This window comes from Bacillus hominis, from assembly GCF_030348325.1.
GTDB classification, from domain to species: Bacteria; Bacillota; Bacilli; order Bacillales; family Bacillaceae_G; genus Bacillus_A; species Bacillus_A hominis.
Map to the genome: position 1 here is coordinate 4,397,168 of NZ_JAUCFS010000005.1, position 115,343 is coordinate 4,512,510.

108 protein-coding genes, 22 tRNA genes, 3 rRNA genes and 1 riboswitch (2 of these 134 running past the window's edge) are annotated in these 115,343 nt (G+C 37.0%); of the genes, 35 read left to right on the top strand and 98 right to left on the bottom strand.

Features of this window, described 5'->3' with window-relative positions; genetic code table 11:
- Positions 1-1,253: the 5' portion of a ferrous iron transport protein B gene (gene feoB / locus QUF93_RS25450; protein ID WP_289360589.1), read on the bottom strand. It extends 736 nt beyond the left edge of the window; the window shows 1,253 of its 1,989 coding nt (coding positions 1-1,253); it begins with the start codon at positions 1,251-1,253; its stop codon lies beyond the left edge, outside the window.
- The gene (locus QUF93_RS25455) at positions 1,250-1,477 is read right to left on the bottom strand and encodes a FeoA family protein (RefSeq protein ID WP_098099400.1); all 228 of its coding nucleotides are present in this window, start codon (positions 1,475-1,477) and stop codon (positions 1,250-1,252) included. The genes feoB and QUF93_RS25455 overlap by 4 nt, the downstream gene beginning before the upstream one ends.
- A gap of 194 nt (positions 1,478-1,671) precedes the next feature.
- Positions 1,672-1,773, top strand: a riboswitch (TPP riboswitch).
- Positions 1,774-1,858: 85 nt separating this feature from the next.
- Between QUF93_RS25455 and thiT the strand changes: the two genes are divergently transcribed.
- Complete coding sequence (thiT, locus tag QUF93_RS25460; protein ID WP_289360590.1) at positions 1,859-2,461, top strand: energy-coupled thiamine transporter ThiT; 603 nt, start codon at positions 1,859-1,861, stop codon at positions 2,459-2,461.
- 207 nt (positions 2,462-2,668) lie between these two features.
- Here thiT and QUF93_RS25465 read toward each other — a convergent pair whose 3' ends face one another.
- The 7 genes from QUF93_RS25465 to QUF93_RS25495 all read right to left on the bottom strand — a co-directional run bounded on the left by QUF93_RS25465 (position 2,669) and on the right by QUF93_RS25495 (position 10,236).
- The gene (locus tag QUF93_RS25465) at positions 2,669-4,522 is read right to left on the bottom strand and encodes a sensor histidine kinase (RefSeq protein WP_289360591.1); all 1,854 of its coding nucleotides are present in this window, start codon (positions 4,520-4,522) and stop codon (positions 2,669-2,671) included.
- Complete coding sequence (locus QUF93_RS25470) at positions 4,519-5,208, bottom strand: response regulator transcription factor (protein ID WP_289360592.1); 690 nt, start codon at positions 5,206-5,208, stop codon at positions 4,519-4,521. The genes QUF93_RS25465 and QUF93_RS25470 overlap by 4 nt, the downstream gene beginning before the upstream one ends.
- Before the next feature lie 192 nt (positions 5,209-5,400).
- Entirely contained in the window at positions 5,401-6,021 is a 621-nt protein-coding gene (locus QUF93_RS25475) for a class D sortase, LPxTATN-specific (RefSeq protein WP_289360593.1), read from the bottom strand.
- An 89-nt stretch (positions 6,022-6,110) separates the two neighbouring features.
- On the bottom strand, positions 6,111-6,557 hold the full coding sequence (locus QUF93_RS25480; RefSeq protein ID WP_289360594.1) for an LPXTG cell wall anchor domain-containing protein: 447 nt from the start codon (positions 6,555-6,557) through the stop codon (positions 6,111-6,113).
- A gap of 163 nt (positions 6,558-6,720) precedes the next feature.
- Positions 6,721-9,342 carry an S-layer homology domain-containing protein gene (locus QUF93_RS25485; RefSeq protein WP_289361015.1) on the bottom strand — a complete coding sequence of 874 codons (2,622 nt, stop codon included), beginning with the start codon at positions 9,340-9,342 and terminating at the stop codon, positions 6,721-6,723.
- A 160-nt stretch (positions 9,343-9,502) separates the two neighbouring features.
- Positions 9,503-9,835: a hypothetical protein gene (locus QUF93_RS25490; RefSeq protein ID WP_289360595.1), complete on the bottom strand. Its 333-nt coding sequence runs from the start codon at positions 9,833-9,835 to the stop codon at positions 9,503-9,505.
- A 185-nt stretch (positions 9,836-10,020) separates the two neighbouring features.
- Positions 10,021-10,236 (bottom strand): hypothetical protein, encoded by a 216-nt coding sequence (locus tag QUF93_RS25495; RefSeq protein WP_002123363.1) that lies wholly within the window; start codon positions 10,234-10,236, stop codon positions 10,021-10,023.
- Positions 10,237-10,398: 162 nt separating this feature from the next.
- On the opposite strand from QUF93_RS25495, the gene hpt reads away from it, so the two are divergent.
- From hpt to QUF93_RS25510, 3 genes are all read left to right on the top strand, one after another.
- Complete coding sequence (hpt, locus tag QUF93_RS25500; RefSeq protein ID WP_002123365.1) at positions 10,399-10,926, top strand: hypoxanthine phosphoribosyltransferase; 528 nt, start codon at positions 10,399-10,401, stop codon at positions 10,924-10,926.
- 230 nt (positions 10,927-11,156) lie between these two features.
- Positions 11,157-12,059, top strand: a complete 903-nt coding sequence (locus QUF93_RS25505) for a diacylglycerol/lipid kinase family protein (RefSeq protein ID WP_289360596.1) — start codon at positions 11,157-11,159, stop codon at positions 12,057-12,059.
- A gap of 149 nt (positions 12,060-12,208) precedes the next feature.
- Positions 12,209-12,388 (top strand): cold-inducible protein YdjO-related protein, encoded by a 180-nt coding sequence (locus tag QUF93_RS25510; RefSeq protein ID WP_002015777.1) that lies wholly within the window; start codon positions 12,209-12,211, stop codon positions 12,386-12,388.
- Positions 12,389-12,605: 217 nt separating this feature from the next.
- On the opposite strand, the gene QUF93_RS25515 is transcribed toward QUF93_RS25510, so the two are convergent.
- The 11 genes from QUF93_RS25515 to QUF93_RS25565 all read right to left on the bottom strand — a co-directional run bounded on the left by QUF93_RS25515 (position 12,606) and on the right by QUF93_RS25565 (position 23,426).
- On the bottom strand, positions 12,606-14,453 hold the full coding sequence (locus QUF93_RS25515; protein WP_289360597.1) for an FtsX-like permease family protein: 1,848 nt from the start codon (positions 14,451-14,453) through the stop codon (positions 12,606-12,608).
- A gap of 15 nt (positions 14,454-14,468) precedes the next feature.
- A complete protein-coding gene (locus QUF93_RS25520; RefSeq protein ID WP_002123373.1) occupies positions 14,469-15,230 on the bottom strand; it encodes an ABC transporter ATP-binding protein in 762 nt (253 codons plus the stop codon).
- Between the two features lie 175 nt (positions 15,231-15,405).
- Complete coding sequence (locus tag QUF93_RS25525; protein ID WP_234812570.1) at positions 15,406-15,621, bottom strand: YkyA family protein; 216 nt, start codon at positions 15,619-15,621, stop codon at positions 15,406-15,408.
- Positions 15,622-15,686: 65 nt separating this feature from the next.
- The gene (mreC, locus tag QUF93_RS25530) at positions 15,687-16,457 is read right to left on the bottom strand and encodes a rod shape-determining protein MreC (protein ID WP_289360598.1); all 771 of its coding nucleotides are present in this window, start codon (positions 16,455-16,457) and stop codon (positions 15,687-15,689) included.
- 194 nt (positions 16,458-16,651) lie between these two features.
- Positions 16,652-17,017 (bottom strand): YxeA family protein, encoded by a 366-nt coding sequence (locus QUF93_RS25535; protein WP_289361016.1) that lies wholly within the window; start codon positions 17,015-17,017, stop codon positions 16,652-16,654.
- Positions 17,018-17,160: 143 nt separating this feature from the next.
- The gene (locus tag QUF93_RS25540) at positions 17,161-18,669 is read right to left on the bottom strand and encodes a sensor histidine kinase (protein ID WP_289360599.1); all 1,509 of its coding nucleotides are present in this window, start codon (positions 18,667-18,669) and stop codon (positions 17,161-17,163) included.
- Complete coding sequence (locus QUF93_RS25545) at positions 18,653-19,354, bottom strand: response regulator transcription factor (protein WP_289360600.1); 702 nt, start codon at positions 19,352-19,354, stop codon at positions 18,653-18,655. Before QUF93_RS25545 ends, QUF93_RS25540 begins: the two co-directional genes overlap by 17 nt.
- Before the next feature lie 28 nt (positions 19,355-19,382).
- Positions 19,383-19,997: a DedA family protein gene (locus tag QUF93_RS25550; protein WP_289360601.1), complete on the bottom strand. Its 615-nt coding sequence runs from the start codon at positions 19,995-19,997 to the stop codon at positions 19,383-19,385.
- Positions 19,997-20,575 carry a class I SAM-dependent methyltransferase gene (locus QUF93_RS25555; RefSeq protein ID WP_002123387.1) on the bottom strand — a complete coding sequence of 193 codons (579 nt, stop codon included), beginning with the start codon at positions 20,573-20,575 and terminating at the stop codon, positions 19,997-19,999. Before QUF93_RS25555 ends, QUF93_RS25550 begins: the two co-directional genes overlap by 1 nt.
- 144 nt (positions 20,576-20,719) lie before the next feature.
- On the bottom strand, positions 20,720-22,669 hold the full coding sequence (locus QUF93_RS25560) for an ABC transporter permease (RefSeq protein WP_289360602.1): 1,950 nt from the start codon (positions 22,667-22,669) through the stop codon (positions 20,720-20,722).
- A complete protein-coding gene (locus QUF93_RS25565) occupies positions 22,656-23,426 on the bottom strand; it encodes an ABC transporter ATP-binding protein (RefSeq protein WP_070145265.1) in 771 nt (256 codons plus the stop codon). The genes QUF93_RS25560 and QUF93_RS25565 overlap by 14 nt, the downstream gene beginning before the upstream one ends.
- 306 nt (positions 23,427-23,732) lie before the next feature.
- Here QUF93_RS25565 and QUF93_RS25570 point away from each other — a divergent pair, with 306 nt between their 5' ends.
- Positions 23,733-24,605 carry an AraC family transcriptional regulator gene (locus QUF93_RS25570; protein WP_289360604.1) on the top strand — a complete coding sequence of 291 codons (873 nt, stop codon included), beginning with the start codon at positions 23,733-23,735 and terminating at the stop codon, positions 24,603-24,605.
- Positions 24,606-24,670: 65 nt separating this feature from the next.
- On the opposite strand, the gene QUF93_RS25575 is transcribed toward QUF93_RS25570, so the two are convergent.
- From QUF93_RS25575 to QUF93_RS25590, 4 genes are all read right to left on the bottom strand, one after another.
- Positions 24,671-26,245: a permease-like membrane multi-spanning protein gene (locus QUF93_RS25575; protein WP_289360605.1), complete on the bottom strand. Its 1,575-nt coding sequence runs from the start codon at positions 26,243-26,245 to the stop codon at positions 24,671-24,673.
- Positions 26,235-26,951 (bottom strand): ABC transporter ATP-binding protein, encoded by a 717-nt coding sequence (locus tag QUF93_RS25580; protein ID WP_002123394.1) that lies wholly within the window; start codon positions 26,949-26,951, stop codon positions 26,235-26,237. The genes QUF93_RS25575 and QUF93_RS25580 overlap by 11 nt, the downstream gene beginning before the upstream one ends.
- A gap of 164 nt (positions 26,952-27,115) precedes the next feature.
- On the bottom strand, positions 27,116-27,751 hold the full coding sequence (locus QUF93_RS25585; protein WP_289360606.1) for an SdpI family protein: 636 nt from the start codon (positions 27,749-27,751) through the stop codon (positions 27,116-27,118).
- A complete protein-coding gene (locus tag QUF93_RS25590) occupies positions 27,748-28,020 on the bottom strand; it encodes an autorepressor SdpR family transcription factor (protein WP_002067754.1) in 273 nt (90 codons plus the stop codon). Before QUF93_RS25590 ends, QUF93_RS25585 begins: the two co-directional genes overlap by 4 nt.
- Before the next feature lie 375 nt (positions 28,021-28,395).
- Here QUF93_RS25590 and QUF93_RS25595 point away from each other — a divergent pair, with 375 nt between their 5' ends.
- The 6 genes from QUF93_RS25595 to QUF93_RS25620 all read left to right on the top strand — a co-directional run bounded on the left by QUF93_RS25595 (position 28,396) and on the right by QUF93_RS25620 (position 36,939).
- On the top strand, positions 28,396-29,091 hold the full coding sequence (locus QUF93_RS25595) for a response regulator transcription factor (RefSeq protein ID WP_002034497.1): 696 nt from the start codon (positions 28,396-28,398) through the stop codon (positions 29,089-29,091).
- A 2-nt stretch (positions 29,092-29,093) separates the two neighbouring features.
- The gene (locus QUF93_RS25600; RefSeq protein ID WP_289360607.1) at positions 29,094-30,107 is read left to right on the top strand and encodes a sensor histidine kinase; all 1,014 of its coding nucleotides are present in this window, start codon (positions 29,094-29,096) and stop codon (positions 30,105-30,107) included.
- A gap of 91 nt (positions 30,108-30,198) precedes the next feature.
- Positions 30,199-32,178 (top strand): FtsX-like permease family protein, encoded by a 1,980-nt coding sequence (locus QUF93_RS25605; RefSeq protein WP_289360608.1) that lies wholly within the window; start codon positions 30,199-30,201, stop codon positions 32,176-32,178.
- A 68-nt stretch (positions 32,179-32,246) separates the two neighbouring features.
- On the top strand, positions 32,247-34,202 hold the full coding sequence (locus QUF93_RS25610) for an FtsX-like permease family protein (RefSeq protein WP_289360609.1): 1,956 nt from the start codon (positions 32,247-32,249) through the stop codon (positions 34,200-34,202).
- 20 nt (positions 34,203-34,222) lie between these two features.
- Positions 34,223-34,975, top strand: coding sequence for an ABC transporter ATP-binding protein (locus QUF93_RS25615; RefSeq protein ID WP_002123407.1), 753 nt, complete (start codon positions 34,223-34,225; stop codon positions 34,973-34,975).
- Positions 34,972-36,939: an FtsX-like permease family protein gene (locus tag QUF93_RS25620; protein ID WP_289360610.1), complete on the top strand. Its 1,968-nt coding sequence runs from the start codon at positions 34,972-34,974 to the stop codon at positions 36,937-36,939. Before QUF93_RS25615 ends, QUF93_RS25620 begins: the two co-directional genes overlap by 4 nt.
- Before the next feature lie 53 nt (positions 36,940-36,992).
- On the opposite strand, the gene QUF93_RS25625 is transcribed toward QUF93_RS25620, so the two are convergent.
- The 6 genes from QUF93_RS25625 to QUF93_RS25650 all read right to left on the bottom strand — a co-directional run bounded on the left by QUF93_RS25625 (position 36,993) and on the right by QUF93_RS25650 (position 42,117).
- Positions 36,993-37,184: a YjcZ family sporulation protein gene (locus QUF93_RS25625; protein ID WP_199640053.1), complete on the bottom strand. Its 192-nt coding sequence runs from the start codon at positions 37,182-37,184 to the stop codon at positions 36,993-36,995.
- Positions 37,185-37,444: 260 nt separating this feature from the next.
- Positions 37,445-38,170, bottom strand: a complete 726-nt coding sequence (locus QUF93_RS25630; RefSeq protein WP_289360611.1) for a GntR family transcriptional regulator — start codon at positions 38,168-38,170, stop codon at positions 37,445-37,447.
- On the bottom strand, positions 38,170-39,186 hold the full coding sequence (locus QUF93_RS25635; protein ID WP_289360612.1) for a sugar kinase: 1,017 nt from the start codon (positions 39,184-39,186) through the stop codon (positions 38,170-38,172). Before QUF93_RS25635 ends, QUF93_RS25630 begins: the two co-directional genes overlap by 1 nt.
- Positions 39,179-39,934 (bottom strand): 2-dehydro-3-deoxy-phosphogluconate aldolase, encoded by a 756-nt coding sequence (gene dagF / locus QUF93_RS25640; RefSeq protein ID WP_289360613.1) that lies wholly within the window; start codon positions 39,932-39,934, stop codon positions 39,179-39,181. The genes QUF93_RS25635 and dagF overlap by 8 nt, the downstream gene beginning before the upstream one ends.
- Position 39,935: 1 nt before the next feature.
- A complete protein-coding gene (locus QUF93_RS25645; protein WP_289360614.1) occupies positions 39,936-41,039 on the bottom strand; it encodes a DgaE family pyridoxal phosphate-dependent ammonia lyase in 1,104 nt (367 codons plus the stop codon).
- Positions 41,017-42,117 carry an EF_0837/AHA_3915 family putative deacetylase gene (locus QUF93_RS25650; RefSeq protein WP_289360615.1) on the bottom strand — a complete coding sequence of 367 codons (1,101 nt, stop codon included), beginning with the start codon at positions 42,115-42,117 and terminating at the stop codon, positions 41,017-41,019. The genes QUF93_RS25645 and QUF93_RS25650 overlap by 23 nt, the downstream gene beginning before the upstream one ends.
- Before the next feature lie 525 nt (positions 42,118-42,642).
- On the opposite strand from QUF93_RS25650, the gene QUF93_RS25655 reads away from it, so the two are divergent.
- The gene (locus QUF93_RS25655) at positions 42,643-43,434 is read left to right on the top strand and encodes an FkbM family methyltransferase (protein ID WP_289360616.1); all 792 of its coding nucleotides are present in this window, start codon (positions 42,643-42,645) and stop codon (positions 43,432-43,434) included.
- Positions 43,435-43,916: 482 nt separating this feature from the next.
- Here QUF93_RS25655 and QUF93_RS25660 read toward each other — a convergent pair whose 3' ends face one another.
- The 9 genes from QUF93_RS25660 to QUF93_RS25700 all read right to left on the bottom strand — a co-directional run bounded on the left by QUF93_RS25660 (position 43,917) and on the right by QUF93_RS25700 (position 54,400).
- Positions 43,917-44,777 carry a M15 family metallopeptidase gene (locus QUF93_RS25660; RefSeq protein ID WP_289360618.1) on the bottom strand — a complete coding sequence of 287 codons (861 nt, stop codon included), beginning with the start codon at positions 44,775-44,777 and terminating at the stop codon, positions 43,917-43,919.
- 82 nt (positions 44,778-44,859) lie between these two features.
- Entirely contained in the window at positions 44,860-45,966 is a 1,107-nt protein-coding gene (locus tag QUF93_RS25665) for a sensor histidine kinase (protein WP_289360619.1), read from the bottom strand.
- On the bottom strand, positions 45,959-46,657 hold the full coding sequence (locus QUF93_RS25670) for a response regulator transcription factor (RefSeq protein ID WP_289360620.1): 699 nt from the start codon (positions 46,655-46,657) through the stop codon (positions 45,959-45,961). The genes QUF93_RS25665 and QUF93_RS25670 overlap by 8 nt, the downstream gene beginning before the upstream one ends.
- A gap of 104 nt (positions 46,658-46,761) precedes the next feature.
- Positions 46,762-47,868: an o-succinylbenzoate synthase gene (gene menC, locus QUF93_RS25675; protein ID WP_289360621.1), complete on the bottom strand. Its 1,107-nt coding sequence runs from the start codon at positions 47,866-47,868 to the stop codon at positions 46,762-46,764.
- Positions 47,869-49,314, bottom strand: coding sequence for an o-succinylbenzoate--CoA ligase (locus tag QUF93_RS25680; RefSeq protein ID WP_289360622.1), 1,446 nt, complete (start codon positions 49,312-49,314; stop codon positions 47,869-47,871). It abuts the gene before it with no gap.
- A 244-nt stretch (positions 49,315-49,558) separates the two neighbouring features.
- On the bottom strand, positions 49,559-50,377 hold the full coding sequence (gene menB / locus QUF93_RS25685) for a 1,4-dihydroxy-2-naphthoyl-CoA synthase (protein WP_000963893.1): 819 nt from the start codon (positions 50,375-50,377) through the stop codon (positions 49,559-49,561).
- A 68-nt stretch (positions 50,378-50,445) separates the two neighbouring features.
- A complete protein-coding gene (gene menH, locus QUF93_RS25690) occupies positions 50,446-51,258 on the bottom strand; it encodes a 2-succinyl-6-hydroxy-2,4-cyclohexadiene-1-carboxylate synthase (protein WP_289360623.1) in 813 nt (270 codons plus the stop codon).
- Positions 51,255-53,009: a 2-succinyl-5-enolpyruvyl-6-hydroxy-3-cyclohexene-1-carboxylic-acid synthase gene (gene menD / locus QUF93_RS25695; RefSeq protein WP_289360624.1), complete on the bottom strand. Its 1,755-nt coding sequence runs from the start codon at positions 53,007-53,009 to the stop codon at positions 51,255-51,257. The genes menH and menD overlap by 4 nt, the downstream gene beginning before the upstream one ends.
- Complete coding sequence (locus QUF93_RS25700) at positions 53,006-54,400, bottom strand: isochorismate synthase (protein ID WP_289360625.1); 1,395 nt, start codon at positions 54,398-54,400, stop codon at positions 53,006-53,008. The genes menD and QUF93_RS25700 overlap by 4 nt, the downstream gene beginning before the upstream one ends.
- Before the next feature lie 194 nt (positions 54,401-54,594).
- On the opposite strand from QUF93_RS25700, the gene QUF93_RS25705 reads away from it, so the two are divergent.
- Together QUF93_RS25705 and QUF93_RS25710 are read left to right on the top strand one after the other, a co-directional pair.
- Complete coding sequence (locus tag QUF93_RS25705; RefSeq protein ID WP_289360626.1) at positions 54,595-55,548, top strand: 1,4-dihydroxy-2-naphthoate polyprenyltransferase; 954 nt, start codon at positions 54,595-54,597, stop codon at positions 55,546-55,548.
- 276 nt (positions 55,549-55,824) lie between these two features.
- On the top strand, positions 55,825-56,556 hold the full coding sequence (locus QUF93_RS25710) for a yteA family sporulation protein (protein ID WP_289360627.1): 732 nt from the start codon (positions 55,825-55,827) through the stop codon (positions 56,554-56,556).
- Between the two features lie 43 nt (positions 56,557-56,599).
- On the opposite strand, the gene cspD is transcribed toward QUF93_RS25710, so the two are convergent.
- Positions 56,600-56,800, bottom strand: coding sequence for a cold-shock protein CspD (cspD, locus tag QUF93_RS25715; protein WP_001193051.1), 201 nt, complete (start codon positions 56,798-56,800; stop codon positions 56,600-56,602).
- Between the two features lie 308 nt (positions 56,801-57,108).
- On the opposite strand from cspD, the gene QUF93_RS25720 reads away from it, so the two are divergent.
- Positions 57,109-57,891, top strand: coding sequence for a TIGR00266 family protein (locus QUF93_RS25720; protein WP_002123441.1), 783 nt, complete (start codon positions 57,109-57,111; stop codon positions 57,889-57,891).
- A 23-nt stretch (positions 57,892-57,914) separates the two neighbouring features.
- Here the strand turns inward: QUF93_RS25720 and QUF93_RS25725 are convergent, their stop codons facing one another.
- Positions 57,915-58,685, bottom strand: coding sequence for a MerR family transcriptional regulator (locus QUF93_RS25725; RefSeq protein WP_289360628.1), 771 nt, complete (start codon positions 58,683-58,685; stop codon positions 57,915-57,917).
- Between the two features lie 141 nt (positions 58,686-58,826).
- Here QUF93_RS25725 and QUF93_RS25730 point away from each other — a divergent pair, with 141 nt between their 5' ends.
- Positions 58,827-59,549: a lipase family protein gene (locus QUF93_RS25730; protein ID WP_002112553.1), complete on the top strand. Its 723-nt coding sequence runs from the start codon at positions 58,827-58,829 to the stop codon at positions 59,547-59,549.
- A 323-nt stretch (positions 59,550-59,872) separates the two neighbouring features.
- Here the strand turns inward: QUF93_RS25730 and glgP are convergent, their stop codons facing one another.
- From glgP to QUF93_RS25890, 32 genes are all read right to left on the bottom strand, one after another.
- Positions 59,873-62,281 carry a glycogen phosphorylase gene (gene glgP / locus QUF93_RS25735; RefSeq protein ID WP_289360629.1) on the bottom strand — a complete coding sequence of 803 codons (2,409 nt, stop codon included), beginning with the start codon at positions 62,279-62,281 and terminating at the stop codon, positions 59,873-59,875.
- A gap of 18 nt (positions 62,282-62,299) precedes the next feature.
- The gene (gene glgA, locus QUF93_RS25740; protein ID WP_289360630.1) at positions 62,300-63,730 is read right to left on the bottom strand and encodes a glycogen synthase GlgA; all 1,431 of its coding nucleotides are present in this window, start codon (positions 63,728-63,730) and stop codon (positions 62,300-62,302) included.
- 136 nt (positions 63,731-63,866) lie between these two features.
- Positions 63,867-64,901, bottom strand: a complete 1,035-nt coding sequence (glgD, locus tag QUF93_RS25745) for a glucose-1-phosphate adenylyltransferase subunit GlgD (RefSeq protein ID WP_289360631.1) — start codon at positions 64,899-64,901, stop codon at positions 63,867-63,869.
- 18 nt (positions 64,902-64,919) lie between these two features.
- Positions 64,920-66,050: a glucose-1-phosphate adenylyltransferase gene (gene glgC, locus QUF93_RS25750; RefSeq protein WP_000057600.1), complete on the bottom strand. Its 1,131-nt coding sequence runs from the start codon at positions 66,048-66,050 to the stop codon at positions 64,920-64,922.
- Entirely contained in the window at positions 65,998-67,935 is a 1,938-nt protein-coding gene (gene glgB, locus QUF93_RS25755; protein ID WP_289375860.1) for a 1,4-alpha-glucan branching protein GlgB, read from the bottom strand. Before glgB ends, glgC begins: the two co-directional genes overlap by 53 nt.
- Positions 67,936-68,606: 671 nt before the next feature.
- On the bottom strand, positions 68,607-69,551 hold the full coding sequence (locus QUF93_RS25760) for an L-lactate dehydrogenase (protein ID WP_002112560.1): 945 nt from the start codon (positions 69,549-69,551) through the stop codon (positions 68,607-68,609).
- 219 nt (positions 69,552-69,770) lie between these two features.
- Positions 69,771-70,139 carry an RNA polymerase sigma factor gene (locus QUF93_RS25765; RefSeq protein WP_289360633.1) on the bottom strand — a complete coding sequence of 123 codons (369 nt, stop codon included), beginning with the start codon at positions 70,137-70,139 and terminating at the stop codon, positions 69,771-69,773.
- Between the two features lie 134 nt (positions 70,140-70,273).
- A tRNA-Glu gene (locus QUF93_RS25770) sits at positions 70,274-70,345 on the bottom strand.
- A gap of 6 nt (positions 70,346-70,351) precedes the next feature.
- Positions 70,352-70,442: transfer RNA gene (locus QUF93_RS25775), tRNA-Ser, on the bottom strand.
- 6 nt (positions 70,443-70,448) lie between these two features.
- A tRNA-Asn gene (locus tag QUF93_RS25780) sits at positions 70,449-70,523 on the bottom strand.
- Between the two features lie 7 nt (positions 70,524-70,530).
- Positions 70,531-70,607: transfer RNA gene (locus QUF93_RS25785), tRNA-Ile, on the bottom strand.
- A 10-nt stretch (positions 70,608-70,617) separates the two neighbouring features.
- Positions 70,618-70,688: transfer RNA gene (locus tag QUF93_RS25790), tRNA-Gly, on the bottom strand.
- A 13-nt stretch (positions 70,689-70,701) separates the two neighbouring features.
- Positions 70,702-70,777 (bottom strand) — tRNA-Lys (locus tag QUF93_RS25795).
- A 10-nt stretch (positions 70,778-70,787) separates the two neighbouring features.
- A tRNA-Thr gene (locus QUF93_RS25800) sits at positions 70,788-70,863 on the bottom strand.
- Positions 70,864-70,877: 14 nt separating this feature from the next.
- Positions 70,878-70,953 (bottom strand) — tRNA-Phe (locus tag QUF93_RS25805).
- Between the two features lie 12 nt (positions 70,954-70,965).
- A tRNA-Asp gene (locus tag QUF93_RS25810) sits at positions 70,966-71,041 on the bottom strand.
- Between the two features lie 3 nt (positions 71,042-71,044).
- Positions 71,045-71,121 (bottom strand) — tRNA-Met (locus tag QUF93_RS25815).
- Positions 71,122-71,147: 26 nt separating this feature from the next.
- A tRNA-Ser gene (locus tag QUF93_RS25820) sits at positions 71,148-71,239 on the bottom strand.
- A gap of 17 nt (positions 71,240-71,256) precedes the next feature.
- A tRNA-Ile gene (locus QUF93_RS25825) sits at positions 71,257-71,333 on the bottom strand.
- 3 nt (positions 71,334-71,336) lie between these two features.
- Positions 71,337-71,412 (bottom strand) — tRNA-Met (locus QUF93_RS25830).
- A 19-nt stretch (positions 71,413-71,431) separates the two neighbouring features.
- A tRNA-Ala gene (locus tag QUF93_RS25835) sits at positions 71,432-71,504 on the bottom strand.
- Between the two features lie 13 nt (positions 71,505-71,517).
- A tRNA-Pro gene (locus tag QUF93_RS25840) sits at positions 71,518-71,590 on the bottom strand.
- 10 nt (positions 71,591-71,600) lie between these two features.
- Positions 71,601-71,674, bottom strand: a tRNA-Arg gene (locus QUF93_RS25845).
- A 3-nt stretch (positions 71,675-71,677) separates the two neighbouring features.
- Positions 71,678-71,765, bottom strand: a tRNA-Leu gene (locus QUF93_RS25850).
- 16 nt (positions 71,766-71,781) lie between these two features.
- Positions 71,782-71,856, bottom strand: a tRNA-Gly gene (locus QUF93_RS25855).
- A gap of 29 nt (positions 71,857-71,885) precedes the next feature.
- A tRNA-Leu gene (locus QUF93_RS25860) sits at positions 71,886-71,966 on the bottom strand.
- A gap of 23 nt (positions 71,967-71,989) precedes the next feature.
- Positions 71,990-72,065 (bottom strand) — tRNA-His (locus QUF93_RS25865).
- A 9-nt stretch (positions 72,066-72,074) separates the two neighbouring features.
- A tRNA-Thr gene (locus QUF93_RS25870) sits at positions 72,075-72,149 on the bottom strand.
- A gap of 5 nt (positions 72,150-72,154) precedes the next feature.
- Positions 72,155-72,230, bottom strand: a tRNA-Val gene (locus QUF93_RS25875).
- A gap of 6 nt (positions 72,231-72,236) precedes the next feature.
- Positions 72,237-72,352 (bottom strand): 5S ribosomal RNA (rrf, locus tag QUF93_RS25880).
- Between the two features lie 101 nt (positions 72,353-72,453).
- Positions 72,454-75,364: ribosomal RNA gene (locus QUF93_RS25885) — 23S ribosomal RNA — on the bottom strand.
- Between the two features lie 145 nt (positions 75,365-75,509).
- A 16S ribosomal RNA gene (locus QUF93_RS25890) occupies positions 75,510-77,058 on the bottom strand.
- Together the 16S, 23S and 5S rRNA genes with 22 tRNA genes alongside form the textbook arrangement of a ribosomal RNA operon.
- Positions 77,059-77,457: 399 nt before the next feature.
- Between QUF93_RS25890 and QUF93_RS25895 the strand changes: the two genes are divergently transcribed.
- The gene (locus QUF93_RS25895) at positions 77,458-78,138 is read left to right on the top strand and encodes an MgtC/SapB family protein (protein ID WP_289360634.1); all 681 of its coding nucleotides are present in this window, start codon (positions 77,458-77,460) and stop codon (positions 78,136-78,138) included.
- 247 nt (positions 78,139-78,385) lie between these two features.
- A complete protein-coding gene (locus tag QUF93_RS25900; protein ID WP_289360635.1) occupies positions 78,386-79,381 on the top strand; it encodes an ion channel in 996 nt (331 codons plus the stop codon).
- Here the strand turns inward: QUF93_RS25900 and QUF93_RS25905 are convergent.
- Complete coding sequence (locus QUF93_RS25905) at positions 79,368-79,781, bottom strand: YugN-like family protein (RefSeq protein ID WP_289360636.1); 414 nt, start codon at positions 79,779-79,781, stop codon at positions 79,368-79,370. The two genes, QUF93_RS25900 and QUF93_RS25905, sit on opposite strands and share 14 nt — an antisense overlap.
- 108 nt (positions 79,782-79,889) lie before the next feature.
- Positions 79,890-81,242 (bottom strand): glucose-6-phosphate isomerase, encoded by a 1,353-nt coding sequence (locus QUF93_RS25910; protein WP_002124442.1) that lies wholly within the window; start codon positions 81,240-81,242, stop codon positions 79,890-79,892.
- A gap of 283 nt (positions 81,243-81,525) precedes the next feature.
- Here QUF93_RS25910 and QUF93_RS25915 point away from each other — a divergent pair, with 283 nt between their 5' ends.
- Entirely contained in the window at positions 81,526-81,759 is a 234-nt protein-coding gene (locus QUF93_RS25915; protein WP_002124440.1) for a DUF378 domain-containing protein, read from the top strand.
- A gap of 112 nt (positions 81,760-81,871) precedes the next feature.
- On the opposite strand, the gene yugI is transcribed toward QUF93_RS25915, so the two are convergent.
- From yugI to QUF93_RS25930, 3 genes are all read right to left on the bottom strand, one after another.
- A complete protein-coding gene (gene yugI / locus QUF93_RS25920; protein WP_002124438.1) occupies positions 81,872-82,216 on the bottom strand; it encodes a S1 domain-containing post-transcriptional regulator GSP13 in 345 nt (114 codons plus the stop codon).
- Positions 82,217-82,470: 254 nt separating this feature from the next.
- Positions 82,471-83,661: an aminotransferase gene (locus QUF93_RS25925; protein ID WP_289375862.1), complete on the bottom strand. Its 1,191-nt coding sequence runs from the start codon at positions 83,659-83,661 to the stop codon at positions 82,471-82,473.
- Positions 83,658-84,155, bottom strand: a complete 498-nt coding sequence (locus QUF93_RS25930) for an Lrp/AsnC family transcriptional regulator (protein ID WP_002124435.1) — start codon at positions 84,153-84,155, stop codon at positions 83,658-83,660. Before QUF93_RS25930 ends, QUF93_RS25925 begins: the two co-directional genes overlap by 4 nt.
- Positions 84,156-84,239: 84 nt before the next feature.
- On the opposite strand from QUF93_RS25930, the gene QUF93_RS25935 reads away from it, so the two are divergent.
- Positions 84,240-85,232, top strand: coding sequence for a 2-hydroxyacid dehydrogenase (locus QUF93_RS25935; protein ID WP_289360638.1), 993 nt, complete (start codon positions 84,240-84,242; stop codon positions 85,230-85,232).
- Positions 85,233-85,494: 262 nt separating this feature from the next.
- Entirely contained in the window at positions 85,495-86,334 is an 840-nt protein-coding gene (locus QUF93_RS25940) for an alpha/beta fold hydrolase (protein WP_128281986.1), read from the top strand.
- 211 nt (positions 86,335-86,545) lie between these two features.
- On the opposite strand, the gene QUF93_RS25945 is transcribed toward QUF93_RS25940, so the two are convergent.
- Positions 86,546-86,797: a DUF1871 family protein gene (locus tag QUF93_RS25945; protein WP_289360639.1), complete on the bottom strand. Its 252-nt coding sequence runs from the start codon at positions 86,795-86,797 to the stop codon at positions 86,546-86,548.
- A 117-nt stretch (positions 86,798-86,914) separates the two neighbouring features.
- Here QUF93_RS25945 and QUF93_RS25950 point away from each other — a divergent pair, with 117 nt between their 5' ends.
- Entirely contained in the window at positions 86,915-88,069 is a 1,155-nt protein-coding gene (locus QUF93_RS25950; protein WP_289360640.1) for a MalY/PatB family protein, read from the top strand.
- Positions 88,070-88,100: 31 nt separating this feature from the next.
- Here the strand turns inward: QUF93_RS25950 and QUF93_RS25955 are convergent, their stop codons facing one another.
- The gene (locus QUF93_RS25955) at positions 88,101-88,640 is read right to left on the bottom strand and encodes a superoxide dismutase family protein (protein ID WP_289360641.1); all 540 of its coding nucleotides are present in this window, start codon (positions 88,638-88,640) and stop codon (positions 88,101-88,103) included.
- A gap of 68 nt (positions 88,641-88,708) precedes the next feature.
- Positions 88,709-88,885 (bottom strand): hypothetical protein, encoded by a 177-nt coding sequence (locus QUF93_RS25960; protein ID WP_000982763.1) that lies wholly within the window; start codon positions 88,883-88,885, stop codon positions 88,709-88,711.
- 163 nt (positions 88,886-89,048) lie between these two features.
- Between QUF93_RS25960 and kapB the strand changes: the two genes are divergently transcribed.
- On the top strand, positions 89,049-89,432 hold the full coding sequence (gene kapB, locus QUF93_RS25965; RefSeq protein ID WP_001209324.1) for a kinase-associated lipoprotein KapB: 384 nt from the start codon (positions 89,049-89,051) through the stop codon (positions 89,430-89,432).
- A gap of 40 nt (positions 89,433-89,472) precedes the next feature.
- On the opposite strand, the gene kapD is transcribed toward kapB, so the two are convergent.
- On the bottom strand, positions 89,473-90,096 hold the full coding sequence (gene kapD, locus QUF93_RS25970; protein ID WP_002124416.1) for a 3'-5' exonuclease KapD: 624 nt from the start codon (positions 90,094-90,096) through the stop codon (positions 89,473-89,475).
- Between the two features lie 289 nt (positions 90,097-90,385).
- On the opposite strand from kapD, the gene QUF93_RS25975 reads away from it, so the two are divergent.
- Positions 90,386-91,711, top strand: a complete 1,326-nt coding sequence (locus QUF93_RS25975; RefSeq protein ID WP_133059392.1) for an ArsB/NhaD family transporter — start codon at positions 90,386-90,388, stop codon at positions 91,709-91,711.
- Positions 91,712-91,894: 183 nt separating this feature from the next.
- On the opposite strand, the gene QUF93_RS25980 is transcribed toward QUF93_RS25975, so the two are convergent.
- Positions 91,895-92,362, bottom strand: coding sequence for a hypothetical protein (locus QUF93_RS25980; protein WP_289360642.1), 468 nt, complete (start codon positions 92,360-92,362; stop codon positions 91,895-91,897).
- A gap of 117 nt (positions 92,363-92,479) precedes the next feature.
- Between QUF93_RS25980 and QUF93_RS25985 the strand changes: the two genes are divergently transcribed.
- Together QUF93_RS25985 and QUF93_RS25990 are read left to right on the top strand one after the other, a co-directional pair.
- Complete coding sequence (locus tag QUF93_RS25985; protein WP_289375864.1) at positions 92,480-93,193, top strand: DNA alkylation repair protein; 714 nt, start codon at positions 92,480-92,482, stop codon at positions 93,191-93,193.
- A gap of 678 nt (positions 93,194-93,871) precedes the next feature.
- Positions 93,872-95,248, top strand: a complete 1,377-nt coding sequence (locus QUF93_RS25990; RefSeq protein WP_128281981.1) for a glycine--tRNA ligase — start codon at positions 93,872-93,874, stop codon at positions 95,246-95,248.
- A gap of 40 nt (positions 95,249-95,288) precedes the next feature.
- Here the strand turns inward: QUF93_RS25990 and QUF93_RS25995 are convergent, their stop codons facing one another.
- Positions 95,289-95,672: a hotdog fold thioesterase gene (locus QUF93_RS25995; RefSeq protein ID WP_002034550.1), complete on the bottom strand. Its 384-nt coding sequence runs from the start codon at positions 95,670-95,672 to the stop codon at positions 95,289-95,291.
- A gap of 96 nt (positions 95,673-95,768) precedes the next feature.
- Between QUF93_RS25995 and QUF93_RS26000 the strand changes: the two genes are divergently transcribed.
- Together QUF93_RS26000 and QUF93_RS26005 are read left to right on the top strand one after the other, a co-directional pair.
- Positions 95,769-96,512: a DUF3298 and DUF4163 domain-containing protein gene (locus tag QUF93_RS26000; RefSeq protein ID WP_289360644.1), complete on the top strand. Its 744-nt coding sequence runs from the start codon at positions 95,769-95,771 to the stop codon at positions 96,510-96,512.
- 50 nt (positions 96,513-96,562) lie between these two features.
- On the top strand, positions 96,563-97,156 hold the full coding sequence (locus QUF93_RS26005; protein ID WP_088060346.1) for a biotin transporter BioY: 594 nt from the start codon (positions 96,563-96,565) through the stop codon (positions 97,154-97,156).
- Positions 97,157-97,201: 45 nt separating this feature from the next.
- On the opposite strand, the gene galU is transcribed toward QUF93_RS26005, so the two are convergent.
- The gene (galU, locus tag QUF93_RS26010) at positions 97,202-98,089 is read right to left on the bottom strand and encodes a UTP--glucose-1-phosphate uridylyltransferase GalU (RefSeq protein ID WP_289360645.1); all 888 of its coding nucleotides are present in this window, start codon (positions 98,087-98,089) and stop codon (positions 97,202-97,204) included.
- Positions 98,090-98,241: 152 nt separating this feature from the next.
- Positions 98,242-99,966 carry a phospho-sugar mutase gene (locus tag QUF93_RS26015; protein WP_289360646.1) on the bottom strand — a complete coding sequence of 575 codons (1,725 nt, stop codon included), beginning with the start codon at positions 99,964-99,966 and terminating at the stop codon, positions 98,242-98,244.
- A gap of 143 nt (positions 99,967-100,109) precedes the next feature.
- Between QUF93_RS26015 and cdaS the strand changes: the two genes are divergently transcribed.
- Positions 100,110-100,715: a sporulation-specific diadenylate cyclase CdaS gene (cdaS, locus tag QUF93_RS26020; RefSeq protein WP_088060353.1), complete on the top strand. Its 606-nt coding sequence runs from the start codon at positions 100,110-100,112 to the stop codon at positions 100,713-100,715.
- A 171-nt stretch (positions 100,716-100,886) separates the two neighbouring features.
- On the opposite strand, the gene pepA is transcribed toward cdaS, so the two are convergent.
- The 4 genes from pepA to QUF93_RS26040 all read right to left on the bottom strand — a co-directional run bounded on the left by pepA (position 100,887) and on the right by QUF93_RS26040 (position 104,078).
- Positions 100,887-102,371, bottom strand: a complete 1,485-nt coding sequence (gene pepA / locus QUF93_RS26025) for a cytosol aminopeptidase (protein ID WP_289360647.1) — start codon at positions 102,369-102,371, stop codon at positions 100,887-100,889.
- A 173-nt stretch (positions 102,372-102,544) separates the two neighbouring features.
- The gene (locus QUF93_RS26030; RefSeq protein WP_002124394.1) at positions 102,545-103,171 is read right to left on the bottom strand and encodes a 3D domain-containing protein; all 627 of its coding nucleotides are present in this window, start codon (positions 103,169-103,171) and stop codon (positions 102,545-102,547) included.
- A gap of 86 nt (positions 103,172-103,257) precedes the next feature.
- The gene (locus tag QUF93_RS26035) at positions 103,258-103,575 is read right to left on the bottom strand and encodes a YuiB family protein (protein ID WP_193647003.1); all 318 of its coding nucleotides are present in this window, start codon (positions 103,573-103,575) and stop codon (positions 103,258-103,260) included.
- The gene (locus QUF93_RS26040; protein WP_289360648.1) at positions 103,572-104,078 is read right to left on the bottom strand and encodes an NUDIX hydrolase; all 507 of its coding nucleotides are present in this window, start codon (positions 104,076-104,078) and stop codon (positions 103,572-103,574) included. Before QUF93_RS26040 ends, QUF93_RS26035 begins: the two co-directional genes overlap by 4 nt.
- Positions 104,079-104,242: 164 nt before the next feature.
- On the opposite strand from QUF93_RS26040, the gene QUF93_RS26045 reads away from it, so the two are divergent.
- The gene (locus QUF93_RS26045) at positions 104,243-104,428 is read left to right on the top strand and encodes a hypothetical protein (RefSeq protein WP_289375866.1); all 186 of its coding nucleotides are present in this window, start codon (positions 104,243-104,245) and stop codon (positions 104,426-104,428) included.
- Here QUF93_RS26045 and QUF93_RS26050 read toward each other — a convergent pair.
- Positions 104,420-105,628, bottom strand: coding sequence for an NAD(P)/FAD-dependent oxidoreductase (locus tag QUF93_RS26050; protein WP_289360649.1), 1,209 nt, complete (start codon positions 105,626-105,628; stop codon positions 104,420-104,422). The genes QUF93_RS26045 and QUF93_RS26050 overlap by 9 nt on opposite strands.
- Before the next feature lie 460 nt (positions 105,629-106,088).
- On the opposite strand from QUF93_RS26050, the gene QUF93_RS26055 reads away from it, so the two are divergent.
- The 3 genes from QUF93_RS26055 to QUF93_RS26065 all read left to right on the top strand — a co-directional run bounded on the left by QUF93_RS26055 (position 106,089) and on the right by QUF93_RS26065 (position 109,286).
- Positions 106,089-107,078 (top strand): NAD(P)/FAD-dependent oxidoreductase, encoded by a 990-nt coding sequence (locus QUF93_RS26055; RefSeq protein WP_002124387.1) that lies wholly within the window; start codon positions 106,089-106,091, stop codon positions 107,076-107,078.
- A 166-nt stretch (positions 107,079-107,244) separates the two neighbouring features.
- Positions 107,245-107,721, top strand: a complete 477-nt coding sequence (locus QUF93_RS26060) for a GyrI-like domain-containing protein (RefSeq protein ID WP_289360650.1) — start codon at positions 107,245-107,247, stop codon at positions 107,719-107,721.
- Positions 107,722-108,038: 317 nt separating this feature from the next.
- Entirely contained in the window at positions 108,039-109,286 is a 1,248-nt protein-coding gene (locus QUF93_RS26065; RefSeq protein WP_289360651.1) for an MFS transporter, read from the top strand.
- Positions 109,287-109,303: 17 nt separating this feature from the next.
- On the opposite strand, the gene QUF93_RS26070 is transcribed toward QUF93_RS26065, so the two are convergent.
- Positions 109,304-110,185 carry a helix-turn-helix domain-containing protein gene (locus QUF93_RS26070; RefSeq protein ID WP_289360652.1) on the bottom strand — a complete coding sequence of 294 codons (882 nt, stop codon included), beginning with the start codon at positions 110,183-110,185 and terminating at the stop codon, positions 109,304-109,306.
- Positions 110,186-110,266: 81 nt separating this feature from the next.
- On the opposite strand from QUF93_RS26070, the gene QUF93_RS26075 reads away from it, so the two are divergent.
- Positions 110,267-110,728, top strand: a complete 462-nt coding sequence (locus tag QUF93_RS26075; RefSeq protein ID WP_289360653.1) for a 2-thiouracil desulfurase family protein — start codon at positions 110,267-110,269, stop codon at positions 110,726-110,728.
- 28 nt (positions 110,729-110,756) lie between these two features.
- Here QUF93_RS26075 and QUF93_RS26080 read toward each other — a convergent pair whose 3' ends face one another.
- The 6 genes from QUF93_RS26080 to QUF93_RS26105 all read right to left on the bottom strand — a co-directional run bounded on the left by QUF93_RS26080 (position 110,757) and on the right by QUF93_RS26105 (position 114,433).
- Positions 110,757-111,110, bottom strand: a complete 354-nt coding sequence (locus QUF93_RS26080; protein ID WP_289360654.1) for a YxeA family protein — start codon at positions 111,108-111,110, stop codon at positions 110,757-110,759.
- 109 nt (positions 111,111-111,219) lie between these two features.
- Positions 111,220-111,855: an O-methyltransferase gene (locus QUF93_RS26085; RefSeq protein ID WP_289375868.1), complete on the bottom strand. Its 636-nt coding sequence runs from the start codon at positions 111,853-111,855 to the stop codon at positions 111,220-111,222.
- Positions 111,842-112,183 carry a hypothetical protein gene (locus tag QUF93_RS26090; RefSeq protein WP_289360656.1) on the bottom strand — a complete coding sequence of 114 codons (342 nt, stop codon included), beginning with the start codon at positions 112,181-112,183 and terminating at the stop codon, positions 111,842-111,844. The genes QUF93_RS26085 and QUF93_RS26090 overlap by 14 nt, the downstream gene beginning before the upstream one ends.
- Positions 112,184-112,684: 501 nt before the next feature.
- Entirely contained in the window at positions 112,685-113,038 is a 354-nt protein-coding gene (locus tag QUF93_RS26095; protein WP_000573823.1) for a HesB/IscA family protein, read from the bottom strand.
- A 41-nt stretch (positions 113,039-113,079) separates the two neighbouring features.
- A complete protein-coding gene (dapF, locus tag QUF93_RS26100; protein ID WP_289360657.1) occupies positions 113,080-113,946 on the bottom strand; it encodes a diaminopimelate epimerase in 867 nt (288 codons plus the stop codon).
- 247 nt (positions 113,947-114,193) lie between these two features.
- Complete coding sequence (locus QUF93_RS26105) at positions 114,194-114,433, bottom strand: YuzB family protein (RefSeq protein WP_000595025.1); 240 nt, start codon at positions 114,431-114,433, stop codon at positions 114,194-114,196.
- A 490-nt stretch (positions 114,434-114,923) separates the two neighbouring features.
- Between QUF93_RS26105 and QUF93_RS26110 the strand changes: the two genes are divergently transcribed.
- Positions 114,924-115,343, top strand: the start of a protein-coding gene (locus QUF93_RS26110) for an NAD(P)/FAD-dependent oxidoreductase (protein WP_088060369.1). 651 nt of this gene lie beyond the right edge of the window; the window shows 420 of its 1,071 coding nt (coding positions 1-420); it begins with the start codon at positions 114,924-114,926; its stop codon lies off the right edge, out of view.

Below are 115,343 nucleotides of genomic sequence, written 5' to 3' on the forward strand. Positions count from 1 at the left end.
AGTAACCTTTCTTTTTCTTGTTCAATCGTTCTCGCTGCCATAATACCTGGAACGTTACATCCAAAGCCGATAATCATCGGAATGAACGCTTTTCCGTTTAAACCGAAAAACTCCATAATTCTATCCATAACAACTGCAATTCGTGCCATATATCCTGAGTCTTCTAATAATGAAATGAAAAAGAATAGTGCAAAGATTTGTGGAACGAATACTAATACCGCACCAACTCCAGCAATAATACCTTCTGTAACGAGTGCTTGAATAAAGTCAGAAGCGCCAACACTTGTGAGCCCAGCTGTAACCCAATCAGTAAGTTGTCCGCCAAAAAATCCATCCAGCATATCCGATAAAGGTGTACCAATCCACGTAAACGTAACCTGAAAAATAAAAAACATAACTGCTAAAAAGATTGGAAGTCCTAAAATTTTATGTGTAATTAACTGATCGATTTTTTCCGAAAAAGGAATTTTCCCTTCTTTCTCATGCTGCATAACATTTGTTTTTAACTTTTCAATATACGCTTCACGAGTTTTGTAAATGTACTCTTCCAACGTACAATCAAGTTTTCCATCTAAACGAGATCGAATGGCTATAAGTTCCTTATAAATTGGTAATGCTTTCATTTCTTTTTCTACTACTTCGTTATTGCTTAAAAATTGTAGGGCTAACCATCTCGGATGCTCATAATTCGCTGTCTCTAAAAGAGCAATTGCCTCTCCAATCCCTTCATCCATTTGTACACCATATGAAATAATGAATGGCTTTTTCTCTTTTTGTTTCTCTTCATGAAGAGTAGTAAGTAGTTCTTCACAGCCTTTTCCGGTTCTTGCGATGACAGGAACGACTGTTACACCTAATATTTCTGATAACCGTTTTACATTAATCACAATTCCTCTTTGCTTCGCCACATCAACCATATTTAAACCAATTGAAACCGGCTTACCAAATTCAAGTAATTGCAACGTTAAATGCATATTTCGCTCAAATTGCGAAGAATCCACAATATTTAACATATGATGAAATTCGTCTGTTAGTAGAAAATTCGTAACGACACCTTCATCACGTGAAACTGGATTCAAATCATAAACGCCTGGTAAATCAATTAATGTTCCTTGCTTATCTTTTAATTTACCAACCTTCTTTTCTACTGTTACCCCACTCCAGTTTCCTACATACTCATAAGAACCAGTAAGTGCATTAAATAATGATGTTTTCCCTGTATTCGGATTCCCTAGCAAAGCTACCTTATTCACGCTAATTCCACCTTTATCATTTTCGCGTCACAATGACGAATACTAATTAACTGTCCACGACACTCCAATGTACAAGGACCTTTGAACATCGCTTTCTGTTTCAGCCGAAGCTCGCTTCCTTCCGCCAGGCCGAAAGCAGCCAGTCTTCTCTTTAGTAACTGATCTAACGACTGAATATTTTTCACTAACACTTTCTCACCAATTTTAATATCTACTAAGCTCATAACCTTCCCCCTCAGAAGAGAATGATAATTATTTTCAGAAAAATTATATCATACTCTATTTCTCTAGCACTATCCCCTTTTGCTTCATATTTATTAACATTTCACTACAATTATATTTCAATCATTGTCATACTAGATTCATTTGCCATTCTCACCCATTTCGATTAAAATGAACAATAGCAAATAAAGAATCTCGTTATCACAGGGGGAGCCTTATCGCTGAGAGGGAACATTTCGTTCCGACCCTTAGAACCTGTTAGTTAATACTAGCGCAGGGATTGTGCAAACGTCCGAAATACATACCTCTTTTTTATTTACGTATTTCGTATCCTCCTATGATAATGTTCTTTTTTGTACAACTTGGATTTAGGGGGAGACAACATGCGTAACACCAATTTACAAGCGATGATCGAATCTGCAATCCTTGCAGCCTTCGCCATGATTATCGACATTTTACCATTATCACTTAAACTTCCAACAGGTGGTTCCATTTCATTTGCAATGATTCCTATTTTTATTATCGCATACCGCTGGGGCTTCAAAATGGCTTTCTTAGGAGGATTAATTTGGGGACTATTACAAATTGTTGTAGGTGATGCTTACATTTTAACACCTATTCAAGCATTCATTGAATACTTCATTGCCTTTGCCTTTATCGGCTTTGCTGGACTCTTTTATAAGCAAATTCAGCAGACCTTAATTAACGGTGAAAGAAAGAAAACAATTTCCTATATTATCCTTGCTACATTTATCGGTAGTTTAGCTCGCTATTTCTGTCACTTTATCGCCGGTATTATTTTTTGGGGACAATACGCACCGAAAGGACAATCAGCTGTGCTATATTCATTAATCGTAAACGGTAGCACAATGATTGGTTCCTTTATTCTATGTACAGTTTTACTTATATTTTTATTTACAACTTCACCACGCTTATTCAAAAGCATTGGTGCTTATCAAATGAATTCACAAAAAAAGGGCGCTTAATTAGCGCTCTTTTTTCATATCGTAATATCAATAATAAATACAATAAATGCACAAAAGAAAATAAATACCATCACACCTAGTAAATTGCTATTCACGGCTAATCTACTCCTTACATAACCTCATTTTCTATTCAAAGTATACTGTTTAAAAATAAAGATTAAGTAAAGATAATATGAAATTAAATTAAAAAAGCGTAGATTGTATTATCTACGCTTTTTTCGGTAAATAGAAGTAAAATAACACACCATCTTCTGTATTCTTTACCCCATATTCAGCATTGTGTAGTTCTAAAATATTCTTTGAAATAGCAAGCCCAAGCCCCGTTCCACCTTGCGAACGCTGGCGAGCTGCATCCACGCGATAAAAACGATCCCAAATTTTATCTAACTGTCCTTCTTCAATGTGAGCACCTTTATTTTCAATACACACTTTTATACGATCCTTCTCGTCTATTGTAGAAATAATGATATCCTCTTTATTTGGTGTATAACGTATTGCATTCGTAATAAAGTTCACAATGACTTGTTCAATCCGATTTTGATTTGCACTCACTTCAACTGAGCATATATTTTTATGAACATGAAGTTCTTTTTTCTCTATCTCCACAGAAAGCTGTTCGCATATGTCTTCAATTACTGTATCGATATAAAATAAATCCTTTTTCATTTTATATGTGCCTGACTCAAATTTAGCTAACTCAAGCATATCCAAAATTAAAGTATCCATTTTATCTACTTCTCGTTCCATCGCTTGAAAATAGTAGTCTTTTTTATGCTCAGCTACCCCATCTTTTAAAATAGAAATACAACTTTTCATAATACTTAACGGTGTTTTTAATTCATGTGAGACACCAGAAATGAATTCTTTCCGCGTCTTTTCTAACTTTCTTTCCTTTTCAATATCTTGCTCTAACTGTCCAATATGAGAATGAAGTTTATTAGATAGTACATTAATATTTTTCGATAAATCCCCAATTTCATCTTTTGAAGTAATCGGTATTTTTTCGGTGAAATCTAAATGAGCTATTTTCTTCGTTGTATCATTTATTACTAGTAATGGTTTTGCAATTTGTTTTGAATAATAAAATGAAGCTAGAAAAATAAGAACAACCACAAATGCAATGATATATATGTAATAATCTTGTACCATCTGCACAGCCTCATCTACAGGTTGTAAAGAAGCCATCGCATATATATATGTGACCGATCCGTCTTTTTCTTTTATTGGCTTGATTAATAATTTATATTTTATATCATTCTTTTCATAATCCATTGTTTGTATTGAATATTGGATTTGATTACTTTCTTTTAATACTAAATCAGTTTGAAAATCCTTGATGCTATCTAAGAATATACTATTTTTATAAATTGGATTCACAGGACCTTTTACATCAGGTAACTGTACTTTTGTAACACGTCCTCCTATGTATACGCCAGATTCCTGATTAGCTTCTTCCTGGACGGCCGGTTTCTTTTCCTTAACAAGTTGTTCTTGAACTGCTTTCTTTTTCTCCTCATCTAATTTACTCATTTTCTCCTTAAATGCTTTTTCTAACGGTTTATTAGATCCACTTAAATCCCGTTTGCCTAATTCGAAAAAAAAGGGAATAAAGCTCTCTTCTTTTTTCACTCCAGAAAAATCAATTTCTTGATTTAAAACTTCACTTGGTGTTTTACTTTCAATTTCTTCTATATTGATGAGATAGTACAAGGGCATGATGAATGTTTGTTTTCCAAAACTTTTCTGATTCCTAGGGTCTATCGTTACCTCAAAATAAAAATCATCCGCATATTTTAAATTTCCATTTCGATCTAATGTCGTAATCCACGTATTATTTTCTCTTAAAAAGTCTTGCTCCAGCTTCTGAATTCCTTCTGCACTTCCTGCATAATTTAAATAGTTTTTTTCAAAGGAATTTAAATTCACTTTAATATCTTCCACTTTTCGATTCGCATAATATTGTTTAAAAAATATCGTTTGTCCAATAAATATTGTCGCTAATATTAACATACATAACGCTGTTGTAAGGATAAATAATTTTAGTACAATCCCTTTTCTCATACATTCCCCTCAAATTTATATCCAGTTCGCACTACAGTTGTAATGTACTTTGCTTTCTCCCCTAATTTATTTCGTAAATTACGAATATGGCTATTAACCGTTCGATCATCACCAGCAAATTCATATCCCCAAATTCTTGAAATTAATTGCTCTCTCGTTAAAACAATCCCTTGATTTTTCATGAAATACGCTAATATTTCAAATTCGGTATGTGTTAAATTAATGTCTGTTCTATCTACAGTAACAGTACGTGACGGAAAATGGACGGAAATACCATGAATTGATAACGTATCATCTTCATTCTCTAAAAGTTGCTTTGTCACTTTTCTGCTTTCTAACACCCTTTTCGCTCTTGCTAATAAAATTGGTGGACTATATGGCTTCGTCACATAGTCATCTGCTCCAAGTTCAAATCCAAGTAACGTATCATCCTCATCAACACGTGCCGTCAACATAATAATAGGAACCCCGGACGTCTTACGGATTCTTCGGCAAACAGACCACCCATCGAGTTCCGGTAACATAATATCGAGTATAACTAAATCAACCGCTTCTTCTTCAAATAAGACTAAAGCTTCTTTCCCATCTCTTGCTTCAAACACTACATATTGTTCACTCAAAAAGTAATCTTTTAATATTTCACGTAAAATATCTTCATCTTCAACAATTAAAATGTTTTTTGACATAATTTATATATCCTCCTCTCACTTTCAGGAACTACAATTTTATCCCGCATTAACGGGCAGTAAGACTCCCACCTCAAAATTCGGCACATGCGAGGAAATTAGGTGGGAGATTAACTGCCCGTAAAAGCCCGATTGGTTCAACTAATAATCCAAGGGAGGATGGACAAGACCCCCTCGGATTAAAGTTTCACTTTATTTTGAATGACTAGCAGTTAACTTCGCCTCAATAATATATCTATCTGGTGCATCTCCTATATAATCAAATGGATAGCAAGTCGTCAGTGTTAATATTGGTTCTTCTTTTTTTATAATAACAGTACGATCATCCGCATGGGTAATCCATGTCTTTTGAATTTCATATGTGTAAGTTTTATTATCATACTCTAATATAAGAGTATCCTTTTCTTTTAACTCTCCTAAATCTGTAAATACAGTATCTCGATGCCCACTCAGTACAGTATGTCCCCCTCCAGATGGCGTTGTCGTTAAATCACTAACGAACATACCAACTCCTTTTTTCAATGTTGCATCATTTGCTCCCCAATATATAGAAAACTTCTTCTTTATTTTCGGTATATTTAACATAGCTACCTTTTCTCCTTCTTTATGCCCTGTTTGAGAAGAAGGTACTTTGGAAGTTACAGGTGTTTCATGAGAAAGTTGATTATCTTGTATATTTTTAAGGCTCTCTATTTCTTCTTTCGTTAATTCTTGAGCAGAGCTTTTTCCTTTATACCATTCCACAGCATAATATGATCCTATAAATAGTCCTATAGCCATTAATATAATACCGATATAATTGAGTAACTTCATGCTTCATCCCTCCATGCAAAAAATGGTAGGAGTAACCTACCATTTTTAATATATGAAATTATTCCATTCTTTATAGGCTAATATTTTATTTACGCTTTAACCTTACTGCGACGATTCAATCCAAATAATGTACCTATTGCGACAAGACAGGCGCTTAATGCCATCATTGCTACATTATTTGATGCTGTGTTTGGTAATTTTTCACCTTGTATAACTGGCTTGGCTACTTCTTTTTTGACTGCATCATTTTTTTGTTGCACTTGTGCTGCTTCTTTTTTCGCTACTTCATTCTTTTGTTGCTCTTTTATCGCTGCTTCTTTTTTTGCCATATCACTTTTTTCTTGTACTTGCACCGCTTGCTTTTTCTCTGCATCATTTTTTTGCTGTTCCTGAATTGCTGCTTCCTTTTTAGCTACATCTGACTGTACTTGCGCTGCTTCTTCCTTTGTTAATGTTCCAGTAGAAGCACTCGCTACTGAAGAATAACCTACTGTTAAAAGTGCCATTGCACAAATTGGTAATAGTTTCTTTTTCATTTTATTTCTCTCCTCTTATACGTTTTACATCACGTCGCATCGGATGTATCACTAGAATAAACAACAGATGTAAATATAAGATGCAGATGAAATGGAGTTCTGTTAAAGATTTCATTATAAAAAAAGGTTATCCAAAAATAATCTTTTGGATAACCTTTTTTATTTAATCTACACTTAAAGCTTTCTTCCCCATTTGGTTATAAATACTTGCAAACCAACTCTTACTCACTTTCACATTTTTCGTGCCATAAAACGGATCATTATAATATACGTAATTATCATCGACACCTGTTAAAACGACCGCATGAGTATTCATTCGTGCATAAATTGTTTTTCCACTTGGTGTTTTCCATGTTGTAATTGGTCTTGGATTATTTAGTGCTACAGTTACCCAAGTAACAACTGGTTTCCCATTTCGCACATAATCTTCTAGGACTGAGAAATCATTTCCTGTTAAATTCGTTCCTCTTGCATATTTATCTAACAATCTTTTTAATGGTTCTGGATTAATAGAATATCCTGGCGTATTTCCTGTCACATCACCTACAAACCCTACATCTGGATCTCCCCAAATTTGTGATGATGTTTTATAGTTCTTTAATTTCGTTTGATCAAAAGGCATTTCAAACGCAAATGCTACTTTATTTAATGAGCGACCAATTTGATGTTCCACAAGCATTTGTAAAGAAACTACTTCACAGCCATTGTGTAATTCTGGGAATTGGTAAATTGATGGTACGTTCAATATCACTTGACTACGATTAATATTGCCTTCATTAACCCATTTCAAACCATTATTAGTTTGTATTTGAATCCAACCGCCTTCTCTTTCACCATACACTTCTACTGTTTGCGGAGAATATTTCCCTGATACACGCGATACAAAACTAGGGCTGTCATATGCAAAAAATACTTTAGATAAATACTTTGTCTCCTTTTTCGTGTCTAACCATTGGTATCCTGCATATGTACTTATACGAAGCCACGTTCCTCTTTCTTCTACAACAGTTACTGTTTGTGGTCCATAATACGCTAAAACAGTCGCAGACCGTGACGGAGCATCATAAGTAGTAAAGTCTCTATCAATCTGTACTTTCTTTTCAGTTAGACATACCCATTTATAACCTAAACTCGTACGAATTTTAATCCAATCGCCTTCTCTTTCTTCTACAACCGTCACTTCTTGCGGAGTATACTCGCCTGAAATACCAGACGATAATGACCGTTCATTATATGTAACGAAGTTTTTCGTTATATTTACTTTCTTCTCAGTTAAGCACACCCACTTAAAACCCAAATCCGTATAAATCTTTATCCATCCACCTTCTCTTTCTTCATATACCTTTACTTCTTGTGATGCATATTCATTTGAAATACCTGATGATAATGATGGCTCGTTATACGTAAAGAAACTTTTCGTTATATTTACCTTTTTCACCTTTACTTCACTATCTTTAGATTTATCTGTTACCGCAACAAGTCGCGCTGCCTCAGCACGTGTTATCGATTTATCAGGTTGCCACTGTGTTCCATCAATACCACTTGATATACCTAACTCTACTAAAATATTAATGAATTTCTCGCCCCAATGATCCTTCACATCATTAAATAATGTCGGTAATTCTCCATTAACTTTCGAATCTAATTGATATGCTTGTACAAGCATTGTTGCCATTCCCGCTCTTGTCATTTGGCCGTACGGATTAAATTTCCCGTTTCCTTCACCTTTAATAACACCTGCTTTTTCCACCGCTGCAATGTAAGAGGATGCCCAAGTATCTTTCGAATCTATAAAGGTTGGCTTGTCGCCTTCTTTAACTTCCAATCCTAAAATTTTAGCCATAATTGTAGCCGCTTCAGCCCTACTTAATACGTTATTCGGTGAAAATGTTCCATCCGGCATTCCTGTAATTACTTTTTTATTCACTAAATAAGTAACAGACTCTTCCGCCCACCCTGGAACATCAGGGAATGATTGTGGTGCTGCTTGTAAATTACTTACTGCCCTCTTTAATTCTACTTCTCTTTTTTCCTGTTCTTCCTTTTTCTTTAATTCAGGCTCTTGTTTTTCTTGCTCTTCTTTTTGCTTTAATTCAAGCTCTTGTTTTTCTTGCTCTTCTTTTTGCTTTAATTCAAGTTCTTGTTTTGCTTCCTCTTCTTTCTTCTTTAACTCTATTTGCTGCTCCAATTGTTTCTGCTTTATTAGTAATTCTTCTTGCTGTTTCTTTAATTCTTCTCTCTTTTGCTTCTCTTTTAATTCAGGATTTATCTCTTCTTGTTTATTCTTTTCGTCTATTTCTAATCGACTATTCTCTTCAAGCTCTTCCTTCTTTGTTTGTTCCTCTAATTCATTCGAGTTTTTTTCTTCTTGGTTATTCTTTTCATCAATCTTCTTTTCTTTTAGTTCTAACGGATTCTTCTTTTCAAGTTCTTCTTGTTGTTTCTTTAATTCATCTAATTTCTGCTGAACTTCTTCTAATTGCCCTTTATCTTCGCTACCTTGTTTTAGTAATTCTTCTTTTTTCTGTTTTAATTCGTCAACCTTAACAAATAACTCTTCCTGCTGTTTCAAAATATCTTTTCTTTTTTCTAATTCCATTTGTTGCTCTTGTATAACTTCTAATTGTTTTTGCAATTCACTTTGCTTACTACTATGTATAACTGGTAAAGCTTCTATACTATTTCTCGTTTTATTTTCAATTTCTGCTAAAGAGCTAGAAGGAAATGTTAATAGATTTGTTGCCAACAAACTCGCTACTGCAATTACACTATATTTTTTCATCATACACACCTTTTCTAATTTTACTTCCATCATATTTCCTACCATATGTAAAATGTAAGATTCCTTTATAATCATAACAAATCTTTCATACGCTAAGGGACTTTTTATGGACAAGAAAGAAGCACCGTATAAATACGATGCTTCTTTGGGTGTGTCTCAATATTTACATGTTACTTTCGCGTGATTTAGAAGTAGAATTGGCCGGAGCGATAACTAATTGTCTCGGCTCAGTTTTCTTGAAGTGATTTTTGACGTTACACTTACTACGTTGAGCAACCCACGCTTTAATAGGATTTGTTAAAATAATTTTTTGCTCTTCGTTAGGGGTCTCTTCTTCCAATTTACAACTTTCGCTCCATTTACGCCATTTCATTGTAAATTTAGAAGAAGAATGATCGTCTTCTCGATCAAACAAGTGCAAAAAATCCATTTCTCCAGCTAGCATTACGGTGTTACTAGTCGCTAAAAAAGAAAAGGTTGTCCAACGTTTCTCCATGCCCTCCTACTCCTTTTTCACATATAGAGTGCCTAATACTTAATTCACCTAAAATATGCTTACCTTTTACCTTACACTTATAGTTTATCCAAAACACTACTATGCAACTATCGATTTGTCTTACAACTACCTTACATTTTTGTAAGAAAAGAAAAAAACCTTCACTCTATATACGTGAAGGTTTCTCATTTCTTATCCATATGATCTTTCATATTCTCAACTCCAGCTTCTTGTAGCTGTGACATCATGCCATGAGAAATTGCGCCTAATACTAAAGTCATTCCAATTAGTGAAATGCGAATTGCAGGTACATCAATTATGTAAGCCAACAGACCAAGAACAATTGTTAAAAGTAATGCTTTTATAAATGTTACACTTGTGTATTGTTTCTTTTTCATCATAATCACCCTTTTACGGAAGCGTTTTCTTAATATATTTAGTATATCATATCATCAGATGATTTTTCCGTTGTTTTTGTAAAAAAAGACTACCTTCTTTGACTTTTTCTATTCTATCCTTTACAGTCGAAATGTTCACAAGTTTTACACTGTAGGAGGATTCCAATGAATATTGAAATAAAAGACACTTTAATTTCTGAAGAACAATTACAAGAAAAAGTAAAAGAACTAGCGCTTCAAATCGAACGTGATTTTGAAGGAGAAGAAATCGTTGTAATCGCTGTATTAAAAGGATCTTTCGTATTCGCTGCTGATTTAATTCGTCACATTAAAAACGAAGTAACTATCGACTTTATCTCTGCATCTAGCTACGGAAATCAAACAGAAACAACTGGAAAAGTAAAACTATTAAAAGATATCGATGTAAACATTACTGGAAAAAACGTAATTGTCGTAGAAGACATTATCGATTCTGGTTTAACACTTCATTTCTTAAAAGATCACTTCTTTATGCATAAACCAAAAGCATTAAAATTCTGTACGTTACTTGATAAGCCTGAGCGCCGTAAAGTGGACTTAAAAGCTGAATATGTTGGCTTCCAAATTCCAGACGAATTTATCGTTGGCTACGGTATCGACTGCGCAGAAAAATATCGTAACTTACCATTTATCGCTTCAGTTGTAACGGAATAATATAATAAAATAAAGTGAAACTTTAATCAGTGGGTTTTTTTCTCCCACTGATTATTAGCCTTCACCAATCGGGCTTTTACGGGCAGTTAATCTCCCACCTGACTTCCTCGTATTCGGCGAAATTTGAGGTGGGAGTCTTACTGCCCGTTAAGCGGGGTAAACTTCCATCAATTACTGATGGAAGTTTATTTTCTATCACGATTCGTAAAAGACAAAGGGAGAGAATAAAAATGACAAAGACAAAATTTGAAAAAGTACTCCTCATCGTAAATCCGAAAGCTGGTCAAGGTGACTTACATACAAATTTAACGAAAATCGTACCACCTCTTGCCGCAGCTTTTCCTGATCTACATATCCTTCATACGAAAAAACAAGGTGATGCAACAAAATATTGCCAAGAGTTTGCTAGTAAAGTAGATTTAATCATCGTCTTCGGTGGTGACGGAACTGTATTTGAATGCACAAACGGCTTAGCCCCTCTTGAAACTAGACCTACACTTGCAATCATTCCAGGCGGAACTTGCAACGACTTCTCTCGCACACTTGGTGTTCCGCAAAACATTGCAGAAGCAGCAAAACTTATCACAAAAGGACATATAAAACCAGTTGATGTCGCAAAAGCAAACGGACAACACTTCTTAAACTTCTGGGGCATTGGACTCATCTCTGAAGTATCAAACAATATTGATACCGAAGAAAAAGCAAAGCTTGGTAAAATTGGTTACTACTTAAGCACCATTCGAACTGTCAAAAACGCTGAAACATTCCCAGTAAAAATAACATACGACGGACAAGTATATGAAGACGAAGCCGTCCTTGTCATGGTCGGAAACGGCGAATATCTTGGCGGTATCCCTTCCTTTATTCCGAACGTAAAATGCGATGACGGAACACTTGATATTTTCGTAGTCAAATCAACGGGTATTCAAGCATTTAAAGATTACATCGGAAAGAAACTATTTGAAGACACAAATGAAAATGACATCTTCCACATAAAAGCGAAATCCATTCATATTGAAACAGAAGAAGAAAAAGAAGTAGATACAGATGGAGAAAGTTCGCTTCATACACCTTGTCATATTGAATTATTACAAGGACATTTTACGATGATTTATAATCCTGCGGTTGTATAATCACTATTCCACTATAACTTTAATAATTACTAAACTTCGCATTTTTCAAAAAAATATAGTATGATGAATAAATAAAAGGTTGTTAACAAAAATGTTAACAACCTTTTTTGTTTTTTCTAAAAAACTTTTCAATTTAAAGGAGCGATCACATGTATTGGAGAAAAAATGATAAACCTGTAGAAGAACCAGAAGCAATTGCTGTGTGGGAATGCGAAGCAGACGACTGCCTTGGATGGATGCGTAAAAATTTTTCTTTAGAAGATAAGCCGCAATGCCCATTGTGTAAAGGTGACATGAAAAGCGGCGAAAGATTACTACAGAAGTTATAATACCTTTCCCTCTTTATCTTTTATATACTGAAAAAATAGAGGATTTTGTTTCTCCTTATCTACAGTACAAGTTGCTTCCTAATTACAAATAATGAAAGAAGCAGCTATTACGTAGAATAGCTGCTTTTTTGAATTTATAACTTCTTCATCGCTATAAATTCCATATAATATTTCCCGAAATTTATCTCTATTCATCATCCCCCTTACTCACTACATACTACACTTCTTTCGGAAGAACAATTTTTTTATACAATTGAACTGTAATGAAATAATAAAACACATAAATGACTAAGAAAATAATAATCGGCAGCCAAATACGGAAATATGGATTATCTATTAAGAACGAGAACATGTTCATTCCGACTACTACGTGCATTATACCTACGATCGCTGGGAACAAGAAAACTAAAAGTAACTCTTTATAAATTGATTTCGTTAATAGCTCATAACGCACACCAATTTTACGAAGCATTTGATAGCGAATAATATCCTTTGAAGCACCAGAAAGAATTTTAAACATTAAACAGCTTGCCAGCATCGCTAAGAAAGCTATGCCTAAGAAAAATCCCATAAATACTGTTCCACTGTAAGTACTGTAATATCCTTCATACAGCATATATTTACTCAAAAGATGTACTTCTTTCATATCTTTATATCTAGCTAGCTCTAATTCATCGATTTTTTTCCATTCTTCTTTATACGTGATAAAATTGTCCGTTTTCCCCAGCATTATAATTTCTTCTTTACCTTGTATCCCGTCATACATCTTTTGATCTACAATTTGTATCTTTTGACTAGGATTCATATATGTCTTTTGAAGAGACCTTAAAACATTTCCCCACTCTTCTGGAATTACATTGGTATTATTCTCATTTTTTTCTTGGCTATGACTTAAAACGGCTCCCGCAATTAGCTCCCTCGAAACAGGAACGAATCGGCTACTATTCTCGTCTTTTCCAGTACGTGTTAGCGGACGATTTCTTTCCAAATCTTCTTTCAATTGATAAATAAACTGCTCATCTACTTTGTATCGATATTCATTCTTTTCTTTAAATGTAATACTATCTAATATTTTCTTTTCTTCTGCTGTGGGATTTTTAATTTCGACATCATAGTATTCTGCACTCTCCACCATATTTGTGACATTATTTTTTAACGCCATACCACTGGAGATTGCACCCGCACCGAGAGCCACTAACATAGCAACTGTCGCTAATACTTTCGTTAAACTATTAATAGAAAAACTTAACTGTGCAAACGTAAACGCATTGATTCCTTTTTCACTACGATTTTTATTCGCTTTTAGTTTGTTAATAATAATGGGAAGGAATGATGCAAATAGCATGTAAGTTCCTAATGTTACTGCAATTGTAGCAATGATAAATCCTGATTCCTTTAACTCTTTCATATAAATCATCGAAGCATAACCAACTGCTAATAAAATAATTGATAAAAGTGCTACTATATTCGTTAGTTTTCCTTTAGTAGGCGTACGCTCTGTGTGACTATTGGAGTGAACGAGTTGTAATAGTGAATTACGCACTAGTTTCATACCATTCATAATTGCGGACAACATAAATAATGCAATGAAAAAGATGAAAGTAACAATAATTGATGGTACATAAAATGCATGATAACCACCGCCAGTAAATTCTAGTTCCTTCATCAGTAAATGTCCAACGCCTTGCGCCAAGATTATACCGACTATCACACCTACTATAAGAGATACTATTCCTAATACAATTGTTTCAATAAACATGAGCAATGTAATTTTATGCTTTTTTGCCCCTAATACCATATACATACCAAATTCTTTTTGCCGAAGTGATAATAAAAATGAATTGGCGTATAAAATATAAAATAATGTAATGAAACCTAATAAAAATGATCCTGTTTGGAAGACTGAAAAAATTCCATCCATGGAATTCCCTTCGATAAACGTTTTATTTAACGCTAACGTTTGAAACATATAAAAAATTGAAATAGACATAATAAGCCCAACTAATAAGACCATATAGTCTTTTCGTTTACTTTTTAGTCCCGACATGGAAAGTTTGAATAACATGTTGAACCTTCTTTCTTATGCTTTTTGTGTACCTAAATCTGCAAGCACATCTAAAATTTCTTTATAAAACTCTTCACGAGTACCTCTGCGATGAATTTCTTTATACAATTCTCCATCTTGGATGAATAAAATACGTCGGCAATAACTTGCGCTTAATGGATCGTGTGTAACCATCATAATTGAAACATCCTGTTCTTCATTTAAGTTGGTCATCGCCTCTAATAAACTTTTCGCATTTTTAGAATCAAGCGCTCCTGTTGGCTCATCTCCTAAAATTATTGCTGGCTCATGTACAAGTGCACGAGCCGCCGCCGAACGTTGTTTTTGTCCACCAGATACTTCGGACGGATATTTTTGAAGAATCTCTGAAATTCCTAACATCTCTGCTACCTTTTTCACCTTTAATCCAATTCTTTTCGAATGAACACCTTGCAGAGAAAGCGGTAATGCAATGTTTTCATAGATTGATAAATTTTCAAGTAAGTTAAAATCTTGAAAGATAAACCCTAGTTTCTCTGAGCGAAAATCAGATAATTCCCCTTGCTTCATTTTCGTAATATCTGTTCCAGCAATTTCAACAATTCCACCTGTCGCTTTATCTAATGTAGAAATTACATTCAATAATGTTGTTTTTCCTGAACCAGATGGTCCCATAATCCCAACGAATTCACCCTCTTGAATCGAGAACGATACATTCTTTAGTGCATGCGATTGGCTCTCACCTTTTTTACCGTATACCTTTTGTACATTCTTTACCTCTACAACTGATGCTTTCATATATATCCTCCTACACTTCTTTTCCAATTTTTTCTTTCTTTACATATTTTCCGAGCATTTCTTAACCCATTTCTAAGTATAGATAGCATTTCTTAATAAATAGCAGCGGATATTCTTAACATTTCTTTAAGAATATGAAAAAGCCCCAAAGCTAGTAGCTTGGGACTTTTGGTTTCTATATTCTATTTGTTATATTCTTTTGTATATCCATTTTTATTAATTTTTGATACGAATCATTTATCTTCCTAAAAGATGCATAACGCTTTTTATAAATATCCTGTATGTTTTTTGCTTGTTTCTGAAGAGCTACATCTTCCATTTTATCTATAGATTTATGAACTGATTTTACTTCTTCTTGTGCTTTTCTAAAAGCTTTTTTTCTTTGTTCCATACTTTTTCTTATTCCTCTTAATCTTACTCTACCTAAAAAAAGAAATGATATTCATCTATACTTTGCTAACCTTTAGGTTCTACTAAAATGACATCTTCTAAATCATATAAATTCGCCTTTGGTTTTGCATAAATAATATGTGCAAGACCATATTTATCCGGCTCTTGTTCTATTACCTCTGCTACTTCAAGACCAGGTGGTATTTTCTGGCTCAATTCAGAAGTAATAATGCTATCACCTATTTTTATTTCTTTCGCTTTATCTGATGGAATATTTTCAATTCGAAGGGCTTGTTTTTCCTTATCATACCCTGTAACAAATCCTAAAATGGATGAATTATTTTGGAAGGTGATTGCTAAACGATTCGTTCGTTCATCTTTCGTAATTAATTTCACAATAGATGTAAATTGATTTACACTCTCTACCCTTCCAATAAAACCATCCACTGTAATAACAGCCATATCAACCTTTACACCATGTTGTACCCCTCTATTAAGAGCGATTTTCCCATACCAATCTTCTGCTAAACGCCTTACTACTGTAGCTTGAATTAAATTATATTTTCCTTGTTCCTTTAATTCTCTCGTCTTGTTGATAAGCTTAGTGAGGTTTTCTTTCTCCTCACTTAACATTTGCACTTTACTCTTTAACGACTCTTGGTGCTCGATTTTTTCTTTCAATACTCGATTCTCTTTATATACTTTATAAATGTCTTCTATATTGTGAATAATATTTTGTACATGCCTATTATTCGTACATACATATATCATCAATAAAACAAAAAGAATAATTGAAAGAAATAATAATATTTTCCTCTTAGAAACCTGCATAATCATCCTGTTACTCCTTACCATTTTTTATCTACACAATATAGAATACTAGTAGTTGTATACAGAAGAAATGCAGTTTAGATAAAGTTCAGATAATCTTTATCTTCTTTATAAAAATTTTAGAAATTATCATATACTGCCATTACATTTGAAGCTTGATCGTTACTTTATCTATTGAATACAACTTATCATTTCTATAACTAGACATGCTTTATTGTTACTTTTTCTTTTGCTTTAGCGGGTATTTCATCACCTTGTATTTCTTCCCATTTCATACCATAAGTCCCTTTAGATTTAATCTTTAAATGTGCTCCTATTCGTAAATGTTTTGAAGAAGTCATCATAATTTTTTGTTCTTTACCAGATTCATCATATCCTTTAAATTTATAGTTCCATCTACCAAAACCATTACTTTTGGCTTCATATTCCCCATCACTGTCGACAACAGCATAATAAATATCTTCTTTAATAAATGGATTCATTTGATCTACAATTGGTCCACCTTTCACTACAAGTAATGTAACTCCAACTATAATCAATATCATAACCGCACTTAATTTTTTCATATAACTTTCGATTCTCCACTTCTCTGTTTTATTAGTCAACGTCCACCTGAATGATGGAATAAGACTCTCTCTAAATCGATAGCAACACTATCGCTCATTCTTCCCTAATTAGAAGGTAACCGATATTTCTAATGCCCTTCTAATTAAATTGGCAATAAGATAATAAATTGAATAACCCCATTTTCATATTCCGCTCGAATTTCTCCTTTATGCAATTCAACAATGCTTTTTGCAATTGCAAGCCCCAAGCCTGAACCTTCAACAGCTCTACTTCTAGATTGATCTTTTTTATAAAAACGCTCAAATAAGTTCTCTAACTCTTTTTTTGTAAATTCTTCACTATGATTCGCTATAGAAATTTTGATATGCTGTTCTTCTCTTTGAAGTGAAACCTGAATTTCCGCTTTATCTATACTGTATTTAATTGCATTTATTAAGAGATTTTCAAACACACGTACCATTTTTTCTGAATCCACAACGGCATATATACGATCTTCCTGAAATTTTTTCACGAATGAGAGATTATGTTCCTCCGCTTGTGGTACTAGCTCTTCTATTAACTGATCAAGTAGTTCATTCATACACACTTCTTGCGAATCTAACACCATATTTTCATCTGTTAGTTTTGTATACTCAAACAAATCCTCTATTAACATCTTCAACTGCTCTGATTTTGAGAAAGCAATTTTTATATACTCATCATGCTGTTCTTTATTTTCATATTTCGCATCACCTAGTAAGCGTAAATACCCCATAATAGAAGTAAGTGGTGTTCTTAAATCATGTGATACATTTGTAATCAATTCACTTTTTTGTTTCTCTATTTGTTTTTCTTTTTCTATATTAGCCAAAAGCTTTTCTGCCATTTGATTAATATTTGAAGTTAATACACCTATTTCATCTTGACCTGCCTGTTTGATTTTATATTGTAAGTTCCCTTTCGAAAACTCTCTTACTCCTTCTGCCATTGCTTCAATCTGATTCATCTTCCTTTTCGTTATATAAAAGAAAGAAAGTAGAAAAGTAATAAAACCTAGTAAAGATGGGAATGGACTACTACCGTTCACTACATACTTTACATTTCCTTGTGGTATACCACTTGCAATGATATACATATTTTCCGTATTAACAGTAACCGGATAAAAGGTTGTAAACTCCTTACGCTTTTGTTCAGCTCTATCTTGAATTAAATTCTGTGCCTCTACATATCGTACTTGATCCATTTTAAAATCCATTACATTACGCATCGTCTCATGAAGATTAATCTGTTCTTCCGGTGCTCCCTTTGTTTTATAAACCACTTTCCCATTCTCATCTATTATTAAAACCTTCAATTGATTTTGATGATTCAATTGATCAAGCAGTTCTTGTATATTAATTTCCTTCCCTTCTTCCGTTATACTTTCAACAAGTCTTTGTGTCTGTCCATCAATGGCTTCCATGCCTGATGCATAATCAATGATAGAAATTTTATTCGTATCCTCGAAAAAGGAGGATGAAGACCACCCTACTAATACACCAAGTAATGTACAGAAAGTAAATGTAGCAATCAGCTGTACACGTATACTCTTTTGCAAATAACTAACTGTTTTACCTATCATTTTTTTTAAAACTTGATTCATCCATATTATCGGTTCAAATATCTTTCTCAATCTTGTAGCCAACTCCCCATACTGTTTTAATGTAACGAGGCTTCCTTGGAATTGCCTCTATCTTTTCACGTATTTTCCGAATATGTACCATCACAGTATTATCGGATTGGAAAGCTTGCTCTTTCCATACTCTTTCATAAATTTGCTCTGCATTTAATACCATTCCTTGATTTCGTGCAAGCAATTCTAATACCTCAAACTCTCTCGGTGTCAATTTCACCTCTTCATTTGCAATAATGACCTGCCGCGTTGCTATATTTATCTTTATATCTCCAACTTCAAATACATTTTCATCTTTTACACTTGCCCCGCTCATTTTCATATATCTCCGAAGTTGTGATTTAATACGAGCAATGAGTTCAAGTGGATTAAATGGTTTTGCTACGTAATCGTCTGCTCCAGTTGTTAACCCTAAAATCTTGTCCATATCTTGCGTTTTTGCCGACAGCATAATAATGGGCATTTCCGCTATTTCTCTCACTTTCATACACATATGAATACCATCTATTTTCGGCATCATAATATCAAGTACAATTAGATGCACGTCTCTTTTCCTTACTATTTCTAACCCATCTTCACCATCTCCAGCTTGTAATACTTCGTAACCTTCATTCTTCAAATAGATGGCGATAAGTTTTCTAATTTCCTTCTCATCGTCCACGATAAGTATCGTTCCTTTACTCACAAAATCTCCTCCAGCATCATTTACCAAACTATGAATGTTGCTTTATTTCACTCACTACTGCATTCTTCTTATGCATATACACATAAGAAATACTAGAAACCATGATAACGATACCACCAAAATGTATACCATACTCGGTCACAAGGGTTACTATCATTTCTATATGCTTTCCAAATATAGAGCCTAGTACAAAGTAAACTAACGTCCAAACAAATCCTGTTACATATGAATAAATCGCATACGTTTTAAATGACATGTTATTCATTCCTACTAAATACGGTACGATATGTCTCACAACGGGGATAAAATAACTTATTACTAATGCATAATGACCATATTTCCCTACTATCTCTTGTGATTTTAAAAGGTACTTCGCCTTCTTCTTTTTCATCAATTTTCCAAGCACTTTTATGCCAAATATTCTCCCTAGTATGTAACCTAAAGAAAGCCCAGATACAACGCCTAAATATGTTAATAAAAATGCAGGAATGACACTTAATACGCCTAATGAAGATACAAATCCACCACTCATTACAATCATTTCATCTGGAATCGGCATACCGATAATACCAAGCCATAAACAAAAAAATAGTGCCCAATAACCATACTGCTCAATGTATGATATTAATTCATGTAGCTCCATTATGCATATGCTCCCCTTAGCTCTTTTTTACAGCTAAAGACGTAGGCTGGCGGGAAATTAAACCAAACTTTTTCTAGTGTAATTTCAGGGAAGAAATGCTGTATAAATCCTTTTTTTACAAGTGAATATTGAAATGTAATGAATTCACCACTCTCATGTATCGCTTCCATTGCGTTGTTTAAAATGCGTTTTGAAACCTCTTCCGGTAAAGATGTGAAAGGCAATCCTGATAAGACGTAATCAATGCATTCTATATTGAGCTCTTCCATATACGTCTTTATATTTTCAGCTGAACCGTGTACAACAATGACATTCTGCTCATCTTTAAATTTTCTCTTTAGCTCTTTGAAAAACACTTCATTAATTTCGATAAGAAGAAATATTGTCTCCTTCTTCTTTCGCTTCATAATTTCTTTCGTAAAAACTCCTGTACCAGGACCTAATTCCACAATACACTTCGCTCTATTAAAATCAATTACATCTACCATTTTCTTTGCTAATATTTTTGAACTTGGCGCAATCGCACCAGTATGTTTCGGGTGTTTAATAAATTCATGTAAGAATGTTATGAGTTGCATGTAAATCTCTCCCCATTCGTTCAATAGTTTTTAACTTGTGTCTAAGTATAACTATCGTTTCTTAACAAAAATTGAGGAGATTTCTTAAGATTTTATGAAGAAATCAAAAAACAGCTACCGCTTATAGCGATAGCTGTTCCTTTATTACTTCGCGCTCACAATCTTATAATAAGAACGAACTGTTAAGAAGTAATATCCGATATAAATAACGCTGTATACTCCGATACTAATTAGAAGCGGAATCATAATTTCAAATGGTAGTATGTTCCCTAAACCTTTTAATGCAAACAGGCTGTGCAGGATTCCGATTACTAACGGAATCGCAAAGATAAAGCTCACTTGTTTTGCAATAGCTTTTTTCATCTCTTGTTTCGTTACACCGATTTTATGAAGGACAACGTAACGCTCACGATCTGCACTTGCTTCTGTTAGCTGTTTGAAGTAAATAATAGAACCTGTTGCTAGTAAGAATACAAGTCCTAAGAACATTCCAATGAACATCATTAGTCCAGTTGCTTCAAGTCCCATATGGAAACCAGTATAGAAGTCTCTAAATGGTGGTGCCATTTCTGATTCACCAGCTGGCATCACTTTTGTTAATTTTTCTGTTAATACTTTACTGTTTCTTTCATCTTTTACATCAATATTTTTTACAACGCGTGTTCCAAATGCTTGCTTCGCTTGTTCATACATTTCATCTGGAACGACAACAACTAATTCACCTAAGTTCGTAATTGCATTATTATTTACACCTTGAATTGTCAATGTCTTCGTTTCATTTCCAATTTGGAATACCGCTTTATTTCCTTTATATTCAGGGCTAAACTCATACCCTTCAATATAAGAACTATCATATATAAACGCTTCTCCAGTAGCTACATTCACTGTTTCCGCATCGATTTTTTTCGCAAGTTTGTTGAATTCAGATTGAGATATAAATTGATATTTCTCTGAGATACTGTAGTTCATATTAAAGATGAAATCGACTTTATCTCCTTCAAACTTTCCTTTTACAGGAACCATCTCAACTTCAAATTGATCTTTTACAGGGTGATTCTCTTTCTCTTCAGCAAAAATCGCATTTACTTTCTTATCTAGTTCTGCATCTTTCTTCTCATAAGAGTAGCTGTATGGTGCAACTGCTTTTGATTGTGTAAATGTGTTGTAATACATCGTAACTGATGTACCAACTGCTGTTAATGTTACCGCACTTAAAATAGAAATTGTCGCAAGTGACTTTGCATTCCCTTTAATACGATATAGTAACTGTGACGTCGTTACCATATTCATACCGTTATAAAACGATGATTTATTATTTCTTGCACGTTTCAATACGAATACTGTAAAGAACATAAATAGTAAGTACGTACCTAATACTGTCGCAAGTAAAATATAAAGTGCAATTGCCATAAAGTCTGCATACTTAACTGCCTTCATAAACATTAATGCTAAAAAATAACCTGAACCGATTAAGAAAACTGAAATTAATGCCATAATTACTGACCCTTTTGGCATTGCTTCTCCTTCGCGTTCTGCACGGAAAAGTTCAATTAGCTTGAATCGATAAATTAAACGATACCCTTGAAGTGATGTATACAATATAATCACAAAGAAAATAATTGTTGTATCAACAATTGCAGCCATCGGTACTTCAAAATGAACATTTAAATTTAACCCCATCATACTTACTAGTAGTTCAAGGAATAGTTTTGAAAGAACGCTACCAATCGCAATTCCGATAATTAAAGACATTAATCCCATTAACATATTTTCATAAAAGAGCATTTTACCGATTTGTTTTTTACGAATACCTAGTAAAGAATATAATCCAACTTCCTTTTTACGTTTACGTGTAAAGAATCCGTTCGAATATATAATGAACACCGCTACGAAGATGATAAGCATGACACTTGAAACTTGAAATGCACCGCTAATTTTTTTAGAACCTTCCGCAGCTTTTTCCATTTGTGAATTATACTGCAACGCCTTAAATGTAAAATAAATGACGATGCTAAATATCATAGATGCAAAATATACAAAGTAGTCTTTAAAGTTCCGCTGTATGTTGCGGAGGGCAATGCTAGATAAGGTCATCAGCCATACCTCCAGAAATGGAAGACATTACGTCAACGACTTTTTGGAAGAACTGTTTACGTGTTAATTCACCGCGGTGCAATTCTTTATATAACTCACCATCTTTAATGAAAATAACTCGTTTACAATAACTCGCCGCAAACGCATCATGTGTTACCATTAAAATTGTAGAATTATCATATTCATTTAACGACTTCATACTTTCTAATAAATCTGTCGCTGATTTAGAATCAAGTGCTCCAGTTGGCTCGTCCCCGAAGATCATACTAGGATTTGTAACGATTGCACGTGATGCTGCGCAGCGTTGTTTCTGTCCACCAGATACTTGATATGGGAACTGACTTAAAATATGATCAATACCGAATTTCTTCGAGATTTCAAGAACACGTCGATCAATTTCATTTGCCTTTACTTTCGATAAAGCAAGAGGTAACGCAATATTCTCTTTCACCGTTAACGTATCTAATAAGTTATAATCTTGGAAAATGAAGCCTAAATGATCGCGGCGGAATAACGCTAACTTATCATCATTCATTTTCACGATATCTTTTCCATCAATTAAAATTTCACCGTTCGTCGCATTATCAATTGTAGAAAGAACGTTTAGTAAAGTCGTCTTACCAGAACCAGAAGGTCCCATAATTCCAACGAACTCACCTTCTTTTACTTGTAAGTTAATACCTTTTAACGCTGCAAATTTATTACCACCCGTGTCATATACTTTTTCAATATTTTTTGCTTCTAACACTGTTTTCATCTCGACATCCCTCATTTCTTCTATTCTCTATTTTCAACTATATACACTCTCTACTCTTGCCACTATCGATGTTTCTTACACAAACATGACAGTTATGTAAGGCGCATAAGTAAAGACATAAAAATTTAACCTAATGAATGAAAGTACTTTGTTACTATAACATTGGGATATCATACCATCCATTCATTCTCCTTACAGGAACATTACATTTTTGTAAGGTTAAAAATGCACCCTACAAAGTTGTGCATGAAATGTCGGATGGAGCTATTTCGTTCCTGCTATTCTATGTACAGAGGAGGTCATAGTATGGATTCACTTAAAAATATGAATGCAGCAATGCGATATATTGAAGATAACCTTACAAATGAAATTGATTTTAAAGAAGTTGCCAGGCTAGCTCTCTGCTCTGAATATCACTTTAAAAGGATGTTTTCATTTTTAGCTGGCATATCGCTGTCAGATTATATTCGCTGTAGACGACTTACTCTCGCTGCCTTTGAACTAAAAAACAGCAATGTAAAAATCATTGATGTCGCTATTAAATATGGCTACAATTCACCTGATTCATTTACTCGTGCATTTCAAAACTTGCACAGCATAACACCTTCAGAGGCCCGAAATAGTAGTCATTCTTTGAAAGCTTATTCACCGATGACCTTCCAACTATCCATTCAAGGAGGAAACGAAATGAACTATCGAATTGAAGAAAAAGAGCCATTTCGAATCATTGGTATACAAAAGCGCGTCCCAATTATTTTTAACGGTGTAAATGAAGAAATTGCTTCTATGTGGAAAAGTTTAGACCACGAATCTATTCAAACATTGAAGTCACTTTCAAATATTGAACCTACAGGAATTATTAGTGCTTCTACTAACTTTTCTGAAGGGAGAATGGAGGAAAGAGGCGAACTCGATCACTATATTGGAGTAGCCACAACAAAGGATTGTCCAAAGCAATTCAAACAACTTGAAGTTGCGGCTTCAACGTGGGCTATATTTGAAGCTGTCGGTCCATTTCCTGAAACATTACAAAATGTATGGGGCCGTATTTATTCCGAATGGTTCCCTTCTTCGAACTATGAACTAGCGGAAGGGCCGGAAATATTGTGGAATGAAAGTAAAGAGGTATCCTCGCCGAATTTCAGAAGCGAGATATGGGTACCTGTTTTGAAAAAGTAATATAAAGGTCTAAACTGTTTCAAAATAAAGAAGCTGCTCTTCCTCTTTAAAGGAAAAGCAGCTTTTTATTTTATACTTCTTCTCGACTCGTTCTTATACAAGAAAATAGTAATAATCATAAGCACTATAACAACTAAAAAAGTAAATGCTCTGTAGTTCGAGATAGCATCCGTACCGATTAATAAGGCAGGTATAACAGCCACAATTAAGCCACCAAACATACCAACAAACGATCCTACACTTTGTTTTACTACTTGAGTTTCTGATACCCAATCATAATAACCAAATCGATTATTAATAAAAATCCCCCATACTGCCGAAAATAATGAATATGTTATCGGTGTTATTATGATTAAAAGAGAGCTCCAAACATCTAGTTTTAACCCTATTATTAGTAATACAGCACTAATAAGTGATGCAGGTATAGTCAATGAAAGATTCATAAGAATTTTACTGTCATAAATCATCTTTGGCGCTATAGGCAATGACTTAATAATCCATATATTTTTTCCTTCTAAAGACAATGACACACATGTTGTACACGTCATCGAAATCGCTGCTGCAATAGCAAATGGAGCAATCTTTTGCAAAATCGACTCAATTCCAGGATACGCTATTAATTGACTTGGTCCTACTACAACTATAGCTAGCGCGAAAGCTATAGCCATCACGACTCCCATTCCACTATTTATGACATACACTGTAGAAGAGAAGAAACGTTTCAGCTCTTTTTTATACAATGCGACCAATACACTTTCTTTTCTCATACTATGAATCTCATAATTTGAAAGCATATGATAAGTGGAAATCCCTGTGTTTATTTGCTTATATTTTAACGAAAGTATTTTTACAAAAAGATAATACCAAATAACTGATATTCCAACGAATAGGATGAAAGCTACAATATCAGCATGAACAATTGCTCTTTGAAACATGTTAGCTAATGGATACACTTTCGTTAATTGCTCTGAAACAATTGCACCAATTCCATTCATATCATTAAGGCTATATTGAGCATTTCCGTTTTTTAGCATAAAGAAACCGAATGTAATAATTACTATAAAACTTAAAATCGTAGTTATTTTATTCGTATTTTTAAATTTAGAAGCAATTGCCGTAATCCCAGCTCCAAAAATCGCTGCTATTGTTGTTGGGATTAAAGATGCTACAAACATACTGATGAACCACATAAAGTAAAAAGAAACTGATGGATTCTCATGTATGCAATACACAACTCCCATTGGTAGCATGATGATGATTGAAAAGATCGTATTCAGCAAGTATAAATACAAAAATCTACTTGCAATAACAGTACTTACACGAATCGGTAATGACATTAAAAAATCATAGTCCTTAAAAGCAAAAATTTCTCCATTCGCCTTAAATATAGTGAAAAACAACGTCAATACACTACTAATAACTAGTGCATAAACTGGAATAATTTCGCTCATTCCTAGTTTCACCAATCCATATGCTGAGGCCCCACAATAGAGCATTAACATGACGGCAACTAAGGTAATGGATGCTGTTAGCAAAATTTTATTCTGCTTCTTTTTCTTATCTTTTTCATATTTAAAAGTATTTAAACCGAGCTGCGTTATCAACCGGATTTTCAAAAGACCTAAACTATTAATATTCATTAGCAAGCTCCTTCATAAAGAGCTCTTCCAATGAGCCTTCCTTTATTAAAGAATTTACTTCCCCTGAAAGTGCTAATTTCCCTCTATTAATCATGGCTATTTTATTACATAACTTCTCAGCCACATCTAAAACGTGCGTAGAAAAGAAAATCGCACTTCCCTTTTCACAAAGCTCTTTCATAATACCTTTCAATACTACAGCTGCCTTTGGGTCAAGACCAACGAAAGGTTCATCTAAAACTAATAATTTCGGTTTATGCAAAACCGCCGATATAATCGCTACTTTTTGTTTCATACCGTGTGAATAAGAAGATATTAAGTCTCCCAAGTAAGGTGTAATCTCAAAAGCATCCCCATACTTCTGTATTTGTTCTTCCCGATCCCTCGCAGACACTTTAAACACATCAGCAACAAAGTTCAAATATTGAATTCCTGTTAATTGTTCATATAAATCTGGATTATCAGGAATGTACGCCATTACTTTCTTACATGCAATCGGATCCTTTTTTACTGAATGTCCATCAACAAAAATTTCGCCCTCTTCAAAATCTATAACTCCTACTAACGACTTAATTGTTGTACTTTTCCCCGCACCGTTATGTCCAATAAATCCAAAGATATCTCCTGCTTGCACAGTAATATTTAAATGATCTACTGCTTTCTTACCACCTTTGTATGTCTTGCTAAAATTTATAATCTCTAACATGTGATTTCCCCCAAACCATCTGTTTTTTCACTGAATTTTCAGACTCAAAGATAAAAAATTTACTCAGGGAGCCTTTGTTATCTCCACTGAGTATTAAAATAATCTCTTAACATATAGAAACTAGAACTATAAAATTTGATTAGTGTAATTCAATCCCTTATTGCTCACAATTGCATTTCTTTTTTATATAAAACGTAAGAATATAAATTCGTTATGATGACAGCAACTACTATAATCCCAAGCATCATATAAGATCTCCAATCAGCCGGAGCGAAAACACTTATAATCATAATAATTCCTAACGCCACAAATACTTTTCCGCTAAATCGATGGGTCTTTCTCCATACTTCTTCATTACTCAATGTCCAAGGATTACGCATCCCAACGAAAAAGTTAGGCTTGCATTGTGGTAAATAGTTGCCGATGACTATAAACAAAACACCCACTAATAATTCCGGCACCCGATTAATGAATAAGTTATACCCGAGTCCACTTGTAATAATATCTATATTCCCTACAAATAGTAGCAGGAGTATCCCATTATTCATCATCATAAAAGCTTTAGAAAATTTCTCGTAATTTGCTTTCCTTGGATCAATCTTCGGTATTACATTTAGAAATATATATAACGCAATCATAATTCCAACCATAGAAATCATTCCATATAATTTAGACGAATATCCATCTACCTTACCGCCGCTCCAATGTGTCGCAATTGTATCCGGCAAATGAGGCCAAGCAAACGCCCATGCTATACAAGTTATAAAAATTAATATGATTGCAAAAAGATGTTTTTTCATTTCCCCTCTTCCCCCTTATTCGTAAACGTAAACACCCAAGTCAATAAATCTTGAAATACAGTTGTGTTCAATGAGTACACAACGAATTGCCCTTTCTTTTCATCTTGAATAAGTTCAGCATTTTTAAGTGCGCTTAAATGGTGTGAAATACTTGGCTTCGTCATATTGAACTGTTCAGCAATTTCGCCAGCTGTTAAATCGCCTTCTTTTAATAAATCTAAAATTTTTCGCCTTGTTGGATCTGCTAATGCTTTGAATGCTTGATTCAATGTCTTTCTTCCCTTCACTAATTAGACATTTAGATATTTATCTAAATATTAAATCGTTTTCAGTTGTCTGTCAATTATATCCAAAGCCCTTTTTACTTTTTCCACTTTTGACCTATACTGATACTATATAAATCTGGTTTAATCTTTCGTCATATAAATACGCCACAGCTATTCTATGTCTTCGCATGGAGAAGAAACAGGCTTTGACCGCCCTATACCTATACATAGATATATCCTCTCTCTAACCTAAAAAGAAAGGTTCTATGTCCTTTTTTAATTTATATATTTATATAGCTTATATTTCAACATAATGAAAAGACTTGAAACACATGATACACTATAGCTACAATTGTTTTTTTGAGGAGGAATATACATATGTACAAAATTTTAATCGTTGAAGACGATCCAAATATTTCATCATTACTACAATCTCACATTCAAAAGTACGGGTACGACGCTGTTGTTGCGGAGAACTTCGATGATATTATGGAATCGTTTAATGCAGTGAAACCACATCTTGTTTTACTTGATGTAAACTTACCGAAATTCGATGGTTTCTACTGGTGCCGTCAAATTCGTCATGAATCTACTTGTCCAATTATTTTCATTTCAGCTCGTGCTGGTGAAATGGAACAAATTATGGCAATTGAAAGCGGTGCGGATGATTACATTACGAAACCGTTCCACTACGACGTTGTAATGGCGAAAATTAAAGGACAATTACGTCGTATTTACGGTGATTATGCACCAAATATTTCTGAACGTATCGTTGAAGTAGAAGGTTTAAAGTTATTCCCTGAGCGTCCAGAAATTCACTTTGGATCTGAGCAAGTTCTTTTAACGAAGAAAGAGGCAATTTTGGCAGAAATGTTATTATCTAAGTTCCCTCGTACAGCGAGCCGTGAAGATTTATTAGCTGCCCTTTGGGATGATGAGAGCTTCGTTGAAGAAAATACATTAAACGTAAACATTACGCGCCTTCGTAAAAAGTTTAATGAGCTTGGTATTGAGAACTCTATTGAAACAGTACGTGGACTTGGATATCGTTTTAACACAACTTGGAGTGAATAAGCATGAAGCTATTTTTACGTGATCATTTTGCATTTTTTCTACTATATGTATTAAACTTCGGAATCATTTTCGTTCTCTATGATGCAGTAGATGGATTTCAAAATAATAAGTTTTACTTCATCGTTTTAAGTCTATACTTATTCATCTGTTTCCTCGCTTATCGTTACGTTCGTAACCGTAGAATGTATCACAGATTAAGTGAACCACCAGAGAAAATGGAAGATGCGTTTATTGAAAGGGCGAGCGCTCCGATGCCTCACTGTGTAAATGAACTCGTGCGTACGCAGTACCGTCTCTTCCAAAAAGAACTACAATCATATGAAGTAAAACAACAAGAACATCAATTATTCATTAACCATTGGGTGCATCAAATGAAGACACCTGTTTCCGTCATGCAACTTATGGTGCTCGAAATGGAAGATGAACATTTAATTCCAAAGTTTAAACAGGAATTAGATCGTCTGAACCAAGGGCTTGATATGGCTTTATACATGGCAAGATTAAATAACTTCCATGAAGACTTCCATGTCGAGACGATTTCATTAAAAGATACTGTAACAAAAAATATTAACGGCCTAAAAGAACTATTCATCCGTAATGGCGTCTTCCCTGTTTTAGAAGTTCATTCTGATTTAAAAGTTACTTCTGATGCGAAATGGTTAAAATTCATTATCTATCAGTTAATGACAAATGCTGTTCGTTACTCTGGTGAGCGCGGAAAGAAAGTGTTCTTATCTGCTTATCGAAACGGAAAAGATATTATTTTAGAAGTTCGTGATGAAGGCGTAGGTATTCCGCAAGAAGATATTCGAAGAGTATTTGAACCATTTTACACTGGGAAAAATGGTCGTACATTCGGAGAATCTACTGGTATGGGACTTTATATTGTAAGTAAAATTTGTGATTATTTAGGTCACTCTGTCAAACTAGATTCTGAAGTTGGTAAAGGAACGACGATTAAAATCATCTTCCATAATGCCGCAAACAATCAGTTAGAGAAGGTGACAGAGGAATGAACTTAGTTACTCCTGAAATGTATGAGAATTTACTCTCATACATTTTTTGTAATACGAATACAACTATACTTTCGACTTGGAGGTATAGAATATGAATTTTTGGCAATTCGCCTTTAAAAATGTAACACGTAATTCAAGAGCTTACTTCGCTTATTTCGTAAGCAGCTCGTTTTCAATTGCTGTTTTCTTTTCATTCGCTGTTTATTTATTTCATCCGAAATTACAAAATTTCACTATGATCTCTGAAATTTCAGGATTAATGATTTTTTCAGAAGTTGTCATTGTCTTGTTCTCGTTCTTCTTTCTACTTTATTCAATCGGATCATTTTTAAAAGTTCGTAAACAGCAATTTGGTGTGTTAACCGTTTTAGGTATATCAAAAAAGCAATTACACCGACTCATTTTCACCGAAAATATGTTAATTGGTATTTTATCTATCTTTTTCGGTATGCAGTTTGGACTTGTCTTTTCACAGTTTTTCTTATTAGTAACAGCGAAAATTACGTACGTACCAGGGATATATTTATATTGGCCCACAAATGCTTTTATTTTAACAACGATTGTATTTCTTAGTCTTTTTATCGCTGTATCTTCATTTACACCGATGCTAATTCGTACGAAAAAAACGGTACACCTTTTAAAAGCTAATGGTGGGAAACAAAAAGAAAGAAAACCATCCATATTCATCTCTCTATTTGGTGCTATCTGTTTATTAGGTGGTTATATTTTAGCTGCAAATCCTAAATATTTCTTCTCAATAAACCCGCAAGTAGGCGTTATATATATGGTTTCAAGTATTTTCGTGATCCCAACACTTGTTACAATCGGGACATATTTTTTCTTTTCTCAAATTAGTTTCTTACTTATTTATATTTTAAAGACAAGAAGAAAGTTTTATATGAAACGGATTAATATGCTTTGGATTTCGGATTTAGCAAGCCGTATTCGGACGAATATTAATATGCTATTTATTGTAGCAATGCTATCTACTGTAGCTTTTACAATGATTACGTTTTTATATGGACTCGGGAAATTTACGAAACTGGAAGTTACGAAAAGCTCCCCCTTCCCAATTTCTTATTTTTCTTATGATGCCAATCCTTTTGTTACAGAGCATTTAAATTGGCTTGAGCAACAATTACAAAAAGAAAATTTCTATTATAAAAAAATAAAAGTTGATATATATGAAGCACCACTGCTGGAAGATAAAGATGTAGCTTTTTATAATGACGTATACGCAATTAAGCAAAGTGACTATAACAAACTTGCAGATTCTTTACGAATGAAACAACTATTTATGGATGATAACGAAGCATATGTTTTAACAGGGACATCTTATTTCACTATATTCAACGAATTTGAGCAAAGCTACAAAAGAGATTACATTACACTCTCTAGTACAAATACGAAATTACGAGTAAAAGGCTATGAACCTGTAAGTGCAATTCCATCTAGTTTTTCCTATCAAACGTTGGTTGTACCTGACACTGTTGTAAACAAATTTCCGAATACAATAAAACATATATCAGCATACAATTACAAAATACAAAACTGGGAAAAGACATATAAAATTACTGATGATTTTATAGAAAAATTACAAAAAGATCAACAAAATTCTCCGGACCAAGGGTCTTTCATTCGCTACTTTGAATCAGCAGGATCATTATACAGAATAACATCTGGTAGTGCCACATACTTCCTAATCGGGACATTTTTAGGAGTTATTTTCTTCATTGGAGCTGGTAGCGTTCTTTACTTTAGAATGTATACCGATTTGACGAACGAACAAGAGAAGTATATAACGATTTCTAAAATCGGTGTAACAGATACAGAGATGAAACAATCTGCAACCATTCAACTTAGTATTTTATTTTTCGTTCCGTACATTATGGCATCTATTCATACAATGTTTGCAACAAAAATGCTACAAGATGTAATTGGTTTATCTTTGTTCAAAGAAGTTTCAGCCGTTCTTATTATTTTTGGCATAGTTGAAATCATCTTTTTCTTATTCATTCGTTCGCTTTATATGCAAAAATTATCACAATATACGAATGGACAAAATATTTAAAATAAACTGGATGAAAGGAGTATCTCTCATACTCTTTTCATCTTCACTCTATTAGGAGGCTTAGGTGAATGACATTTTGGCAGTTTGCATTTAAAAACGTGACGCGGAACGCCAGAGCTTATTTCGCCTATTTTGTAAGCAGCGCGTTCTCCATCGCAATTTTTTTCTCATTTGCAGTTTATTTATTTCACCCTAAATTGCATACGACAGACGTGAATTATGCTCTAAGCATATTAATGACAATTTCAGAAGTTGTCATTGTATTCTTTTCATTTTTCTTTTTACTCTATTCAATCGGTACGTTTTTAAAAGTACGAAAAAAACAGTTCGGGATTTTAACAGTACTTGGTATATCTCAAAAACAATTAAAACGACTCATATTTATAGAAAATATGTTAATTGGTGTTCTTTCTATATTTTTTGGCATTCAACTTGGACTTGTCTTTTCACAATTCTTCCTATTAATTACCGCCAAAATTACACATGTACCTGGTCTATATTTATATTGGCCTACAAGTGCGATTGTTTTAACTACGATAATTTTTCTTGGGCTCTTTATTCTCGTATCATCTTTCACACCGATGCTCATCCGTACGAGAAAAGCTGTACGACTTTTAAAAGAAGGAAACCAACATAAAGAAAAAAAAGCATCCGTACTTATTTCTCTATTTGGCGCGATATGCTTGCTATCTGGATATGCCTTAGCAGCAAATCCACTATATTTCATGTCACTAGGCGACATAATTGGAATTTTGTACGCCGTCTCTAGTATATTTGTCATTCCATCACTTGTTGCAGCTGGAACATATTTTTTCTTTTCACAAATTAGCTTCTTGCTCATTCGCATATTAAAGACAAGAAGAAAATTTTATATGAAACGTATCAATATGCTTTGGATTTCTGATTTAGCAACGCGTATTCGAACGAATATTAACATGCTCTTTATTGTAGCGATGCTATCAACACTCGCTTTTACAATGATTACATTCTTATATGGATTCGGGAAATTTACAAAGTTTGATGCGATTAGACAAAACCCTTTCCCATTTACGTATTTATCTCATACTGAAAATACGTTAGCTGATCAACATTTAAACTGGTTAGAGCAAAAATTTAATGAAGAGCACTTTACTTATACAAAATTTAAAACGGATATATATGAAGTATCTTCGGCAGAAGAGAACCCGCAGCTCTATTATGCCATTAAACAAAGTGACTATAATATACTTGCTAAGGCGTTAAACTGGGAACATCTCAATGTGAAGAATAATGAATCTTATATCCTTATTAAAGACATAGATGATCAATTCATTGGAACAATTTATGATAAAGAAAAGAATGATACTCTTACGCTTTCTCAAAACTCTTTACAGCTACAAGTGAAAGAATATAAAAGTTATAACCCTTTCCCAAATAGTTTAATATCACACTTACTCGTACTATCTGATGAAAATGTAGAAGCATTATCAACTATTTCGAAACAAATGAGTGTATATAGCTTCAAAGTTCTAGATTGGGAAAAAGCATATAGTATTGGTTCAGCATTTATAACAAAAATCGATAACGACAATGCAGCGATTCAAGCAGAGCATCCGCCGTTCCACGCAAATGAAGCAAGTGACTCTCTATACAAAACAAAACTAAATGTTGCTTCATTTTTCTTAATTGGAACTTTCCTAGGTGTTATTTTCTTTATTGGTGCTGGCAGTGTTCTTTACTTCCGGATGTATACAGATTTAACAAATGAGCAAGAAAAGTATATAACGGTTACGAAAATTGGCTTAACAGAAGATGAGATGAAACAATCTGCTACCATTCAACTTGCGATTCTTTTCTTTGTTCCTTACATTATGGCATCGATTCATACGATTTTTGCGACAAAGATGTTGCAAGAAATATTGAATCTCTCATTATTCGCTGAGATTACGGTTGTACTTGTAATCTTTGGAACAGTTGAAATTCTATTTTTCCTTTTAATTCGTTCCTTTTATATGCAAAAATTATCACAACACATTAAGTTTTAAGAAATAGAAAGGTGATTATTATGGAAGAAGTATTACACATCAAAAACGTCTCAAAAGTGTATGAGGGGAAAGTCCCTCATACCGCTTTAAAAAATATAAATTTACACGTGGATAAAGGTGAATTCGTTGCGATCATGGGGCCGTCTGGAAGTGGTAAATCTACGTTTTTAAACGTTATTTCCACAATCGATTCACCTACTTCTGGAGAGGTCGTAATTAACGGAAAACAACCACATACATTCCGTAGAGAAAAATTAGCGATTTTTCGTCGCCAAGAATTAGGATTTGTTTTCCAAAACTTTAACTTACTCGATACGTTAACAATCGGTGAAAATATCGTGTTACCTTTAACGTTAGATAATGTTCCTTTAAAAGAAATGGATCAAAAACTCGATAATATCTCAAAAAAGCTAGGAATTGATCACATTTTAAATAAGCGTATTTTTGAAGTTTCAGGAGGACAAGCACAGCGTACTGCTGTAGCACGTGCTGTTATTCATCACCCTTCTCTCTTACTAGCTGATGAACCGACAGGAAACTTGGACTCAAAGTCAGCTATTGATGTAATGGAATTATTTACGAAGCTAAACAAAGAAGAAGATGCAACGATTTTAATGGTTACGCACGATCCATTTGCAGCTAGTTATTGTAACCGTGTTATTTTCATTAAAGATGGCGAGCTTTACAATGAACTGCACCGCGGATTGTACCGTGAGAAATTTTATCAAGAAATATTAGATGTTCTAGCATTACTAGGAGGAAGACGTGGATGACATTTTGGCAATTTGCATTTAAAAATGTCTCGCGTAATTCGAAAGCATATTTCGCTTACTTTGTAAGTAGTGCGTTTTCTATCATGGTTTTCTTTTCATTTACTGTATACGCGTATCATCCGCGGTTACAAATTATGAATAAATTGCAGGAACAAGATCCTCTCATGAACTTAGCTGGCATGGCACAGTTTGTTATCGTTTTGTTCTCGTTCTTCTTTCTCTTATATTCTATCGGGACATTTTTAAATGTACGGAAACAGCAATTTGGCGTTTTAACTGTTCTCGGTATATCTCAAAAACAATTAAAACGTCTTTTGTTTACTGAAAATATGATCATTGGAGTGCTTGCTATCTTTGCAGGTATTCAAGGTGGCCTTGTGTTTTCTAACTTTTTCTTACTCGTTACCTCTAAATTAACAAGTGCAAAAGGTCTCTATTTATATTGGCCAACAGAAGCAATTATTGTTACAACAGTAACTTTTATTATTTTATTTTTCATCGTTTCTACATTTACACCGATGTTCATTCGTACTCGTAAAACAACTCGATTAATTAAAAATAATAAAAAGGAAAAAGACGAAAAAAGGCCGTCTATACTCATTTCATTGTTTGCCTTAATTTGTTTAGGGCTATGCTATTATATCGCCGGTTACCCACAAGGCTACGTAACAGAAAAAAATGTACAAAACGGCTCTGTATATCTTATTATGTTATCTATTTTACCGCTCGTAATAGTCGGGACATATTTATTCTTTTCACAAACATTTCTCCTCTTTATCTTTATCTTAAAAAAGCGGAGAAAGTTTTATATGAAACAAATAAACATGTTATGGATTTCAGATTTAGCTAGCCGTACGCGTAGTAATATTAATGTGCTCTTTATCGTTTCTATGTTATCAGCACTTGCATTTACAATTATTATTGGGTTGTTTGCTGCTAATAATAATACGAAAGCATCGACATTAGAACGATATCCTTTCCCCTTCACATATAAGTCCAAAGGTGAAAACCCATTTGAACAAAAGCACATTGCTACAATTGAAACGGAGCTTACAAATGCTAATTTTCAATACAATAAGCATAAGGTTACAGTGTTAAAAGATACAGCTTTAAAAGAAAACATTACTCTTATGAAAATGAGTGACTATAACACACTTGCGAAACAATTAAAGAGACCGGAAATAACTCTTGATTCTACACAAGTTTATATTATTTCTCGGTACTCGCCAGAACTCTTAAATCTTGTATCAAATCCATTTGCAAAACAAAATACAATTACACTCGGATCAAATAAAAAAGAATTTCATATTAAAGGATTTATTAATAAAGGGATCGAACCATCCTTTCTTTTCCCACATATAATTGTTGTACAAGATTATGTATTTGATAATATGATTCCTCATATTGAAACGACCATAGTTTATAACTACTTCGTTGAGAATTGGGAAAGTGCAATTGTTCCGACGAAAAATATATTAAAACATATTTGGAATGATACGGATAGCTTCCGTGAGGCATACAAAAATCCAGACCTCCCATTTGCTATTTATACAGCTGCTGATGATCTAAACTACAGTAAAGGAAATTCAATTGCTACTTTCTTTATTTGGACATTTCTCGGCTTTATTTTCTTTATCGGGGCAGCCAGTGTTTTATACTTCCGTATGTATAACGACTTAACGACTGAAAAACAAAAGTACATTACAATTACAAAACTCGGTTTAACAGAATCGGAAATGTTTCGTTCAGCAACGATTCAATTAGGAATTTTATTTTTCATTCCTTATATAGTTGCTGGTATTCATACAATATTTGCAATTAAGTTTTTACAAAGCATGTTTTCTTTCTCTTTATTAAAAGAATTAGTGATTATACTTACTTTGTTCGGGATTATCGAGATTATTTTCTTCTTCTTAATCCGTTCTCTTTACATTAATAAATTATCACAGCATATCAAGATATGAATAAAATGGCCTTGTGCAATACGCACAAGGCCATTTTCAATAGTTTTTAATAATTAGCAGCAGTATCCACCATAGCCGCCGCCATATCCACCATAACCGCCGTAACCACAACCACCGCCACCACCGAAGCAGCTAGCACCGATAATGATTAATAAAATAAACAATACGATTAGAAGCGCAAAGCCACCTCCGTGGCCATGTCTGCGGTGACAATCATCATGTTTGTGTTCACACTTTTCGCTCATTACTCTATTCCTCCTTTAGTATCATTCATAACAAGTTCTTCTTGTTCTAAATGAGGGGATTCCATTTATATTATGTTTTCAGGGCAAATCGGAAGCTTGGCTTTCCTAAAAACGGGCTTGTTTCGAGAAATGGGCTAAAAAAAACAGGAGGTACCTTTAGCAAGGTACCTCCTGTTTTTTTATAAATATGTTCAGTAAAAATATAAAGCAACATGCCATCTCACGCAAAAAAAGAGAGAGTAATTCCCCCTCTTTACTTCCTATATATCATAATTAACTACATAATGCTGCATTTCTGTATTGTAGTAGCCTTCACTATATTCAATTACTTCGCCAACTTCATCGTAAGAATAGCGCATACGTTTTAATAATGCAGCGCCTTCTTTTTCACTTAACGCTTCTGCAACGAAACTAGGCGCAAATCCAACTGCGAATTCATCTCTGAAGTTTTCTAAATGTATACCTCGCTCCTCGACTAAATCGTAAAGCGATTGTAAATCAAAGTCCGATAAATCTGTACTTGCCATTTTCGCTGAGAAGTAGTGCGTATAATGAATATACGGCGCATCATTTAACGCATATAATCGTTCAATACGGAAACTCTCTTTACCGAATAATCGAAACGGCACTGTTCCTTCTTCATTATGAACCACTTCTGCCTTTAGCAATTTCTTTTGTACTTTATATCCTTCTTCCACTAACACTTCTGTAAACTTCTTTCCCTTCGACAGTTTTGTCGCAGAAGTATTACGAATCACTTTCGTTCCTTTACCGCTTTTCTTTTCCAAATATCCTTCTTGAGCGAGTTCTTTAATCGCATTACGCACTGTAATTTTGCTCACTTTGAACTCTTCCTCTAATTGTGGTTCAGAAGGAATATTCGTATGAATCGCATATACACCATGTAATATTCGATCACGAATAATATTTTTTATTTGTAAATATAATGGTCCTTTTTTTCTCGTTACGTTCACCGTTACACCCACTACCTTTCTACATCACCTACTGATGCCGTCATTGCCCGAAGTATATCCTTCTCTGATGACATTGGCGTATCACCGACGATTGTATGTGCAAGCATTCCAGCTGCTGACGCAAATGAAACAGCCTTCTCTGGTGCAAACTCTTTTATCTCGCCATGAATAATCCCGCTCGTATAAGCATCTCCAGCACCTATTCTATCATATACAGAAAACGTAAGTGTTTTTGCAAAGGTGAACGCTCCATCTTTACAAATAAATCCGCGAAGTGAATGTGTATTATCGCTATTAATAGAGCGATGTGTACCAGCAATTGTAGCGATATGATACATTTCAGCTACCTTTGGAATGAGATCCATCAGTTGTGCTTCTCGCTCTGTTTCTTCTGTTTTCATTCCAAGAACGAACATTGCATCTTTTTCATTCATCATAACGATATCAGCAAGGTCCAGCATTTCTTCATAATGTGGTTTCGCCTGTTCATATCCATCTTCTCCCCAAAGCGACGGACGATAGTTGCAATCAAAAACAACGGTTCCTCCGTTTTCTTTAACTGCTTTCGCTAAAGATTTCATATGATGACGCACAGTATCATTCATTGCAAGTGTAATTCCGCAAAAATGGATGATATCAATTTCCTTTGCGATTTCTTCAAATTGATACATCTCTTCACATGCCGTATTGAAACTACTTTCTAATCGATTCGAATATGTAACGCGGCTTGCGCGTGCGCCAAATCCATTTTCTAAAAAATACATTCCAACATATTTACCGCCTCTTGAAATAAACGGTGCCTGAATACCTAATTTTTGAATGTGCGATACCGCAGCATCTCCAACCGAGTTTTCCGGTAAAGTTGAAACAAGAAACCCTTCATGCCCGAGATGAGAAAGGGCCGCTGCAACGTTCACGCCTGTACCTGAAAAAGAATAATTTAATGTGTTAGCTTGTGATAGTAATTCATATCCTGGTACTTGCAGGCGCATCATTACTTCGCCGAATGCTGCAATTTTCTTACGCATATTGATCAACTAACTTCTTCACTACCGCTAATAATTCACGTACATCTTCTACTTTCGTATTACCAGTTTCTTTATCAATAATAGAAGAATACACATGCGGGATAACTTGCTCTACGTTTGCCTCTAACGCAATACGTACAATTGTTTCGAAGTTTTCTTTATCAATTCCGCCTGTTGGCTCTAATGCAAACCCTTCTTCCGCACAAGCTTTCGCAACCGCACGATATTCTTCTTCATGAGCTAAACCTTTCATTGGGAAGTACTTCAATGAATTTCCGCCCATATCACGTACAAGTGCGATCGCTGTTTTAATTGGAACGATTGCTTTTTCTTCTCCAGCCGCACTAATTGGACCAGTAGAAATATTTACGTATCCTACTTTTCCTGTTGGCGATACTAAACTATTAATCCAGCTATCTTTTCCTCCAAGATTTGCACGCGTTGCTCCAACTGAAGGGAATACTTGGTTAATGTGACTACCAGGATAATGCTTCGCAATTTCAGCTACAACAGCCGCTTGACGATTATCTCCTGCTCCTAGTCCGATTGATACAGCGTCATCAATTTCTTTTCCGTATGCTTTCATCGCAATTACTGCTTCTTCTACTGTTGGATAATCTTTTGATAACACACCAACGACTACATAACCTTCTGCTGCTTCAAAAATGTCTTTCGCATTTCGGGTATTGTTCGCTAATACATTTAATGCTACGCGGCCTTTATAAAAACGTTTTTGAATGTTTGTCATTTTAGTTTCCCCCTACAATTTCTCTCATTTTTTCTTCAATAACATGTATATCATCACCTTGAAGTGGACGGGGATCGATATCAAAGAATCCTTGTCTTACTCCGTAATCACGTGTGTAAATTGCAATTTCTCCTTCGCGCAATGCAGTCACAACGTCTTTTGCTGATTTATTTAACTCTTTCTCGTTAATATGAATGCGTGCTCTAAAGATTGCTCTTCCTGCCTCATCTTGAACGATCGTTACATTTACACCGTTTAATTCTTTCAGGGGCATAAGTACTTGTAATAACTCTTTTTCTTGCTCACTCTTATCTTCTTTTACTCCGTACTCATCAAGCGCTTGCAGTAAACCGAAAGTCGTCTCTTTCCCAACCTTCATACTTCTTCCGATGCAATGTAATTGCACTTTCAGCCATTCAATATATTTTCGTTTACCGCCGACAATACCGGAAGTCGGTCCTTCAATCGCTTTTGAACCACTATAAATGGCAAGGTCTGAATATTTCACATATTTTTGAATGTCTTCTTCCGCTGCTGCATCAACGATAAGCGGTACATTATTTCGCTGCGCTACTTCCCACGCTTCTTCAACAGAAATCATATTTTTTTGCACTGCATGATGTGATTTCACATAAAGAATTGCCGCTGTATTTTCACCGATTGCATCTTCAATATGTTCTGCTTTCCCTTCATTTGCATAGCCAACTTCAACGAGCTTTCCTCCGCCTAAGTAAATCATCGTTTCAACAGGAGCACCGTATTGAACGTTATGACCTTTTAACATAATCACTTCATTTTTCGTGATGACTTCTTGATGAAGTCTTTCACTTTTACGGCGATTTCCTTCTGTAACGATACCAGCAATAGAAAGTGCAATTCCGCTTGATGCTGAATTCACAGCAACTGCCGCCTCTGAATCTAAAATTCTCGCAATATGGTCCCCCGCTTTATCTACTAAATCTGCAATTTCTACATAATTTTGTCCACCATGTTTCATCGCATCCATAACTGTATCTGTAGGAGCGGATACACCTAAAATACTCATTCTACCGCTCGCATTAATAACTCTTTTTAATCCGTACTTAGCATTCAATGAGTGACCCATTGATTACAACCCCTTTCGCATCAATTCTTCTTTCAGCTATGCGCTGATCCCCTTCTGAATCAACTAACGTAATCGGTTCATCTTTCACCGTAAATAAAGTTAAGTTTGCAATATCGCCTTCTTGAATGCGGCCAAGCTCTGGTTTCTTAAGCCATTCTGCCGCATTTTTCGTAACCGCATCAATTACTTCTTCTAGCGGATAACCTAAGTAAAGGAATTTCGAAAGAACGTGAGCCATACTGTAAACTGGGCCGTGTATACGATTCTTACGATAAATATCTGTACTAATTGTATTGAATCGAATGCCTTGACGCTTCGCTGCTTCTGCTACTTTAAAAGAAAAACTAGCATTACCATGTCCAACATCTAAATGAACACCACGTTTCACTGCATCTAGTAATACAGGTAGCGGTTTTCTTTCTTCATCGAATAAATTATTTTCTTTCCCGTTTAAGTAATGTGTAATGACATCATCTTTTTCTAAAAGAGGTACAACTTCCTCTATACGCGGAGGCGCTGAACCGATATGTACCATAATCGGTAATGATGTTTCGCGAGATAAAGAGCGCGCCACATGAAGCGGTTCAATTCCGCTATCACAAACGACACTTTTACTCATTCTCGCTTTTAAACCAACGATTACATCTTTATACTTTTCTACTGCTTCTATTACTTTCTCTTTATCTATCCATTCCATATTGGATAATTCATCAATTCGTTTCAAACCGATGCGAGAAATATTTAAAAAGGCAAATAAATTCGTCTTTGCCTGCTCTCTACTTTTTACTAAATCTGCAATGCGATCAGCACCGCAACTACCCGCATCAACAATTGTCGTTACCCCTTGCTTAACGCCAATTTCATCAACCTCATCGCCATATGGATCAAACTCTGGAAAAGCATGAACGTGCAAATCAATCCAACCACTCGATACGTAAGTACCAGAGTAATCAAGAACCTTTCCACCCTCGCCAGCACCAGCCTTCGTCACCTGTGCGATTTTATTATTTTCAATTGCAATGTCAATCTCTTCCCCGTTCACACGTTTCACATTACGTAGTACGAATCGTTCTGTCATTGTATTTCCACCCTTTTCTATAAGAAGCCATAAGAATACGCTTACATTAAAGTTTCATTTTTATCCCGCATTAACGGGCAGTAAGACCCCTACCTCGAAATTCAGCGAAAGCAAAGAAGTTAGGTGGAGGATCAACTGTCCGTAAAAGCCCGATTGGTTCAACTAATAATCAGTGGGGGATGAACAAAATCCCCACTGATTAAAGTTTCACTTTATATCTCTTTCACATATTTAGAGTATCACGAAAAAAACGAAAAGTAAATATAACGTTATAATGTTTAATTGTGAATAATAGGGTACCGCTAGCATTTCGTGTTTTGTTGATGAGACCCTATGCCCATCAATCTAGATAATCAAAATCCCCCTATAACGAAATTACTATTTATTATTGACTACTGATAATTAGCTTGTCTTGTTAAAGGAGGTATATATTATTTCATTGTGAATACATTTTTAAAAAGTAATTACTTTATGTTTTCATACAAGATTAATTCTGTATGCTTAGTAAAAAAGGAGGACTTGTAATTGAGAGGTGTTTACATTGGAAATACTAAGATGCTTATTTCTACAGATTGGAACGGACAACTTATTGTCCCCTCGAATGATTTAAGTTTAACTCCACATTTATTAGTAAGTGGAAATATTGAGCAGCCCCTTACTAATTTTTTTAGAAATAATTTAAAACCAGGTGATACGGTTGTTGATATTGGAGCAAATATAGGTTATTTTTCTGTGTTAATAGGATATTTAATTGGTTCAATGGGAAAATTAATTGCTTATGAAGCTAATCCTTTTATGCACTCTTTTCTTATGGATAACCTTTCAATAAACTTTTTACATGATCGTACTAGTGTACATAATTTAGCTGTTTATTCTTCTCAAAAGACCCTTCAATTCTATGCATCACACAGGTTTATGGGGAATAGCTCTCTTGTTAAACATAATGAAACCTATCATAAACATTATGTTGATAAGATAGAAGAAATTGATGTAAAAGCTGTAAGCTTAGATGAACATCTTAAAGATATAGATCATATTAATTTCTTAAAAATTGATATTGAGGGCGGAGAATATCACGCTTTTGTTGGAATGAGAGAGTTGATCCGCCATAAAAAGATACAAACTATTGTTTTTGAATTAAACTCTACTATGCTACAAAATAATTTTGAACCTTTTATGGAGTTATTAAAAAATTTAGAACAGATTGAAGGGAATACATTATATCTTTTATCACATGATGGTAATAAAATTCCTACCAATGTGGAACACCTTATAAAACTAGGGGGTTATCCACATGTTTTAATGGATTTTATATAAACTATCTCTGCTTACAGTGGTTTACTTCCTATAGCATTAATTATGTAAGTAAGCCGTCCTGATGGACGGCCTTTTGGTATTTTTTGCTTAGCGTACAAAATTTCCGAAATGTTGGCAGTACCCCATCACTATCAAAACAAAATACCCCCTAAAAGGAAAAAGAGATGAAGAAAAAAATAAAAAAGCGTATCATCAAGTGCTAAAAGATAAGCTTTTTTATACCCTTATTGAATTTTATTGGATTTATTCCATGCTAATTTAGTAATAAAATATTGAATACCCAACAAAATAGTAATAAGTAAAATGAACTTTAAACATACTAACATCCATCCAACAATGTCTTGAAGTAATTGATTATGATATGTAATGTAGGATCCACCAGTAAAAGATAAAATATGGGTATAAAATAATTTATCTTTTACTTTTTGTTTTAATTTTGCACCAGAACCCAAAAATCTATCTACCTCAGATATCTTTTTTCTCTATTCCTGAACCGTCACAATAACCCCGTCCATATTGTTCCCCGAAATTTCATACTGCTTATTTACCGGAACATTCACGTTCATACGATCTGCAACTTTATAATAAGAAACCGTATATTTCTTACCTTCCACATCCGTTGAGATCTCTTTTTTCTCTTTTAGAAAGTCCAAATATTCCTCTAATGTAATTTTCTTTTTTTGCATAATGGCACTATGAGGCAAGCCTACATAACGTATATGCCACGGCTCATATTGAATGCCAGTAATATTACTTTTATTTTTCGGATAACGTAAAACAAATCCGTGTTTCCATACGTTCTCTTCAATCCATTTTCCTTCAGGAGCTTTCTCCATTTTCTTTTGAGTAGACCCAACGTCCAGTGATAATCCTAAATTATGTTCACTATATCCTGCTGGAAGTGCATAATCAGATCCCATTTCTTTATATAATTTACTTTGTTCTTTAAAATCTCGATAACCGCTATTCATTAAGAAATGCTGTACTCCATCTTTTCCAGCTGCATCGACAACGTTCAAAAACTTTTTTACAACATCCTTTGATAAGCGAAGATTCCTATCAAATATCACATAACCTCTTACTAATTCACTATTGTGATTTACATTTATAATATCAGACCTAATGCTATCTTTTTTAACTGGGTAATCTTTGTTAACTAGTAATAGACCCCCTTTATAAATTTCTTCTTTTGTAATCTCTATCTTTTCCATATTTGCAGCCTTTACCGCACTATCTTTCCCGCCGATTTTCACATCGATATCCTTTTGAAATAATGGTGATATATAAAAGCCTACACAGACTGTACATAATATAAAAAGAGAAATAAATACCCACTTTTTCATTTCTAGTTCCTCCTTAACGTAACTTACGTATAGAATAGAAAAAACTATTAAAATAAAAAGTGGGGTAAAGTTTAAATTTTTATTAAATTGTTAAATTCACGTCTTTTGGCAATCGTACTTCAAATATCGTTCTAACTACATTGCTCTCAGCAGAAATCGTACCATTATGCTGCTCGACAATATTTTTCGCAATAAATAACCCAAGGCCTGTACCACCCTGTTGCTCCGTTCTAGCTTTATCACCTGTATAAAACATATCAAAAAGATACGGTAAATCTTCTTCTGGAATGCTATCTCCGTAATTAATAACTTGTACGACAACTTCTCCATTATCGATATACCCATTCAGATCAACAAATTGTCCATCATATCCGTATCGAACGGCATTTGTTAACAAGTTTTCAAATACTCTAGCTAACAATTTTCCATCACCGTTAATCGGTAAATGCGGATCAATATTCAATCTAGCTTCTAAATGATGTTTCTCCAATAGCGGATACAATTCCTCATCTAGCTGTATAAGCAGCTCACTTATATCAATTGGCTTTTTATTTAGTTGTAACATGCCATAATTCATACGTGTAATTTCAAATAATTCATCAATTAAGCTTTCAAGCCTTTGCGATTTCGTAAAAGCAATCGTGGAAAAGTGTTTAATTTGTTCCTTCGTCAAATTCTCACCTTTAAGAATTAAGTCTAAATAACCTAAAACAGATGTTAACGGCGTTCTTAAATCGTGAGCTAAGTTAACAATAAGCTGGTCCTTACTACTTTCCGCAAAGTCTCCTCGTTCCACTGCTTCCTTTAATTTCTCACTCGCTACATTAATTTCGCTTGCAATATATCCAAACTCATCATTTGATGAAACGCGCACTTGATTTGTAAAATCTCCGTTCGCCAAATGATGAATTCCGTTTGAAATCTCATCAAAATATTTTAAATACGGCCTAGTAAGGAAGAAGAAAAACATAATGGACAGAGGGATGAAAATAATTAAAAAGAAATTAACATCCCCAATTTGTCTTACCATTGAACGAAATTGAGCTAAAGGATCCTCATAACGAACTACTAATTTATAATAGATCCGTAATCCTTCATAAATTAAATACGTTACGCCAGCAGCTAATATCATACTTAACGCAAATAGCATAACCATCTTCGAGCGAAAGCTTCTCATCTTTTTAGCCATTGAAAGTATACCCTACTCCCCACACTGTTTTTATTAACTTATTCTTTCTTTTATCTTCTCCAAGTTTTTTCCGCAAAGTACGGATATGTACCATAACTGTATTTCCACTTTCGTAATACCCTTCAGCCCATACTTGCTGGAATATATTTTCCACACTGTACACTTTCTTAGGATGACTCGCTAATAAATATAAAATATCAAATTCTTTTGGTGTTAATTCAATTGGCTCTCCGTACACATTTACTGTTCTGCGCTCAGGATCAATCACAACTCCGCCAATTTCTAAAGCAGATTTACTCTCCTCTACTTTCGGTTGATTTAACGTAAGAAAACGGCGTAGTTGTGCATTTACACGCGCAACTAATTCAATCGGTGTAAAAGGCTTCGTCATATAATCATCCGCACCTAGTACAAGACCTGTCACCTTATCAAAATCAGATGTTTTCGCACTTAAGAAAATGATTGGCATATGATGCTTACCGCGAATTTGACGCGTCACCTCATAACCATCCATTTTCGGCATCATAATATCTAAAACCACTAAGTCGATTGGCTGCGTTTCAATAACATGAACTGCCTCTTCTCCATCAGCTACTTTCACAACATGATACCCTTCTTTTTCTAAATGTATCGCAATTAAATCAGCAATTTCCGCTTCATCATCAGCTATTAAAATTGAAATGTGCTTCATTTTAGCCCCCCTACTTCATTCCGTTTTCATACGCTCGATTTTAAACTAGTCTATCCAATTTGTACAATAAGAAAAGGCTACTCATAAGAGTAACCTTTGTTATTTCATCTTTCAAACACAATCCGCTGCTTCGTTATTTCTTCCAATCTTCCGCGGTCAACTTCATACTCAGCATCAACACTTTGCGGTACAATCACTTTCCCGCCCTCAAGCATCACTTCCGGCGAAATAATATCCCTCTCCCAATGCCTATTAGAGGCAGATATATCGCCTGGAATCGTAAAGTTTGGCAATGAAGCAAGCGCAACATTTTGCGCTCGTGAAATTCCCATCTCCACCATACCGCCGCACCAAACTGGTATGTTATGCTCCATGCAGTAATCATGAATTTGAATGGATTCTGTTAATCCGCCCACTCGTCCTGGTTTAATGTTAACGATGCAGCAACTACCAAGTGTAATCGCAACGCGCGCGTCTTCTAAACTATGGATGCTTTCATCTAAACAAATCGATGTCTCAATTTTCTTTTGCAACTCTGCATGATCAAGAAAATCGTAATCCGCTAACGGTTGTTCAATCATCATTAATTGGAATTCATCTAGTCGTTTCAACTTCTCTACATCAGCTAATGTATACGCTGAATTTGCATCAGCCATTAACGGGATGCTTGGAAACTCTTTACGAATTTCTTTCAATAATTCGTAATCATGCTCTGGCTTTATTTTCACTTTAAAACGCTCGTATCCTTCTTCTACGTACTTCTCGATTTGTTTTAGCATAACCGGAATTGTATTAATCCCGATCACAACGCCGACTTCAATTTCAGACCTAGTTCCGCCAAGCAGTGTCGCAAGTGAGCTCTTTTCACGCTTCGCATATAAGTCCCAAACAGCCCCTTCAATTCCCGCCTTTGCCATTCGGTTTCTTTTTATATGTTGAAATAGACCCGGTACCTCATTCGGATGAGAAATTTCACCCTTTAATAAATCAGGTAATATAAAGTCTTGCAGTACATGCAGCGCTGTCTTCACCGTTTCTTCCGTATACCATGGCTCAGAAAAAGCAACGACTTCACCAAATCCAATGTACCCGTCCGTATCCTCTAATTCAATGACAATACTCTCACGCCTTTCATAAGTCCCATAACTTGCCGCAAACGGGATGACGAGTGGCATTTCCGTTATATAAAGTGTCGCTTTTTTTATCTCCACTTACATCTCCTCCACTAATTGTCTTAACTCTCGTCTTAACAATTTTTTCGAAGCGTTTCGTGGTAATTCCTCTAAGAAACACGCTTTCTTCGGCACCTTATATTTCGCTAATTTCTCCTCGCAAAAATGAAGAATTTCTTCTTCTGTTACCTCTCCACTTTTTACAACAAAAGCAGCCGGTACTTGTCCCCATTTATCGTCAGTCATACCGACAACACCTGCTTCCGCTACCATCGGATGAGAAAGCAACACTTCTTCAATTTGAGCCGGATATATATTCTCTCCGCCAGAAATAATTAAATCACTGCGGCGATCTAATACGTATAAAAATCCTTCTTCATCTAAATAACCGAGGTCACCAGTATGAAGCCATCCGTTTTGAATTGTTTCGCGCGTCGCATCTTCACGGTTAAAGTAACCACCTGTTACGTTCGGTCCTTTTACTACGATCTCACCTTCCGCAAATGGCGGTACTACTACGCCATCTTTTTCAATACGAAGTTGGCACTGGAATAAAGGTTTTCCAGCTGATCCTACTTTCGTTAACATGTAATCTGCGGATAACGTACAAATTTGCGAAGACGTTTCTGTCATACCGTACGTTTGATATACAGGAATTCCTTTTTCTACACACGTTTCTAATAGTGGTTTCGGCGCTGGTCCTCCGCCAAGTAACATGCATCGTAAAGAAGGTGGATATGTTCCTTCTCCAAGTCGTTCTAATAAATCCGTTAACATTTTTGATACGACAGAAATAATTGTAACGCCCCTCGTTTGAAGTGCTTTATGAATAAAATTAGCATCGTATTTCGGAACGAGTAAAATGCGCATTCCGTACATAATGTTTTTCATTAAAAGAGATAGACCGCCAACGTGGAACATCGGCATACAAGCTAACCAACAATCATCGTCACGAAGCCCTAAATTAAGCGAGGAACCGACTGCGCTTGCCCAATGATTGCCGTACGTTAAAATAACGCCTTTCGGTTTCCCTGTCGTCCCAGACGTATAAATAATTGTCATCGCTTCTTCTAAAGAAAATTCTTCTTGTATAGATGCTTCCGCCTTCGGTCCATTCATCACTTCAGCAAATGAATATACAGGAACATCTTGAGCCTCAAAATCTTGATCCGTCACTAAACAAACAACTTCAGCATCATCCATTTGCCAAAGTAGCTCTTCTCTTGAAAGACGTGTATTTAAAAGCACAGCTACTGCACCTACGTAAGATAAGGCGTGAATAACTGTAATCATCTCCATACCATTTTTCATCAGAACAGCCACCTTTTGCGCCCGCTTCACCCCTACATGCGAAAGGTGTTCACAAACAGATACTACTTTTTCATGCAGCTGCATAAAAGTAACTTTCTCTTCCTCTATTTCAATTGCAGTGCGATCTGGTGTTAAAAATGCACGTTGCATTAACCAATTCGGCATCGTCTCCATCACTCATTCTCCTTTCATGAAAGAAAGAGACTTGATATGACATCAAGTCTCTTAGTTGTTTTGTTTCCGGTTTGATCATTTGGTTGCGACTCACTTTATGAGCAAGCCGCTTCCGCTTTTGATCACATCCAGCTACAGCGGCTAGAACAGTCGGTCGTTTCACGCCTTCCTACGAGGCAAAAAACGCCTCTACGTCAGGAGTTCCAACGCCCTCTTGTTCTAAACGAGCCGCTTCCGCTTTTGATCAAGGGAAACGAGGGAATTGACCGAAGTCCGGAGTGCGTTTTTCTTTGAACGCGTCGCGACCTTCTTTTGCTTCGTCAGTTGTGTAGTACAATAACGTTGCGTCTCCAGCTAGTTGTTGAATACCAGCTAGACCGTCTGTGTCTGCGTTGAATGCAGCTTTTAGGAAACGAAGTGCCATTGGGCTGTTTGCTAAAATTTCTTGTGCCCATTGTACTGTTTCTGCTTCAAGCTCTTCTAATGGTACTACTGTGTTTACTAAGCCCATATCAAGCGCTTCTTGCGCGTTGTATTGACGACATAGGTACCAAATTTCGCGTGCTTTCTTGTGGCCTACCATACGAGCTAAGTAACCAGCTCCGTATCCACCGTCAAAGCTTCCTACTTTAGGACCTGTTTGTCCGAATACAGCGTTGTCTGCAGCGATTGTTAAGTCACATACGATATGAAGTACGTGTCCTCCACCGATTGCATAACCCGCTACCATTGCGATAACTGGTTTAGGAATTGCGCGAATTAGACGTTGTAAGTCTAATACGTTTAGACGTGGGATTTGGTCGTCACCTACATATCCACCATGACCGCGAACTTTTTGGTCGCCGCCAGAACAGAATGCACGTCCACCTTCACCTGTTAAAATGATAACGCCAACATTTGCATCATCACGAGCGTGTGCAAAAGCATTGATTAACTCCATTACCGTTTTTGGACGGAATGCGTTATGTACTTCAGGGCGGTTAATCGAAATCTTTGCGATACCATTGTATGTTGAATAAATAATATCTTCGTAATTGCCTTCTGTTACCCATTCAATAGCCATTACTATTACCTCCTTGTATATTTCTGATCTCCTCTATAAGTGCAACTTCCTTCTTGCTGAAAAAAGCATCACTGCATAGTTTTTAGAAATCCCTTTACTATTGTATCAAACTTTTCCGGTTGTTCCACATGAATTGCATGGCCAGCACCATCAATTTTGACAAATTTCGCGTCAGAGACGCATTTTCCGATGCTTTTTAATATACGAAAGAACTTTTCATCATGCTCCCCGTTCAGTAAAAGGACAGGCATTTTTAGGTTTTGTAGCTCGTTCCACCATGAAGGTTGAGCCCCTGTTCCCATGCCGCGAAGACTATTTGCAAGTCCTTTTGGATTATTAGCAAGTCGTTCTCTTCGCACCGCTTCTTTTACGTTTTGCGCTAAACGTTTTTGCGTTTCAAACAGCGGAATATTTTCCCACATCGATACAAAACTTCGGGTGCCTTCTTGCTCAATCTTATCGGCAAGTCGTTCATCTTTTTCCCGGCGTTCTTTTCGCTCTTCCTCACTCTCAAGTCCAGCTGTACAGTTTTCTAAAAGAAGAGAACGCACATATTCTGGATATAAGCATGTCATCGTAATCGCAAGTCTACCACCCATTGAATAGCCAAGTACATGTGCATTTTCAATATGAAGATGATCCAGTAGTTCTTTCATTTGCAGTGCCACATTTTGAATATCATAATGCGTCACATCTTCAGGACTTTCCGTTTTCCCGTGTCCAACAATGTCTACTAGAATGACTTGAAACTGCTCGCTCCAAGAAGGAATAAAAGAACGCCACGTTTCCATACTTCCCGTAAAACCATGAAGAAGTAGAAGTGGTTCCCCGCTTCCGACTACTTCATATTCATACGATACACCTTGCAGCGTTACTTTCATCGTGATTCACCTTGCAAAGATGTAGTAATCACGTCCATCGTTTTTGCCCATAATGTACGGTGCAATGTTAAGTTTTCATCACGGTTCGTACAAATTTCCACAACGTGTAAACCGTCTGTCGTCGTTCCTTTTTGTACCTCTTCTCGGAACTGCTCCCATCCGTTCACACGGCTAAATGAACCACCATACATTTTGACAACATGCTCGTAATCAAGCCCAATTGGTGTTCCAAATAATGATTCGAAATGTTCTTTTTTCTCGTATTGTGGTAAGAATGAGAAAATACCTCCACCATCATTATTTACAACAACAATCGTTATATTTAATTCATGTAATTTTGCAGCTAATAATCCGTTTAAATCGTGATAAAATGATAAATCACCGATTACTAATACGAGCGGATCACAAATAATACTTGCTCCTAAAGCTGTTGAAATGATTCCGTCAATACCATTTACACCGCGGTTCGCCATTACTTGAATGTTTTTATCCGACGTGAAGAAAAATGAATCTGTATCGCGAATTGGCATACTATTACTCGCAAATAACGTTGCCCCTTCTGGTAATACGCGTACAATATCCGTAATGACTTTTCCTTCAAATGCAGTTTCATATGTTTCCATTTCACGAAGCGTTCCCTTCGTTTTTTCGTTTATATGTTGCCACATTCCGAACCAATCATTCTTTTTCATAATTGGCATTTTATCTATTAATGCCCTGCAAAATCCAATGTCACTAGCTTGTACAACTTCTGTCGCAACAAGAGCTGGATCTCTCCATTGTCCAGATTCATCGACAACGATATGAACAGCTTTCGTTTGCTTTTTTATAAACTGTGTTAATGCTTTAGAGATAGGCATACCACCAAAGCGAATTAAAACTTCCGGTTTCCACGTTTCTTTTAACAGTTCATTTCGTAAAAATGTATCGTAACAGTCGATCACCATCGTTTTATCGTGATGTCCGCTACGAATATTAGAAAGTGGATCCGCTAATATTGGATATCCAGTTTTTTCAGCTAGTTCCGCCGCCAATGCTGCAATTTCTGAATGACTATCATCTCCACAAATAATAAGCCCCTTTTCCATATGTGAAAGGCGCCCTACAAGAGAAGTTACATATTCACTCGGCATCATCACGTTCCCCTGCTGAACTACTCCTGTATATTCACCACGCCCTTTATCCCATAAACTTTCTAATGAGAAATCTGGAATTAATGGCTCGCGAACTGGAAAATTAAGATGAACAGGTCCTTGCGGCGCTAAACAAGCACTTGCTATCGTACGTTGCGTCGTCATACGCGCGTAATGATACATCGCTTCACTCGCTTCCGGAAGTGCCATCTCTGTAAATTGCTTCACAAAAGTACCGTATAAATTGAATTGATTCATCGCCTGTGGTGCACCCACATCTCTTAATTCATGCGGTCTATCCGCTGTTAAGACGATAAGTGGTACTCGTGAATGAAAAGCTTCACATACAGCTGGATAATAATTCGCTGCTGCCGTTCCTGATGTACATAATAATGCTACTGGACGCTTCTTCGCTTTTGCGATACCGAGCGCAAAAAATCCCGCTGATCTTTCATCTACGTGTAAATATGTGTTCATTCCTTCATGTTGTTCCATTAGTAAAGCAATCGGCGTTGACCGTGAGCCTGGACTAATGACAACATCACATACATCTAGACGCGTCAGTTCGTCCACGAACGCGCCTAAATAATATGATAATGCTTCTATATGATTGTTCATTTCATTAATTCCTCCAAAGCACCAAGCATCGGTCTAAACTTCAAACTTGTTTCTTCATATTCAAGCTGCGCTACTGAATCAATTACGATACCACAGCCGGCAAATAAGGATGCTTTCTCGCCATTTAATAATCCGCAGCGAAGTGCAACCGCAAATTCACCATTTCCTTCATCATCTATAAAGCCAATTGGTGCACCATATAATCCTCTATCTAAAAGCTCTACATCACGGATTAATTTTAACGCTTCATGACGAGGTGTACCACCAAGAGCTGGTGTTGGATGTAATTCTTCTACCATCGTTAAAAGACTAGCATCACCTTTTGCTTCTACTGGCGTATATAAATGGATTAAATTTTTCGTCGTTAATAAGCCTGGGCTCTCCGGAATATTAACAGATTCGCAATGCTCACTTAGCACGCCTCGAATCATGTTAACTACATAACCGTGTTCAGCCAAATTCTTTTCATCATGAAGAAGCGTCTCACCATTTTGTTTACTTTCTTCTATAGAATTGCCATGACCAATTGAACCAGCAAGGCACATCGATGTAAACTTCTCGCCTTCTTTTCGAATCAATCGCTCAGGTGTCGCCCCTAAGAAGCATGCTCCTTTATAATCAAAAGAAAATACGTAACAATCCGGTTGCCCAATGCGAAGTGCTTCTAAAACAAGAACGGAATCAATATGCTGATCCATCGTTAATTTTAGCTCCCTTGCTAATACAACCTTCTGCACGTTCCCTTGCTTCATTTCATCCTGCACTTTTCCGATTGCATTCATCCAGCCCTTCGGATCAACTTCTACTTTAGAAGTAACTGTTAATTTTGATCCTTCTAGCGCACATTTACTCTCTTGTAAAATTCTCTCTTCTACAGAAATAATTTCGTTATAAAGAGTTTCTGCACAATCTTCAGCTGAAACGAACTGATTAATAGTTAACCACGCTTTTTCATTTTTTACAGTTAATAAAAATGCTGGTAGTGAAAATGTGGTATCATCAAATTCTTTCCAAAGATCCGTTTTTTCTTTTTCTTGGTCAAATGAAAATCCACCAAATAAAAGAGGACCTGTTCCAAATTCATATCCTTCTCTTTGCACGAATGCTTTTTCTTTTACTTTATCCCACTCGTCACGAGCAGTTTGAAAGCGTTTGTGAGACGAATTTGCTATAGTGAAAACAGAGCCAATTCCAGCAAATATTACATGCTGAGCTGGGTCTGCAAAATAACATCTATTTTCGAATGCAATCCTTTTTCCTGCTGCATAAAACAGAAGTGGATCCACCCAATCTATTTGTTTTACAAAACTAACTAATGTTTTTTCATCAGTCGCACGCTTAATAGCTGTAACAAGAACTTCTTGTAAGCCTTTTTGTTTCGTTTGAATCACAATTGTCTCCCCCCTATGGGCGAAAAATAGTCATAATTACGCTTGATTTTAAGATACACCTCAAAGGAAAGGCCTGTCAACGTTTAGCATTTCTGAGAAATTCACCTTCTCTTCCTAGAAAATAAACGTTGACACTAAATGATGCTTTTTCTACACTTAATTGTGTACAATATGTGACCTAAGGAGGATTCAACATGGAAATGAACGTCGAAACGAATTCCTCTCCTACAGCGCAAAAGCCAAGTAAACAAACAGGCTGGCGCATTTGGTGGAGTTTATTACGTCCCCATACATTAACAGCAGCTTTCGTTCCTGTTTTCATCGGAACAGCTTATGCAATACAGGTCGGAGGTATAAATCAAATACATCTTCCTCTTTTCTTTATGATGCTTCTTGCTTGCCTTCTCATTCAAGCAGCAACGAACATGTTTAATGAATACTTTGATTATAAAAGAGGACTCGATCATGAAGGTTCAGTTGGAATTGGCGGTGCTATCGTCCGCGATGGCATTCAGCCAAAAACAGTGCTTAACTTAGCATTCGGATTTTTAGGCATCGCAACGCTATTAGGTGTTTATATTTGTATGAACTCTAGCTGGTGGCTTGCTGCAATCGGTCTTGTTTGTATGGCCGTTGCTTACCTTTACACAGGTGGTCCAATTCCAATTGCGTATACACCATTTGGAGAACTTACAGCAGGATTATTTATGGGTATCATTATTATTGGTATTTCATTCTTTATTCAAACAGGAACAGTAACATCGGAAGTAATTTTATTATCTATTCCAAGCTCCATTTTAATTGGTGCGATTTTACTATCTAACAATATTCGTGACTTAGATGGCGATAAAGAAAATGGTCGTAAAACGCTAGCGATTCTCGTTGGACGCGAAAGAGCCGTTGGTGTTCTCGCTTCTATGTTTATCGTTGCCTACATTTGGACGATCGCTTTAATTATCGTTAACATCGTATCACCATGGATGCTTATCGTATTTTTAAGTGCTCCGAAAGCATTTAAAGCAACGAAGGGCTTTATCGGCAAAAGCATTCCAATGGAAATGGTACCTGCGATGATTTCGACAGCAAAAACAAATACAATTTTCGGTCTCCTAATGGGAATCGGATTACTACTTGGATATTTCCTATAAAGTGAAACTTTAATCAGTGGAGATTTTCTTCATCCCCACTGATTATTAGCCTTCACCAATCGGGCGTTTACGGGCAGCAGGGCTTCCACCTAACTTCTTTGCTCCAGCCGAATTTTAAGGTGGGAGTTTTACTGTCCGCAAATAGCGGGATAGAAAGGAGCTGCTTATGCAGCTCTTTTTTCATATACCAACTTTTCAGCCAAAATTCACCTCATAATTCCCACCTCCAACGCTCATACTATGTAAAGAAACTGAATTGTAGGAAGGTGGACGACTATGTTAACTCCACAACAAATAAATCAATTTAAATCTATTTTAGAAAAACAACAGCTAGAAGTCGAACAAACAATACAAACTCATGAGAATACAGATCGTGCTTCTGAACGTGATTCAGTAGGAGAATTGTCTAGCTATGACAACCATCCAGGTGATATGGCTACAGAATTGTACGAACGTGAGAAAGATTTCGGGCTCATCGAATTTTGGCATAAACAGCTAGAAGATACGAAACATGCCCTGCAAAAAATAGAAGCTGGTACGTACGGTATTTGTGAAGTGTCTGGTGAGGAAATTCCGTTTGAAAGATTAGAAGCAATGCCAACTGCTACAACATGCATTCAGCACGCGACAAATAAATTAAATATGGAAACGCGACCAGTTGAAGAAGAAGTGTTAGCTCCTTCTTTCCACAAGCACGATGAAGATCATTCTGTTGAGTACGATGCGGAAGACGCTTGGCAAGATGTCGCAAATTACGGAACGTCCGAAACACCGTCTGATTTAGAAAGACAAGATTCAAAAAACTATAATGGCATGTACGTAAATAGTGAGGAAAACGTAGGCTACGTAGAGGATTTTGAAAACTTTATCGGTACGGATATGTATGGGAAAAATCCGCAAGTTTTCGCTACAGAAGAACATGAAGAGTATGAACAAATGCTCGATGACTTTGAAGAACGCACCTTTAAAGGTGAATTATCTTCAGATGAGTCTGGTTCTAAAGCATAAAAAAAGCATTCCGAAATTCGGAATGCTTTTTTTCGCTAGCTAATTAGTTTTTTGTAACGTTAGCTGCTTGTGGTCCGCGGTTTCCATCAACGATTTCGAAAGAAACTTCTTGACCTTCTTCTAAAGTTTTGAAGCCGTCGCCTTGAATAGCTGAGAAATGTACGAATACGTCTTCTCCGCCTTCAACTTCGATGAAGCCAAAACCTTTTTCGCCGTTAAACCATTTAACTTTACCTGTTTGCATGTCATGTACCTCCTAAATAAAAATGAAACTATGAATCCACATGAAAAGGTGGATATAAAGGACATGAATGTATAACAAGCTTACAGCCTTTAATACAACGTGCTTTATTTCCGTACCACATTATGTAGCTCAATAGTGTTTTCACTATATCATGCTATATCGAAAACGTCAAATGAGAACACTTTCACCCTATCGTTTTTTATAATCCTAGTATACTTAAATTTTTATTCAACAATTAACAAAACTACAGTATTCTAATTCTTTTAATTTCGGTACAATATAATTACTACATATGATGAGGTGAAAAAATGCAAGCACATGAAATCGAATATAAATTATATGGCGATGATATGCAGTTTGTTGAAATTGAATTAGATCCAGAAGAAAGCGTTATCGCAGAAGCTGGCGCAATGATGATGATGGAAGATCATATCGAAATGGAAACGATTTTCGGTGATGGTTCTGGACCATCTGGTGGTCTATTCGGTAAATTAATGGGCGCAGGTAAACGTCTCGTTACAGGTGAAAGCATGTTTATGACTGTATTTACAAATACGGGCCATGGCAAACGTCACGTATCATTCGCTGCACCTTATCCAGGAAAGATTGTTCCAGTTGATTTAACAGAATATCAAGGAAAAGTTGTTTGTCAAAAAGATGCATTTCTCTGCGCTGCAAAAGGTGTTTCTATCGGTATTGAATTTACGAAAAAAATAGGCAGTGGTTTCTTCGGTGGTGAAGGTTTCATCATGCAGAAACTTGAAGGTGATGGACTTGCTTTCATGCACGCTGGCGGAACTGTATATAAACGTGAATTAAAACCTGGTGAAAAGCTTCGCATTGATACAGGTTGTCTCGTTGCAATGACAAAAGACGTTAATTATGATGTCGAGTTCGTTGGAAAAGTAAAAACAGCTCTATTTGGCGGCGAAGGTTTATTCTTCGCTACGCTAGAAGGTCCTGGAACGGTTTGGATTCAGTCCTTAACACTTAGTCGCTTAGCAGCTCGTCTTACAAGCCCAGCAGCTCAAAGCAGCGGTGAAGGCAGCGTTTTAGGTGGACTTGGTCGTCTTTTAGATGGAAAAGAGTAAAAAGTGCCCTTATGGGGCGCTTTTTATTTAGGTGGACTATACAAACCATTTTGGATCATGTAGTATTCCATCGCTTTATTGAGCCATGCCTCTTCTTCCTCCGTATAAGGGGACGGCATCATATTATTATATCGTTCTTCTACACTCTCTAATTTACTTAAAGAGTACATTGCCTCTTCACCAACATACTTAAAGGTTGCTTTCATATGTTGATCCACAAGATTTTGTACTTCTGGGTCATCGATTGGTTTTCCAAATAACCTTTTTACTTCTTTTGCTAAGCGGACAAACTCTTTATCTAGTTCTATCATCCCTTCCTCATGTTTATTATATAATTCCTCAATCATTTCCCTCGGTATGGATTCCTCGAGCCATAATCGTTGTTCGTTTTCTTTTTGGATGCTACTAATTAAACTTATTAATATGTCACTATCTACCTGTTCATCTTCCTCAAGCAATAAAATTGTTCGTTCAATTGCCTTCATGGAAACCTCAAGCTGTCTCTTTTTCTCTTCGAAAGCTCTTTTCTGATTTTGCAACGTTTCCTTTAAGCTCATATTTAAACTCGGCATACCAAACATACAACGTATTTCATCTAGACTATATCCTAAAAGCTTCAAACTCACTATCTTTTGTAATGTTAAAATATCTTTCCCTCTATATGCGCGGTGGCCAGAGCTAATATTTTTTTCTGGATTAAGTAATCCAATCTCATTGTAATATTGCAGTGTACGTATCGATGTGCCCGTTCTCTTTGAAAACTCACCAATTGAATAAACTTCTTTTTTGCTCATCCTACACTCCTCCTAACAATATGTTTACAAAAATCATACTCCCTCACGTAACTGTAGGTTCAAGCCTTTTTTCAAAAAGAATGAATCAAGTCCCTCACTGCATATATTGAACTATACCTTTTCTTAAGGAGGGCTTTCTTGATGCGTACTCCTTTATCCTTTGATAAAGATACTGCCATATTATTAGCTTCTTGCTGCGATCTAACGTATGAACAATATAAGCAAAATGGGATTTTTGAAATACCTGATGGATTCCAATATGTACAAGGCTTTCAAGGAAAAGCGATTCAAACGATGGAATGGTTTGGGTTCATATTAGAATCTGAAGATACAATTATTGTAGCTTTTAGGGGCACACAAACAGATACAGATTGGATTATCGATTCACTCGTCAACCAAAGGCCATACCCATATGCTTTAAATAGCGGAAATGTTCATAACGGCTTTCTTTCAATTTATGAATCTTGCCGGGATCCTATTATGGATATGCTCGTATCGCTACCAGCCCATAAAAAACTTCTTGCAACAGGCCATAGCTTAGGAGGTGCACTCGCTACACTACACATACTAGATGCACGTATAAATACTGCCTTCGCACAGTACGGTCTTTATACATTTGCCTCTCCAAAAGTTGGAGATATCGCCTTTCGAAATTATTATAAACTGCAAGTAGCTAGTAGCTTTCGTTTTGTCAACTTATTCGATGTCGTTCCACTTCTCCCTCCCCGAAACATAAATTTTAATGATCGTGATTGGGAATATGCACACGTCCATCACAACATGACATTTACGAAAAACACAAAATCCATTACGAATAATCATTCCATTACAACATACAAAACATGTCTGACCTCTCATTTTTAACCAGTAAACAATTGGAAATTAAATATTTGTATACTATAATAATCTATGAAATTACTTTCGGATGAGGGGACCTTACATGCTAAAATTTTTCTTTACAATTTTTCTCATTATAATTTTTTCGTTTACGGGTTTCTTTACATTTTCATACTTTGCGACAGGGGAATATGGCGGAACAGGTATAATATATACATTCATGCCTTACCTTTCTTAAGCAAAATAAATAAAACGAGCTTAATCTCATTAAGCTCGTTTTATTTTTCTAAGCAAGCGTATCCCTGTTTTAAAAGTGAATAAATAAAAGCCCCTTCAAAAGGGGCTTTTATCTAAAAAAGTTTAACAGTATTACCAATACCCCAAATTTCATTACTGTACTGCAAAATTGTTCGATCACTCGCAAAATGCCCAGATTGTGCAATGTTCAAAATCGACATTTCCAGCCATTTCTTCCTATTTTCATAGGCCCTTCCAACAGCTTCTTGTCTTTCAGCATATGGGCTAAAATCTCGAAGAACAAAGTATTCATCATTTTGAATAACGAGGGAATCATAAATCGCTTCAAATTCAGCTCCCGATTGTGCAAAGAAACCATTCGTTAACTGATCGACTACTTTTTTAATGTGCATATTGTGATGATAATAGTCACTTGCACGATATCCGCCATTTTGGTAATAATGAAGAACCTCATCCGCCGTTAAGCCGAAAATGAAGCAGGCATCATCACCGACCCGATCTTTTATTTCAATATTAGCTCCGTCTAACGTTCCGAGTGTAATTGCACCATTCATCATAAATTTCATGTTACCTGTTCCTGACGCTTCTTTACTCGCAGTTGAAATTTGTTCACTTACATCTGCCGCTGGGAATACATCTTCCGCTAAAGAAACTCGGTAGTTTTCTAGAAAGATAACTTTCATAAATTGACTTACGTACGGATCGGTATTCACTTTTCTTGCAAGCTCATTTATTAATTTAATAATTTTCTTCGCATAATAATAGCCAGGTGATGCTTTCGCTCCAAAAATAAAAGTACGCGGGTAAAATGAAAAACTAGTATCCTCTTTTAAACGGTTATACAAGTACAAAATATGAAGAACATTTAATAACTGTCGTTTATAGGCATGTAACCTTTTCACTTGTACATCAAAAATAGAATTTGGATCAATAGTGATCCCCATTTTATTATGAATGCGCTCCGCTAAAATAATCTTACGCTCTTGTTTTACCCCTGCAAGCTTTTCTTGAAAACTAGTATCATGTATGAAGTTTTGCAACGCTTGCAGCTTAATCGGCTCTTTCTTCCACTCTTCCCCAATCGCTTCCGAAATAAGATTCGTCAGCTGCGGATTCGCCTTCATTAGCCAGCGCCTATGAGCAATTCCATTCGTTTTATTATTAAACTTATCTGGATAAAATTCATAGAACAATCGCATTTCACGCTGCTTTAAAATTTCTGTATGAATTTTCGCCACACCGTTAACGCTATGGCTACCAACAATCGCTAAATGAGCCATTTTCACAAGGTCATGCGCAATAATGGCCATGTCCTCAATACGCTTCCAATCGTACGAATAACGGTTCCAAAGCTCATGACAGAAACGTTCATTAATTTCTTCAATAATCATATAAATTCTCGGTAATAACGGTTTAAAAATGTGAATTGGCCATTTCTCAAGCGCTTCTGATAACGTCGTATGATTCGTATAGGAAATCGTCTGCGTTGTTATGCGCCAAGCTTCTTCCCATGTCAATTTTTCTTCGTCTAATAAAATACGCATAAGTTCTGGAATTGCTAGAACCGGATGTGTATCGTTTATATGAATCGCAATTTTTTCATGTAACTGACGAAGACTACCGTGTCTCTCCCTATGCATACGAACGATATTTTGCAAACTTGCTGATACGAGGAAATACTGTTGTTTTAAACGAAGTATTTTCCCCTCATCATGCGTATCATCTGGATATAAAAACTCCGATACGGCCTCTGTTTCACGCTTATATTTCAAAATATCTTTACAATTTTGCGGAAAAGGAACTGGCTCCGCATTCCAAAGCCGAAGCGTATTCACAGTACTTGTTTCATACCCTACAACTGGAACGTCGTATGGTACTGCCATAATAACTTCGGCATTTGTATGCCTGAACTCTAAACGTCCATCAATTTCTAGTGGTTCAACGTTGCCAAAATAACTTACTTCTACGGCTTGATCATACCTTCTTACTTCCCAAACGTTTTCATGAAGAAGCCACTGTTCTGGAAATTCTACTTGATAGCCATCAACAATTTTTTGATCAAACAGACCATGCTTATAACGAATACCACAGCCATGTCCTGGTAAGTTTAAAGAAGCGAGTGAATCGAGGAAACAGGCTGCTAAACGTCCAAGCCCACCGTTACCAAGGCCAGCATCTGCTTCAATCTCTTCTAACTCTTGCAAAGAAATTCCAAGTTCAAAAAGTCCTTTTTCGCATACATCTCGAATGCCTAAATTTAATATATTACTGCCAAGCAAACGCCCAAGTAAAAACTCAATGGATAAATAATACATTTGCTTTTGATCTCCAGAACGATAACTTTCATTCGTTGCAATCCACTGACTATTCATATACTCACGTACCATATGACCGAGCGTATTATACTGATCACGAGTTGTAGAATCTTTGAAACTTTTCCCATACATCGTTTCTAATTTTTCTAGAAAAGCGGATTTGAAGCTTTCAACATGAGTAAACATTTTTTCACCACCTGAATGTTATTCCATGAGACTTTTATACAATTTCTTGTATGCAAGAGCCGATTTCCCCCAGCTATAATCTTCAGTCATCGCTTGCTTTACAAGCTTATCCCATACCGGTTTATCTTGATAAAACTCAATTGCACGAAGAATCGTATGTAACATGTCATGCGCATTAAAATTCGTAAAGCTAAAGCCATTCCCAATTCCAGTTTCCTCATCGTAAGAATGTACAGTGTCATTTAATCCGCCTGTCTCTCTTACAATTGGAATCGTGCCATATGCTAGCGCAATAAGTTGTCCAAGTCCACACGGTTCAAACAGCGATGGCATTAAAAATAAATCGCTTCCCGCGTACACTTGGTGCGCTAACGCTTCATTAAATCCAATATATACTTTTACCTTTTCTGGATACTCGTATGCCATCCATTCAAAGAACTGCTCGTATTCAGAATCACCTGACCCCAAAATAATACATTGTACATCTTCTTCCATTATTTCACGGAATACAGTACGTACTAGATCAAGCCCCTTTTGCTTCGTTAATCGTGTTACCATCGAAATAACTGGTGTATCTTCTTTTTCTGGTAAACCAAAATAACGCTGCAATGCGCGTTTATTTTCATTCTTTTCATCTAGCGACTCTGCACTATACTGAGCCGTAATATATGGATCTGTTTCTGGATTATATACGCTCGTATCAATTCCATTTACAATGCCACTAAGCTTATCATTATATTTTCGTAGCAATCCATCTAACTTCTCACCGAAAAACTCATATTGAATCTCTTCTTTATATGTCGGGCTAACCGCTGTAATTTGGTCAGATGCGATAATACCGCCTTTCATAAAGTTCACGTTTCCATAAAACTCAAGCTGTTCATTATGAAAATATTCATGACCAAGCTCCAGTAAGTCGTACATCACTTCAGGAGGAAATACACCTTGGAACTGCAAGTTATGAATCGTATATACCGTTTTAATATGCTCATATAACGGGTTATCTTGATACTTTTCACGAAGTAAGAAATTCACCATAGCTGTATGCCAATCATGGCTATGAAGAACATCTACTTCGAAATCAAGATGCGGAATACACTCTAAAACTGCTTTTGAAAAATAAGAAAAACGCTCTCCATCATCATAATGGCCATATAGAGAATCTCTCTTAAAATAATATTCATTATCTATTAAGTAATACGTAATCCCATCCTGCTCACCTTTTAAAATCCCGCAATATTGGTTTCTCCACCCAAGAGGAACGTTAATTACTTTATGAAGCGTACATCCTTCTCTCAACTCTTTCGGGATAAGACTGTAGTTTGGAAGTATAATGCGAACATTCACTCCTAATTTTTTTAATTCCTTTGGGAGCGCTCCTGCTACATCGGCTAAGCCTCCGGATTTAATAAACGGTACACATTCTGATACTGCAAATAAAATATTCACCTGTTGTCCCACTGCACGAAAAGCGTATACATCATAAATCGCTCTTCTTACAGCTTCCTCCCTTCAAGTTTTCATATAGAATAAAACCTTAATTAGTGGGGGTTTTTTAAATCCCCCACTAATTATGACCTGCTATTTACGAATAACTATTGATTGTACTATTTTGTACACTACCTTTTTCTACAACATATGGCTCATCAGCAGTTCCTTTTAACACTACGCCGTCGCCAAGTTTCACATCTTTATCAATAATAACACCGTCTATTATGCAATTATCTCCAATTTGGCTCTTTTGCATAATAATACTATTACGAACAATTGAACCTTTTCCAATTTTAACAGAACGGGAGACAACACTATTTTCTACTTCACCTTCAATAATACTGCCGTTTGCAATCATCGTATTTTTCACTACTGCACCCTTCATATAACGAGTTGGTGGCTCATCTTTTACTTTCGTAAAGATTGGTGCTTCTTTCTTAAATAATTCCTTCCAAATAGAAGGCTTCAAAATTTCTAGACTATGTTTATAGTAACTTTCAATAGAATCAATAATAGCTACATATCCTGTATGCTCGTACGTAGAAATCTGCAGTGATTTCCCACTCTTTTCTCTCACTACATCAAATAAACTGTATTGCTCCACATCTTTATATGCCTCAAATAAGTCTAGCAATAATTGTTTCTTTAACACATACGTTTGAAGCGAAACCCCTTCATGACAAACTTCAGTAATATCAGCAGACGTATGTATATGTCGCTCTAACACTGCTTGAAAATTTAATGCTGTTACAAGATGGCTATTCGTAATAACAACATATTCTTCTCTGCTTCTTAGAAAATAATCAATATGTCTTCTAAAATGTGCAAAAGATCCAAATTCGTCATGATCACATTGGCAGTTCGGTGGGAATAAAAACAGTCCATCACGCTTTCTATCTAAATCCCACTGTTGTCCTGAACCGACATGATCCATTAAAGAACGATTTTTATGACTTGTAAAAACCGCCACGCTATGAATATTAGAATTCACCATATTTGAAAGCATGAAATCAATGAGTCGGTAACGGCCTCCAAACGGTAACGCCGCTAATGAACGATGCCCTGTTACTTTCTTTAAGGAAGGAAAACTTCCCGTTGCATTAATAATTCCTAACATTTTTTCTCCCATTCATTTCATCCCCCTTTTCTATTTCCCTTCAGCAATTAGTACTACATCATCAACATTTTTTTCTGGGCGAATTATTGTCCCATCTTCAATAACCATTTCTGATCCAACAATCGCTCTTTCAATCACAACGTTTTTACCAATCTTTGCCCCAGGCATAACGACAGAATCGATTACCATACTACCTTCTTCCACCGTCACTCCTTGGAATAAAACAGAATGCTTCACGTCCCCTTCAATGACGCACCCTTCATTAATAAGTGATTCTTCTACTTTTGCCTGTTCTGCAATATATTGAGGTGGCTCATTTGGGTTCACAGAATAAATACGCCAATTACGATCATTTAAATTCAACGATGTTTCATCGCGAAGTAAATCCATATTCGCTTCCCATAAGCTTTTCACCGTTCCAACATCTTTCCAATATCCTTCAAACGGATACGCCATTAGCTTCTTACCTTCATCTAATAAAAGCGGAAGTACATCTTTTCCGAAATCGTTACTAGATTCAGGATTTCTTGCATCCATTTCCAAATACTCTTTCAAGATTGCCCAGTTAAAAATATAGATTCCCATTGATGCAAGATTACTTCTTGGAAATTGCGGTTTCTCCTCAAATTCAACAACTTCCATCTCTTCATTTGTATTCATAATACCGAAACGACTCGCTTCATCCCATGGCACTTCAATAACAGAAATTGAAACGTCCGCTTCTTTCTCAATATGGTAATCTAGCATTTTGCTGTAATCCATTTTATAAATATGGTCGCCTGATAAAATAAGGACATACTCCGGTTCATACTGACTTAAATAGTTTAAGTTTTGATAAATGGCGCTTGCCGTACCTGTGTACCACTTCACACCTGAAGACTCCGCATAAGGAGGTAATACTGTGACTCCGCCGTTTACTCGGTCTAAATCCCATGCATTTCCGATTCCGATATAATTGTGGAGTTCTAACGGTTGATATTGCGTTAAAATCCCCACCGTTTCAATACCGGAGTTTGCACAGTTACTTAACGTAAAATCAATAATGCGATATTTACCACCAAATGGAACAGCTGGCTTGGCTAAATTTTTTGTTAATGCACTTAAACGACTACCTTTTCCCCCTGCTAGTAACATTGCTACGCACTTTTGTTTTTGAGCCATCTTGTTTTTTGCTCCCCTTTCTCGTCTTCACTGGTCGTAATATGGATACGCCAAATGGTGGAATTGTAATTTCTACATGTGCCGCTTGATTATGATATGGCTCTAGAATCGTCTTGAGACGTTTCTTATTAACTTGCCCCGATCCGCCATATTGCTCAGCATCACTGTTTAAAATCTCGTTATAATACTCGAAATCTGGTACACCTACTTTATAGTTTTCATATGTAGCTTTCGTAAAATTACATACGACAACTAACGCATCTTCCTGCTTATCCCCTTGGCGGATGAACGAGAAAATACTTTGCTCATTATTATTAGCATCAATCCACTGAAATCCTTCAGGCGAGTGATCTAACTGCCAAAGTGGTTTTGAGCGCTTATACAATGCTATGAGCTCTTTAAAGTAATCATGCATATAACGATGCATTTCAAAATCATGTAAATTCCAATCTAAATCTTCAAGGTCTTTCCACTCATCAAATTGCCCGAATTCTCCACCCATAAAGAGTAATTTCTTACCTGGATGAGTAAAGAAATATCCATATAATAAACGAAGTTGGGCGAACTTATCCCAGTAATCTCCCGGCATTTTATTTAATAACGACTTTTTCCCATGAACGACTTCATCATGAGAAAGCGGCAATATAAAGTTTTCAGAGTGAGTATATAGTAAAGAGAATGTCATTTTCTCATGAATGTATTTCCGGTACTCTGGTGCACATTCCATATATTTCAACACGTCGTTCATCCAACCCATATTCCATTTATAATTGAACCCAAGTCCACCCTCGTATGTTGGAGCTGTTACAAGTGGCCAAGCTGTTGAATCTTCTGCTGTCATAAGAAACTCTTCATCTTCTGCAAACACAGCTTCATTTAACTCTCGTAAGAAAGAAACAGCGTGTTCATTGCTTTGCTCTTTTCCTTCTTTATTCCAGTACAGCATATTCGCAACTGCATCTACCCTGAAACCATCAATATGGAAATACCTCATCCAAAATAACGCATTTGAAATTAAGAAATTACGTACTTCTCTTTTCCCTAAATCAAAATTAACAGTTCCCCATACCTGGTTTTCTTGTACATCTATATCTTTATATTCATAAGTCGGTGTCCCATCAAACAAATATAAACCGTGAGCATCTTTACAAAAATGCCCCGGCACCCAATCTAAAATGACACCGATTCCATATTTATGACATTCATCGACAAAATACATCAAGTCATGTGGCGTGCCGAATCTACTTGTAGCTGCATAATATCCCGTTCCTTGATATCCCCAAGAACGATCATATGGATGCTCAACAAGCGGCATAATTTCAATATGTGTAAATTGATGTTCCACCACATAAGGAATGAGCTCCTCGGCCATTTCTCTGTAAGAATACAGAGCGCCATCTTCTTTCTTTTTCCAAGAACCGAAATGTAATTCATAAACTGTCATCGCTTCTTTATAAATCGATTTTTTCTTTCTCTTACGAATCCAGTTTTTATCATTCCATTCATATCCCTCTATATCAAAAACTACAGATGCCGTATTTGGTCTTACTTCTGCATATACTGCGTAAGGATCTGCTTTTAAAATAACGGCACCATCCATCGTTTCAACCGCATACTTGTATATCTCATTCTCTTCAATATACGGTACAAACAAGGACCAAATCCCCTTTTCTGTCACTTGTAGCATCTTATGTTGCTCATAATCCCATTCATTAAAATCTCCAACAACACTCATTGCTTTCGCATGAGGAGCCCATACTGTGAATCGTACCCCTCGCATCCCATCTTCCGTCACAATATGTGCCCCAAAGATGTTATAACTGTCATAGTACTTTTCTGTATGAAACTCATCTCGTTTCACTTCTTCACAATTTATTACATCCAATATGTTCACCTCACTAAGATGACAGAAATTTTTTACTCTTTATCATTTCTGCGAAAAACTGAAATATCCTTGTTATTTTTTTAAAAATATACGTTTTTTTCTTTAATTTTGCTTAAAATATTCAAATTTACTGTGTAAAATATCGAATTTTGACGAATATTCATTGCAAACGCTTCATTTCCCCTTACTATTTTCACCTTTCATTGTTGCTCAATATTTACTTTATTGATTTCTCCCTGTTTTTCACACTATTTTCCACGTGAAATTCAAACAAAATAATCTGTCATAGAAAAATGTTTCTCAACATTTTTTGTGACAAAATTTATTGAAATGTAAAATTCATAAGTATATATTTATTCTCAATAAAGAACACCAAGATTTGCAACTATAATTCATAAGAACCAGATGCTACAAAATCACAAACACCTGTAGAAAAATCAAAAAGTGGGACACTGACAGATATTTTAAAGAAGTTAGGACTAACACCGAAAAAATAACATATAAAAGCACTCTATTCAAAAATAGAGTGCTTTTTTCTATAAACGACCCTTATCCAGCAAAAGGGGTATATTGGGGATATACAAGGGAAACCGGAAAAGGAATTTATATTAAATTATATAAAAACTCAGAGGTAGGAAGCAGTTTCCCGCCTCTGAATTATTTAGCAATTATTATAGTACTGGTGCCATTGTTTCTTTTAACACTTTTACAGAATGAGCGAATTTCGCTTTTTCTTCTTCGTTTAATTCAAGTTCTACTATTTCACGTACACCTTCGCGGTTAATAACAGCTGGAACACCTACGTAAGCATCTTTCTCACCATATTGACCTTCAAGGTATGCAGATACAGTTAATACGCTGTTCTCGTTGCTTAAGATCGCTTTAGTTACACGAAGTAGTGACATACCGATTCCGTAGTAAGTTGCGCCTTTACGCTCGATGATGTGATAAGCTGCATCGCGTACATTTTCAAAGATTTTATCTAAATCTTCTTGGTTATACTGTTCGTTGTTCGCTAAGATTGTTTCTAGTTTTTGTACACCTACAGTAGCGTGGCTCCATACTGGAAGTTCAGTATCACCGTGTTCACCAACGATGTAAGCATGAACGTTACGTGGATCTACATCTAAGTAGTCACCTAACATGTAACGGAAACGAGCAGAGTCTAAAGTTGTACCAGAACCAATTACGCGCTCTTTTGGTAAGCCAGATTCTTTCCAAGTTACGTAAGTTAAAATATCAACTGGGTTTGTTGCGATTAAGAAGATTCCATCGAATCCGCTATCCATAATACCGCGAACGATTTGTTTAAAGATCTTTGTATTTTTCTCAACTAAGTCTAAACGAGTTTCACCTGGCTTTTGTGGTAATCCAGCAGTGATAACTACTAAATCTGCATCTTTACAATCTGCATAGCTACCGCTCCAAACTTTTGTTGGTGCTGGAGAGAATGGTACCGCATGGCTTAAGTCCATTGCTTCCCCTTCTGCTTTTGCTTCATTTACATCTACAAGTACGAATTCTTCAGCTACACCTTGGTTGATCATTGAGTAAGCATAACTACAACCTACAGCTCCTGTTCCTACTAATACTACACGATTGATACCTTTTTTCATTTTAATTTCCCCTCTCAATTGTTTTACATATATTATTTATTATTGTTTAAGTAATTAATTAAAATACTAATTTAATGTTGTTTAACTTCTTTACATTCATATTGTAGCACGGATTATTGTGAATTACTTCACAAATTATGACCTATTTGTGAACTTTTTCACATAGAGTGTAAAGTTATCGTGGTAGGTGTGGAATCAATCTCAATTTAAGTGTTTTGTTTAGATTGTGAAAGGGTTTTTCTTATGTTTGTATACCGGATTCATCTTTCCAAGTATGCTTTGTATTTCTACTTGAAGCTCTTTTCTTAACAGTGATTCGTCTAGTCCCTTCGTCCCAATAAGTTGAATAGATTCAATCGGGATTTCTTCAATATGCTTTTGCCTTCTAGCTAGATCACGATGCCTATTAATCGCAACTTGAAATAACCATGTTTTTATATAAGTAATTTTCATATTTGGTATAGATAATAATGCTTTATGTACCGTGTCTTGAATGATATCCTCTGCTTCTACTGGTGTTACTCCAATTTTAAGTAAATACCTATAAATACTTTTAGATGTTTCTACAATAATCTTTTCATACTCCATCGCCCTCTCCTTTCTATTAGTTAGACGTTTGAAATAGAAAAAAGTATACAACATTTCATAAAAAAAGCGGACTATCCAAAGTCCGCTTTTACACAACAAAAAAGAGATAGCAGATTATGCTATCTCTTTTAGTATGACCCGTACGGGATTCGAACCCGTGTTACCGCCGTGAAAGGGCGGTGTCTTAACCACTTGACCAACGGGCCAAAATCTGGCAGAGAAGAAGGGATTCGAACCCTCGCACCGCGTTCGCGATCTACTCCCTTAGCAGGGGAGCCCCTTGAGCCACTTGGGTACTTCTCTATAATATGGCTCCGCAGGTAGGACTCGAACCTACGACCGATCGGTTAACAGCCGATAGCTCTACCACTGAGCTACTGCGGAATAATTATGGTGGGCCTAAATGGACTCGAACCATCGACCTCACGCTTATCAGGCGTGCGCTCTAACCAGCTGAGCTATAGGCCCATAATAGATAAGCGGGTGAAGAGAATCGAACTCTCGACCAGAGCTTGGAAGGCTCTTGTTTTACCACTAAACTACACCCGCATTAAATTGAAAATGGTGAGCCATGAAGGATTCGAACCTTCGACCCTCTGATTAAAAGTCAGATGCTCTACCAACTGAGCTAATGGCTCATTTTGAAAGTGGTGCCGGCTAGAGGACTTGAACCCCCAACCTACTGATTACAAGTCAGTTGCTCTACCAATTGAGCTAAGCCGGCTTGCGATTTCAAAATGGTGGCTCGGGACGGAATCGAACCGCCGACACGAGGATTTTCAGTCCTCTGCTCTACCGACTGAGCTACCGAGCCTTTATGTAAAAATGGCGGTCCCGACCGGGGTCGAACCGGCGATCTCCTGCGTGACAGGCAGGCATGTTAACCACTACACCACGGGACCATTTGGTTGCGGGGACAGGATTTGAACCTGCGACCTTCGGGTTATGAGCCCGACGAGCTACCGTACTGCTCCACCCCGCGATGATATAATATTTAATTTAAAAAAATGGAGGAGGTAGAGGGATTCGAACCCCGCGCGACTCTCGCCGCCTGTCGGTTTTCAAGACCGATCCCTTCAGCCGAACTTGGGTATACCTCCGAGATATGAACTTTGAGTGGTGGACCTTGTAGGACTCGAACCTACGACCGGACGGTTATGAGCCGTCTGCTCTAACCAGCTGAGCTAAAGGTCCTTATGGTAGCGGCGGAGGGATCGAACCCCCGACCTCACGGGTATGAACCGTACGCTCTAGCCAGCTGAGCTACACCGCCATAAGTGATATTCAATAAGTGGAGCCTAGCGGGATCGAACCGCTGACCTCCTGCGTGCAAGGCAGGCGCTCTCCCAGCTGAGCTAAGGCCCCATGTTTTGAAATATCGGGAAGACAGGATTTGAACCTGCGACCCCTGGTCCCAAACCAGGTGCTCTACCAAGCTGAGCCACTTCCCGTTAATAAAAACGCGCCCGAGAGGAGTCGAACCCCTAACCTCTCGATCCGTAGTCAAACGCTCTATCCAATTGAGCTACGGGCGCATATGGTGCCGAGGGCGGGGTCGAACCCGCACGGTGGTCACCCACCGCAGGATTTTAAGTCCTGTGCGTCTGCCTGTTCCGCCACCCCGGCATATCATATTGAAAATTGGAGCGGAAGACGGGATTCGAACTCGCGACCCCAACCTTGGCAAGGTTGTATTCTACCACTGAACTACTTCCGCAAGACATGTATGAGTTATTTTATTAAAAGTGCGGGTGAAGGGAGTCGAACCCCCACGCCAAAGGCGCCAGATCCTAAGTCTGGTGCGTCTGCCAATTCCGCCACACCCGCATATTATAATTTTAAAAGAAAAATGGGGCGACTGATGGGAATCGAACCCACGAATGCCGGAGCCACAATCCGGTGCGTTAACCACTTCGCCACAACCGCCATAGTTGCTGGTGCCGACTAGAGGACTTGAACCCCAACCTACTGATTACAAGTCAGTTGCTCTACCAATTGAGCTAAGTCGGCTAGAATGGTGGAGGATGACGGGATCGAACCGCCGACCCCCTGCTTGTAAGGCAGGTGCTCTCCCAGCTGAGCTAATCCTCCGGAATTGCCTGGCAACGTCCTACTCTCACAGGGACAAGGTCCCAACTACCATCGGCGCTAGAGAGCTTAACTTCCGTGTTCGGTATGGGAACGGGTGTGGCCTCTCTGCCATCATTACCAGACTGTATTCATTTAAGACAAGAACTATTGTAACTCATTTAACTTTTAAAGTCAACAAGTTTTTTATATTCTTTCAAAACTAGATAACATTGCTTCATATTATATGGTTAAGTCCTCGATCTATTAGTATTCGTCAGCTCCACATGTCACCATGCTTCCACCTCGAACCTATCAACCTGATCATCTTTCAGGGATCTTACTAGCTACGCTATGGGAAATCTCATCTTGAGGGGGCTTCATGCTTAGATGCTTTCAGCACTTATCCCTTCCGCACATAGCTACCCAGCTATGCCCTTGGCAGAACAACTGGTACACCAGCGGTGCGTCCATCCCGGTCCTCTCGTACTAAGGACAGCTCCTCTCAAATTTCCTACGCCCACGACGGATAGGGACCGAACTGTCTCACGACGTTCTGAACCCAGCTCGCGTACCGCTTTAATGGGCGAACAGCCCAACCCTTGGGACCGACTACAGCCCCAGGATGCGATGAGCCGACATCGAGGTGCCAAACCTCCCCGTCGATGTGGACTCTTGGGGAGATAAGCCTGTTATCCCCGGGGTAGCTTTTATCCGTTGAGCGATGGCCCTTCCATGCGGAACCACCGGATCACTAAGCCCGACTTTCGTCCCTGCTCGACTTGTAGGTCTCGCAGTCAAGCTCCCTTATGCCTTTGCACTCTACGAATGATTTCCAACCATTCTGAGGGAACCTTTGGGCGCCTCCGTTACACTTTAGGAGGCGACCGCCCCAGTCAAACTGCCCACCTGACACTGTCTCCCGGGTCGATAAGACCCGTAGGTTAGAATTTCAATACAGTCAGGGCGGTATCCCACCAGCGCCTCCACCGAAGCTAGCGCTCCGGTTTCAATGGCTCCCGCCTATCCTGTACAAACTGTACCAAAATTCAATATCAGGCTACAGTAAAGCTCCACGGGGTCTTTCCGTCCTGTCGCGGGTAACCTGCATCTTCACAGGTACTATAATTTCACCGAGTCTCTGGTTGAGACAGTGCCCAAATCGTTACACCTTTCGTGCGGGTCGGAACTTACCCGACAAGGAATTTCGCTACCTTAGGACCGTTATAGTTACGGCCGCCGTTTACTGGGGCTTCAGTTCAGAGCTTCGCTTACGCTAACCCCTCTCCTTAACCTTCCAGCACCGGGCAGGTGTCAGCCCCTATACTTCGCCTTACGGCTTCGCAGAAGACCTGTGTTTTTGCTAAACAGTCGCTTGGGCCTATTCACTGCGGCTTTCCGTTAAGAAAGCACCCCTTCTCCCGAAGTTACGGGGTCATTTTGCCGAGTTCCTTAACCAGAGTTCTCTCGCACACCTTAGGATTCTCTCCTCGCCTACCTGTGTCGGTTTGCGGTACAGGCACCTTTTATCTCGCTAGAAGCTTTTCTTGGCAGCAGGGAATCAAAGACTTCGCTCCATCAGGAGCTTCCCCATCACAGCTCAGCCTTCACGATAAGCGGATTTGCCTACTTATCAGCCTAACTGCTTGGACGTGCACAACCAATCGCACGCTTCTTCTATCCTTCTGCGTCCCTCCATTGCTCAAACGATAAAGAGGTGGTACAGGAATATCAACCTGTTGTCCATCGCCTACGCCTGTCGGCCTCGGCTTAGGTCCTGACTAACCCTGAGCGGACGAGCCTTCCTCAGAAACCTTAGGCATTCGGTGGACGGGATTCTCACCCGTCTTTCGCTACTCATACCGGCATTCTCACTTCTAAGCGCTCCACCAGTCGCTTCCGGTCTGACTTCACTGCACTTAGAACGCTCCCCTACCACTGATACCATTGGTATCAATTCACAGCTTCGGTGGTGTATTTAGCCCCGGTACATTTTCGGCGCAGAGTCACTCGACTAGTGAGCTATTACGCACTCTTTAAATGGTGGCTGCTTCTAAGCCAACATCCTAGTTGTCTAAGCAACTCCACATCCTTTTCCACTTAATACACACTTTGGGACCTTAGCTGGCGATCGGGCTGTTTCCCTCTTGACTACGGATCTTATCACTCGCAGTCTGACTCCTAAGGATAAGTCATTGGCATTCGGGTTTGACTGAATTCGGTAATCCGATGAGGACCCCTAGTTCAATCAGTGCTCTACCTCCAAGACTCTAACACTTAAGGCTAGCCCTAAAGCTATTTCGGGAGAACCAGCTATCTCCAGGTTCGATTGGAATTTCTCCGCTACCACACCTCATCCCGCACTTTTCAACGTGCGTGGGTTCGGGCCTCCATTCAGTGTTACCTGAACTTCACCCTGGACATGGGTAGATCGCCTGGTTTCGGGTCTACGACCACGTACTAAACGCCCTATTCAGACTCGCTTTCGCTGCGGCTCCGTCTCTTCAACTTAACCTCGCACGGGATCGTAACTCGCCGGTTCATTCTACAAAGGCACGCCATCACCCATTAACGGGCTCTGACTATTTGTAGGCACTTGGTTTCAGGATCTCTTTCACTCCCCTTCCGGGGTGCTTTTCACCTTTCCCTCACGGTACTGGTTCACTATCGATCGCTCGGTAGTATTTAGCCTTGGGAGATGGTCCTCCCAGATTCCGACGGAATTTCACGTGTTCCGCCGTACTCAGGATACATTCAGAGAGAACGAAGTTTCGACTACGGGGTTGTTACCCTCTGTGACGGACCTTTCCAGGTCGCTTCGTCTACCTCGTTCCTTTGTAACTCCGTATAGAATGTCCTACAACCCCAAGAGGCAAGCCTCTTGGTTTGGAGCTAGATTCCGTTTCGCTCGCCGCTACTCGGAAATCGCATTTGCTTTCTCTTCCTCCAGGTACTTAGATGTTTCAGTTCCCTGGGTCTGTCTTCCATACCCTATGTATTCAGGTAAGGATACCATACCATTACGTATAGTGGGTTTCCCCATTCGGAAATCTTCGGATCAAGCTTACTACAGCTCCCCGAAGCATATCGGCGTTAGTCCCGTCCTTCATCGACTCCTAGTGTCAAGGCATCCACCGTGCGCCCTTTCTAACTTAACCAAACTAAAATTAAAAAATATGAGCTACACTGTTATCTAGTTTTCAAAGAACATACATTTAAACTTGAGAGATAGTTCTCTCAAAACTGAACGAAACGAAACAAGTCAACGTTTATTGATGAACTGCGTTCATCAATTCTCCATAGAAAGGAGGTGATCCAGCCGCACCTTCCGATACGGCTACCTTGTTACGACTTCACCCCAATCATCTGTCCCACCTTAGGCGGCTGGCTCCATAAAGGTTACCCCACCGACTTCGGGTGTTACAAACTCTCGTGGTGTGACGGGCGGTGTGTACAAGGCCCGGGAACGTATTCCACCGCGGCATGCTGATCCGCGATTACTAGCGATTCCAGCTTCATGTAGGCGAGTTGCAGCCTACAATCCGAACTGAGAACGGTTTTATGAGATTAGCTCCACCTCGCGGTCTTGCAGCTCTTTGTACCGTCCATTGTAGCACGTGTGTAGCCCAGGTCATAAGGGGCATGATGATTTGACGTCATCCCCACCTTCCTCCGGTTTGTCACCGGCAGTCACCTTAGAGTGCCCAACTTAATGATGGCAACTAAGATCAAGGGTTGCGCTCGTTGCGGGACTTAACCCAACATCTCACGACACGAGCTGACGACAACCATGCACCACCTGTCACTCTGCTCCCGAAGGAGCTCTATCTCTAGAGTTTTCAGAGGATGTCAAGACCTGGTAAGGTTCTTCGCGTTGCTTCGAATTAAACCACATGCTCCACCGCTTGTGCGGGCCCCCGTCAATTCCTTTGAGTTTCAGCCTTGCGGCCGTACTCCCCAGGCGGAGTGCTTAATGCGTTAACTTCAGCACTAAAGGGCGGAAACCCTCTAACACTTAGCACTCATCGTTTACGGCGTGGACTACCAGGGTATCTAATCCTGTTTGCTCCCCACGCTTTCGCGCCTCAGTGTCAGTTACAGACCAGAAAGTCGCCTTCGCCACTGGTGTTCCTCCATATCTCTACGCATTTCACCGCTACACATGGAATTCCACTTTCCTCTTCTGCACTCAAGTCTCCCAGTTTCCAATGACCCTCCACGGTTGAGCCGTGGGCTTTCACATCAGACTTAAGAAACCACCTGCGCGCGCTTTACGCCCAATAATTCCGGATAACGCTTGCCACCTACGTATTACCGCGGCTGCTGGCACGTAGTTAGCCGTGGCTTCTGGTTAGGTACCGTCAAGGTGCCAGCTTATTCAACTAGCACTTGTTCTTCCCTAACAACAGAGTTTTACGACCCGAAAGCCTTCATCACTCACGCGGCGTTGCTCCGTCAGACTTTCGTCCATTGCGGAAGATTCCCTACTGCTGCCTCCCGTAGGAGTCTGGGCCGTGTCTCAGTCCCAGTGTGGCCGATCGCCCTCTCAGGTCGGCTACGCATCGTTGCCTTGGTGAGCCGTTACCTCACCAACTAGCTAATGCGACGCGGGTCCATCCATAAGTGACAGCCGAAGCCGCCTTTCAATTTCGAACCATGCAGTTCAAAATATTATCCGGTATTAGCCCCGGTTTCCCGGAGTTATCCCAGTCTTATGGGCAGGTTACCCACGTGTTACTCACCCGTCCGCCGCTAACTTCATAAGAGCAAGCTCTTAATCCATTCGCTCGACTTGCATGTATTAGGCACGCCGCCAGCGTTCATCCTGAGCCAGGATCAAACTCTCCAATAAAGTTAGTTTGTCTAGCATCTAAAAATAAAAAATTGACGTTCACGTTGTTTGTTTCGTTCAGTTTTCAAAGAACTTCTTTGTCGCTCATTTGCGACTTCCTTATGTTAACATCTTCGTTTTTCGATGTCAACTAAGTTTTTCAATTTCTTTTTTGTCGTTTTCTGCGTTTCCGCATCAGCGACGGTTATTAATATATCATGGGGGAAAATGAAATGCAACACCTTTTATAAACTTTTTTAAAAACCACCCACATTTCTTTTTTAATATCATATACTTAAACGAAATATCTCTTTCATTTCTAAGTAATTCCTACATATATTCTATATAAAGTCACTCTATCCCAAAACATTTCTTTCTATATAAATGTTTTATTCCTATATCATACAAGGAGGAATATATATGGACTACGCCGATTTATTATTCAAACTAGGTCTCTCAGCTATTTTAGGATTCGCCATCGGTTTAGAGCGTGAATTAAAACGGAAACCACTCGGTTTAAAAACGTGTTTAGTTATTTCTATAGTTAGTTGCCTCCTGACGATTGTTTCTATTAAAGCAGCTTACAACTTACCGCATACCGATCATATGAATATGGATCCACTTCGACTCGCCGCTCAAATTGTATCAGGAATCGGCTTTTTAGGTGCCGGCGTTATTTTACGAAGAGGAAATGATAGTATTGCAGGACTAACAACTGCCGCTATGATTTGGGGTGCTTCTGGTATTGGTATTGCCGTTGGAGCTGGTTTCTATATCGAGGCTACTTTTGGAATGTGTTTCCTTATGATTAGCGTAGAACTTATACCATTAGCGATGAAATTTATAGGCCCTAGATCATTTCGTCAACGTGATATCGCAGTGAAACTTGTTGTGCGCGAGATGGACAATATCCCAATTGTAATTGAAGAGATAAAAGAAATGGATATAAAAGTTAAGAATATGAAGCTCAAAACATTAGAAAATGGCGCTCACTATTTACACCTTAAATTATCTATCGATCAAAAAAGGCATACTGCTGATGTTTATTATGCACTCCAGCATCTTGAAAGTGTCCAACAAACTGAAGTAGAAAGTATGTAATATGAAATAAAGTGAAACTTTAATCAGTGGGGGGGTCTTCATCCCCCACTGATTATTAGCCCGCACCAATCGGGCTTTTACGGACAGCCCGACCCCCACCTAACTTCTTTGCTTTCGCTGAATTTTGAGGTAGGGGTCTTACTGCCCGCAAATAGCGGGACAAACTCTCTTTTTAATTGGAGAGTTTTTCTTTTTTCTATAATGGTAACAATGAATGTAGCCCTGCAAAGTAAGGAGGAATAGGAAATTGAAATCCCGTCCGAATTTAGTAGATACATTTCGTGATTCCATTATTTTTCGTTTAATTTGTTTTATTATTGTACTTACTGCTTTTTCTGGCTTTCTTATACATAGACTCGAGCCAGCTCACTTCACCACATGGTTCGACGGGGTTTGGTGGTCAATCGTTACCATTTTCACCGTTGGATACGGCGATTTTGCCCCTCATACAACGATAGGAAAACTTATTGGTATAGGCATTATTTTATTAGGAACTGGATTTTGTTCTTATTATATGGTGCTATTCGCTACCGACATGATTAATAAACAATATATGAAAATTAAAGGAGAAGAAGCCGCTACCTCTAATGGTCATATGATTGTCGTTGGCTGGAATGAGCGTGCAAAACATGTTGTAAAACAAATGCACATACTACAACCGAACCTTGATATCGTTTTAATTGATGAAACACTTTCTTTACTTCCAAAGCCATTTCATCATTTAGAATTTATAAAAGGTTGTCCGCATCACGATCAAACTTTATTAAAAGCTAACATTACAACAGCTCACACTATATTAATAACAGCGGATAAAGAGAAAAACGAAAGCTTAGCAGATACACAGTCTATTTTAAATATTTTAACTGCAAAAGGACTTAATCCAAACATTCACTGCATCGCTGAACTTCTTACTTCTGAACAAATCCAAAATGCAACGAGAGCTGGCGTATCAGAAATTATAGAAGGAAATAAATTAACGAGCTATGTATTTACCGCTTCTCTTTTATTCCCTTCCATTTCAGGTGTACTATTCTCACTTTACGATGAAATCTCTGATAACAAATTACAACTGATGGAGCTTTCCCCATCCTGCACCGAACAAACTTTTGCAAATTGTAGCTATACTCTTTTAAAGCAAAACATTCTCTTACTAGGCATAAAACGCGACGAGCAATATATGATTAATCCAGTCCATTCCTTTGTTCTCATTGAAAGCGACATACTCATTGTTATTCGCCATTAAAAAAATGATTTTCTAGTTCTTGCACTAACACTTTCCCAATATTGATATACTTTCTCTTCACATCTCCATCTGGATCTTTCGGCTCAGCAAATTGATCAAATCCACTCGTTCCAGCTGTTAACGCATTCACATTATCATCTAGTTCGTCTTGATATACGTGAGAAAGAATATACGGTGTTTCAAGGCGGACTACTACACCAGGAACATCTAGTTCTCCATCCACCGCTGTAAATGGTACTCGTAAAAATTGATAGCCATCTTCTTCGCCGATTTTATAATCAAAACATCCTTTATCATAATCCCAATTGCCACCAATATTATATCCAAGTGGTTTCATAACCTCTTCTAACTTATATAACGCATATGTACGTCCTTCTAAATTTGATTGAATCGGAATCAAGCCCATCCCTCCTAGACTTTTCCTTTAGCATACCCATTCCAGTTTTAATATACCGATGTACTTTTCGGTAAAATAATAAAAAGCGACCGGATTTCCGGTCGCTTCTTATTATTTTAAACGCTCTTCTAATTCTGCTTTTAACTCTTCAAATCCTGGCTTACCAAGTAAAGCAAACATGTTTTTCTTGTATGCTTCTACTCCTGGTTGATCAAATGGATTTACGCCTAGTAAGTAACCGCTCATCGCACATGCTTTTTCGAAGAAGTATACAAGGTAACCGAATGTGTACTCATTTAATTCAGGGATGTTTACGATTAAGTTTGGTACTCCGCCATCGCTATGTGCAAGTAATGTACCTTCGTATGCTTTCGTGTTTACGAAGTCTACAGTTTCACCAGCAAGGTAGTTTAATCCATCTAAATCGTTGTCATCTAATTCGATTTTTAGTTCATGTGTAGATTTACCTACTTTAAGAACTGTTTCGAATAAGTCACGACGACCTTCTTGAATGTATTGACCTAATGAGTGTAAATCAGTTGAGAAGTTTGCTGAAGATGGGAAAATACCTTTTTGATCTTTTCCTTCACTTTCACCAAATAACTGTTTCCACCACTCTAAGAAGTATTGAAGTGCTGGCTCATAGTTAACAAGCATTTCAATTGTTTTCCCTTTATTGTAAAGAGCGTTACGAACTACTGCATATTGGTAAGCTGGGTTTTCTTCCAGTTCTGATGTCGCGAAGTCATCATGACCAGCAGCTGCACCTTTCATCATCTCTTCAATATTTAAACCACTTACTGCGATTGGTAATAAACCAACTGGTGTTAATACTGAGAAACGACCGCCAACATCATCTGGAATTACGAATGTTTCGTAACCTTCGTTATCAGCTAATGTTTTTAATGCACCACGTGCTTTATCTGTAGTTGCATAAATACGTTTGCGAGCTTCTTCTTTTCCATATTTCTCTTCTAATAACTTACGGAAAATACGGAATGCGATTGCAGGCTCTGTTGTTGTACCTGATTTGGAAATAACGTTAATAGAGAAGTCTTTATCTTCTAATACATCCATTAAATCTTTCATGTAAGTGGAGCTAATGTTTTGTCCAACAAATAGCACTTGTGGAGTTTTACGTTGTTCTTTAGAAAGCGTGTTGTAGAAAGAATGGTTTAACATTTCGATTGCTGCACGTGCTCCTAGGTAAGAACCACCGATACCTACAACAAGTAAAATGTCCGAGTCATTTTTAATTTTTTCTGCGCATTTTTGAATGCGAACGAATTCTTCTTTGTCATATTGAAGCGGAAGCTCTACCCACCCAAGGAAATCGTTCCCAGCTCCAGTTTTTTCGTGGATTGCATGATGTGTTACTTTCACTGCATCACGTAAATAAGTTAGTTCATGTTCACCGATGAAGGATAACGCTTTAGAATAGTCGAACGTTACATGTGTACTCATCTTTTTCCCTCCAATTATGTATATGTATTTCTGTATTCACTTTAGCGAAACTAAAGTTGTAAATCAAGCGATTCAACAATTGTAAACGTAACCATTATTTATTTTTTAGAAAAAGTTCATTTTTCGTATAAAAATTCGCATTTTTCGGTATAGATGTATATACATCGTTTTTCGTACATTTTTCATGTATAAAAACAACAAAACTATACCATTCTATAAAGGAGTTAAATTTTCTTATTAACTCTTCACTTGCTCATGCTTCACATTAAGGGGGGGCTTTTTCATGAGTACATTGCAACGTATCGCATTAGTCTTCACTGTAATCGGTGCTGTTAACTGGGGACTGATCGGGTTCTTCCAGTTTGACTTAGTAGCAGCTATTTTCGGTGGACAAAACTCCGCTCTTGCACGTATTATTTACGGCATCGTTGGTATTTCTGGGCTTATCAATCTTGGTTTACTATTTAAACCATCCGAAAATCTTGGTACTCACCCAGAAACACATGAAATTCGATAGTCAGTATGTCTTTTTCACCTCCGACATACGAATATGATTGCATGCAATCATATTTGCAAATATATATATCATAAGTCAAAGTAAAAGAGGAACGCTCATATGCGTTCCTCTTTTACTTTATTACCTCCGATTCTTCAATCCATTCTGCTAGCTTTTCTCGCAGCGTATTAAATCCGTCCTTAGATGGATTCGGTATAAGAATCCTTCCTTGTTTTCTTTTCGCCGCTTTTAACGATAAACTCATTTTTCTGTGCTCTTCATCAATTGAAAGTACTTTTACTTCTACTGTATCGCCGACTTTTAAAAAGTCATGAATATCCTTTACATATCCATTTGTAATTTCAGATATATGCACAAGTCCTTGTGTTTCTGCATCTAACGCTACAAATGCACCATAATCTTGAATTCCAGTCACTTTCCCTGTTACAACCACTCCTGTTGTATATTGTTCTGACATATGAAACACTCCCATACGTTTACCATTTTCTCTACAATTGTAGATAGCAAAGCAGATGTATTTATTGTTAAATATCCGATTGGTTAGTACTTATTCTCAGTAAAGCTATCTAGGATAAGCACACCTTATATTAGTAAATTATACCACTATGATAGAACTCATTCAAAATTCACGGAAAAATTTCCTGTAATACGTATAATTCTCCAATATTAGGATAGAATACTAACACATGGCTTTCTAGTATTCCCCCCCTTTTATGGACAAAACGTATTGTGTTTTGTCCTTTTTTTATTCTCTATGAACCGTTCCATTCTCTTCATTGCTTCCATAAGTTGCTCAAGCGATGTTGCATATGAACAACGAATAAATCCTTCACCACTCCCGCCAAACACATTTCCAGGAACAACAGCCACTTTTTCTTCTAATAATAATTGTTCTGCAAATTCTACTGAAGATAGTCCGGTTGAAGCTATAGAAGGGAAGACGTAAAATGCCCCGCCTGGCACATGACATGTTAAGCCCATTTCATTGAAAGATGTCGTCATAAAGTTACGACGCTTTTTATAGCTATCTCTCATTCGAATTACTTCATCATTTCCTGTACGTAATGCTTCAAGTGCTGCAAATTGAGACATCGTCGGTGCACACATCATTGAATACTGGTGGATTTTGAGCATTAATTCTGAAAATTGCACAGGGGCTGCAATCATCCCAAGACGCCATCCCGTCATCGCAAATCCTTTTGAAAACCCTGAAATTAAAATTGTATGGTCACGCATATTTTTAATACTCGCGAAGCTCGTATATGCTTCGTCATATACGAGTTCTGCATAAATTTCATCAGATAACACGATTAAATTATACTTCTCAACAATAACTGCTAGCTTTTCTAATTCAGATTTATTTAACATTGCGCCTGTTGGGTTATTGGGGGAACAAAGTAATATTGCCTTTGTTTTCGTTGTAATAGCTGCTTCAATTTGATCTGGCTGTACTTTAAATTCATCTTCTAATGAAGTCGCTACTGGAACTGGGACCCCGCCCGCTAACGTAACAAGCGGTGCATACGAAACGAAACTTGGTTCAATAATAAGTATTTCATCATCAGGGTTTACAATAGCACGCATCGCTACATCTAGCGCTTGACTCGCTCCAACTGTAACAATGATTTCATCATTCGGATCATAAGATACTGCAAATTGTTTTTTTAGATACTTTGCTATTTCTTGACGGAGCTCTAATAATCCTGCATTTGCTGTATAAGCTGTATATCCTTGCTCTAAAGAACGGATACATGCTTGCCTTACATTCCAAGGTGTAACAAAGTCCGGCTCCCCCACTCCAAGTGAAATAACACCTTTCATACTTACCGCTAAATCAAAAAATTTTCGTATACCGGACGGTTGTAAAGATTCTGCTACCCTAGATAGGTCAAATTGCTTCACGGTGTCACCACAATTCTCTTATCATCATCTGTCTTTTCATAAATAATGCCCTCATGTTTATACTTCTTCAAAATAAAATGAGTTGTTGTAGAAACGACAGATTCAATTGTTGCTAATTTCTCAGAAACAAACATCGCTACTTCTCCCATCGTCTTTCCTTCTAATGTAATAGAAAGATCATATGTCCCTGACATTAAATACACGGATTTCACTTCTGAATAACGATAAATTTGTTCAGCAACTGCATCAAAACCAACACCACGCTTCGGTGTAACTTTCACATCAATCATCGCCGTTAAACCAGTATGTTCTTTCACTTTTGTCCAATCGATATGCGTTACATAGTCCACGATAATCTTTTCGCTTTCTAATTTCGCAACCATCTTTTTCGCTTCTTCTACTTCTATATTTAACAGCTTCGCTAATGTATCTACAGATAAACGACTATTCTTCTCAAGACAAGCTAATAATTCTAATTCCTTTTCAGTCACCATATAATTCATCCTTTCTATTCGTTTGTGTCTAAATTATACAAATACTCTTTCCTGTTTGAAAAGAAGATTTTTTTTGAGAATTATGTGAAAATAAAAAAGAAAGGGGATGGAACCTTGAAACCAAAAGTATATATTGCCGAACCAGTTCCAACATTTGTAGAAACTTATTTGTCAGAACACTGTGATTATGAAAAATGGGATCAGAATGAGAAAGTACCTCGTGATGTTTTATTAGAAAAAATAAAAGACAAAGACGGGTTACTCAATTTCGGCTCAACTATTAATGAAGAACTATTACAGGCTGCTCCTCATTTAAAAGTAGTGAGCAACATTTCTGTTGGTTACGATAATTTCGATTTAAAAGCGATGCAAAATCGAAATGTCATTGGAACGAATACACCATACGTATTAGATGATACGGTAGCTGACCTCGTTTTCGCTCTTATGTTATCTGCTGGTCGCCGTGTTTGCGAACTCAATTCATATGTAAAAAACGGTGAATGGAATGCTGAAATCGGAAAAGAACACTTCGGACTAGATGTGCACCATAGTACAATCGGTATTATTGGAATGGGACGAATCGGAGAAACTGTCGCAAAACGCGCGAAGTTCGGATTTGATATGAACGTTCTTTACTATAATCGTCGTCGTAAAGAAGAAGCTGAACAAAAATTTGATGCTACATATTGTGATTTAGAAACACTACTCAAACAATCTGATTTTATTGTGCTTCTTACTCCATTAACAGATGAAACGTATCATCTTATCGGTGAAAAGGAATTTTCACTAATGAAAGAAACAGCAATTTTCATTAATGCTTCTCGCGGGAAAACAGTAGATGAAACTGCATTAATTCATGCGTTAACAGAAAAGAAAATATTTGCAGCCGGCATCGACACATTTACACAAGAGCCGATTCAAAAAGAGAATCCGCTCTTATCATTACAAAACGTTGTAACTTTACCGCACATCGGATCTGCAACATTAAAAACTCGGCAGCAAATGGCAATGACAGCTGCTGAAAATTTAGTGGCAGGATTACAAGGAAAAACACCACCTAATATTGTGCGTGGGTAATTATAAAGTGAAACTTTAATCAGTGGGGGTTTTGTCCATCCCCCACTGATTATTAGCCCACACCAATCGGGATTTTACGGGCAGTTATCTCCCACCTAACTTCCTCGCATTCGCCGAATTTTGAGGTGGGAGTCTACTGCCCGGCAAATAGCGGGATAAATACGCGAAAGGCAAGATGACATCGTCATCTTGCCTTTTTTTGTTAACATATTTTTTTCTTGTCTGGAGATGATATGAACAAAAATCAATGGAGTGAAAAAAAATGAACCATGAATGCAAATGCCCTTACTTCACTTTTTCCACTCGCGGCACTACTATTCATTATGAATTGTATGAACATAATACTAAAAAAGAGCGACCTACTTTCGTACTCATTCACGGCTTCCTTTCTTCCTCATTTAGCTATCGACGACTCATCCCTTTATTAACGAAAGAAGGTACAGTAATCGCTCTTGATTTACCACCGTTCGGAAAAAGTGATAAGTCTCATCTCTTTAAGTATTCTTATCAAAATTTAGCAGCCATTATTATCGATTTAATAGAACATTTAGCTCTATCAAATATTGTATTAGTCGGTCATTCTATGGGTGGACAAATTTCACTCTATGTAAATAGGCTACGCCCTGAATTAATTTCAAAGACGATTTTACTATGTAGCTCTAGTTATTTAGCACGCGCAAACTTACCTTTACTGTACTCCTCTTATTTACCGTTCTTCCACTTATACGTGAAGAACTGGATTATTCGAAGGGGAATCGTTCATAACTTAATGAATGTCGTTCATGACCATTCATTAATTGACAATGAAATGATGGAAGGCTATGCTGCTCCTTTTTATGATGATCGTATATTCCCTGCTTTAACTCGAATGATAAGGGACCGCGAGGGTGACTTATCTTCAACTGAATTACAAAAAATCGAAACCCCAGTATTACTCATTTGGGGTGAAAAAGATCGTGTCGTTCCTGTACATGTAGGACGCCGTCTCCATAAAGACCTACCTAATTCAACTTTCATTTCTTACGAAAATACAGGGCACTTACTCCCTGAAGAAAAGCCCGATCATGTTTATGAAGAAATTATTGCGTTTGCGACGCAATAAAGTGAAGCTTTAATCCGTGGGAGGTTCTATCCCCACGGATTATTAGCCTTCACCAATCGGGATTTTACGGGCAGTTTGATTTCCCGCCTAACTTCTTTGCTTCAATCGAATTTTGAGGTGGGAGTTTTACTGCCCGTTAAAACGGACTACAGTGAAGCTTTAATCAATCTGAACGAAAATAAACAAAAAGGCTGTCGGAAATTCCGACAGCCTATAATGAACAACTTCCGCCTTCTTTTAATACAAGTAACTCCTCAGCTAATTTCTCACATTTTTCAAGCGCAGGTACTTCCTCAAAAGACATAAAGTATATATGTTGAATCTTCTTTGCTATGTATTTTGAATCGTCGAACACACTTGCGACGTTCACAACATCGCTTGCTTCTGTTTCATAAAATTCTGGACCCATTTGAAATGGGTCCCAATTTTTCACAACCTCTATCATCTTTTCATATGCACCCATCTACTTCCCGCCTTTTCACTTTTTAATGCTTTTCTTTATCGTATCATATCAGCTATTCTATAAGAAGAGAGAGAATTTTCATAATTCAATGTTTTCACAGAAGAAAGGGGCAAACATATGCAGCTATTTCATAAAACGGTAAATCGGCGAGGAACACACAGTACAAAATGGGATACATATAAAAACGAAGAACTCCTTCACGCTTGGATTGCCGATATGGATTTTGAAGTACCAAAACCAATTCAAACTGCATTACAAAAACGTATAGAACATCCCATTTTCGGCTATACACTTCCTCCTGAAAATATCGGGGATATTATTTGCGACTGGGCAAAAAGCCAATACAATTGGGATATACAAAAAGAATGGATTGTATTTAGCGCAGGCATCGTTCCAGCTCTTAGTACGAGCATACAGGCTTTAACGAAAGAAGGAGAATCCGTACTCATACAACCTCCTATTTATCCACCATTTTTTGAAATGGTCACAACAAATAACAGGCAATTATGTGCGAGTCCATTACGTAAACAAAATAACATATATAAGATAGACTTCAAGCATTTAGAAACTCAATTTCAACAAGGCGTAAAACTGATGCTTCTTTGCAGTCCTCATAATCCTATCGGACGAGTTTGGACGAAAGAGGAACTAACACAGCTTGGTGCGTTATGTACAAAATATAATGTAACCGTTATCGCAGATGAAATTCACGCCGATATTATTTACGCGGGGCATTCTCATACACCATTTGCTTCTTTATCCGAAGAATTAGCAGCGCGCACCATTACTTGTATGGCTCCGAGCAAAACATTTAATATCGCTGGATTACAAGCATCTATCATTATTATTCCGAATGAAAAACTCCGTCATGCCTTTACGTCTGTTCAACATCGACAAGGGTTTCACGGATTAAATATATTTGCTTATACAGCAATGCAAAGTGCATATACAGAATGTAATGATTGGCTAAGTGAAATTCGATTATACGTTGAAAATAACGCTCGATTTGCTTGTGAATATATTGAAAAGCACATACCTACTCTTTCCGTAATTAAACCTGAAGGTAGCTTTTTATTATGGATTGATTGTTCTCATCTAAACCTTTCTCAAAACGAGCGAACTACATTACTTGAGGATAAAGGAAAAATCATCGTTGAACCTGGTGAGAAGTACGGATTGGGCGGAGAAGAACATATTCGAATTAACATCGGTTGCCCAAGATCTGTTTTAGAAGAAATTTTAAACAGACTTCGCTATACATTTTCATCATAATAAAAATAGAAGCTACCTTCGATGGTAGCTTCTATTTTTTCTTCATATCCGACGCTTTTTTAGCAATAACACCACAAGCAATTCGGTCACCAGATTTTCCTGCTGGTTGTGTCATGCCATCATCAGCTTTTTCTGTAATAATAATAGACGCTCCATCTTTTCTATGAATCGTCGTTTTTCCTTCTTCAAGCGTTATATGCGGTGCATCAATTTCTGCTTTAATCTTTCCAGAACCATCCGCCACTACATTCGGTAAATCACCATTTTCCGCACCTTTCGGATTCAAGAGCCCATGTTCTTTATTATCTGGATTAAAATGATTCCCAGATGATTCGAAACGAGGCGCTTTACATTCTCCGACTTCATGTACATGTATCCCGTGTGGTCCTGGTGTAAAGCCTTCCGCTTTAATCGTAATTTTCACTCCACTTGTTTGCTGAGCTACTTTTGCAGTCCCAACTTCATCACCTGAAGCATTATGTAGTTTCACATCAATTTCTTTCGGCTTCCCTTGGTCACAACCCGCCATTAGAAATAATAAACAACAACTGAAAAAAAGCCGTCTTTTCATTCAATTCCCTCCAAAATACTTTCTGCCCTTAGATTGTCCGAGCATAGAGGGAAACATACAAAAATGAATTACTGTTTCTTTTCAGCTAAAAGCTTTTCTTCTACTTTCTGTAATCGCTCTGCTTCTCGTTTTGATACACGAATAAACATACGCCACGTAGCAACCGCACCGATGATAAATAGAACGCAAACAATACCTGGAATAATATACTCCGTTTTATCTTCAGGAAAATATAAAGGCATCATAGAGAACACTCCTTATTAGAGGATTTGTAAAACATCAGAATTTTCTGTTATATAATATAAAATTATAGTGGAACTGATTCATATTCTCAAGGATATTCCGAAAGTGAATCATTTCTTTGACTCCTTCTTATACTTTCCTTACTATAAACTTGAGGTGAAAAATATGAGAGAAACATTTGAAATTGGTGAAATCGTTACTGGCATTTATAAAACTGGAAAATACATCGGCGAAATTACAAATAGCCGTCCTGGCAGTTACGTCGTAAAAGTATTAGCCGTTTTAAAACATCCAGTGCAAGGTGATTTACATAATGTAAAACAAGCTGACGTACCATTCTTCCATGAAAGACGCGCTTTAGCTTTTCGTGAACAGACGAACATTCCAGAGCAAATGGTGAAGAAATATGAAGGAGAAATTCCGGATTATACAGAGTCACTAAAATTAGCATTAGAAACTCAAATGAATTCATTTTCTGAAGATGATTCACCTTTTGCGGGGCGTAGTCTAGAAACACTTCAGCAATTGAAGCAAGATTACAAACTTTAAAAAACAAAACGACCAAATTACATGCTGTGCAATTTGGTCGTTACTGTGTACTCACTCTCTTTAACACTTTCGAAAAATCAACAAGTTCCCCTAATGTCGGAGGTGCTGGTTTGACCAAATACTCTTTATCTTTTTCTACTAACTTAAAAATATTATATGTCGTCATCGCATCATCAAGCGCACAATGATGCTTTCCTGTTCCTGCTTTTCCATATGCCTCAATTGCTTTCCACAGCCCTGTTTGATTTCTCTCTCCAAAAAACTTCTTATACTCAAGCGATAAATCACGACACTGTCCAAAGAATGGAAATTCTACTCCCGCCATTTCGCAGTTATGCTTTAAGACTTTCATATCCATATTTCCCCACGTTACAATTGTCGGTTTACATCTCTTTTCATATTCTGCAAGTTTCTCAACAAGTTCATGAAAAGAAATTCCTTTGTCCACTACTTCCTGTTTAATTCCTAAAAATTTTTTACATCGATCCGTTAAAGACGGAAATGTTTTCGGTCTAACATGCGATTCATACGTATCTTCCACCTTACAACCAACAACTGAAACGAGTCCGACCTCAATAATTTCTGGAAAAAAACCTTTTGGCTTTTTTCTATGCTGGGGCATCGTAAACTCAAAGTCTAAAAACAAAAATCGTTGTTCATCCATACGATCCCTTCCTTATCATCTTTGTCATTCCTTTCTATTTGACACTCCTACACGAACAAGCTCGAATGCTGATTCCATTTTAAATATTCAGATTGGATGTATCTTATATATATGTCAAATACCCACAAATATTTTTAAAAATAAGAAAAAATGACCTATGCAGAAAATATGACAAAATAAACCCTTTCATTTACATCCGCCATTTTTCTACTCTATAATGACGTTATGTGTGTTTCTTCTAGAACATTTTTGACACACTAAGAAAAGTGAACGAAAGGAGATGAGAGTTTTGCACGAAACAACGCAAGAGCTCGCAAACTGGCAGTATTATTTTGCTATCGCAGTCTTTTTAATTACATATGCCATTATTATTTCTGAAAAAATCAACCGCGCTGTCATCGCACTTCTTGGTGCAGCACTCATGGTAATTGTGGGTGTCGTTGACTTACACAACGCCTTTACGAAACATATTGAATGGGGAACAATTACGTTACTTATCGGTATGATGATTCTAGTAAACATTACAAGTAAGTCAGGGGTCTTCCAATACGTTGCCATTAAAGCCGCAAAAGGAGCACAAGGAAATCCAATTAAAATTTTAATTTCACTTTCCTTACTTACCGCGCTTGGCTCCGCATTTTTAGATAACGTTACAACAGTACTTCTTGTTGTTCCAGTTACTTTATCTATTACGCGCATCTTGCAAGTAAATCCTGTTCCATATTTACTTTCTGAAATTATTTTTTCAAACATCGGAGGAACAGCAACATTAATTGGTGATCCGCCAAATATTATGATTGGTTCTGCTAATAAACATTTAGACTTCAATGCTTTCTTATTCAACTTAGCACCTATCGTAATCATCATTATTGCTGTTACAGCGACAATACTTTACTTCATGTACCGTAAGCAATTAATCGCTGATCCTGTACAAATTAAAAAGTTAATGAGCTTAGATGAAAAACAATACATTAAAGATCCAGTATTAATGAAGAAATCTTTAACAATACTTGGACTTACTATTTTAGGTTTCATGACTCATTCCATTTTCCATATTGATGCAGCCATCATTGCATTAACTGGTGCTACTGTCCTTATGTTAATTGGTGTGAAAGAACATGAAATTGAAGAGGTATTCGCAAGTGTAGAGTGGGTAACAATTTTCTTCTTCGCGGGACTATTCGTACTCGTTGGAGGACTTATCGATATCGGTCTTATCAAAATGCTTGCTCAAAAAGTAGTTGGAATAACAGGCGGAGATATTTCTCACGCATCTATCCTTATTTTATGGGTATCTGGTATCGCATCTGCAACAATCGATAACATTCCATTCGTTGCAACAATGATCCCACTTATTAACGATATGGCAGTTGGGCTAGGTTTATCACCTTCCGACGCACAAATTGACGTACTATGGTGGGCATTAGCATTAGGTGCTTGCTTAGGTGGAAACGGAACATTAATCGGGGCTTCTGCTAACGTAATCGTAGCCGGAATCGCAAGTCGTGAAGGACATAAATTTAGCTACATGGAATTCCTTAAAGTCGGCTTCCCAATTATGATCGTTTCATTAATCATTTCTCACATTTACATTTACTTACGTTACCTTATGTAATAGAAAAAAGGGCTGTCCCATGTGACAGCCCTTTTTCTTCTTTCCTTGGTAAATGAAACTATATTAATGGTTTTTTGAATATATCTATCACAACTTACAATATATCAATGATTCTACACGAAATATCGATTTACCGACAAAGAGCTGTTCCAAAATGCCTTTGGAACAGCTCCCCACATATATCTACTCGTTATACCTCATCGGTTCATTTCGAATAATGAATAAATGAATCGGCAAGAAAACCGAGAACGTGATTGTATGAATAATCGTGAATAGTATGGCATTCGTTCCGTATCTATCCAAAATAGCGTAGATGAGATAAATAGACAGCACAATCGACACTGCTGTTGCTAGTAAACTTATAATTGGTACGAAATTAAAGATGAAACATGCGACATATATACCAAATACTTTCCACCCTGCTTCTTCTTTCAAGAAATCCGGTAATTTATCCTTCGCTAAGTCCCCCCACGTCTTACTATTCAAAAAAGGAATAAACGCAAGAACGCCATCAGTTGCACCATCATTTTTCGCCATCGTATAAAGTGCAAAAGCCGTTAACAAATACGAAATAATTGCCCAAATACATATAACAAGAATAAACGCAAAACTAAGAGCAAAGAAACCTGCTAGTACGTCTTGATTTTCCATCTTATCCTCTCCTCCCTCTTCTCAACATATTTCATTACAGTGCAAGTTATGTTTTAAAATTTATCCAAACTCTCTGTATAATAATATGAGAAAGATAATAAGAGAGGAGACACACTTATGCATCCATTTGTAAAAGCATTACAAGAGCATTTCACAGCTCATCAAAATCCTGAAAAAGCAGAACCAATGGCACGTTATATGAAAAATCACTTCCCGTTTCTCGGTATTCAAACTCCCGAGAGAAGACAATTATTAAAAGACGTCATTCAAATACATACTCTCCCAGATAAAAAGGACTTCCAAATTATCATACGTGAGCTTTGGGACTTACCAGAACGTGAATTTCAAACTGCCGCACTCGATATCATGCAAAAATATAAAAAACACATAAACGAAACTCATATCCCATTTCTAGAAGAACTTATTATCACAAAATCATGGTGGGACTCTGTTGATAGCATCGTCCCTACATTTTTAGGTGGTATCTTTTTAAAACATCCAGAATTAATTTCTGCCTATATTCCAAAATGGATTGCATCAGACAACATATGGTTACAACGCGCTGCAATTTTATTCCAGCTGAAATATAAACAAAAAATGGATGAAGAACTCCTTTTCTGGATTATCGGACAACTACATTCCTCAAAAGAATTTTTCATTCAAAAAGCAATCGGCTGGGTCCTTCGTGAATATGCAAAAACAAAGCCAGATGTAGTTTGGGAATACGTTCAAACTAACGAGCTTGCTCCACTTAGTAAACGCGAAGCAATTAAACATATTAAAGAAAATTACGGAATAAATAATGAAAAAATAGGCGAGACTCTATCATAGATAGGCACGTTCCTCTATTGTGATTTAAAAAAGAACGTGATAGAATATGTTCATTATTATTAATATAAGTAGCGATGACGGACTTATAAGTACTTGCACAAAAGCGATTCAGGGATAGTGAAAGCCTGAAACCGCAAGGAAACGGCAGTCTCGAGCAATACGTGATGAAAGTGGATGCGTCAAATGCGCATCAACTAGGGTGGAACCGCGGGTATATACAAGCTCGTCCCTAGGCAGAATTGCCTAGAGACGAGCTTTTTTGTATTTAATTTAAAAGCGGAGGTGACTTGCTCAGAACAGGAGGGCATTGGAGCTCCTGACGAAGAGGCGCTTTTTGCCTCACAGGAAGGCGCGAAATGACCGACTGTTCTAGTCACCGGAGCTGAATAATTTAAAAGCGAAAGCGGCTCGTTCAGAATGCCTCGACGGAAGAAGCGAAGCCACCGAACATTTTAGCCGCTGGAGCTGGATATACCTTAAAGCGCAAGCGGCTCGTTCAGAATCGCAGGGCACTTCAAGCTCTCGACCTTGAAGCGCTTTTTGCTTCGAGCGAGAGAGCGAAATGACCGGAGATTCTAGCCGCTGGAGCTGGATATCACCTAAAAGCGGCAACCCTCGTTTCCAAAGTACCCATCACGTCATCGCCAATACGTTAACTTTCAAAAGGAGGATTTTATTATGTATTCAATGGAACAAGTTGTAAACTTAGCAAAACATCGCGGTTTTGTTTTCCCTGGTTCTGAAATTTACGGTGGTCTTGCAAACACTTGGGATTACGGTCCACTTGGAATCGAATTAAAAAATAACGTTAAAAAAGCTTGGTGGAAAAAATTCATTCAAGAATCTCCACACAACGTTGGTTTAGACGCAGCTATTTTAATGAACCCAAAAACTTGGATCGCTTCTGGTCACGTTGGTAACTTCAACGATCCAATGATCGACTGTAAAAAATGTAAAGCTCGTCACCGTGCTGACAAATTAATTGAAGATGCATTAGACGCAAAAGGCATCGAAATGGTTGTTGACGGTCTTACTTTCGACCAAATGGCTGACTTAATGAAAGAACATGAAGTAAAATGTCCTGATTGCGGTAGTGAAGAGTTCACTGAAATCCGTCAGTTCAACTTAATGTTCAAAACATTCCAAGGTGTTACAGAGTCTAGCACGAACGAAATCTTCCTTCGTCCTGAAACAGCACAAGGTATTTTCGTAAACTTTAAAAACGTACAACGCTCTATGCGTAAGAAACTTCCATTTGGTATCGGCCAAATCGGTAAGAGTTTCCGTAACGAAATCACACCTGGTAACTTCACATTCCGTACACGTGAATTCGAACAAATGGAACTTGAATTCTTCTGTAAACCTGGTGAAGATTTAGAGTGGTTTGCATTCTGGCGTGAAACTTGTAAGAACTGGTTACTTTCACTTGGTATGCATGAAGAAAGCATGCGTCTTCGTGACCATGGTGAAGAAGAATTATCTCACTACAGTAACGCAACAACTGATATTGAATTCAGATTCCCATTCGGTTGGGGCGAACTATGGGGCGTTGCATCTCGTACAGACTTCGATTTAAAACGTCACATGGAACACTCTAACGAAGACTTTAACTATATCGATCCACAAACGAATGAGCGTTACGTGCCATACTGCATCGAGCCATCTCTAGGTGCAGACCGCGTAACATTAGCATTCTTATGTGATGCATATGAAGAAGAGCAATTAGAAAACGATTCTCGTACAGTTCTTCGTTTCCACCCTGCTTTAGCACCATATAAAGCAGCTATCTTACCATTATCTAAAAAGCTATCTGAAGGTGCTACTGAAGTATTCGCAGAACTAGCTAAAGACTTCATGGTAGACTTTGATGAAACTGGTTCTATCGGTAAACGTTACCGTCGTCAAGACGAAATCGGTACACCATTCTGTATCACATACGACTTCGACTCTGTTGAAGACAAAGCTGTTACAGTACGTGACCGTGACACAATGGAACAAGTTCGTATGCCAATTAGCGAACTAAAAGGTTTCTTAGAGAAGAAAATCCAGTTCTAATTATAAAAAAAAGAGGTTGCTCATAAGAGCCGCCTCTTTTTTATTTTTCACGTTTTTCTTTAATTGCTACTGTACATCTTGATATGCATAGTAACTCATCATTTTCATCAATGATGCGAATATCCCAAACCATTGTCGATTGTCCTCTATGTATCGGTGTTCCGATTGCTGTTACAATTCCATCTTGCTTTGAGCGAATATGATTTGCATTAATTTCTAATCCGAAACAAATACATTTCTCTTGATCAATTAAATTGTATGAACCAACACTTGCCACAGTTTCTGCTAATGCAACAGATGCACCGCCATGTAAAAATCCAAACGGCTGATGCGTACGTTCATCAACAGGCATTGTAGCAACTACCTTATCCTCTGTCATTTCTAACAACTCAATTCCAAGCGAATCCATTAAAGTTTTTGACATATCGTTTTCAACCTCTCTCACTTCAAATCAAATGTATAATTTTACCTAGTTACTTTCAAACTACCTATAACACTTATATAAGGAGGTTTCACCTAAATGAAACAGAAATTTTGTATACTATTGCTTATGTTCTCCTTGCTGACTATTGTACCAAATTGTGCAATAACAGCCAAAGCATCCAACCTGACAATCAATGTTAAGACTGTAACGCAAAAAGGTAAGAAACCTTATATAGAATATCAAATTAATAGGCCTTCCTTTCACAACTTTTCTGATTCAAAATTTCAAAATAAGCTAAATTCCTATTACAAAAACTCTACTGCTAAATTTAAAAGTAAATTAGAAAAAGAAGCGAAGAAATATTATAAAGAAACAGAAGGATCTAGCACACCTTTTCATCCATACATTGCAAATGTTGACTATAAAGTAGCTTTAAACAAACCACCTTTCCTAAGTCTATATGTGAATTACTATCAATATACAGGCGGAGCGCACGGACTTTATACGTGGAAGGCAAATACATTTGATTTAAACAAAAAAAAATTATTACACTTAGACGATTTATTTCAACAAGAGGATAAATATAAAGAAATAATTCGCACAGAGATTGTAAGACAAATTAAACAAAATGAAAGCATTTATTTTCCTGATGCAGTCGAAAAAGTAACGAGCACAAAAAAATTTCACTACTTTTTAGAACCGGATAATCTTGTGATTTATTTCCCTTTATATGAAATTGCTCCTTATTCAAGTGGAATTCCGCAATTTCGTATTCCGTATACGTTGCTAAGAGACTATTTAAAGCCTTCTTATCAAAATATTTTGATTGACAACAAGTAAATATTTTCGCTACGATAATGTTAACCTAAAAACAACAGGAGGTTAACATTATGAGAAGATTTCACGTTTTAGATTTAGCATTAGCTGCCATGTTCGTTGCTCTTATGGCCATCGGTGCAAATATTGTTTCTTGGGCACCATTCCTGCAAGTAGCGGGCGTCCCATTATCTATGCAACCATTTTTCGCGATTTTAGCAGGACTTCTTCTTGGAAGTAGACTTGGGGCATTATCAATGACTGTTTACATGCTTGTTGGAGTAGCAGGTGCGCCAATCTTCGCTAACTTCAAAGCTGGATTTGGAGCACTTTTAGATCCTACTGGTGGTTTTATTATCGCATTTATTATCGTTGCTTACGTATCAGGAAAACTAGTAGAACAGAAAGAAAAACCAACATTCAGTACATTTGCGATTGCCTCTTTCACAGGAATCATTTTAACGTATATTATCGGTACTACTTACATGTACGGGGCAGTCAATATTTTCATGGGTGGTAATATGAGTTATAAAGCGGCTTGGATGATTATGATGTGGTTCGCAGTGAAAGATATTGCATTTACAATTATCGGTGCTATTATCGCACCCCGCATATACTATGCTGTACGTCGTTCCGCTTATCAGCATTCTCATTCGACGATTTCATAATAAACAAGGAGCTGTTCCTATAGGAACAGCTCCTTGTTTATTATATTAAGACTCTTTCTTCATTTGCTCGTCTAAAATTTTCTTCATCATTACTATCATATCATCACGTAATTCTTCGTGCTGCAATGCCATTTCAATTGTTGTTTGAACAAATCCTAATTTTTCACCAACGTCATAACGCTTTCCTTCGAAATCATATGCAAATACACGTTGAATTTCATTTAAGCTTTGAATCGCATCCGTTAACTGAATTTCGCCACCCGCTCCAACTTGTTGCTGTTCCAAGAACATAAAGATTTCAGGAGTTAAAATGTAACGTCCCATGATCGCTAAGTTTGAAGGTGCAGTACCTTGCGTGGGTTTTTCAACGAAATTACGAACTTGATAACGACGTCCCTCTTGCTCTAACGGATCGATAATTCCGTAGCGATGTGTTTCTGCTTCAGGAACAGTTTGTACACCAATAACAGAAGAAAGTGTTTTGTCATACTCGTCCATTAATTGACGTAAACATGGTTTTTCAGCTTGAACGATATCATCGCCTAATAATACTGCAAACGGCTCATCACCAATGAATTTACGTGCACACCAAACAGCATGTCCTAATCCTTTTGGTTCTTTTTGACGAATGTAATGGATATCTACCATTTTAGAAGAAGCTTGTACTTTTTCAAGTAACTCATACTTTTTCTTCTCTAATAAGTTTTGCTCTAATTCAAATGCGTTATCAAAATGATCTTCGATAGAGCGCTTTCCTTTACCAGTAACGATAATAATATCTTCGATGCCTGATTTTACTGCTTCTTCTACGATGTATTGAATTGTTGGTTTATCTACAATTGGAAGCATTTCTTTTGGCATTGCTTTCGTTGCTGGTAAAAAGCGTGTCCCTAATCCCGCTGCCGGGATAATTGCTTTTCTCACTTTTTTCATGACAAATACCCTCGCTTTTCATTCTAATTCTCTTAGTAAGGTGCAAATTTATAACATTATCTCTTAATAATCCTCTACATCATACAAAACTATAAGAAAAGAGGAGGCCGTTCTCCGTTCTCCTCTTTTCTTATCAGTAGCACTCTATTCTATTATAAACGATTCATAATGTCTTCTTTAATAGTAAGTAACTTTTGTTCACTATTTTGTAAGGAATCATCTTGTACACCAAAGTAGAATTTAATTTTCGGCTCTGTTCCAGATGGACGTAAGCAGAACCAAGAACCATCTTCTAATTGATATTTTAACACATTTGATTTCGGTAAGTGAATCTCTTCCTTATTTCCATCTTGTAACGTTGTAATGATGCTTTCCTTATAATCCTCAACTGCAACGACTGTTAAACCAGCTACTTCTTTCGGAGGATTCTCGCGGAATGTTGCCATCATCTTTTGAATCTGTTCGGCACCATCTTTTCCTTTTAACGTTAACGATACAAGGTCCTCACGGAAGAACCCATACTTCTGAAATACTTCTAACAGACCATCGTATAACGTTTTACCTTGTGATTTGTAGTACGCAGCTACTTCACATACAAATAGGACTGATTGAACCGCATCTTTATCACGGCAGAATGGACGGATTAAATAACCATAGCTTTCCTCATAACCGAATTGGAATTCATATTGTCCGCTTTCTTCATACTGTTTAATTTTTTCACCGATAAATTTAAATCCAGTTAACGTATCAACTGTATCTAAACCGTATGCTTTTGCAATTGTACGGCCAATTTCAGACGTTACGATTGTTTTTAAAACAACACCGTTTTCTGGAAGAGTTCCATTTTCCTTCTTTTGTGATAATAAGTAATCAAGCATTAACGCACCTGTTTGGTTACCAGTTAGCACTTGGAACTCACCATCGTGATTGCGAACTGCTACACCTAGACGGTCTGCATCAGGATCTGTTGCGATTAACACGTCTGCGCCTAATTTTTCACCGTCACGAATTGCATACTCAAACGCTGCATGCTCTTCTGGGTTTGGTGATTTTACTGTAGAGAAGTTTGGATCTGGTAACTCTTGCTCTTTTACAACTGTTACATCTGTAAATCCAACTTCTTCTAAACCACGGCGTACCGAAATATTTGATGTTCCATGTAATGGTGTAAAGACGATTTTTAAATCTTTTCCTACTTCTTTCACCATCTCTTTATTAATAATGACATTGTTCAATTCTGCTGCATATGCATCATCTACTTCTTGTCCAATTATATGTAATAAACCGTCAGCTTTTAATTGCTCAACATCAGCAACTTCAACTGTTAATTCATTTTCTACTGCATTTACGTAGCTAATTAACTCATCAGCTTCTTTTGGAGGCAACTGCCCACCATCTTCACCATATACTTTATAACCGTTATATTCGGGCGGGTTATGGCTTGCCGTAAGAACGATTCCACTTACTGTATGTAAATGACGAACTGCGAAAGAAAGCACTGGTGTTGGACGTAAGCTTTCAAATACATATGTTGTAATACCATGTGCACCAAGAGTAGCAGCTACTTCCATTGCGAATTCAGGTGATTTATGACGAGAATCATACGCGACAACAACACCGCGTTTTTTCGCTTCTTCACCTAATTTTTCAATAAACCTAGCTAATCCTTTCGTTGCTTTACGAACTGTATATACATTTAAACGGTTCGTACCAGCACCAAGTTCACCACGCATACCACCTGTGCCGAACTCTAGATTTTTATAAAAGCTATCCTCGATTTTCTTCTCATCCTGCTTCATGTTTTCTAGCTGTTCTTTTAATTCTACGTCTAATTCTGCATATGAAAGCCAGCGACTAAATTCTTGTTTCCAATTCATACTTCCATCTCCTCTCGCCTGTCGTACCTTCATTATATGAAAAAAACAACCTGCATCTCAATATTTTTTAAAATCTAGCAGGATTTTACTATAAATATTTGTATACACTATGGTTAAATACTCCACCAAAGGGAATGAGGATTATGCAAGAATGGGGCTTGTCAGAAGAGCTCAAAATAAAAACAAAGCAGATGATTGAAATTGCTGAAAAAGAATTATCAAACATGAGGCATGCAATCGATAAAGAAGATGAATGTATTTTATGTAAAATGGAAGATATTCATCATATGTTAACGAATGTACAGACGTTAGCAGCTACATATTATATTCAAGCATATTTATCACCTTATACGGAAAGTTCACATTTCATCACTACAGCTGTCCAACATTTAAGCGCTCGAAAACACGGTGCTCTTATTATTGTGGAACGAAGTGACTCTCTTGATTCTTTTATTCAAACTGGAACGACATTAAACGCACACTTAACCGCGCCACTACTTGAATCGATTTTTTATCCAGGGAACCCTCTTCATGACGGAGCCGTTCTTATTAAAAATAATCATATTGTCTCAGCAGCTAATATTCTTCCATTAACAAAAAGTACAGAAATTAATCCTGAGCTAGGAACACGTCACAGGGCTGCAATTGGCTTATCAGAGAAAAGCGATTCACTTATATTAGTTGTCTCTGAGGAAACAGGGCGTACTTCATTCGCTTTAAGTGGGACGTTATATACGATTTCTTTATAAGATGAATCTTTCACTATGTAACACCTTTGAGCACAGTGAAATAGTAAATGAAATTATATCAATCGTAACTCCAAATATATCGATTTACCGACAAAAACTGACAATAGTCATACCATATCAATAAGAAAAGGCTGCCTCCAAAAAAATTTGAGACAGCCTTTTCTTCAAAAATTATTCTTCTCCAAAACGTTCAACAAGTGTTGCAAGTGTACGTACCATTGCACCTGTTGCGCCAGATGGTCCTAAATCATGCGCTCCTGTTGTTTCAGATGTTCCAGCGATATCTAAATGTACCCAAGGTGTATCTTCTGCAAATTCACCTAAGAATGTACCGGCCATCACTGCATGTCCTTCACGGCCTGGTGAGTTATTTAAATCTGCAAATTTACTATTTCTCACACGTTCTTTATCGCGTTCGAAAATCGGTAATTGCCAAATTGGCTCATCCGTTTCCATAGAAGCTTCTAACACTTGTTCAAATAGCTCTTCATTATTTGTCATTGCACCTGTCGTATGATTTCCAAGTGCAACAATTACACCGCCTGTTAATGTTGCAACATCAACTAAGTAATTTGCACCAAGTTTCTTCGCATACGTAATACCGTCAGCTAACGCTAGGCGACCTTCTGCATCTGTATTTAATACTTCAATTGTCTTTCCGCTCATAGATGTAATAACATCATCTGGCTTAAATGCTGTACCACTTACAACGTTGTCAGTTGATGGAATAACAGCGATAACATTTTGCTCAGGGCGAAGTTCACCGATGATCTCCATAGCGCCAAGAACAGCTGCAGCGCCGCCCATATCACCTTTCATACCAACCATGCCTTCACGTGGTTTTAAAGAATAGCCGCCTGTATCATATGTAATCCCTTTTCCAACAAATCCAATTACATCTTTCCACTCTTCTTTTCCTTTATAAATAAGAGCGATCATTTTAGGTGGCTCTGTAGATCCTTGGTTTACTGCAAGCAATGCACCCATACCAAGATCTTCCATCTCTTCTTTCTCAAGAACCTTATAATCCATATCGTATTTTTCCGCTAATTCAACTGCATACTCAGCAAGCTTTGTCGCTGTTAATACGTTTGGCGGCATATTTACAAGCGTACGAGCTGAATTCGTTGCACGTCCATGTACGTATCCTACCGTTAACGCTGCTTCAATTTCTTGTGCATCTTTCGTTGTAACAGCCGTAAACTTCTCTAACTCTACACGATCCTTTTTATCTGTTTTATACGTTTGTAATTCATATGTACCAAGACCTTGTACTTCTGCCGCAATATGAGCTACATCAATCGCATCTAATTTCTCTGTTACGAAGGAATCAAGTAAGATTGCTGCATCTTGTACTTTTGCTGCTTGTAATGTTTTAAACGCCTTACCAAGAGCCGCACGTAACGTTTCTGTCGTGTAAGACTCTTTCTTACCTAAACCAACAAAGTAATAACGCTTCACATTTGTTTTTCCTAGGCTATGCACTTTGGAAATGGATTTTTTCTTCGTAGAAAGTTCCTTTTCTTCTAATAAAGCTTGTAATTGTCCTTCAAACGCTTTGTCCAGTTCTTGTACAAAACTACTCGTTTTCTCTTCTTCAAATAAAGCAACAATTACCGCTTCATGACTTGCTAATTCTTTTTGTACTTGAAACATGTTCAGACCCCCTAAATTTCTCTACCTCTATTATAACTTTATTTTCGATAAAATGCGACAATTCTAACTTCTATCACCTCTTATACAGTGAGATTATAGTCAGGGGGAGCTTCCTTTAATTTCTAACACGATGAAATAAGACAAGAAAAAAGCCTAGCGTGATTACCACTAGACTATCTTTGTTTTAAATATTGTCCACGAAACACTTGCATCGTTTCGTCTTGATTTAACATCGTTAACTCTTCTTCCGAAAACTTACCATTTCCTATTTTCACTACATACACATTTACTTTTTTCTTACCCCATTGGCTATAAACATCTTTCACCGTATCATAATATAAATCGAGACGATTTCCTTTTATAGCACCGCCCTTATCAGCTACAACACCATATCCGTAACCTGGCACGAATAGAATTGTCCCCAGCGGAAATACGCGTAAATCAGCTGCGATTGTGGAATATAAATCCCTTTTTGCTTTAACACCTGAATATGTAATGCCATACTCTGGATGCCCCGGTCTCTTTCCAGTTGACTCTATACCTGATGTATAACCAGTTGCAGTCATTTCTATAACACGATATTTAGACCAGTCATTTGCCTGCTCTAAAGCATTTATCACTTCTTTACTCGGAGCAACTTTTTTCTCAATTTCTGCTGCATGTACTTCTTTTGCACTTGTTTCTTCATATGATTTTATAATCTCTAATAAAGAAACTCCTGTGAAAGCCTTCCATGTTACGCATAATGCGAATGCAAGTAAACAAGTCATCATAATGCGAATACAATATCGTTTTAACATTTTTATATTCCACACTCCTTCATCGTTAATCATTCCCTATACGATGAAGGAATATGCAAAAAAATAATCTCCAAATTGATTGGAGATTAAAACATTTGATATCCACTTTTTCGAAGTTTCTTAATTATGATTCCTGCTAAAGCAGCACCTACTAATCCAGTAGATAGAATAAATACATCTGCTTGTCCTAAATGCGATACACTTGTCCCAAATGAAGAAAATGTTTCTTTTGGTTTTGAAAAATAGTCCCATACACTCGCTTTATTAATAATAAGCATACAAATAATCGGATACACAATAACCATTACCCACGTAGCTCGCAAAATCATGTTTAGTAAAAATCCAATTCCAAAAAACAAAATAAAAAATAACATCATTGAAATAAGTAGTACCGGTATACTCACTCTTTCTCCCTCTCCTTCACATGTGCCGTAAATACGTGATAAGCCGTATAACCAAATTGCTCTCCTGGATTTAATGTTTTGTCCATTTCAAGATGCAGTTCTGATCTTCCTTCTAACAAATATTGAATAAGCACCGACGTATTTGGATCGTCCGCAATACTCTCTGGGTGCAAGAACGCTACTTCAGACAATTCCTTCTCTTGCACAATAATGTCTTCTCCTTCTGGCTCCAAAAGGAAAATAATCATATTATCACTAATCTCATGACGAATAACGCCCGATCGAACACCAATAATCCCCTGCACGTGAGCGACAATACCTGTCTCTTCTAACACTTCACGCTTCACAGCTTCATCCACAGTCTCACCTTCATTTACAAAACCAGCCGGTAAAGACCATTTCCCCTTTAATCCACTGTATTTCTTCTTAACGAATAGCCACCTGCCATCTTTTGTAGCTACTAAACCACTAACGGCTAACCATACTTTCCCTCTCTCTCCCATGATGTCTTCCTCCTCCACTTCAACAGACGGAATATTCTTTCTTTTCTATATATTATACTATATTTTTAAATACGCTGTTACCTTTCCTTTCGAATGCCAGATGATAAAGTCCATATTTTTGATATATCGTTAATAAAAAAATATAACGAGAGGGGACATGTAATATGAAGAAAATAAAACAATGCATTCATCCATTTCCTAATTCAACAATGTTTCAAAAAAGCGTTGCCCCCATCGGTTTCACGCTTTTTCTCATCTTTCTATTCCTATATGGAAAACGTATATTATACGAAAAAAAAGCAGAAACAGCTCATAGCCGTTTCTGCTTTTTCTACTATATATTAAAATAACTTCAATTTACCTTTTTTAAGAACTAATAAAGGTCCACCTAGTAAGAATAAGTAACGGTTATCGATGACTTTCTTCATGAAGGAAGCTTTCCAACCTGTTAACTTTTTACCCATAACAACGCCCATTGCATCGTCATGACCTAATGAACATACAGATCCTTTATTGTCGAATGCGAATTTTTTCATTTCGCCTTTGCCACGAACTAATACAGTTAAATTGTGTGCAATGTTATAACCTTCTTGAATTGCAATCTGTGCTGTTGGTGGGTATGGACGATTAATTTCTTCGTTAATGATTAATGCTGCGTCACCAACCATGAATACATCTTCGTAACCTGGAGCGTGCATGTACTCATCAACTTTAACGCGGCCGCGCATTGCTTCAAATCCAGACTCTTCTACAATACCGTTACCACGAACACCTGCAGCCCAAACTACTGTTTCAGACTTAAGTAATTCAGTATCGTCACCATTTGCAACGATAATACCTTCTTCAGTTGCTTCTTTAATTGCTGTACCGATGCGGAATTCTACGCCTTTTTTCTCAAGTTGTTTTACAGCGTATTCTACTAATGCTGGATCAAAACCAGGAAGTGCTGTTGGAGCAGCTTCTACACAGATGATACGTGCTTTTTCGCGTGGTACATTGTACTCTTTGCAAAGTTCAGGAACACGGTTTGCAAGCTCACCTACATACTCAATACCAGTAAATCCAGCACCACCAACAACGATTGTTACTAGCTCATCGCGTTGTTCAGTTGCATATTGAGCGAATTTAGCTTCCATGTGCTCACGAATTTGACGAGTCGCATTAATGTTAGCAATTGAGAATGCGTGCTCTTTTAATCCTGTAATGCCGAACGTTTCTGACTCGAAACCAAGACCGATTACTAAGTAATCATACTCTAATTCGCCATTCTGTAAGAGAATACGTTTTTCAGAAGCTTTAATTTCTACTACTGTATCTTGTACAAAGTTCACTTTATTTGTATCGATAACGTCTTGAATATCTAGACAGATTTTTTCATCTTGTAGTGTACCAGCTGCGCTCTCGTGTAACCAAGTTGCTTGGTAGTGATAGCTGTTGTTGTTTACTAACGTAATTTCAGCTTCATTTACAGATAATGCTTTTTGCAGACGAACAGTCGTAATCATCCCGCCATAACCTGCACCTAAAACTACGATTTTTGGAGTCTTCACCAAATCACAACCCTTTTCTTTATATAATAGTAATAAAATAATACCAAGTACTAAAAACTCTATTTGTCAAGAATGTGGAATTTATCACATTCTATATCATAACAAAACACAGTCAAAAAATCGTACGAATTTTGTCATAGAAATTTAACATAATACTTCCCTATATTAGTCGGTTTCATACCAGAATTCAAGCACCTGGAGAATTATCAATATTTTAAAATAACATAGCGTTTTCAAGGGTTTTTCAGCCTTTTTTTCATGTATTTTCCTTTCTCTATATTTTATATAATTTAAAAAGCATCTATGCAAAAACTTACACACAATTCAGTCGGTTTCAGAAGTATTATGAACTCAAATATGCTATCATTTATTTGAAAGTGTCATCATTTGCAGGATTTTCGTGTACATATGAACAATATATGAAATCAATATTAAAATTCCATCTATAGGGGGAATGAAAGTGGCAGAAAATCAAAAAGTTTACGACATAACGATTATTGGTGGTGGTCCAACAGGACTGTTCACAGCATTTTATGGCGGCATGAGACAAGCAAGTGTAAAAATCATTGAAAGCTTACCTCAGCTTGGAGGACAATTATCCGCACTCTACCCTGAAAAATACATTTATGATGTAGCTGGATTCCCGAAAGTGCGTGCACAAGAGTTAGTTGATAACTTAAAAGAGCAAATGAAGAAATTTGATCCAACCGTTTGCTTAGAAGAAGCTGTTGATACGCTTGAAAAACAAGCTGACGGTATATTTAAACTTGTTACGAATAAACAAACTCACTATTCTAAATCAGTCATCATCACTGCTGGCAATGGTGCTTTCCAACCACGCCGCTTAGAATTAGAAGGTACAGCAAAATACGAAAAGAAAAACTTACATTATTTCGTTGATGATATGAATAAATTTGCCGGCAAGCGCGTCATAGTATTTGGTGGCGGCGACTCAGCGGTAGACTGGACAATGATGTTAGAACCGATTGCTGACAAGGTTACAATCGTTCATCGCCGTGATAAATTCCGTGCGCATGAACATAGCGTAGAAAGCTTAATGAATTCCCGTGCAGAAGTAAGCACACCTTACGTTCCAGTTGAACTCATCGGTGATGACACGATTGAACAAGTTGTTCTTCAGCACGTAAAAACAGAAGAAAAAGTTATCATCGATGTTGATGACGTAATCGTAAACTACGGCTTCGTTTCTTCTCTTGGTCCAATTAAAAACTGGGGCTTAGACATTCAAAAGAACAGCATCCTCGTGAATTCAAAAATGGAAACAAATATTCCTGGCATTTACGCTGCCGGTGACATTTGTACATATGAAGGAAAAGTAAAACTCATTGCTTGCGGCTTTGGTGAAGCACCGACAGCAGTAAATAATGCAAAAGCTTACTTCGATCCAAACGCAAAACTTCAACCAATGCATAGCTCAAGTATGTTTTAATATAGAAATGAAAAGAACTCCTTCTACATGAAAGGAGTTCTTTTCATACTCTCTCCTTTTCCTAACTAAAATACATTCCAATTTGATAAAAAACACTACTTCCTCCCAAAATATGTTACAATAAAAACAGAACATATGTTTCATTTTATAAAGGGAGGTTTTATTAATGAAAGAACCTATTATCGTCAAAAAAGAAGCTTTCCAAGCAATCGGCTTCTCTATTACGACGACAAACGAAAAAGAGGCATCTACTGAAGGAGAAATTCCAAAGCTTTGGAATCGCTACTTCCAAGAACAAATCATGCATCAAATTCCAAATCAACAAACAAAAGAAACATTCGCCTTCTATTCAAACTACGAATCGGATGAAACCGGTACATATCAATTTACTATTGGCATACCCGTTTCTTCGTTGGAAGATGTTCCTGAAAATATGACAGCTATAACAATACCTGCCGCAACGTATGCAGTATTTACAACGAGAAAAGGCCCTGTGTCTGAAGTCGTGTGCGAGGCTTGGGAATATATTTGGCAATGGTCGAAAGAAAACAAGCGTGCTTTTACAACAGACTTTGAGCTTTATGACGAAAATGCATTAGATCCAAATAACGTACAATTGGATATTTATATCGCGTTAGCTTAAAAAAGATGCCCTTCGGCATCTTTTTTTGTCGTTAAATAGCCACTGTGCAAATCCAACATTATTGTCTACAATGAGAAAGTGCAGTATAGAAATATTAGAAACTGTATAAAGTGAAACTATACTCAGTGGGGGTTTTGTTCATCCCCCACTGAGTATCAGCCCTCACCAATCGGGCGTTTACGGGCAGCAGGGCTCCCACCTAACTTCTTTGCCCCAGCCGAACTTTGAGGTGGGAGTTTTACTGCCCGCAAATAGCGGGATAAAACGATTGTTAATAGGTTTTTTAGTTTAAATTTGGTACATAGAAAGGAAGCAATATGGAGGAACTACAACAAAATAAATCCGCTTTAGAAGGAAGCGGAAAACCGTTATTAAAAAATACAAACTTCCTTTTTCTTTGGGCAGCTACTCTCTTTTCAAGTTTTGCTTTAGCCTTTTTTACTTTTTCACAAACATGGTACATAGCAAAAACATTAAACCTTGAGGCTTCACTCGGTATTGTTTTCGTGGCTCTTAGTGTTCCAAGGCTCATTTTTATGATTATTGGCGGAGCATTAGCTGATAAATTCCCGAAAAAAAACATTATGTTTTACTCAAATATTATTCGCGCTATTCTTGTCGCTACAATTCTCACTTGGTTTATCGTCGGTGATGTAACACTATATACATTTGCTTTGTTCGCTTTGTTCTTCGGACTTGCTGACGCTTTCTTCTGGTCAGCAGATGGATCTATTCTGCCTGAACTTGTAGAAAAAAGCCGTTTAACACAAGCAAATTCACTTACTCAAATGACAAACCAAGCATCTGTCATTTTAGGACCTGTACTTGGCGGTATTCTCATTAAATTTACGAACTATGAAACAATTTTTTCAATTACAATCCTGCTACTCATTATCGCTGCAATACTCGTTCAAAAAATACAATTTACAGTACCCGAAAAAAATGAAACAGATAAAGGCATGTTTACTTCTATTAAAGAGGGAATTTCATATGTAAAAGAATCACCGTTTCTTTCAACTTTCCTTTTATGTAGCGCCTTTCTAAATTTATTTTTAATCGGTCCGATGCAAGTTGGCTTCCCGCTCTTCGTAAAAAACGTTCTGCACGGTGACTCACTGCAGTTTAGTTACTTAGAAGCGGCTGTTGGCGGCGGGATGGCGATAGGAGCTGTCATTGTCGGATTAAAAAACATTAACCGCAGACGTGGTCTATTTTGTATTATCATGATGCTACTTTCTGGTGTATTTTTCCTATCCATCAACTTTAGCACTGTACTTTGGCAAGCATTATTAGCTGGAATGTTTTACGGTATTACAATCGCGATGGCGATCGTTCCACTTATGGCAATGATTCAATCAACAGTAAAAGAAGAAATGATGGGACGCGTTATGAGTTTACTCATGCTTTCATCGATGGGATTCATTCCGCTCTCTTATGCATTTACATCGATTGCACTTTGGGCAGGCATTCCAATTGTAATGATTATGAAAAGCGGTGCAATCGCCGTTATCGTCTTCGTATTATTTGTAGCGATTCGTGTTCCAGTTGTAAGAAAGTTTGATTAACTACTTGGGGTCATGTATTATACGCATGGCTCCTTTTTAAACGGATCAAATAACGGTATCCCCTTACTCCTTCTCAAAGCTGCTCCCCATTCTAATCCAACCTCTAAAAATAAATCTCGGACTGTACTATACAAAAGTGCCCTAACATCTTTACGAATTTCCCCATATTTATACGCTCTCACAACACTTTTCACGCGCCAAATTAAATTTCCATACACTTCTTCGTCAGCTAATATTTGCTCTAATAAAACACCTTGCTCTAGTAATCCGCTCTTTTTATAAGCAAGTTCCACCTTACTCCAAAATATATTAATCTTTTTCGGATTACTCGTCATCGGCACCAGTGCATATATAAAAGGCTTCGGTATATCGTGACGACAATACGTTTCATCAAGCTCGTACGTTACTTTTCTTTTCTCTTTTATTTGTGGAATGTTTTTAGAAAGAATTGTTTCCCGCTCATTTTTTTGCTCGTTTCCACTACAGCCATCTGCACAATCACCACTTTCACATGCGGACATTTTCATACGGTCATCCATGCGGTCAATTGCAGATTTAAGAAATACATATAAGTTTGCACTATATCCCCCGCGCTTATGTCTTTCTTTTGTCGCAACACGCTTTATAATTCCTAGTTCCTCTAACTTTGCAATCGAGCGGCGTACTGTACGAATACTCTTTCCAACATTTGTAGCAATTGTCTCCATTAACGGACAAGCAACCCCCACTGTTTTTTGTTTCTCATTCACCGCATACTTTCCTAAAAAATGAATAATGATAGAATCAGTTTTATTCAGTTGAAATCGGTAGCACTTCAAAACTTGTTTTTGGTATGTATTAAACTCTTCTTTACTTCGAAATTCGCTATATGGTTTCATTAATTTATATAAGCTTCCCATTTTTTATCACCTCATTTATAGGTAAGAAGTAGGAAGAGAAATTGGCGTGATAATTAATATTTTTTTATTGGAGATGAAAATATGATCGTAATTAGCGCTTGTTTAGGTGGTATCGCTTGTCGTTATGACGGCAACGATAATCTTGTTTCAAAAATAGAGGAGTTATTACAAAGAGAAGATACCATTCTCGTTTGTCCTGAAGTATTAGGAGGATTACCAACGCCTCGTCCTTCAGCTGAAATTATTGGTGGGAATGGCGATGACGTTTTGGACGGAAAAGCGAAAGTGATGACAAAGGACGGTGAAGATGTCACAGAAGCTTTCGTGCATGGCGCTTATAAAGCATTAGAACAAATAAAAGATTTACACCCAGAATATATTATTTTAAAAGAACGTAGTCCATCTTGTGGTAGTTCTACGATTTACACTGGTGAATTTAACGGCAATAAGCAAATTGGTTACGGAGTGACAACTGCTTTATTTAAAAGACACGGATTTAAAGTCATTTCAGAAGAGGATTTTAAGAATATAAAAAGGAATTGACCCTGTTCGTCAATTCCTTTTTTCTTTCTTATTTTGCACCTAATTTTTCTTTCACTTTCGCTGGAAGTTCGTCTTTTTTCACTTCTTCCCAAGCTGTTACACCTTTTTTATCTGAATGGTATAAGCGTAAGAATGCTTCTTTACGAAGATTTTTCACAGCTGTAAATTCTAACTCTTTTTCTTTACCTTCTTTATCAAATGCAGGTAATTTATACTCGAATGATTTGAATGGCTGACCGCCATCAGCTTTTTCATTCTTCTCAATTCCATCAGTTTTAATTTGAACGTAGTACTCATCTTTACCCATACGGTTTAAATCACAACCAACTAACAAACTTGCAAATACAACTAAAATACTAAATAGTGCAATGTATCTTTTCATTTCCTTCACCTCATGTGTTTTTTCTTATATTCTTATCTTAAAGCCCAGAGCTTAAAGAAGAAATTCAAAAACATGACATGAACATTACACTTTTGTAAGATAATAATTATTACTTAACTCTAGAAATTGTCATCCCGTCACCAATTGGAATAAGTAGAGATTCTAACCTCGGATGATTAGCTACCACTTCATTAAACTTCTTCATAACTTCTGTATAACGTTTTTGCTTCGCATTTTCATCTACCACGCTACCACCAGCTAAAACATTATCTGTAACAATTACCGCCTTTGGCTTAGCAAGTCGGATGCAGTACGTTAAATAATTTTCATAATTCTCTTTATCAGCATCGATAAAAAAGAAATCAAATCGCTTATTACCTGCGGCTAATTTTTCAAGACTTTGTAGAGCAGCACCAGTCATATACGACACTTGTTTTCCAAACCCCGCTTTATGTAAATTACTATGTGCTACCTTTGCATATTGCTCCTCTAGTTCAAGAGAAGTTAACGTACCCTCTTCTCCAAAACCTTTCGCAAGACAAATTCCACTATACCCACCTAATGCACCTATTTCTAAAATATCTTTCGCTCCAGAAATAGAAACTATCATCGTTAAAAGCTTACCCGAAGAAGGCGATACCGATATCGGAGGCATTTCGTTTTCTTTTATGGAAGCAATCACTTCATCCAAAAGAGCATCTTGACCACAAAATACTGAATCGATATAACGATTAATTTGTTTCATTAGATGCAGTCCCTTGCTCTAGATTTGCCTTTTCTTCTAACATAGGCGCGTCTTCTGTTTCACTCTCATGTATTTCAAATAGTTGTGTAAATTCATTAATAACCAAATCAATTGCCTTTAATTCCCCGATTAAAATTTGCTGAATGGACTGGAATTCTGGCTCACTTAACTGTTGCTTAATCGTCGCTCGCTTCAAATTCATCATTTCTAAAAAGGCAATCGCTCTCCCGCGTCGAAATGTTTTCGGCCCGCGATGATGTGATCCATCTCTCCCCCTATGACGCTCACCACGGTGACGACCTTCTTTCATAAACTTATCTTCTCTCATTTCAAATCCCCCTTTGTATACATCATGTCAATTAAAAAGAAAAGACCCTTTTCAGAAACAAATCATAAGATTCATTTAGGAAAAAGGTCTATATTACAAAAATCTTTATATCCTATTCACTTAATCTACGTCCATACCAAAGTTCGGGAGAGTATCGTCCTAGTTGCCGTGATTAACTTGTTACCGTGGTAAGCCGTCTTCAACTACCTTCGTAACAGTTCCATTTGGTTCGAAGATTACACGTAATGACCCTTCGCCCCCATAACCTGTATATCCGATCAGCGTATTTTAATTAATATGGAACTAGTCAGTTCTATACAATTTGATATGGCCTTCACCTTCATCCTTCTTCTTGCATATATACGCTATCTTTGTCATGCTCTTTTTCTTTTTTAACGGCAAAAGAAAAGACCTTCCTAACGATTTGATTTCATCGCTAAGAAGGTCTTTATATGCAACCTACCCATTCAATTTCCGCTTAGAATAACGGAATGAAAAAAATTAGCACTCTTCCGGCTTACCAGCATTCGATGCTGTACGGAAAGATGATCCACATCCGCATGATGCAATTGCGTTTGGATTATCGATTGTGAATCCGCCGCCAAGCATTGATTGTTTATAATCAACTTTTACTCCTTTAACAATTGGAGCACTTTCTTTATCGATAACAAATTCAACACCGAAAAACTCAAGAACTGTGTCGTCTTCTTTTGGTTCTACTTCAAATCCTAAGCCGTAAGAAAGACCGCTACATCCGCCGCCGTGTACAGCAAGGCGCACATACTTCTCTCCATCTTCAGCATCTTTTAACATATCTTTAATTTGAAAAGCTGCTTGTTCTGTTACTTCAATCATGAAATACACCTTCCTTTCTATTCTCATTCTATTATACATCTTTACGCTTCTATCTTGTACTCATACACTCCGCGGCAAATTACTTCTGCTGGTCCTTTCATTAACACGTTTCCTTCTTCTGTCCATGCAATCATTAAATCGCCGCCAGCTAAATGAACTGTAATTTCTTTACCACGTTCCATCTTTCCGTTTAAAATGGCAGCTACAACTGCAGCACATGCTCCTGTCCCGCAAGCTTGTGTTACACCAGATCCACGTTCCCAAACACGGAAGTTCATCTCTTCATCATTTAAAATCTCGATGAATTCAACATTTACTCGTTCTGGGAACATTTCATGTGTCTCAAGGACTGGGCCAAGTGTTGTAAGAGGTGCTTGCTCTACATCATTAACAAAAATAACCGCATGCGGGTTCCCCATTGAAACAGCTGTAAATGCATAACGGTGATTATTGTATAAGAAGTTTTCACGAATAAATGGTGTTTCTCCTTCACCAAGCATCGGTATTTCTTCGCGTGTTAAACGAGGTGCTCCCATGTCAATTTTCGCTAATGTAACTTTGTCATCTTCTACCGTTACTTCTGCCGTAACAATACCAGCTAACGTTTCAATTGTGAAAACTGTATCTTCTACTAGTTTATGCTCATACGCATATTTCGCTACGCAGCGTAAACCATTTCCACAGCTCTTTCCTTCTGAACCATCGTTATTAAACATACGCATTTTCACTGGTGCTACGTCAGAAGGACAAATTAAAATCATTCCATCTGCACCAATACCAGTATTAATGTTTGAAACCTTTTCCGCTACAAGAGCTAAATCTTCTTCTCGAATTTGTTCTTCAAACATATTTACATATATATAACTATTGCCAAGACCATGCATTTTTGTAAAAGAAAATTGGCTCATTTTTATTCACTCCAAAAATAATTTGTTATTTCAAGTATAGAATGCATGCTTTTAGAACACAATATGAATGTCCCCCGTTTCTCATATTTGACAACGTTTTGGCGATAAGCCATTCTTACACAAATGGTGTAGGAAAAAAGCCCTTCTAAAAAGGGCCTTTTTTTATTTATCTATAGTCTTAACCTCCCCTCCGAAATAACGTTTTATCTAAAATAAAACGAAAAAGGCGCTGCTCATTCGCAACACCTTAAAACATTGGATTTTCATCCAAATAATCATATACATTATTTACAAGTTCTTCTACTGTCGCACCTTGTACAACTTCACCATTTACAAGTGCAAATGGTCCTTCAAAACAAATACCACAATATCCTAAACAACCATATTCCATTACGTCTAAATTAGGATCTTTTTCTAACTTCTCTAAAGCTGCTTGTGAACCACTTGCAAGGTTACCTACACAAAATTCAATTAATGGTTTAATCAAAATTCTCCCCCCTGTACTACAAAACAAATTACCTTCTGACTTTATCCCGCTATTTGCGGGCAGTAAGACTCCCACCTCAAAATTCGGCGAATGCAAGGAAGTTAGGTGGGAGATAACTACCCGTTAATGCCCGATTGGTGAAGGCTAATAATCAGTGGCGGATGGACAAAACCCCCACTGATTAAAGTTTCACTTTATCTATAAGAAGAAAACTAAGCTGTTTCTTGTTGTTTTCGTTACACATTCTAAACTATTTAGTTACTTCACAGTAGATTCTCTTTTTATATAACATGCTACTCATAATGAAATAGTAACTTAAAAATGAAAACAGTTTACTTTACTTTTCTTCTTATTGTACAACAGAGTATTCATTCATGCATTGTTATTTGTTCACAAATTCGATATAATTTGATTGAGTAAAGTCAAAATATTTTATTAATATAAATTTTTATGATTAGGGGATATTTCAACAGAAAAGGGGTAATCCATCATGAAACACCTCGTAATACTGGGTGGCGGCTACGGTGGAATGAGAATTCTGCAGCGGCTACTTCCGAGCAACCAACTTCCAGATGATGTACAAGTGACATTAATCGACAAAGTACCATATCATTGCTTCAAAACTGAATATTATGCATTAGTGGCGGGTACAATTTCAGAAACACATATTCGTATACCGTTTCCAGAGCACCCACGTCTTAATATTCAATACGGCACAATCACAAATATTGATCTTGAAACAAAAGCCGTTCATCTCGATGGCGGTGAAACAATCCAATATGATGATTTAATTATCGGACTTGGCTGTGAAGATAAATATCATAACGTTCCTGGGGCGAAGGAATATACACATAGCCTACAATCGATTGAACAAACACGTAAGACATATGAACAATTAAATAGCCTAGAA

What these genes read in the sequence shown, in the direction of transcription:
- QUF93_RS25455 (WP_098099400.1), bottom strand. Translation starts at nt 1,477, where the DNA reads ATGAGCTTAGTAGATATTAAAATTGGTGAGAAAGTGTTAGTGAAAAAT.
- thiT (WP_289360590.1), top strand. Translation starts at nt 1,859, where the DNA reads ATGCGTAACACCAATTTACAAGCGATGATCGAATCTGCAATCCTTGCA.
- QUF93_RS25465 (WP_289360591.1), bottom strand. Translation starts at nt 4,522, where the DNA reads ATGAGAAAAGGGATTGTACTAAAATTATTTATCCTTACAACAGCGTTA.
- QUF93_RS25470 (WP_289360592.1), bottom strand. Translation starts at nt 5,208, where the DNA reads ATGTCAAAAAACATTTTAATTGTTGAAGATGAAGATATTTTACGTGAA.
- QUF93_RS25475 (WP_289360593.1), bottom strand. Translation starts at nt 6,021, where the DNA reads ATGAAGTTACTCAATTATATCGGTATTATATTAATGGCTATAGGACTA.
- QUF93_RS25480 (WP_289360594.1), bottom strand. Translation starts at nt 6,557, where the DNA reads ATGAAAAAGAAACTATTACCAATTTGTGCAATGGCACTTTTAACAGTA.
- QUF93_RS25485 (WP_289361015.1), bottom strand. Translation starts at nt 9,342, where the DNA reads ATGATGAAAAAATATAGTGTAATTGCAGTAGCGAGTTTGTTGGCAACA.
- QUF93_RS25490 (WP_289360595.1), bottom strand. Translation starts at nt 9,835, where the DNA reads ATGGAGAAACGTTGGACAACCTTTTCTTTTTTAGCGACTAGTAACACC.
- QUF93_RS25495 (WP_002123363.1), bottom strand. Translation starts at nt 10,236, where the DNA reads ATGATGAAAAAGAAACAATACACAAGTGTAACATTTATAAAAGCATTA.
- hpt (WP_002123365.1), top strand. Translation starts at nt 10,399, where the DNA reads ATGAATATTGAAATAAAAGACACTTTAATTTCTGAAGAACAATTACAA.
- QUF93_RS25505 (WP_289360596.1), top strand. Translation starts at nt 11,157, where the DNA reads ATGACAAAGACAAAATTTGAAAAAGTACTCCTCATCGTAAATCCGAAA.
- QUF93_RS25510 (WP_002015777.1), top strand. Translation starts at nt 12,209, where the DNA reads ATGTATTGGAGAAAAAATGATAAACCTGTAGAAGAACCAGAAGCAATT.
- QUF93_RS25515 (WP_289360597.1), bottom strand. Translation starts at nt 14,453, where the DNA reads ATGTTATTCAAACTTTCCATGTCGGGACTAAAAAGTAAACGAAAAGAC.
- QUF93_RS25520 (WP_002123373.1), bottom strand. Translation starts at nt 15,230, where the DNA reads ATGAAAGCATCAGTTGTAGAGGTAAAGAATGTACAAAAGGTATACGGT.
- QUF93_RS25525 (WP_234812570.1), bottom strand. Translation starts at nt 15,621, where the DNA reads ATGGAACAAAGAAAAAAAGCTTTTAGAAAAGCACAAGAAGAAGTAAAA.
- mreC (WP_289360598.1), bottom strand. Translation starts at nt 16,457, where the DNA reads ATGATTATGCAGGTTTCTAAGAGGAAAATATTATTATTTCTTTCAATT.
- QUF93_RS25535 (WP_289361016.1), bottom strand. Translation starts at nt 17,017, where the DNA reads ATGAAAAAATTAAGTGCGGTTATGATATTGATTATAGTTGGAGTTACA.
- QUF93_RS25550 (WP_289360601.1), bottom strand. Translation starts at nt 19,997, where the DNA reads ATGGAGCTACATGAATTAATATCATACATTGAGCAGTATGGTTATTGG.
- QUF93_RS25555 (WP_002123387.1), bottom strand. Translation starts at nt 20,575, where the DNA reads ATGCAACTCATAACATTCTTACATGAATTTATTAAACACCCGAAACAT.
- QUF93_RS25560 (WP_289360602.1), bottom strand. Translation starts at nt 22,669, where the DNA reads ATGACCTTATCTAGCATTGCCCTCCGCAACATACAGCGGAACTTTAAA.
- QUF93_RS25565 (WP_070145265.1), bottom strand. Translation starts at nt 23,426, where the DNA reads ATGAAAACAGTGTTAGAAGCAAAAAATATTGAAAAAGTATATGACACG.
- QUF93_RS25570 (WP_289360604.1), top strand. Translation starts at nt 23,733, where the DNA reads ATGGATTCACTTAAAAATATGAATGCAGCAATGCGATATATTGAAGAT.
- QUF93_RS25575 (WP_289360605.1), bottom strand. Translation starts at nt 26,245, where the DNA reads ATGAATATTAATAGTTTAGGTCTTTTGAAAATCCGGTTGATAACGCAG.
- QUF93_RS25580 (WP_002123394.1), bottom strand. Translation starts at nt 26,951, where the DNA reads ATGTTAGAGATTATAAATTTTAGCAAGACATACAAAGGTGGTAAGAAA.
- QUF93_RS25585 (WP_289360606.1), bottom strand. Translation starts at nt 27,751, where the DNA reads ATGAAAAAACATCTTTTTGCAATCATATTAATTTTTATAACTTGTATA.
- QUF93_RS25595 (WP_002034497.1), top strand. Translation starts at nt 28,396, where the DNA reads ATGTACAAAATTTTAATCGTTGAAGACGATCCAAATATTTCATCATTA.
- QUF93_RS25600 (WP_289360607.1), top strand. Translation starts at nt 29,094, where the DNA reads ATGAAGCTATTTTTACGTGATCATTTTGCATTTTTTCTACTATATGTA.
- QUF93_RS25605 (WP_289360608.1), top strand. Translation starts at nt 30,199, where the DNA reads ATGAATTTTTGGCAATTCGCCTTTAAAAATGTAACACGTAATTCAAGA.
- QUF93_RS25610 (WP_289360609.1), top strand. Translation starts at nt 32,247, where the DNA reads ATGACATTTTGGCAGTTTGCATTTAAAAACGTGACGCGGAACGCCAGA.
- QUF93_RS25615 (WP_002123407.1), top strand. Translation starts at nt 34,223, where the DNA reads ATGGAAGAAGTATTACACATCAAAAACGTCTCAAAAGTGTATGAGGGG.
- QUF93_RS25620 (WP_289360610.1), top strand. Translation starts at nt 34,972, where the DNA reads ATGACATTTTGGCAATTTGCATTTAAAAATGTCTCGCGTAATTCGAAA.
- QUF93_RS25625 (WP_199640053.1), bottom strand. Translation starts at nt 37,184, where the DNA reads ATGAGCGAAAAGTGTGAACACAAACATGATGATTGTCACCGCAGACAT.
- QUF93_RS25635 (WP_289360612.1), bottom strand. Translation starts at nt 39,186, where the DNA reads ATGCGTAAGAAAATTGCAGCATTCGGCGAAGTAATGATGCGCCTGCAA.
- dagF (WP_289360613.1), bottom strand. Translation starts at nt 39,934, where the DNA reads ATGACAAACATTCAAAAACGTTTTTATAAAGGCCGCGTAGCATTAAAT.
- QUF93_RS25645 (WP_289360614.1), bottom strand. Translation starts at nt 41,039, where the DNA reads ATGGGTCACTCATTGAATGCTAAGTACGGATTAAAAAGAGTTATTAAT.
- QUF93_RS25650 (WP_289360615.1), bottom strand. Translation starts at nt 42,117, where the DNA reads ATGACAGAACGATTCGTACTACGTAATGTGAAACGTGTGAACGGGGAA.
- QUF93_RS25660 (WP_289360618.1), bottom strand. Translation starts at nt 44,777, where the DNA reads ATGAAAAAGTGGGTATTTATTTCTCTTTTTATATTATGTACAGTCTGT.
- QUF93_RS25665 (WP_289360619.1), bottom strand. Translation starts at nt 45,966, where the DNA reads ATGGCTAAAAAGATGAGAAGCTTTCGCTCGAAGATGGTTATGCTATTT.
- QUF93_RS25670 (WP_289360620.1), bottom strand. Translation starts at nt 46,657, where the DNA reads ATGAAGCACATTTCAATTTTAATAGCTGATGATGAAGCGGAAATTGCT.
- QUF93_RS25680 (WP_289360622.1), bottom strand. Translation starts at nt 49,314, where the DNA reads ATGGAGACGATGCCGAATTGGTTAATGCAACGTGCATTTTTAACACCA.
- menB (WP_000963893.1), bottom strand. Translation starts at nt 50,377, where the DNA reads ATGGCTATTGAATGGGTAACAGAAGGCAATTACGAAGATATTATTTAT.
- menH (WP_289360623.1), bottom strand. Translation starts at nt 51,258, where the DNA reads ATGAAAGTAACGCTGCAAGGTGTATCGTATGAATATGAAGTAGTCGGA.
- menD (WP_289360624.1), bottom strand. Translation starts at nt 53,009, where the DNA reads ATGAACAATCATATAGAAGCATTATCATATTATTTAGGCGCGTTCGTG.
- QUF93_RS25705 (WP_289360626.1), top strand. Translation starts at nt 54,595, where the DNA reads ATGGAAATGAACGTCGAAACGAATTCCTCTCCTACAGCGCAAAAGCCA.
- QUF93_RS25710 (WP_289360627.1), top strand. Translation starts at nt 55,825, where the DNA reads ATGTTAACTCCACAACAAATAAATCAATTTAAATCTATTTTAGAAAAA.
- cspD (WP_001193051.1), bottom strand. Translation starts at nt 56,800, where the DNA reads ATGCAAACAGGTAAAGTTAAATGGTTTAACGGCGAAAAAGGTTTTGGC.
- QUF93_RS25720 (WP_002123441.1), top strand. Translation starts at nt 57,109, where the DNA reads ATGCAAGCACATGAAATCGAATATAAATTATATGGCGATGATATGCAG.
- QUF93_RS25725 (WP_289360628.1), bottom strand. Translation starts at nt 58,685, where the DNA reads ATGAGCAAAAAAGAAGTTTATTCAATTGGTGAGTTTTCAAAGAGAACG.
- QUF93_RS25730 (WP_002112553.1), top strand. Translation starts at nt 58,827, where the DNA reads ATGCGTACTCCTTTATCCTTTGATAAAGATACTGCCATATTATTAGCT.
- glgP (WP_289360629.1), bottom strand. Translation starts at nt 62,281, where the DNA reads ATGTTTACTCATGTTGAAAGCTTCAAATCCGCTTTTCTAGAAAAATTA.
- glgD (WP_289360631.1), bottom strand. Translation starts at nt 64,901, where the DNA reads ATGGGAGAAAAAATGTTAGGAATTATTAATGCAACGGGAAGTTTTCCT.
- glgC (WP_000057600.1), bottom strand. Translation starts at nt 66,050, where the DNA reads ATGGCTCAAAAACAAAAGTGCGTAGCAATGTTACTAGCAGGGGGAAAA.
- QUF93_RS25760 (WP_002112560.1), bottom strand. Translation starts at nt 69,551, where the DNA reads ATGAAAAAAGGTATCAATCGTGTAGTATTAGTAGGAACAGGAGCTGTA.
- QUF93_RS25765 (WP_289360633.1), bottom strand. Translation starts at nt 70,139, where the DNA reads ATGGAGTATGAAAAGATTATTGTAGAAACATCTAAAAGTATTTATAGG.
- QUF93_RS25895 (WP_289360634.1), top strand. Translation starts at nt 77,458, where the DNA reads ATGGACTACGCCGATTTATTATTCAAACTAGGTCTCTCAGCTATTTTA.
- QUF93_RS25910 (WP_002124442.1), bottom strand. Translation starts at nt 81,242, where the DNA reads ATGAGTACACATGTAACGTTCGACTATTCTAAAGCGTTATCCTTCATC.
- QUF93_RS25915 (WP_002124440.1), top strand. Translation starts at nt 81,526, where the DNA reads ATGAGTACATTGCAACGTATCGCATTAGTCTTCACTGTAATCGGTGCT.
- yugI (WP_002124438.1), bottom strand. Translation starts at nt 82,216, where the DNA reads ATGTCAGAACAATATACAACAGGAGTGGTTGTAACAGGGAAAGTGACT.
- QUF93_RS25930 (WP_002124435.1), bottom strand. Translation starts at nt 84,155, where the DNA reads ATGGTGACTGAAAAGGAATTAGAATTATTAGCTTGTCTTGAGAAGAAT.
- QUF93_RS25940 (WP_128281986.1), top strand. Translation starts at nt 85,495, where the DNA reads ATGAACCATGAATGCAAATGCCCTTACTTCACTTTTTCCACTCGCGGC.
- QUF93_RS25945 (WP_289360639.1), bottom strand. Translation starts at nt 86,797, where the DNA reads ATGGGTGCATATGAAAAGATGATAGAGGTTGTGAAAAATTGGGACCCA.
- QUF93_RS25950 (WP_289360640.1), top strand. Translation starts at nt 86,915, where the DNA reads ATGCAGCTATTTCATAAAACGGTAAATCGGCGAGGAACACACAGTACA.
- QUF93_RS25955 (WP_289360641.1), bottom strand. Translation starts at nt 88,640, where the DNA reads ATGAAAAGACGGCTTTTTTTCAGTTGTTGTTTATTATTTCTAATGGCG.
- QUF93_RS25960 (WP_000982763.1), bottom strand. Translation starts at nt 88,885, where the DNA reads ATGATGCCTTTATATTTTCCTGAAGATAAAACGGAGTATATTATTCCA.
- kapB (WP_001209324.1), top strand. Translation starts at nt 89,049, where the DNA reads ATGAGAGAAACATTTGAAATTGGTGAAATCGTTACTGGCATTTATAAA.
- kapD (WP_002124416.1), bottom strand. Translation starts at nt 90,096, where the DNA reads ATGGATGAACAACGATTTTTGTTTTTAGACTTTGAGTTTACGATGCCC.
- QUF93_RS25980 (WP_289360642.1), bottom strand. Translation starts at nt 92,362, where the DNA reads ATGGAAAATCAAGACGTACTAGCAGGTTTCTTTGCTCTTAGTTTTGCG.
- QUF93_RS25985 (WP_289375864.1), top strand. Translation starts at nt 92,480, where the DNA reads ATGCATCCATTTGTAAAAGCATTACAAGAGCATTTCACAGCTCATCAA.
- QUF93_RS25990 (WP_128281981.1), top strand. Translation starts at nt 93,872, where the DNA reads ATGTATTCAATGGAACAAGTTGTAAACTTAGCAAAACATCGCGGTTTT.
- QUF93_RS25995 (WP_002034550.1), bottom strand. Translation starts at nt 95,672, where the DNA reads ATGTCAAAAACTTTAATGGATTCGCTTGGAATTGAGTTGTTAGAAATG.
- QUF93_RS26000 (WP_289360644.1), top strand. Translation starts at nt 95,769, where the DNA reads ATGAAACAGAAATTTTGTATACTATTGCTTATGTTCTCCTTGCTGACT.
- QUF93_RS26005 (WP_088060346.1), top strand. Translation starts at nt 96,563, where the DNA reads ATGAGAAGATTTCACGTTTTAGATTTAGCATTAGCTGCCATGTTCGTT.
- galU (WP_289360645.1), bottom strand. Translation starts at nt 98,089, where the DNA reads ATGAAAAAAGTGAGAAAAGCAATTATCCCGGCAGCGGGATTAGGGACA.
- QUF93_RS26015 (WP_289360646.1), bottom strand. Translation starts at nt 99,966, where the DNA reads ATGAATTGGAAACAAGAATTTAGTCGCTGGCTTTCATATGCAGAATTA.
- cdaS (WP_088060353.1), top strand. Translation starts at nt 100,110, where the DNA reads ATGCAAGAATGGGGCTTGTCAGAAGAGCTCAAAATAAAAACAAAGCAG.
- pepA (WP_289360647.1), bottom strand. Translation starts at nt 102,371, where the DNA reads ATGTTTCAAGTACAAAAAGAATTAGCAAGTCATGAAGCGGTAATTGTT.
- QUF93_RS26030 (WP_002124394.1), bottom strand. Translation starts at nt 103,171, where the DNA reads ATGTTAAAACGATATTGTATTCGCATTATGATGACTTGTTTACTTGCA.
- QUF93_RS26040 (WP_289360648.1), bottom strand. Translation starts at nt 104,078, where the DNA reads ATGGGAGAGAGAGGGAAAGTATGGTTAGCCGTTAGTGGTTTAGTAGCT.
- QUF93_RS26045 (WP_289375866.1), top strand. Translation starts at nt 104,243, where the DNA reads ATGAAGAAAATAAAACAATGCATTCATCCATTTCCTAATTCAACAATG.
- QUF93_RS26060 (WP_289360650.1), top strand. Translation starts at nt 107,245, where the DNA reads ATGAAAGAACCTATTATCGTCAAAAAAGAAGCTTTCCAAGCAATCGGC.
- QUF93_RS26065 (WP_289360651.1), top strand. Translation starts at nt 108,039, where the DNA reads ATGGAGGAACTACAACAAAATAAATCCGCTTTAGAAGGAAGCGGAAAA.
- QUF93_RS26070 (WP_289360652.1), bottom strand. Translation starts at nt 110,185, where the DNA reads ATGGGAAGCTTATATAAATTAATGAAACCATATAGCGAATTTCGAAGT.
- QUF93_RS26075 (WP_289360653.1), top strand. Translation starts at nt 110,267, where the DNA reads ATGATCGTAATTAGCGCTTGTTTAGGTGGTATCGCTTGTCGTTATGAC.
- QUF93_RS26080 (WP_289360654.1), bottom strand. Translation starts at nt 111,110, where the DNA reads ATGAAAAGATACATTGCACTATTTAGTATTTTAGTTGTATTTGCAAGT.
- QUF93_RS26085 (WP_289375868.1), bottom strand. Translation starts at nt 111,855, where the DNA reads ATGAAACAAATTAATCGTTATATCGATTCAGTATTTTGTGGTCAAGAT.
- QUF93_RS26090 (WP_289360656.1), bottom strand. Translation starts at nt 112,183, where the DNA reads ATGAGAGAAGATAAGTTTATGAAAGAAGGTCGTCACCGTGGTGAGCGT.
- QUF93_RS26095 (WP_000573823.1), bottom strand. Translation starts at nt 113,038, where the DNA reads ATGATTGAAGTAACAGAACAAGCAGCTTTTCAAATTAAAGATATGTTA.
- dapF (WP_289360657.1), bottom strand. Translation starts at nt 113,946, where the DNA reads ATGAGCCAATTTTCTTTTACAAAAATGCATGGTCTTGGCAATAGTTAT.